Genomic DNA, 115343 nt, shown 5'->3' with positions numbered 1-115343 from the left:
GAATACGTAGGGCAGACAATCTTATAGTCATGCGCAGTCAGTACCGTTTTGCAGCCAAAATTGCGCGCAACTTTTATCAGCGCCGGCGTTAATTGGTGATAGATATTATGAAAATGAACGATATCCGGGCGCTCTTTTTGCAATAACGCCAGCATCTTTTTGCAGGCCTGCGAATTATGAATAAAGTTAACCGCCGTTTTGAGCCCACCCAACAAATTACTTTCCTGGTGGTAGTCCACATTGCTGACAAAATAATCCGCATAGTCCGAAGGGAAATTTTTCTCATGCTGCATCGAGAAATCAATCACCTGCACTCCGGCCTGTTTCAGCATATCGCGCTCTTGAAAATAAACCGTTTCCGCGCCGCCTTTGATGAAAAAAAACTTATTTACTAATAAAACTTTCATGGCGTCTGCCTTAGTTATTCATGAATGATTTTACTGTCAGGCGGAGTCAACGGATCGCGTAGCGGATGTGTTAACCCTTTAACAAGTCCCGCGGAAAGCACAGCTAAGTTCATCACGCTTTGCAGGCCATTCAGTAACGACCGATTCTGTACAGTTTTCAGTATCACAAAGGCAAGCAATGGCAGAAATGCGATATCGAAAATTTCGAGATTAAAGGTCACCGCCGCAATGAACAAGGCAACCAGGTAAACAGCAAAAATCGCCTCGTTTTTAACCATTTTTAACGCTTTAATGAAATAAGGCTTTCCCCAGGCGCAACGTAAAAATTCGCCCGGAGCCTGATAGTATCCGCTTTTCCAGCGATGCTTCAGCATCTGAAAGGTCGGCATGGTATGCGAAGTATGAATAAAATACGGAATATTCAGACGACGTAATTTATAACCCGCGTCAAGTAACCGCAGGCCGAGTTCAGCTTCTTCATAAGCATGCAGATTACGGTTGGTGAGATAACCAATTTTCTCAATGGCGGAGCGGCGATATAGCCCCCCGCCGCCTAAATGGTCGCTATCCCCTACGGGATAGATTTTATTAATGCGTTGCTTACGCGATTTAAATTCATAGTTAACGGCATCGTCCATTTCGACGGTTCCCGCTACGCCAGCGTATTCCGGTTCCGCCTGCAAAAACGCGACAGCCTGATCCACAAATCCTTCTTCCAACTCCATGTCGCCGTCCATCAGCAACAGATATTCCCCTTCACTATAAAGGTAACCCAACTGATGTCCGACACCACAGCAGCGATCGCCTGGATCGGTTAATGACACCACAGTCACCCCTTTATCGATCGCCAACTGCTGGGTGTTATCCGTTGACAGACTATCTGCCACAATAATTTTATGTGGATAATCAACAAGCTGTTTACGGATACTATCAATTGTTTTCTCAATACATTCAGATTCATTGAGCGTTTTGATACTCACTGAAATAAACGGTTTATTGTCCATACAATTACCCTACGCAGCGAAGGACGGTTCGACGAATCACTAAACTTGATCCTAGTGATAAATAGAACAGGAATTGTAACATCGGTGTAATCATCAGTATCTGGCTGTAAGGTAAGCTAATTAAGCAAGCAATCGCAAAAGCATTAAATGCCGGAGCAAAGCTCAACAACTGAAGATCCTGCTGGTCCAGTTGTTCAAGCATCAGTAAAGGCTTGGGCTGACATATTTTCAGGATATAAATAAATAAGCTAATGAAGATTAACGTGCCAATCACACCCACTTCCCACAGCAGCATACTCAGAGAAGTCGAGTCGAGGATTAAGTTATAAATAATATTCAGAAAGCCCGGCGATACCGTACTCCCGCTGTTAGTGGCGTTAAGTCCATAGCCAAATAACGTTCCTGACAGTCCCCACAGATCATTATTTTTTAGCCAGAACAGGAAGGTCGTAAAGCGCCCTAACTCCCCGGTAGACATGATGTAGTTCGGATCAAAAATATAGCTCAAAGAGTCGATAAAAATACTCAACGCGCTTTTCGACGGATCGCCGCCAAACGCAGTAGAATAATAATATGCAAGGATCACTATCGACAGGCTAATCAGCAGCAACATCCCCGCCACAATAACCAACAACGTCTTCAGATTAACCTTACTAACATCTTTAACGTAGCTCGGTGAGATCCACACCCACGCCAGGAATAGAGGCGATAGCAGGATAACGAACTTTACTTCACCAATAATGCACAGCCCGATCCCGAGCACAATGTGCAACGCCATGGATTTAAACGTGGTCAGTCCGTGCTTATACTCAGAGACCTTTAACAGCATAATCAGCAGGCAAAACAGGCCCATCGCGGCAGTGTTACCTCCCCCCATCGGGTCGCCGCCAAAGGTACCCACCACGGAATCCCATTTTTCATCTTCACCACGCACCGCGACACGCTGGGGAACAACCAGTAAAACCTGATAAATCATGACCGGGATCTGCGCGTAAAACACCCAGTAGAAATAGCGAGTCACGCGATAAATCTGCGACTCCCGGCAAAATCCCAGCAGCAAGCAGATCATCATCAGCGACAGCGCAATTTCATTTTTAAAGGCCACAATCGCGACGGTGATCCCACCCTGAATCAGAGTTGAGGCCCCGGCCAGTATCAGGAACGAGAAATACAGCGCCAGTACTATCGTCTCCTGCGCATCCAGACGCAGCGAGCCATCCCGCGTCTGCATCACCAGTAATCCCACCATCAATAAGGTCAGGAAAAAAGGAATCCACAGCACTGACTGCATGCCGGTAAAGTATTGCACCAGGCCACAGAGGATCAGCGTAACGAAGGTATAACCCTGTAAATAATATCCGGTATTCAGCGTCATAGTATCACCGGCCTGTCTTTCAGCAGATTAGCCCGCTTGTTCATTTTCAAATAAATAAAGGCGTAGCGAATAAATGTCAGTGAAGAAAACAAAATCACCGACGTTGCATAGTCTTTATAAAAATAGGGCGTCACGACAAAAGCGAATAACACAATCGCCAGTTGCTCCAACTGGATGCGCAGAAAATAGCGGTGGGAACCAAAAATAAGCTCTATTACCGTCAGGGGGCTTATCGCCAGCGCCGGGAACAGGTAGGGTAGCATGTAGCGAGACGTTTCAATGGAGTTAATCCAGTCTTCGCTAAAACCGAGGCGCATCACAATCGGGTAGAAAATAAACACGCCAAGAGTACAGATAACCCCCAGCACCAACAGTAGCATCCGTACCCGGGTATACTCCTGATAATTAAAGGTGTTGTTTCTGAAATCGATAGACCACTTGGAAAAAATAGTATTACGCACCGCGTTCCCGATGATCACCACCGGCGCCAGGCAGAAGCGGCTGACCACGGAAAAATAACCGGCGGTCAGCGCCGAAAACCAGAAGTTAATCAGCATAACCGGTAGATTGCTGCTAGCCATCGCCAACACCTCAGCGCTGCCAACTTTAGTGATGTGATGAATATTCTGTTTAAAAAAATGCCAGTTGCTGGCGGGTCGTAAATGCTGGACCGCCACCGAACGAATATCAAACGAATGCAATATACAGCTTACCGTCAGTACCATCGTCGCACAGGCCCACGACCAATAAAACAGCTGCACATGATGCGTAACCAGTATCGAAAGTAATACCACCACAGAAACAGAAATGCGCTGGAAGATCAGAAAACGAAAGTTAGCTGTGCGCAGCGACAGGTTTTCCGAGATGAGAACCCACGCCGTAGCAAGCGTCAGTAAATAGAGGAACAGTATGCTCTGGTGGAACAACCACGCGGTCAATACGGCGTAGGGTAAGGCAATAATCGTGCTTTGTATCAGACAAAACACGACATTCTGTACCAGTTCATCATCCTGCTGTTTAGGAATTAAAAGCTGTGATGCAAAGGTACAGACCTGAGCGCCCACCACGGCAATACTGTAGTTGAGCGCATAAAGCCCCACTTCAGCCATATCGTACTTATGTGAGATCAACCAGATAGACAGCGCACCAATCAACTGTGAGATGACTGATGAACCGGCTATCGTGGAGGCGCTCTTCAGTAGACTCATACGCGACCTGGCGTCGTCATCAGTTGATCGGTACTGAAGTTCAGTGAGCGCAGACCCTCTTGCGTTTCAAGGTCTTTTTCTTCAACCGCATTCAACACAGCGCCAATCACAACGCCGTTATTTTCCTCGATCTTGTCCAGCGCGTTGGCAATATGTCCCGCCGAACCCGAGCCGGCTTTCACGATGAAAATAACGCCATCAACGGCACGTTTAATCAATTGCACATCCTGACTCTGATTTACCGCAGCCACATCGATAATGATGCGTTGATAGTGGGATTTCAGTTCGTGCATTAAAGGCTCAAGGTGCCCGGACGACAACATCAGCAGAGAAGAGAGGGTGGTCTTCCCGTGCGGGATAAAATCGAGATTATCACTGAGCTTGATCCGCGCCTGTTCAAGCTGGGTCTCCCCACGCAGCAGTTCCGCTACGCCTGCGGACGTTGCCGATGCCAACTCGGATGAGAGTCCGTCAGTATTGAAGAAATCCGCATCAATAAGCAGCGTTTTCTGGTCGAAACTAAAGGAGTTTGCTAACAGACTCGCCAGCAATGAGCGCCCTTCACGGTGCTCCGTCGACGCCACGGCGAGCGTCTGCAATGGTCGATTATCCAATATAATCCGGGTACGGATACCGTGCACAATATCGGCGTTCAGTGGATTCTTGAGGATCATGTCGCGAACCTGCGCGCGCCCTGAGGTTCCGCTAAACCGACGAATTTCGCCCAGTGGAGTAACGTTCAGGCGTTTTTTCATACGACTCAACGTACGGATTGAGTTGTCCATCGCCGCTTTGACAATGAAATACATGATACTGAACACCACCACCAGCAGAACCACCATCACCAACAAGAGGGATTTATTCGGTTTCGCGGGTTTTAGCGCGGGAACGGCAGGATCATATAACACCGCGTCAGCATTCACGCCGGACAGCGACAGTTCCTGAGTACGTTGATACAGCGATTTATACAGATCTTCCATTTTATCTAACGACAGCTTTTGGCTGTTCCAGGCATCGCGTTTTGAGGCCATTTTCTGGAAGATCTCTTTCTGCTGCGCCACCTGCTGCTGATAGTTCTTTTCATCCGCCAGCGCCGCCAGATATTGCTGACGTAACCCCTCTTTCAGCTCACCCAGTACCCGTCCGGTTTGACTTTGGATCGACTTGACATCAGCTTCTGCTTTTAAAATTGCGGGATTTTTCGGCCCGTATACTTTGCGCAGTTCAGACAACGTGCGCTGCGCCTGAATTAACGCGATACGTAAATCCTGAATCTGGGCGTGGTTAGAGATCGAAGGTTGAGAGATAACGCTCTCCGCCGACCGCCCTCCGCTGTTCACCTCGTTATAGACAGATTCAGCGGCAACGCGACGCTGGGTCGCATCAGCCAGGCGATTGGTGACGATACTTAACTGCTCGGTTTCAAAACCATCGATACCGCGAAAGGTCAGCAGCCCGGCGTTTTTCAGATAGCTGTCCATCTCCTCTTTTTGTTTCGCTATCGACTTCTGAATCTCTTCCATTTTTTCAAAATTCAGTTCGCGGGCTTTCTCTACTTTCAGGCGCTTTTGCTCCACCGTATAGTTGATGAAAGCCTGCGCGACGCCATTCGCAACGTCAGCAGCCACCAGCGGTGAGGGGGATTCATAGGTGATAGATGCCAGGTTCGTTGTACGAATACCGATAACATTCAGGTTTTTCGACAACGTTTTCAGCGCTTGCTCCATCCTCAACTGTCGGTTTTCACTGCTTTCCGCCCCCTGTCCACCGGTTTTTTCCCCAATAAATTCCGGGTTTTCATCCAGCTTCATATCGCGAACGGCTTGCTCAAGCACAATACGTGAATGCATCAACGCATATTGCGTTTCGTAGTAACCACTGCGCGTTGAATCGAAACCATCAACCTGTGGGAACGGAGAAACGTTATCGGCCTGGGCTTTAATCAGTACCGTCGCCGTTGAGACATACTTTGAGGACATCATGCTGATTATTGGATATGCCACTACCCCGGCAACGATACCGGCCAGCACGATTTTCCAGGCGTTCTTTTTCAGCTCTTTGGCAAAGCGGGAGAATTCGACAGTGTTTTCTCGTTTTTTGCCGTTTTCCACTATAGATAGTTTCATCGTCAGAAGAACCCCATGCCAATAATCACGACATCCCCAGGATGAACAGAGTGCGTTAAATCGACATTCTCAAGCAGCTGATTGCTGCCAGACAGGCGAATGTTGATATCTTGTCGGTCAGCACGATCTGTAAATCCCCCTGCCTGCGCAATAGATTTCTCGACGGTAAGACCTGGCTCCCAGGCAAATCCGTTCGGACTTTTCACCTCACCTGAAACATAGTATTTACGGAACTCGGCAATGCTCACCGTCACCATCGGCGTGGTAAAGTAATCTCCCGTCAACCGTTGAGTTAATTCGTTGGTCACTTGATCGACAGTTTTATCTTTTAATTTAAGAGCGCCCACAAACGGAAAATTAATCTCCCCGCTCTTATCCAAAATAAACCGCATCGTCATATCGGGTTGACCGTGAACAGCGATATTGACAGTATCCCCCGCCCCAAGCCGGTAATCCTGCTGAACAGCAGCAGGATCGTCCATTAATCTTGGGCCGGACGTTGAGCACCCGACCACCAGGATACTGAATAGCAAAAACGCGCACAGTTCTATTATTTTCATTTTAGATCTGAACCTTAGCTTTAAGCATAATCATAGAATTATCATAACCCAACGTTCTAATAACTTCCTGGTTGTCGTTGGGACCGATATAAAACGAGTCAGTATCCTTATTCGAATTCAATGTATCTAATTGATATTTAATCTCAAAATTAACCGATGGCGTATAGTCGTAGCTCATTGTGACGCTAAACACCCCATCTTTATCATGCCGGTCCTTGTTCTGTTTTTTATAGTCTTCCGCAGTGTATGAATAATCCAGCAAAGTCGAAAAACGATTACCTAACCAGAAATGCTGGTAAGAAATGCCATACTGGGTCACTAAAATATATCCCCCAACTTCCGACGGGTCTTTAATGCTTTGCGCCGAGTGGGCCGTGAAAACCGACTGTTGTAGCGGCTTCCACTCTGCTTTTATGTCCCAGTTCAGACCATTAAAATCATGCGAGTTTGCGCTGTTTTCAAATGTTTTGTACAACCATGAAATATTCATGTCGACGTTGGTTTTTCCAGTCAACTGCGATTTCATGCCGTACAGCAAATAGTATTCATTAGTATCTTTTTCTGAGTTGTTGTCATAGCGACGCTGGTTAGTAATAAAGCTATAGCGAAAGCGTGTTCTGGATGTGTATTGGTCAAAAATTTCCGCGACCAGGCTATTTTCATGCCATTCCTGTTCCTGAATGTAATGGTAAAAATCCTCACTGGTATCCTGTACATCAGAAGTATTACCGAAAGTCAGTTTTTTGTATAACAACGCCAGTTCCGCTTTGCCACGCCCATCTGGCGCACCATAGCTGTAGCGCAGTTCACTGTTGATGAAATTTGTCGTCAGCGGTGAGGTAATCCCATATTGCTGAAACTGACTGGGTAAAAAACCCTCGGTAATTCCGCGGCCACGGGATTCATGCCCAAGTGAATCCTCCAGATTGAGGGTTAAGCCATGCATGAGTCCATAACGCCAGGCCCCATTAAAACGGAAAAAATGATCGGTGTAGTTATCAGCAGAATCGCTTGAGTAGTTACGGTAATCCCCAGAGTACATCAGTAAATACTTATCCTGACCGCGCTCACCGATCATACTCAGCACTGGCGCTGCGCTCTGAAACGAGGAACCGACAGCATCGCTGTTATGTGGCTGATAAGTCACGTTATCATTATAACCATAATCCACAGCGACCTTGCCCTGGAAGTCGATCCCCGCAAAGCCGATGTGTGATTTCGGTGTTAAATCAGCCCATGCGGGCTGCGATATCACGATTCCGGTAATAACGATTAATTTAGTATGCATTCTTACCGACAAATCCTTTGAAAATAGTTTTAATGATAATTTTTATATCCAGCCAAAGTGACCAGTTTTGAATGTACTCAATATCGTACTGAACCCGTTTTTCCATCTTATAAAGCGCATCGATTTCCCCACGAAAACCGTTAATCTGCGCAAGTCCGGTGATGCCAGGCTTTACCTTATGGCGGATCATGTAATTTTCGACCTGTTTGCGGTACTGCTCATTATGCGTAACCGCATGGGGTCTGGGACCCACAATCGACATACTTCCCTGCAATACGTTAATAAATTGCGGAAGTTCATCCAGAGATGTACGGCGTAAGAAGCTACCGAATTTCGTCACCCGCGGATCGTTTTTCGTGGCCTGAATTACCGTATCGGAATTCTCCATAACGCGCATAGTGCGAAATTTCCAGACCTTAATTTTTTGCCCACTCAGGCCATACCTGTCTTGTTTGAAAAACACCGGCCCACGAGAAGTGAGTTTGATACCAATAGCAATAACCAACATCAGCGACGAAATCATCAGCATAATGATACTGCCAAGCACCAAATCCTCTGCCCGCTTAATAAACGAACCCGCCCCTTCAAACGGCGAGCTAAAGATGCCGATGGTTTGCAGGTTATGGATAGAACGTAACTTGGACATATTGTTGCTGTAGGTATAAAAGTCAGGAACAATATAGGTATCTACGGTGGTGTCTGACATCATGGTCAAAAAATGGCGGATGCGATGCAGCGCCACCATCGGTAAAGCGATATAGATTTCGTCTATATTTCCCAGTCGGGCTTCCTCAACCAGATTAATCACCGGGCCACGAAATGGGCTTTTGACCTTATCCACGATGTCGCCACAGCGCGATAACGCACGCTCATCATAAAAAGCCAAATCCAATTTGATATCGGCGTACTCATTCAGTAACGCGCTTTCCGCGGCCAGACCATTGTCGGTCAAACCAATAATCGCCACGCGCATACTCTTTTTCGTTGAATATTTAAAAATAAAAAAGCGAATGTAATAAAGAAAAGGTAATGGAATAAAGTACCAGTAAATAATGGCAGAATAAAAAGGCGAAGGTAGCCTGTCTAAGTAACCGAGGGACTCCGGCTCTGCCACCGTCATACTCACCAGCTCGTTAAAAAATATAGCCAACAGCGTACAAAAAAGTAACCGCTTTTGATTACGCAAACCAATCGTTTTAATCTTTTGCTGATAAATTTTGATATATTCAGCAAACAATAAAAAAAAGACGGAGAACAGAATACTCAGAATAGCAATGGTGTTAAATGGCATCAACCCCAGCAGATGAGCACTAAAAATTAACGTCACATTAATAACGATAAAATCAACCAGTTTTAAAAAGACTGGATATCCTTGACTGCTAATCTTTAGCGATTTTTTAAGCATATCTCAGCCCATTATCTATTGATATTTAATTATTTTTTTCTCATTTCATGATGCTAATTATATCACAAGTCTAAAAAACGCAATGCTCCATTGTCAGTAAATGTAAAAAATAATGTTTGCATGTGTGAAAATTCGCCGCTGAGTGATTTTATAACTATGATTTTAAAGGAAATTAATACAACCAAACCATTTACCATAAAATCAAAAAAGACAATTTTTCACAACAAAACCATCATTGACAGTTAACAATTTATGGTCTACGCGAAAACATTTTAGGTATGACAAATTTCACAATGGTGTTATTTGATTTATTTTGAATCACCCTTCCATTGCGGCTAAACACCACAATAAAAATATCTCAGCCAGCAACGCTTAAAAAGCGCACCCGCACGCTTAACCCACCTAAGATTTCGCTACGTGTCAGCTGCGGATGTGTACGGTGTAAACGCGCAATGTCGTTAACCAGCGCCAGACCAATTCCTGCGCCTGGGACATTGCCAACGTTATCGAGTCGATGAAACGGTAGCATCGCCTGATGAACCATCTGATCATCTATACCTGGCCCGCTATCCTCGATCATCAGCACCACGGCTTCGCCTTCACGCTGCAGTCGGGCTGTCACCACACCATGCGGCGGCGTATATTTCAGGGCGTTATCAAGTAGATTCCCACACAGTTCGCCGAGCAGGACTTCATCGCCCTCAATCCACACCGCGCCCTGTTCCCCCTCATAACCCAGATCGATAGCTTTACTGCGTGCCTGCGCCAGCCGGGTAAAACAGCTGCTTTGCACCACCTCATACAAATTAACCGGTGAGAAGTGCTTTTCTCCCTGCTCTTTGCGCTTCACAGCCGACAGCTGAAGCAGCCTTTCCGTCAGTTGAATCGTGTTATCCAGAGTCACGCTCATGGCCTGTAAACTCTCGTACCACTGCTGAGGCTGCGGGCTGGCGAGGGCTACCGCCGCCTGAGTTTTCAGTACCGCCAGCGGCGTTTTGAGCTGATGGGATGCGTCCGCGCTGAAGCGTTCCTGACGAGAGATAAGGCCGCGAAGTCGGTCCAGATAGCGGTTAAACGCCACAATCAGCAGACGGGTTTCCGACCACGGCAACAGCTCCGGCAACGGCGTCAGCAGCCCAGGCTCGCGACGTACCATAAGCGATGACAACTGGCGCATCGGACGTAGCACCCGGCGCAGCAGCCAGCCAACCAGCACCAGCGTGAGCATTACCAGCAGTCCTTGCGAAACCCACGAGGAGAACAGCAACTGTCGCGCCAGATAACGCCGTGATTGCAGCGTTTCAGCGACATAAATCTCTGCCATGCCGATAATACCGCCCTCGTTGACGGGCTGTAGCAAACGCGCCACGCGGATTGCTTCGCCGCGATATTCAGTGTGATAAAACCACGCCAGCGCCGGATAAAGTCGTGTGCGCGAGGTGGCAGGCGGCATCGCAGGTAAATCGTCATAACCTGATATCACCTTCCCCGCCGGGTCGACCACTTTGTAATACAGCCTGTCGTTCATATTCAGTTCAAAGCTGTCCAACACCACCCACGGCACATTCACTTCCAGCCGTTTATTACGCACCACTAACCGCTCAGAGACGGTTCTGGCGGACGAGAGCAGTGTCCGATCATACGCCTGAGTCGCCGCCTGTAACGCGCTGACATAGCTGTTAAACGCCGACAGCCCCCACAGCAACAGCAGCGGTAATCCCAGAAACATCAGCAGTTGCAGATACAATGACTGAGGCTTAACCCACCTCATCGCTACGCTCCAGCACATAGCCCAGACCACGTAGCGTGGCGATACGTACATCGCTTCCCTGAAGTTTTTTACGCAGACGATGGATGTACAGTTCGATACTTTCTGGGCTGACCTCATCGCTCAAACTAAAGACCTGCTCAAACAACTGCTGGCGCGAAACCGGGCGCAACCGACGGTACATCAGCACCGTCAGCAGGGCCTGCTCACGCGGCGTAAGCGCCAACGGTTGCCCCTGCAACAGAAAGTAGCCTTCATCATGAAACGCCAGTTCGCCCAGTTGCTGTATGCCTTGTACCTGCCCCGCGCTGCGACGAAGCAAAGCCCGCAGCCGGGCATCCAGTTCCTCAATTTCAAACGGCTTTGCCAGATAATCATCGGCCCCGACGTTTAACCCTTTCACCCTGTCGGCCACCGCGCCGCGCGCCGTCAACAGCAGAACGGGGAGCGTCTGGCCGCGCTTGCGCAGCCGCTGGACGACTTCAAGACCGTCCAGCCCCGGCATATTGATGTCCAGCACCGCCAGCGCGTACGTTTCACTATGTAAAAGATGATCGGCCGCCTGACCATCAAAAACGCAGTCAACGGCAAAACCGTTTTGCACCAGCGCTTTCTCCAGCCAGTGAGCTAACTCACGGTTATCTTCCGCTAATAAGAGACGCATATCACATCCTGTAAAGTTTCTGCCGCATTGAAAGGGAATTGAAAGGTTAATGTTTTAACAATCACGCAACCGAACTGCTACACATCGGCTCACATAATCACAAAAATCTTCTTTCGTACCTGAAAATCCGGTTTTCCGGTGTGAGGATAAACAATGAAAAAACAATTACTTCGTACCCTTACTGCAAGCATTTTACTGATGAGTACCTCTGTTCTGGCAGAACAAGCGCCATCGCGCACCGAATGTATCGCCCCGGCGAAACCCGGCGGTGGCTTCGATCTCACCTGCAAGCTGATTCAGGTGAGCATGATGGAAACCGGCGCTATCGAAAAACCGATGCGCGTAACCTACATGCCCGGCGGCGTTGGCGCTGTGGCCTATAACGCAATCGTCGCTCAACGCCCGGCTGAAGCAGGTACCGTGGTGGCTTTTTCCGGCGGCTCCCTGTTGAACCTGTCACAAGGTAAATTTGGTCGCTATGGCGTGGATGACGTGCGCTGGTTGGCAAGCGTGGGCACGGATTACGGCATGATCGCCGTACGCCAGGACTCACCATGGAAGACGCTGAAAGATCTGCTGACGGCAATGGAAAAAGATCCTAACAGCGTAGTTATTGGCGCGGGTGCCTCAATCGGTAGTCAGGACTGGATGAAGTCGGCGCTGCTGGCGCAAAAAGCCAACGTCGATCCGCACAAGATGCGCTATGTAGCCTTTGAAGGCGGCGGCGAACCGGTTACCGCGTTGATGGGCAATCACGTGCAGGTAGTTTCCGGCGATCTCAGCGAGATGGTGCCTTATCTCAGTGGCGACAAAATCCGCGTGCTGGCGGTGTTCTCTGAAGAACGCCTGCCGGGTCAGTTAGCCAATGTGCCAACCGCCAAAGAGCAGGGTTACGACCTGGTGTGGCCGATCATTCGTGGCTTCTACGTTGGACCAAAAGTTAGCGATGCCGAATACCAGTGGTGGGTCGATGCCTTTAACAAACTCCAGCAGACCGAGGAATTTAAAAAGCAGCGCGATCTCCGCGGCCTGTTCGAGTTCAACATGAGCGGTAAGCAGCTCGACGAGTACGTGAAGAAGCAGGTCACGGATTATCGTGAGCAGGCGAAAGCCTTCGGTCTGGCGAAATAAACGCAGAGGCAAAGATGATGAGCGATCGTATTTTTGCAGGTATCTGGCTGTTGCTCTGTATAGCCGGGCTGTTCGTGGCCTGGCAAATCAGCAGCGAATACAGCTATGAGCCGGTTGGCCCGCGTCCCTTTCCGCTGGGCATTATCAGCCTGATGCTGTTATGCGCCGTGGCGCTGCTGTTGCGCCACCCGGACACCATCAGTTGGCCTCGCCGTCATGTGCTGCAAAAGCTGCTGACGATGGTGATTGTTCTGTTGATGTACGCCTGGGGTTTTGAATGGCTCGGTTTTCCCATCGCCACCGCCATTCTTACCGTGGTGATTGGCATGCTGTTCGGCGCAACCATTCCGGCTGCGGGTATTTCCGGCGCGGTCCTCGGCATTCTGTTGTGGTATGCCTTCGACCGGCTGCTTGACGTCACCTTACCACTCGGCGCCTGGCTGGGTTAACGGAGAAACGATGGATACCTGGATTTATCTTTCTCAGGGTTTCGCGGTGGCGATGACGCCGGAAAACCTGGTTATCGCCTTGATTGGCTGCTTTGTCGGCACCATCGTCGGGCTGCTGCCCGGCCTCGGGCCTATCAACGGCGTGGCGATCCTGCTGCCGCTGGCTTTCGCTTTGCACCTGCCGGCTGAATCTGCGCTGATCCTGCTGGCGACGGTCTACATTGGTTGTGAATACGGCGGGCGTATCTCCTCCATCCTGCTGAACGTGCCCGGCGATGCGGCAGCGATTATGACTGCGCTGGATGGCTACCCGATGGCGCAGCAAGGGCGCGGCGGCGTCGCGCTCTCTATCTCGGCGGTCAGCTCATTCTTTGGTTCGCTTATCGCTATCGGCGGCATCATTCTGTTTGCCCCAGCGTTAGCCCAATGGTCGCTGGCCTTCGGTCCGGCGGAATACTTTGCCTTAATGGTTTTCGCCATTGCCTGTCTCGGCAGCATGATGGCGCAAAATCCACTGAAATCATTTCTGGCAGCGCTTATCGGTCTCGGCCTTGCGACCGTCGGCGTGGACGCCAACACCGGGGTTTATCGCTTTACCTTTGACAGTGTTCATCTCTCCGACGGCGTGCAGTTTATCGTGGTAGTGATTGGGTTGTTCTCTGTCTCAGAAATACTGTTAATGCTGGAACATACCAGCAGTGGCCAGACGCTGGTGCGTAAAACGGGCCGCATGTTGTTCAATGCCAAAGAAGGCGCGCAGTGCGTGGGCGCCACCCTGCGTTCATCGGTGATCGGCTTTTTCGTCGGCGTCCTGCCTGGCGCAGGGGCAACCATTGCCAGCGCTATCACTTACATGACCGAGAAAAAGCTCAGCGGCAACAGCGACAGCTTCGGCAAGGGGGATATTCGCGGTGTGGCGGCACCTGAGGCCGCGAACAATGCCTCGGCCTGTGGCTCTTTTATTCCGATGCTGACGCTCGGCGTTCCAGGCTCCGGCACCACGGCAGTGATGATGGGCGCGCTGACCCTGTACAACATCACTCCTGGCCCGGCGATGTTCACCGAACAACCGGATATCGTTTGGGGACTGATTGCGGCGCTGCTGATTGCCAACGTGATGCTGCTGGTGATGAACATCCCGCTGATCGGTCTGTTTACCCGTATGCTGACCATCCCACTGTGGTTTTTGGTGCCCGCTATCGCAGCAGTCTCAGCGGTAGGCGTGTACGCCGTTCACAGCACTACCTTTGATCTGGTATTGATGGTCGCCCTTGGCGTACTGGGCTACATTCTGCGTAAGATGCACTTCCCGATGTCGCCATTGATTTTAGGCTTCGTGCTGGGCGAAATGCTGGAGCAAAACCTGCGTCGGGCGCTGTCTATCAGTAACGGCAGCATGGATATTCTGTGGGCCAGCGGCGTAGCAAAAGTGCTGCTGGTGATGGCGGTACTGGTTATCGTGATCCCGCCGGTGCTGCGCCTGATCCGTAAGCGTAACAGCAAACCGCAGGTGGATATCGGCTAGTAATATGCCGGATGGGCATCGCCATCCGGCATTTTCATCTTAATTCCTGAACTGCACTAAGAACGTGCTCGACAAACCGCGTCAGTTTCGGCAACGCACGCAAATCTTGCCGCCACAGCAAATGAATGGGTCGCGGCTGCGGCGTAAACGCCTCCAGCACCCGCACCAGTCTGCCAGTAGCTAACTCTTTCGCCAGCAGCACCTCCGGTTGTAACAGCAGCCCCGCCCCCGCCACTGCCGCCATACGCAGGCCATGACCATCGTTACAGCGCAGGATCGCATCGCGTTTCCATCTGACTTCGCCCCCTGCGCCCGGTAGCATCCATTCGTTGCGGGCCGTCCAGACGGTGTGGGACAGGCACAAATGATCCACCAGATCCGCGGGCGTGAAGGGGGTGCCATGACGAGCGAGATAATCCGGCGAAGCGCAAATCGCCATACGGTACGGACACAGATATTTCGCCACCACATCAGTCTGATGGATATCGCCAATGCGGATCGCCAGGTCAACCCCTTCATTCACCAGATCGACCATTCGATTGGTCAGATCCAGTTCAATTCGCACTTCCGGCCAGGCCTGTAAAAACGAGGCGGCCAACGGCGAGATCACGCAGGCACCAAAGGAGGTTGGCGCGCTGATGCGCAGAGTCCCCGCAGGCGCCAGCCGCAGACGCTCCACTGAACGTTCGGCTATCGTCACCTGTTCCAGCACACGCCGGGCCTCTTCAAAATAGACTCGTCCGGCATCGGTCAGGCTCTGGCGGCGAGTGTTGCGCTCCAGCAGGCGCGTACCGAGTTGCGCTTCAAGGTGGGTGATATATTTCCCCACCATCACCGCAGACATCCCCAGTCGCGTTGCCGCGGTGGTAAAGCTCCCGCTCTCCACCACCGCGATAAACGTTTCCATGCCGCGCAGTTTATCCATATTGCAAACCCCTGGTTAGTAATCATCTAACTTTTAGCCAGTTTATCCGATTTCATTTTCATTAAAGAATAGCGGCTCACACTAATGCGGAGGTGGTTATGAAAATTGTTATTGTTGGTGCCAGCGGTACGGTGGGTCGTGCGGTTACAGAAACATTAAGCCGTAAACATGAAGTGATCCGTGTGGGTCGCAGCCAGGGTGATTACCAGGTCGATATCACCTCCCAGAAGAGTGTCGAGGCATTGTTTGAAAAAGTCGGTCGGGTAGACGCGATCGTTTCCGCCACCGGCAATTTGTTCTTTGGGCCGTTATCCACCATGACCGATCGGAATTTTAATCAGGGTTTACAGGATAAGCTGTTAGGGCAAATACGACTGGCCTTAACCGGGCAGCATTACCTCAATGATGGCGGCTCGATTACGCTCATTAGCGGTATTATCGCTCATGAACCCATTGCGCAAGGCACAAATGCGGCAACAATCAATGCCGGTCTGGAAGGGTTTGTTCGCGCAGCAGCCTGTGAATTGGGTCGTGGACTGCGCATCAACCTGATTAGCCCAACCGTACTCAGTGAATCCGCCGCAGCCTACGACGATTTCTTCTCTGGCTTCGAAAGCGTCCCGGCCGCCACCGTTGCCAACGCCTATCGCCGCAGTGTGGAAGGCATCCAAACGGGTCGCATTTATCAAGTCGGTTACTGACTTACTGCTGTCGCTGGTTTATCGCCAGCGACAGAGCAATTAACCCTATGTTTTAAAATACATTTTCTTGCCAACCTTCCCTCTACTCGCAGATATCCTCACCTTTTATAATGTTAAATAATTGTTGCTTTTGATCACAAATAAGAAACAAACAAGTTCATTCTGTGCGCGTTTTTCAAAAATGTAGATATTTTTAATTTATGGCTACGAAACGAGCTGCGCCATATCTCCCTGACAATCTACTGAGAGGATCGATTTGATGAACGCACTGACTGCCGTACAACCGAACGCTGAAGATCCAGCCCAGCACTACAGCGGTTTCACACTGAAACCATCAGTCCAGTCTCCACGCCTGCTGGAGCTGACTTTTTCTGCCGAAACCACTGAGCAATTTCTGCAGGCCGTCGCGCAGTGGCCGGTGCAGGCCCTGGAATACAAATCTTTCTTGCGTTTCAAAGTGGGCAAGATCCTCGATGATTTGTGCGGCAACCAGTTACAGCCCCTGCTGCTGAAAACGCTGCTCGATCGTGCCGAAGGGGCGCTGCTGATCAACGCCGTCGGCGTGGATGACGTGGCGCAGGCTGAAGAGATGGTCAAGCTGGCAACGGCGGTCGCGCATCTGATCGGACGCTCCAATTTTGATGCGATGAGCGGTCAATACTATGCCCGTTTTGTGGTGAAAAACGTCGATAACTCAGACAGCTATCTGCGCCAGCCGCACCGTGTTATGGAGCTGCATAACGACGGAACCTACCTCGAAGAAATCACCGATTACGTGCTGATGATGAAGATCGACGAGCAGAACATGACCGGCGGTAACTCGCTGCTGCTGCATCTCGACGACTGGGAGCATCTGGATCAGTACTTTACCCATCCGTTGGCGCGTCGTGCGATGCGCTTTGCCGCCCCGCCAAGCAAAAACGTCAGCAAGGATGTGTTCCATCCGGTGTTTGACGTTGACCAGTTGGGCCGCCCGGTAATGCGCTACATCGACCAGTTCGTCCAGCCAAAAGACTATGAAGAAGGCGTCTGGCTGAGCGACTTGTCCGATGCGCTGGAAACCAGCAAGAACATTATTTCCGTTCCGGTTCCCGTGGGTAAATTCCTGCTGATTAACAACCTGTTCTGGCTGCACGGTCGCGACCGCTTCACCTCGCACCCTGACCTGCGCCGCGAACTGATGCGCCAGCGTGGTTATTTCGCTTACGCGACCAACCACTACCAGACCCATCAGTAAGCGCGAAGGAAAAAAGCGGATGTATGATTTTGTGATTATTGGCGGCGGTATTATCGGCATGTCGACCGCCATGCAACTGATTGATGTCTATCCGGACGCCAGAATCGCGCTGCTGGAAAAAGAGTCCGGCCCGGCCTGTCACCAGACGGGCCATAACAGCGGCGTGATTCATGCCGGGGTTTATTACACGCCTGGCAGCCTGAAGGCGCAGTTTTGCCTGGCCGGAAATCGCGCCACCAAAGCCTTTTGTGATCAAAACGGCATCCGCTACGACGTCTGCGGGAAAATGCTGGTTGCCACTTCCGCTCTGGAAATGGAACGCATGCGCGCGCTATGGGATCGCACCGCCGCTAACGGCCTGGAACGCGAATGGCTGAATGCGCAGGAGCTACGCGAGCGTGAACCCAATATCACCGGGCTGGGCGGCATTTTCGTCCCGTCGAGCGGGATCGTCAGCTACCGCGAAGTAACCGCCGCGATGGCAAAGATTTTCCAGGCCAAGGGCGGTGAGATTGTTTATAACGCCGAGGTCAGCGCGCTGAAAGAGCATGCCGCGGGCGTGATCGTCCATACCCGTCAGGGTCAGGAGTATGAAGGGTCAACGCTGATTAGCTGTTCTGGCCTGATGGCGGACCGACTGGTGAAAATGCTCGGCGTTGAACCCGGCTTTATCATCTGTCCGTTCCGTGGCGAATACTTCCGTCTGGCGTCAGAACATAATCAGATAGTCAATCATCTGATCTACCCGATCCCCGACCCGGCGATGCCGTTTCTCGGTGTGCATCTCACCCGCATGATTGATGGCAGCGTCACGGTGGGACCCAACGCGGTACTGGCATTTAAACGCGAAGGCTACCGCAAACGCGATTTCTCACTCAGCGATACGCTGGAGATCTTCGGCTCTTCCGGCATCCGCCGCGTACTGCAAAACAACCTGCGCTCCGGGCTTGGCGAAATGAAGAATTCACTGTGCAAAAGCGGCTACCTGCGGCTGGTGCAAAAGTATTGTCCGAGTCTGACGCAGAAAGATCTGCAACCGTGGCCTGCAGGCGTGCGGGCGCAGGCTGTGTCTCCGGACGGCAAGCTGATCGACGATTTCTTGTTTGTCACTACGCCACGCTCCATTCATACCTGCAACGCCCCTTCTCCAGCGGCGACGTCAGCGATCCCTATCGGCGCGCATATTGTCGGCAAAGTTCATGCACTGCTGGAGAGCCAGAATAATCCCGGACGCACGCTGCGTGCGGCACGTAGCGTGGAGACATTACACGCCGCATTCACCCGTTAACATGATTAAGACAGGAAGCAATTATGCAACTGAACGATCCAACCTTATTTCGCCAACAGGCGTTGATTGACGGCAACTGGCGTGACGCCAACAACGGCGAGACCATCGCGGTGACCAATCCCGCCAACGGTCAGCAATTGGGTAGCGTACCGAAAATGGGGGCGGATGAAACCCGTGAAGCCATTAACGCCGCGAACCGCGCTCTACCCGCCTGGCGTGCACTGACCGCCAAAGAGCGGGCCAATATTCTGCGTCGCTGGTTCAACCTGATGATTGAACATCAGGACGATCTTGCTCGTCTGATGACCCTGGAACAGGGTAAGCCGCTGGCGGAAGCCAAAGGCGAAATCACCTATGCCGCCTCATTTATTGAGTGGTTTGCCGAAGAGGGCAAACGCATTTATGGCGATACGATCCCCGGCCATCAGGCAGATAAGCGTCTGATCGTCATCAAGCAACCAATCGGCGTGACCGCCGCGATTACGCCGTGGAACTTCCCGGCGGCGATGATCACCCGCAAAGCCGGTCCGGCACTGGCGGCGGGTTGCACCATGGTGCTTAAACCGGCCAGCCAAACCCCCTATTCCGCACTGGCGCTGGCAGAGCTGGCCAATCGCGCCGGGATCCCGGCTGGCGTATTCAGCGTGGTGACCGGTTCAGCAAGCGCGGTCGGTAACGAACTGACCGGCAACCCGCTGGTGCGCAAACTGTCATTTACCGGCTCCACCGAAATTGGCCGTCAGCTGATGGAACAGTGTGCCAAAGACATCAAGAAGGTGTCACTGGAGCTGGGTGGCAATGCGCCGTTTATCGTCTTTGACGATGCCGATCTCGACAAAGCGGTGGAAGGCGCGCTGGCGTCGAAGTTCCGTAACGCCGGGCAAACCTGCGTCTGCGCCAACCGTCTGTACGTTCAGGCCGGTGTGTATGACCAGTTTGCCGAAAAACTCGAACAGGCGGTGAGCAAGCTGCGCCTCGGTGATGGTCTGCAACCAGATGTCACTACCGGGCCGCTGATCGACGAAAAAGCGGTCGCCAAAGTGCAGGAGCACATCGCCGATGCCCTGGATAAAGGCGCACGCATTATCGCTGGCGGTAAACCTCATGCGCTGGGCGGGAACTTCTTCCAGCCCACCATTCTGGTCGATGTGCCGGACAACGCGAAGGTCGCCAAAGAAGAGACATTTGGCCCGCTGGCGCCGCTGTTTCGCTTTAAAGACGAAGCTGACGTCATCGCACAGGCCAATGACACCGAGTTTGGCCTGGCAGCCTATTTCTACGCCCGTGATTTAAGCCGCGTCTTCCGCGTTGGCGAAGCGCTGGAGTACGGCATCGTCGGGATTAACACCGGCATCATCTCCAACGAAGTCGCCCCATTTGGGGGGATCAAAGCCTCCGGTCTTGGCCGTGAAGGATCGAAATACGGCATCGAAGACTACTTAGAAATCAAATATATGTGCATCGGCCTTTAATAAAACAAATACTGGAGAACACCTGATGAGCACCAACAAAGAACTTATGCAACGTCGCAGCAACGCCGTTCCCCGTGGCGTAGGACAGATCCACCCTATTTTTGCCGAGCGGGCAGAAAATTGCCGGGTCTGGGACGTTGAAGGCCGCGAATTCCTCGATTTTGCTGGCGGTATTGCGGTGCTGAATACCGGTCACCTGCACCCGCAGATTGTTTCTGCGGTAGAAGCGCAGTTGAAAAAACTGTCGCATACCTGCTTCCAGGTGCTGGCCTATGAGCCATACCTGGAGCTGTGCGAAATCATGAACAAGAAAGTGCCGGGCGATTTCGCCAAGAAAACTCTGCTGGTGACCACCGGTTCTGAAGCCGTGGAAAACGCGGTGAAAATTGCCCGCGCCGCCACCAAACGTACAGGTACGATCGCCTTCAGCGGTGCTTATCATGGTCGTACCCACTACACCCTGTCTCTGACCGGAAAAGTAAATCCGTACTCTGCCGGAATGGGACTGATGCCGGGTCACGTCTATCGCGCGCTGTATCCTTGCCCGCTGCATGGCATCAGCGAAGATGATGCTATCGCCAGCATTCATCGTATTTTCAAAAATGATGCCGCGCCGGAAGACGTTGCCGCCATCGTAATTGAACCCGTCCAGGGCGAAGGCGGTTTTTACGCGGCCACCCCGGCATTTATGCAGCGTCTGCGCGCCATTTGTGACGAACACGGGATCATGCTGATTGCCGATGAAGTGCAGAGCGGCGCAGGCCGCACCGGTACGCTGTTCGCCATGGAGCAGATGGGCGTAGCACCCGATCTTACCACCTTCGCCAAATCTATCGCTGGCGGCTTCCCGCTGGCAGGAGTAACCGGTCGCGCCGAAGTCATGGACGCTATCCCGCCGGGTGGCCTGGGCGGTACCTATGCCGGTAACCCGATTGCCTGTGCCGCCGCGCTGGCGGTGCTGAACATTTTCGAACAGGAAAATCTGCTGCAAAAGGCCAACGAACTGGGGCAAACCTTGCGCGAAGGCCTGCTTGCTATCGCCGAAACGCATCGCGAAATTGGCGACGTGCGTGGGCTGGGGGCGATGATCGCCATCGAACTGTTCGAAGACGGCGACCATACGAAGCCAGACGCCAAACTGACCGCGGAAGTGGTGGCCCGCGCGCGTGATAAAGGGCTGATCCTGCTCTCCTGCGGACCTTACTACAACGTACTGCGCATCCTTGTCCCGCTGACCATTGAAGATGCGCAAATCCGCCAGGGGCTGGACATCATCGCCCAGTGTTTTGCTGAGGCGAAGCAGGGCTAACCCTATAAAAAACGCAATCCATAGGCCGGATAAGGCGGAGCCGCCATCCGGCACATAGGGTCAATAACAATAATACGCGTGCCCCGGCGCGGGAATGCCGGGGTGCTCTCCCAAGTGAAATACTTTCGAGAGGTTTAAAAGATGGGGCAAGTGTCACAATCACATGATTTAGGGGGCGGGCTGAAATCACGCCACGTCACCATGCTGTCTATTGCCGGGGTTATCGGCGCGAGTTTATTCGTAGGTTCAAGCGTGGCGATTGCAGAAGCCGGTCCCGCGGTATTATTAGCTTATCTGTTTGCCGGACTTTTGGTGGTGATGATTATGCGCATGCTGGCCGAAATGGCCGTCGCCACCCCGGATACCGGCTCCTTTTCCACCTACGCCGATAAAGCCATCGGCCCATGGGCAGGTTATACCATCGGCTGGTTGTACTGGTGGTTCTGGGTGTTGGTTATCCCATTGGAGGCCAATATTGCCGCCATCATTCTGCATTCCTGGATCCCTGGCATACCTGTCTGGTTATTTTCTCTGGTTATCACGCTGGCATTAACTGGCAGTAATTTGCTGAGCGTCAAAAATTACGGTGAATTCGAATTCTGGCTGGCGCTGTGCAAAGTGATTGCCATTCTGGCGTTTATTGTCCTCGGCGCGGTGGCGATTAGCGGTTTCTATCCTTATGCCGAGGTTAGCGGCGTTTCACGCCTGTGGGATCAGGGCGGCTTTATGCCGAACGGTTTTGGCGCCGTACTCAGCGCGATGCTGATCACCATGTTCTCCTTCATGGGCGCTGAGATTGTCACCATCGCCGCCGCCGAGTCCGACACCCCGGATAAACACATCGTCCGCGCCACCAACTCGGTTATCTGGCGTATATCCATCTTCTATCTGTGCTCCATTTTCGTGGTGGTGGCGCTGATCCCATGGAACATGCCGGGGCTAAAAGAAGTGGGTTCTTACCGCTCGGTGCTGGAGTTACTGCATATTCCGCACGCGAAACTGATCATGGACTGCGTCATTTTGCTGTCGGTGACCAGCTGTCTGAACTCCGCGCTGTATACCTCATCCCGTATGCTCTATTCCCTGAGCCGTCGTGGCGATGCCCCCGCCTTTATGGGGAAAACTAACCGCAGTAAAACGCCTTACGTGGCGGTGTTACTGTCTACGGGGGCGGCGTTCCTCACCGTGGTAGTCAACTATTACGCCCCGGCCAAAGTGTTTAAATTCCTGATCGACAGCTCTGGTGCTATCGCTCTGTTGGTTTATCTGGTAATCGCTATTTCCCAACTGCGGATGCGCAAAATTCTGCTGGCGCGAGGTGGTGAAATTAAACTGAAAATGTGGCTTTATCCGTGGCTTACCTGGCTGGTCATCGCCTTTATTATCTTTGTGCTGGTGGTCATGCTCTTTCGCCCGGCGCAACAACTGGAAGTCATCTCTACCGGGTTATTAGCCATAGGAATTATTTGCACGGTGCCCATTATGGCACGCTGGAAAAAACTGCTATCGTGGCAAAAAGCACCCTTGCAAAATACGCATTAAATCTGTTCCCGGCGCACGCCGGGACATTTATTCAGGAGTAAGACCATGACCGCCATTCCCCAACCGACGGCCATTGATGGATACCGCTGGCTAAAGAACGACATCATCCGCGGTATTTATCAGCCTGATGAGAAACTGCGTATGAGCCTTCTGACCTCGCGCTACGAGCTTGGCGTGGGACCGCTGCGCGAAGCGCTTTCACAGCTGGTGGCGGAGCGACTGGTCACGGTGGTCAATCAGAAAGGGTATCGTGTCGCCCCGATGTCCGAGCAGGAATTGCTCGATATTTTCGATGCCCGCGCCAATATGGAGGCCATGCTGGTCGCGCTGGCCATCGAACGCGGCGACGATGCCTGGGAAGCGGAGATTTTAGCCAGGGCGCATATGCTCAGTAAGCTTGAAGCCGTGGACGCCAGCGAACAGATGCTTGATGAATGGGATCAGCGCCATCAGGCGTTTCACTCGGCGATTGTCGCCGGCTGCGGTTCCCAATATCTGCTGCAAATGCGCGAACGATTGTTTGATTTAGCGGCACGTTACCGGTTTATCTGGCTACGTAAAACGGTGTTGTCAGTTGAGATGCTGGAAGATAAACACGATCAGCATCAAACACTGACCGAAGCGATTCTGGCACGCGATGCCGTGCGCGCTAGCGAATTAATGCGCCAGCACCTGCTGACGCCGATTCCAATTATTCAACAGGCGATGGCCGGCAAGCTGCTGACGGAATAAGCCTGCACTTCATCATTCTTCCGGAATACGTAACACCTGCCCGGGATAAATTTTATCCGGGCTTTTCAGCATCGGTTTATTCGCTTCGAAGATTTTATTGTACAGATTAGCGTTACCGTAAACCTGTTTGGCAATAGCGCTCAGGGTATCGCCCGCTTTCACGGTATAAAACTGACTTTCGCTCGCGGGTGCAGAGGTTTTGACCTGATCGTCTACGCTGGCGATACCGGAGATATTACCAATCGCAATCAGGATTTTCTCTTTCGCTTCCTGGCTTAATCCATCACCAGAAACGGTGGCCTTGCCTTCGTTAATTTGGACGTTCACCTTATCTGCATCGGGGATGCCGGTTTTATTCAGGTGTTCCTGCACCTTCTTCGCCAGATCGGCCGTGTCATGATTTCCGGTGACCGCATCCCAAAGTTTTTCACCTGCATCTTTCACAAAATTGAAGAGTCCCATATCCACCTCGGTTATTAACAAGCAACACCAGGAAGTGTAGCAGAGGAGAGAGGACGGCAAAGAAAACGGCGCAAATGCGCCGTTTATGAAAAGAAATCTTAATTACGCGTTTGTACCCAAAAGGCGTGGATCAAACCTGGAATGTAGCCCAGCAGCGTCAGAACGATATTAAGGATAAACGCCCAGCCGAATCCTTTTCCCAGCAGTACGCCAAGCGGGGGCAGAATAATAGTGAAAACGATTCTCCAGAAACCCATACAAACTCCCTACAAGCAAAAAAGTTAATCATTGTTTAAAAAGAGATTTTATCTCTAAGAGTAGTCATTCTACTCAAATCTGCCAGCCTTCCCCTGCTGTTTTACCCTCTTTTACGCTCTTTACGCTGGCGTACGTTGGTTTTTTATTTTAGAATTTACTTAATTTAGAATACACTTAAATACATATGACAGAACTTGAACAACTCCAGGCCAGCGCTGAACAGGCGGCCGCTCTGCTCAAAGCGATGAGTAACCCGAAGCGGTTGCTGATTTTGTGCATGCTCTGCGGTTCGCCCGGTACCAGCGCAGGCGAATTAGCACGCGCTACCGGCCTGAGTCCTTCCGCTACTTCACAGCATCTGGCGCGTATGCGCGAAGAAGGTCTGATAGACAGCCAGCGCGATGCCCAGCGCATCCTTTATTCCATTAAAAATGCGGCCGTGAATTCGCTGATCGCCACATTAAAAACACTGTATTGCCCATAAGGAGCCATCATGACCATTGGGACGATTTCCCCGCGCGAGGCGCAGACGCTGGTCGCGCAAGGCGCGAAACTGATTGATATCCGCGATGCCGACGAGTACCTGCACGAGCATATTCCTGAGGCGCATCTGGCACCGTTACCCACACTTGAGCAGGGATCGTTGCCTACGAATTTACGCGCCGAGCAGGTGATTTTTCACTGCCAGTCAGGCAAACGCACACAAAATGCAGCGAACAGGCTCAGCGCGATTGCCGCGCCAGCACAAGTCTGGTTGCTTGAAGGTGGAATTGATGGCTGGAAAGCCGCAGGTTTACCGGTGGCAAAAGACAGTTCGCAACCGTTGCCGCTGATGCGTCAGGTGCAGATAGCCGCAGGTAGTCTTGCCTTACTCGGCGTCATTCTGGGTTACGCCGTCAGCAGCGCCTTCTTCCTGCTGAGCGGTTTTGTGGGTGCCGGGCTGATACTCGCTGGCGTGACCGGCTTTTGCGGCATGGCGCGGTTGCTGGACAAAATGCCCTGGAATCGTCGTACTCATTAAGCGGTAATACCTGAATCAGCGCTGTACCCGTCGATTGACGTGATCTATGGTGAGTTGTGCGATAAATAAAGGAGCGCAATATGTTTAAACCTGGCGATCTGGTTCAACCACGCATGGGCGGACCTAAACTGAAAGTTGTCGAAGTCAACGAAGATCAAATTGTGGCGGTACAAGCCAGTAATGAAAGCGGTGAGAAATTCACACTGAAAGCAGCTGACGTGACGCGATATACCGAAGACGGTGATTTCGGCGTCTGCTGAAAACAGGCGGTGAGGATACCCTCACCGCATTTATAATTAGATTAAAAAATCATCAAGAGATTTACCGGCAGCCAGCGCCTGGGCAATTGGCTTTGGTGTACGGCCTTGCCCGGTCCATGTTTTTGCTTCACCGTTGAAATCGATAAAACGATATTTCGCCGGGCGTGGTTGACGTTTTTTGGCTGCCCGCGACGTCGCTGGCGTCATACTCAGCAACTCTTCCGGATTGATCCCATCTGCCTGCATCAGGGCCAGCAAATTATTAATTTTTTCCTGCTGTTCTGCACGTTGGCGCTGAATCTGTTCTTCTTCATCGCGGCGTTCTTTGGTTACTACTCTGAATTTTTCGAGCATATCTTCGAGCACATCAACGGAAAATTCACGCGCCATTACACGCAGCGAGCGGATATTATTTAAGTTTTTTAACATTGAACTCATATTAACAAAACCTCTTTAACGTAAAAATGGTATTACGCCAAATATTGTATGCAACTGATTATTATTTTTCCAGTCTAATTTTTTCACAGATTATTAAATAAATAGCCATTCCCGTTATTTAAATGGCTATCCTGAAACCTGACATCAAATATTTTATATTCCCTGGCTAGTCACTGTAAATATACTCGCATAACGTCTCAGCACATCGTCTGATAAACACATCACTTTATTGTCCAGGGCCGGCACGCGCACATTCTGAACATCAGTCAACTTTCAGAAAAGGAGCGCAAAAAATTCAGAAAAACAAGTCTCCATAACTTATTGATATAAAATACTTTTAATTAGCTAAACAACGAAAACACCAAAACGAACAAAAATCAAACCAATACAGAGCATTTTATCGACAAAAAGACAATAAATAAAAATTTTAAGCTAGTTGCTAGTTATTATCCAGGCAGATATCCTATTGAAACGCGAAAGCAGCAAGACAAATCACTAGCACCAAAGGTATTCAAAACCTTTTTTCCCCTTTTTACAAGGAGCATTAACATGTTCTCTCCGCAGTCACGCTTGCGTCATGCTGTAGCAGACACGTTCGCGATGGTTGTTTATTGTTCTGTCGTGAACATGTTGATCGAGATATTCCTTTCTGGAATGAGCTTTGAACAGTCACTGTACTCCAGACTGGTGGCCATCCCTGTCAATATTCTGATCGCCTGGCCATACGGCATGTACCGTGATTTGTTTATGCGCGCGGCACGTAAAGCCACGCAGGCTGGATGGGCAAAAAACCTGGCGGACGTGCTGGCTTATGTCACCTTCCAGTCGCCGGTTTACGTGATTATTCTGTTGACGGTTGGCGCGGACTGGCACCAGATTACGGCTGCGGTAAGTTCGAACATCGTGGTATCGATGCTGATGGGCGCAGTATACGGCTACTTCCTTGATTATTGCCGCCGCCTGTTTAAGGTCAGCAGCTATCACCAGGCTAAAGCCTGACACGCCTCTCGCGACTGGCCCTGCCAGTCGCGTTATTAGTTAGCGTTAACGTCGCCAAATAACCCACTCAGATAACGCTCAAGTGCAATACGCGAACTAAAGCCGTGAGGAATACCATAATGCTCATGGTTCTCTCCGGCTAAATACAACGGGAATTGCTGGTAGTGATCGCAGGTTTTAATGTCTGTCGCAGGTTCCGCCAGTGAAGAGCTGCGCTCTTTAAGCGTGGGATGGATGACTAAGGCGGTACGTCCCATACGTGCTTCCCGGTTAACGTACACATAATTTTCACCACGTCGATAGCCGTACGTTTTCGGCGTCACTACATCAACGGTAAAGCCCACTTTTTCAAGTACGCGCGCCACCTCATCAGGTCGTAAATACATATTATTTTCCTCGTTATCTTTTACTGCGGGCTTACCTTACCTGATTCAGCATTAGCAACGCTTTCAGAAAAGTCCATAAACGAGTGAAGACGGTGGGACGAATATCTTAAGAACCGTGCAGATTTACGTCAGCGCCTGCCGCAATTGATATGCCGCCTGCAGCGCCATTTCCGCTGAGCTAATATTGGTAAATGACAATAATATTCCCCCTTGTCCGTTCGGCGTTATACGCCACTGGCTCAAGGCTTGTACAGCCAGACCTGCCCGATTCGCTTTACGGACTAACGCAACATCGTCTGCGTCTACACTCATCACCAGTTGAATCCCACCCTCTTGCGGGAGCACGCTAAAACCGTGTTCGGTCAGGGCACTTTCCATCCACTGACGTCGCTGGGCATAATGTTGACGCATGCGTTTTAAGTGCCGCCAGAAGTGCCCCTCACGCATAAAATCCGCCAACGTTTGTTGCCATAAAACCGGAACGCTACAGGCCGCTAGCGCCACCTGCTGGCGAAAATGTTCGACCTGAGTCATGGGCACCACCAGCCATGCCGTGCGCAGAGCAGGAAACATTGATTTACTGAACGTTCCGGCATAAATCACCCGCTGCGGCGCATCCAGACTTTTTAACGGCGGCAACGGTTTACCGTGGTAGCGAAATTCACTGTCATAGTCATCTTCAATAATCCATGCCTGGGTGCGGGCCGCCCACTCCAGCAACTGATGGCGACGTTCCAATGAAAGGGCCACACCCAGCGGGCTTTGATGTGCGGGTGTAAGCAAAACAAAGCGCGCCTGCGGGTAATCGCGGATCCCAGCGCAGACATCCAGACCATTGGCATCAACAGGAACCGGCATCAGCGCAATTCGCTCCTGAGCCACCACCGGTCTGATCAACGGAAAGCCGGGATCTTCGACCCACATCCCTTCACCGGGTTGAGACAGCGCGCGCAGGATTAGCGTCATCGATGCCGCATAGCCAGAAGTGATAAAAACCTGCTCCGGCTGGCACTCAATGCTGCGCGAAACGCGCAGGTAATCAACAATCGCCTGACGCAGCCCCCTTTCGCCGCAAACATCCCCCACAGCCAGATCAAAACGCGTTTGGGTGCGCAAACGTCGGCCCATCACCCGCGCCCAGACTTCACGCGGGAAGAGATCGAGTGCGGGTAACCCCATCTGAAAAGGTTGTGGTCTGGGATTTTCTCCTGCGAAGATAGTGGGAGCCGTAGGCGCGGTCTCTGGTCGCAATTGCTCGCTGACAAAAGTTCCCGCCTGCCCACGTCGAGCCAGCCAGCCCTGCGCCACCAGCTCGGAATAGGCATGTTCCACCGTCGAACGCGAAACCCCCAGTTCCTGGGACCACGTCCGGCTTGAGGGCAATCTTGTGCCTGGTTTGAGTTCACCGGTCTCAATGGCATTTTTTAACTGGCGGGCGATTTGTTGATAGCGCGGCATTTATGGTCTGCTTTTTTTGCAACAATATGGCTCTCTGTAGCAGTCCATTATAGTGCTACATTGCGGGTTATCCAAACGAGGAGAGATACCATGACAATGTTACGCCAGCCCTATTATGAACTCAGTCCTGAAATTTATAACGCTCTGGTTCAGGCCAGCAAAGCGCTGGAAAATTGCGCGCTGGAACCTACGCTGACGGAACTGCTGTACCTGCGGGTCTCGCAAATCAACGGCTGCGCATTTTGCCTGGAAATGCACAGTAAGGCGCTGCGCAAAGCAGGCGTTGCGCAGGCCAAACTTGACGCGCTGGCAGGTTGGCGAGTGAGCCACCATTTCAGTGAGCAGGAACGTGCGGCGCTGGCGTGGGCCGAATCAGTCACTCATATCGCCAGCACCCACGCGGAAGATGATGTTTATCTGCCGTTGCTTGACCATTTTAGCGCCAAAGAAATCAGCGATCTGACGTTTGCCATCAGCCTAATGAATTGCTTCAACCGCCTGGCGGTTGGGATGCGCATGTAATTCTGCCCTGCCGGATGGCAGTATAAATGCCTTATCCGACCTACGATGTGTTCCCCTGTAGGCCGGATAAGACGCGACGCGTCGTCCTCCGACACCCCGTCATGCTACATATCCCTTCCCCCGTCACGCTCATCACCTTCCCCTTCATCAATCTAAAATTCCCATATCTTGTATGGTTGAATCTTTTTAAAACTACATCTAGTATCATTTCTATCAAGACACCTACAATCCGACGCTATCAATCGCGTCGATCTTTTACTCATAAATGGAAATGCGAATCATGCGTATTGTTATTTACACTCGTAATAACTGTGTTCAGTGCCACGCCACTAAGCGGGCAATGGAAAGCCGTGGGTTTGACTTTGAGATGGTAAATATTGATTTGCAGCCCGATATGGCTGACAGCCTGCGCGATCAAGGCTTTCGTCAGTTACCGGTCGTCGTCGCCGGGGAAACCAGTTGGTCCGGGTTTCGCCCGGACATGATCAACCGTCTGCGTCCACAACCCCATATGGTCAGCGCATGAGCCAGCTCGTCTACTTCTCCAGCAGCTCCGAAAATACACACCGCTTTATCCAGCGTCTGGGGCTGCCTGCCATCCGCATTCCGCTTAACGAACGCGAGCGGATCCGGGTAGACGAACCTTACATTTTAATCGTGCCGTCCTACGGTGGCGGCGGAACGGCGGGTGCGGTTCCGAGACAGGTGATCCGCTTTTTAAACGATCCGCACAACCGCGCGTTAATCCGTGGGGTGATTGCCTCCGGCAATCGCAATTTCGGTGACGCCTATGGTCGCGCGGGTGAGGTCATCTCACAAAAATGCGGCGTGCCGTGGCTCTACCGCTTCGAGCTGATGGGCACCCAAAGCGATATCGACAACGTTCGACAAGGAGTGAGTGAATTTTGGCAACGACAACCGCAGAACGCATAACCCAGCCCACGCTGGATTATCACGCCCTGAACGCCATGCTGAATCTGTACGATCAGGCCGGGCGTATTCAGTTCGACAAAGACCACCAGGCGGTAGAGGTTTTTTTGGCCACGCATGTCCGCCCCAACTCGGTAGCGTTTGCCAGCCCGCAGAAGCGCCTGGAAACATTGATAGATGAAGGCTATTACGATGCCAGCGTGTTAGCTCGTTACGATCACGCGTTTGTGATAAAGCTCTTTGCCCACGCTCACGCCAGCGGATTTCGGTTCCAGACGTTCCTCGGTGCGTGGAAGTTCTATACCAGCTATACGCTGAAAACATTTGATGGTAAGCGTTATCTCGAAGATTTTGAGGATCGGGTAACGATGGTGGCGCTCACGCTGGCGCAGGGAGATGAAACGCTCGCCATGCAGCTTACCGATGAAATGCTCTCCGGGCGCTTTCAGCCCGCCACGCCAACCTTCTTAAACTGCGGCAAACAGCAGCGCGGTGAGCTGGTTTCCTGCTTCCTGTTACGCATTGAAGACAACATGGAGTCCATTGGCCGGGCGGTTAACTCTGCGCTGCAACTTTCCAAGCGCGGTGGCGGCGTAGCGTTTTTGCTCTCTAACCTGCGCGAAGCAGGTGCGCCGATTAAACGCATTGAGAATCAGTCCTCCGGCGTAATCCCGGTAATGAAAATGCTGGAAGATGCGTTTTCTTATGCCAATCAACTCGGCGCGCGTCAGGGTGCGGGCGCAGTGTACCTGCACGCACACCATCCGGATATTTTACGTTTTCTGGATACCAAACGTGAAAACGCCGACGAGAAAATCCGTATCAAAACCCTGTCGCTTGGCGTGGTGATCCCGGATATCACCTTTAAACTGGCCAAAGAGAATGCCGACATGGCGCTGTTCTCACCCTATGACGTGGAACGCATTTACGGCAAAGCGTTCGGCGATATCGCCGTCAGTGAACGCTATGACGAACTGCTTGCCGATGAACGTGTGCGTAAAAAATACATTAACGCCCGCGATTTCTTCCAGCGGCTGGCTGAGATCCAGTTTGAGTCCGGCTACCCTTACATCATGTTTGAAGATACGGTGAATCGCGCCAATCCGATTGCCGGTCGTATTAACATGAGCAATCTGTGCTCCGAAATTTTGCAGGTTAACAGCGCCTCCACCTACGATGAAAATCTCAACTACGCGCAGACCGGACACGATATCTCCTGCAACCTCGGCTCGCTGAATATCGCCCATACCATGGATTCCCCGGATTTTGGTCGTACCGTGGAAACGGCGGTTCGCGGCTTAACCGCCGTTTCGGACATGAGTCATATTCGCAGCGTACCCTCGATTGCAGCCGGAAACAGCGCATCGCACGCGATTGGTCTTGGTCAGATGAACCTGCACGGATATCTGGCGCGGGAAGGCATCGCCTACGGCTCGCCGGAAGGGCTGGATTTCACCAATATCTACTTTTACACCATCACCTGGCATGCGCTGAATACGTCAATGAAGCTCGCCCGCGAGCGTGGTAAAGCCTTTGCCGGATTCAGGCAGTCTCGCTATGCCAGCGGCGAGTATTTTAGCCAGTATCTGCAGGGTGACTGGCAGCCAAAAACCGACAAAGTTCGCGCGCTGTTTGCCGCCAACGGCATTACGCTGCCGACGCGTGAGATGTGGTCGCAACTGCGTGAAGATGTGATGCGCTACGGCATTTATAACCAGAATTTACAGGCAGTTCCGCCAACCGGCTCTATTTCCTACATCAACCATGCGACGTCCAGTATTCACCCAATCGTGTCAAAAGTGGAAATTCGCAAAGAGGGCAAAACCGGGCGCGTTTACTACCCTGCTCCTTTTATGACCAATGACAATCTGGCCTTGTATCAGGATGCCTACGAGATTGGCCCACAAAAGATCATTGATACCTATGCAGAAGCGACGCGCCATGTCGATCAGGGACTGTCGCTGACGCTCTTTTTCCCCGATACCGCCACTACCCGCGATATCAACAAAGCGCAGATCTACGCCTGGCGTAAGGGCATCAAATCGCTGTACTACATCCGACTGCGTCAGTTGGCGCTGGAAGGGACCGAAATCGAAGGTTGCGTGTCATGCGCGCTGTAAGGAGGAGATCATGACATTATCCCGCGTGAGCGCCATCAACTGGAACAAGATTGAAGATGATAAAGACCTTGAAGTATGGAATCGCCTGACCAGTAACTTCTGGCTACCGGAAAAAGTCCCGCTCTCTAACGACGTCCCGTCCTGGCAAACGTTGAACGCTGCCGAGCAGCAGTTAACTATCCGCGTTTTTACCGGGCTAACGCTACTCGACACCATTCAGAATGTTGCCGGTGCGCCAGCGCTAATGGCGGATTCATTAACACCACACGAAGAAGCGGTGCTGTCGAATATCAGCTTTATGGAAGCCGTTCACGCCCGCTCATACAGCTCTATTTTCTCCACGCTTTGCCAGACCAAAGATGTGGATGCAGCTTACGCCTGGAGTGAGGAAAATAATCCGCTCCAACGTAAGGCGCAGATTATTCTGGCCCATTACGCCAGCGATAATCCGTTGCGGAAGAAAATTGCCAGCGTGTTTCTGGAATCCTTCCTGTTCTATTCCGGCTTCTGGTTGCCGATGTATTTCTCCAGCCGCGGCAAACTGACGAATACCGCCGATCTCATTCGTCTGATCATTCGTGATGAAGCGGTCCACGGGTATTACATTGGTTATAAATTTCAAAAAGGCCTGGAGTATATTTCTGAATCCGCACGCGAGGAGTTAAAGAATTTTGCCCTCGACCTGCTCATGGAACTGTATGATAACGAAGCGCGTTATACGGAAGAATTGTATGCAGAAACCGGTTGGGTGGATGACGTCAAAGCCTTCCTCTGTTACAACGCCAATAAGGCATTAATGAATTTGGGTTATGAGGCGTTATTCCCGCCAGAGATGGCGGAGGTTAACCCGGCAATCCTTGCCGCGCTGTCGCCCAATGCAGACGAAAACCACGATTTCTTCTCAGGTTCTGGCTCATCTTATGTAATGGGCAAAGCGGTCGAAACTGAAGACGACGACTGGAATTTTTAACTCTCATTTTCACGGAAAATACCGTACATTTTTCGCGGAAATATTTTAACAGGATCACACTTTTATCGTGCAAATATAATTGTGTGATCTACACTCAATATCAGCCGCATTATTCGCCTGCATTCCATCAATTCAGGCGCCTTTTCATTGGCATTTACAAAAAATATCAGTCTACTCATATTCGCGCTCAGCCCTTATATCACGGGAAGTCCCGCCATCTCAGCTTCGGCAATATTCATGCCACAACTAAATTCAGGGTTGTCTCAGATTCTCAGTATGTTAGGGTAGAAAAAGGTCACTATTTCCATCAGGTAATATATAGATATAAACAAATAACAGGAATCATTCTATTGCATGGCAATTAAATTAGAAGTGAAGAACCTCTATAAGATATTTGGCGAGCATCCTCAGAGAGCGTTCAAATATATTGAAAAAGGACTTACCAAAGAGCAAATTCTGGATAAAACAGGGCTATCGCTTGGCGTTAAAGACGCCAGTCTGGCCATTGAAGAAGGCGAGATATTTGTCATCATGGGATTATCCGGCTCGGGTAAATCCACAATGGTACGCCTTCTCAATCGCCTGATTGAACCCACCCGCGGACAGGTACTGATCGACGGCGTAGATATCGCCCGGATCTCCGATGCCGAACTCCGCGAGGTGCGCAGAAAAAAGATTGCGATGGTCTTTCAGTCCTTTGCCCTGATGCCGCATATGACGGTGCTGGACAATACGGCATTCGGCATGGAATTAGCCGGCGTCGCCGCGGATGAACGTCGCGAAAAGGCGCTGGATGCTCTACGTCAGGTTGGTCTGGAGAATTACGCTCACGCTTACCCGGATGAACTTTCCGGGGGGATGCGTCAGCGTGTAGGTCTCGCCCGCGCATTAGCCATTAACCCTGACATCTTATTAATGGATGAGGCCTTCTCAGCCCTCGATCCATTAATTCGCACCGAGATGCAGGATGAACTGGTAAAACTCCAGGCGAAGCATCAACGTACGGTGGTCTTTATTTCCCATGATCTCGACGAAGCTATGCGTATTGGCGACAGAATTGCCATTATGCAAAACGGTGAAGTGGTACAGGTCGGTACACCGGATGAAATCCTGAATAATCCGGCGAATGATTATGTACGCACCTTCTTCCGCGGCGTTGATATTAGCCAGGTGTTCAGCGCAAAAGATATTTCCCGCCGTAGCCCCGAAGGTTTAATTCGTAAAACACCAGGCGTAGGCCCTCGTTCGGCGCTGCAATTATTGCAGGACAAAGATCGCGAATATGGCTACGTGATCGAACGTGGCAATAAATTCGTCGGCGTCGTCTCGATCGACTCACTAAAAACCGCGCTTAGTCAGGCGCAAGGTATTGAAGCGGCGTTGATCAATGAACCGCTGGCTGTCGATGCACAAACTCCTCTCAGCGAGTTGCTTTCTCATGTCGGCCAGGCACCGTGTGCGGTACCGGTTGTTGACGAGGAACAGCAGTATGTGGGCGTCATTTCAAAACGCATGCTGTTACAGGCTTTAGATCGTGAGGGGGCAAACAATGGCTGATCAAACTAATCCGTGGGATACCACACCAGCGGCCAATAGCGCCGCCCAAACCGCCGATGCGTGGAGCACACCATCCGCCGCGCCTACTGACGGCGGTAGCGCAGACTGGCTGACCAGCGCGCCCACGCCGGCACCAGAGCATTTCAACATTATGGATCCGTTCCATAAGACGCTGATCCCATTGGACAGTTGGGTCACCGAGGGGATCGACTGGGTGGTTACCCATTTTCGTCCGGTCTTCCAGGGCATCCGTGTACCGGTGGATTACATTCTCAACGGCTTCCAGCAAATGCTGTTGGGTATGCCTGCCCCCGTGGCGATTATCCTGTTCGCCCTGATCGCCTGGCAGATTTCCGGCGTTGGAATGGGTGTCGCGACGCTGATTTCGTTGATTGCTATCGGCGCCATTGGCGCGTGGTCGCAAGCGATGATCACGCTGGCGCTGGTGCTGACCGCATTACTGTTCTGTGTGGTGATCGGTCTGCCGATGGGCATCTGGTTGGCGCGCAGCCCTCGGGCGGCAAAGATTGTTCGTCCGCTGCTGGATGCGATGCAAACCACCCCCGCCTTCGTGTATCTGGTGCCGATTGTCATGCTGTTCGGTATTGGTAACGTCCCTGGCGTAGTGGTGACGATTATCTTCGCCCTGCCGCCAATCGTCCGTCTGACCATTCTGGGGATTAACCAGGTGCCGGCCGACCTGATTGAAGCCTCGCGCTCGTTTGGCGCCAGCCCACGTCAAATGCTGTTTAAAGTGCAGCTCCCGCTGGCGATGCCCACCATTATGGCCGGGGTTAACCAAACGCTGATGCTGGCGCTCTCGATGGTGGTCATCGCCTCGATGATTGCCGTTGGCGGATTGGGTCAGATGGTTCTGCGAGGAATTGGTCGTCTGGATATGGGATTAGCCACGGTTGGTGGCGTTGGGATTGTGATCCTCGCCATCATCCTGGATCGCCTGACGCAGGCCGTTGGTCGCGACTCACGTAGTCGTGGCAACCGTCGCTGGTACACCACTGGTCCCGTTGGGCTTATCACTCGCCCTTTCACGAAGTAATACACCCGTTGCCCGGTAGCGCATTGCTTACCGGGCCTACAATTCATTAACTTGCACAAAATCATTCAGGATGAAGTGTAATAAGGAACAACGATGCGACATACCGTACTTTTTGCCACAGCGTTTGCTACCCTTGTCTCCACCAGCGCTTTCGCTGCCGACCTGCCAGGCAAAGGCATCACCGTACAGCCAATCCAGAGCACTATCTCTGAAGAATCCTTCCAGACGCAACTGGTCGCCCGCGCGCTGGAGAAACTGGGTTACACCGTTAACAAAACCAGCGAAGTTGACTACAACGTCGGCTATACCTCCATTGCCTCTGGCGATGCAACTTTTACCGCCGTGAACTGGCAGCCGCTGCATGATGATATGTACGCCGCGGCAGGCGGAGACAAAAAGTTTTATCGCGAGGGGGTATTCGTTACGGGTGCTGCACAGGGTTATCTGATCGACAAAAAAACCGCTGAGCAGTACAAAATCACCAACATCGCCCAGTTAAAAGATCCCAAGATTGCCAAAATTTTTGACACCAACGGTGACGGAAAAGCCGATATGATGGGCTGTTCTCCTGGCTGGGGTTGTGAAGCGGTGATCAACCACCAGAACAAAGCCTTCGATCTGGAAAAAACGGTCGAGGTCAGCCACGGTAACTATGCGGCGATGATGGCAGACACCATCACCCGCTTTAAAGAAGGCAAACCGATCCTCTACTACACCTGGACTCCGTACTGGGTCAGCGACGTGATGAAGCCGGGCAAAGATGTGGTCTGGTTGCAGGTACCATTCTCTTCCCTGCCGGGTGAGCAGAAAGATATCGATACCAAACTGCCAAACGGTGCAAACTACGGTTTCCCGGTGAACACCATGCACATCGTCGCCAACAAAGCCTGGGCGGAGAAAAACCCAGCGGCAGCGAAACTGTTCGCTATCATGAAATTACCGTTGGCGGATATCAACGCACAGAACGCGATGATGCATGACGGTAAAGCGTCTGAAGCCGATGTTCAGGGTCACGTAGACGGCTGGATCAAAGCCCACCAGCAGCAGTTCGACGGCTGGGTAAACGAAGCGCTGGCTGCGCAGAAATAACATCGACTGAATGCCGGATACGCTAACGCTTATCCGGCCTGTTTCCCTCTATCCCCCCTAAACCGCACAATCCATCACCCAACAAATCAGCAACAGTTAATCACTTCCGTTATGATTGTTTTCTGCAACCCATTATTCAGTTGAAAACCATGACGAAAACCACTCAGGGACTTAGCCCTTCGCTGATCCTGTTAATGTCTATCGCCACCGGCCTTGCCGTCGCCAGTAACTATTACGCGCAACCACTGCTCGACACCATCGCCCGCAACTTCTCACTGTCAGCCAGTACAGCGGGATTTATCGTCACCGCGGCCCAGCTCGGCTATGCCGCAGGTCTGCTATTCCTGGTACCGCTTGGCGACATGTTTGAACGCCGGATGCTGATTGTCTCCATGACGCTGCTGGCGGCTGGCGGCATGCTGATTACCGCCAGTAGCCAGTCGTTGGGCATGCTGATCCTCGGCACCGCTCTGACCGGGCTGTTCTCGGTAGTGGCGCAGATCCTGGTTCCCCTGGCGGCAACGCTTGCCACCCCGGACAAGCGCGGAAAAGTCGTCGGGACAATTATGAGCGGTCTGTTGCTGGGGATTCTGCTGGCGCGTACCGTAGCGGGATTACTGGCGAACCTTGGCGGTTGGCGCACCGTATTTTGGGTGGCATCGATACTGATGGCGTTGATGGCAATTGCGCTGTGGCGCGGTCTGCCGAAGATGAAATCAGATACCCAGCTTAACTATCCGCAACTGTTAGGTTCCGTATTCAGCCTGTTTATCCATGATAAATTGCTGCGTACCCGCGCAATGCTGGGTTGCCTGACTTTTGCCAACTTCAGCATTCTGTGGACCTCAATGGCATTTTTGCTCGCCGCGCCGCCGTTTAACTATTCAGAGGGGATGATCGGTCTGTTCGGTCTGGCGGGGGCGGCTGGTGCGTTAGGCGCGCGCCCGGCGGGTGGCTTTGCCGATAAAGGAAAATCACATCTCACCACAACCGTTGGCCTGTTGTTACTGTTGCTCTCGTGGCTGGCTATCTGGCTCGGGCACACTTCGGTGCCGATGCTGATTATCGGCATTCTGATTCTGGATCTCACCGTTCAGGGAGTGCATATCACTAACCAGACGGTTATTTATCGCATTCATCCGGATGCACGTAACCGTCTGACCGCCGGCTACATGACCAGCTATTTTATTGGCGGGGCCGCTGGTTCGTTGATTTCCGCTTCCGCCTGGCAGCATGCCGGTTGGGCTGGCGTTTGTCTGGCGGGTACGACCGTTGCCGTACTCAACCTGTTGGTCTGGTGGCGAGGTTTTCACCGTCAGGAAGCCGTAAATTAAGCGTATAGCGCTTGTTTACCGCTGATTGGGCTCCACAGGGTGTTAAGGAGCCCATCAGTCTGCTAAGGTTATAACTCATTGAACCAAGTTATATTAATTTCGGTAATGAAACCTATAACCCTATGGAAAGCCCTATACCCCAGTCCGGATCCCGTTCGGCGACGTTAACGGAAGGATGCAAAGACAGTCTACCGATAGTTATCAGCTATATTCCGGTCGCTTTTGCATTTGGTCTCAATGCTACTCGCCTTGGCTTTACGCCGGTCGAAAGCCTCTTTTTCTCCTGCATTATCTATGCGGGAGCCAGCCAGTTCGTCATTACCACTATGCTTGCCGCAGGCAGTTCTCTGTGGGTCGCCGCACTGACCGTTATGGCTATGGATGTCCGCCATGTTTTATACGGTCCCTCCCTGCGCAGTCGCATCACACAGCGCCTGAACAAACCCAAAAGCGCGCTGTGGGCCTTTGGTCTCACCGATGAAGTCTTTGCCGCTGCAACGGCTAAACTGGTACGGGATAATCGGCGCTGGAGTGAAAACTGGATGATTGGCATTGCGCTATGTTCCTGGGCTTCCTGGGTATTCGGCACGGTGGTCGGCGCGTTTTCCGGTAGTGGTTTACTCAAAGATTATCCCGCGGTTGAAGCGGCACTGGGCTTCATGCTTCCGGCGCTATTTATGAGTTTCCTGCTCGCCTCTTTCCAGCGTCAACAGGCGCTCTGCGTGACTGCCGCACTGGCTGGCGCGCTGGCCGGGGTAATACTCTTTTCTATCCCTGCCGCCATCCTTTTGGGCATCGTCTGCGGATGCCTGACCGCGTTGCTCCAGTCATTTTGGCAGGGAGGACCGGATGAGCTATGAAGTTTTACTGCTCGGCCTGCTGGTCGGCTGCGTGAATTACTGCTTTCGCTATTTACCGCTCCGTCTTGGGGTGGGGAATGTTCGCCCGACAAGACGCGGCGCGACGGGCATATTACTCGACACCATTGGCATTGCATCAATTTGCGCCCTGTTGGTGGTGTCTACCGCGCCAGAAGTGATGCACGATGCTCGCCGGTTCGTGCCTACGCTGGTGGGGTTTGTCATACTGGGCGCAAGCTTCTATAAGACCCGCAGCATCATCATTCCGACCTTACTGAGTGCTCTGGGCTACGGATTAGCCTGGAAAATGCTGGTTGGCTTATAGATAAAAACAATCATTTTAAATAAATAATACATTTACTTTATTTGTCACTGTCGTTACTATATCGGCTGAAATTAATGAGGTTATACCCAAATGGATAGTTCGTTTACGCCCATTGAACAAATGCTAAAATTTCGCGCCAGCCGCTACGAAGAGTTCCCTTATCAGGAAGTGCTTCTGACTCGTCTTTGCATGCACATGCAAGGCAAGCTGCTGGAAAATCGCAATAAGATGCTGAAAGCTCAAGGGATTAACGAGACATTGTTTATGGCGTTGATTACGCTGGAGTCTCAGGAAAACCACAGTATTCAGCCTTCTGAACTGAGTTGCGCGCTTGGCTCGTCACGGACTAACGCTACCCGCATTGCGGATGAGTTAGAAAAACGTGGCTGGATTGAACGTCGCGAAAGCGATAACGATCGCCGCTGTCTGCATCTGCAATTGACCGAAAAAGGCCATGCTTTTTTGCAAGAGGTTTTACCACCTCAGCACAACTGCCTGCATCAACTCTGGTCATCTCTCAGCACCACCGAAAAAGATCAGCTTGAGCAAATCACCCGTAAACTTCTGACCCGTCTTGATCAGATGGAGCAGGATGGCACGGTATTAGAAGCGCTGCGCTAACGCGCTGACTCGCTCAGAAATCCAGATTTATAAATGAAAACCGACAGGCCAGCACGCATACTGCTGGCCTTTCTGATGAACAGGTCGGCTCAGCCGATGTGAAAAAAATAAGATCGTGGAGAACAACATGAGCGCAAATGCGGAGACTCAAACCCCGCAGCAACCGGTTAAGAAGAATGGCAAACGTAAAAATGCGCTGCTCCTTCTGACCTTGCTCTTTATTATCATTGCCGTGGCATATGGGATTTATTGGTTTTTAGTACTGCGTCATGTCGAAGAGACGGACGATGCGTACGTGGCAGGGAACCAGGTTCAAATCATGGCGCAGGTATCAGGCAGCGTGACGAAAGTCTGGGCTGATAACACTGACTTTGTTAAACAAGGCGATGTGCTGGTTACCCTCGATCAGACGGATGCTAAGCAGGCATTTGAAAAAGCCAAAACGGCATTGGCTTCCAGCGTGCGCCAGACGCACCAGCTGATGATCAACAGCAAGCAGTTACAGGCAAGCATTGAAGTGCAGAAAACCGCTCTGGCACAGGCGCAAAGCGATTTTAATCGTCGCGTACCGCTGGGCAATGCGAACCTGATTGGCCGCGAAGAACTGCAACATGCGCGTGATGCCGTTGCCAGCGCTCAAGCGCAGCTTGATGTCGCAATCCAGCAATATAATGCTAACCAGGCGATGATTCTCGGCAGCAAGCTGGAAGATCAGCCTGCTGTACAACAGGCCGCTACCGAAGTGCGCAACGCCTGGCTGGCCCTGGAACGTACCAGAATCGTCAGTCCAATGACCGGCTATGTTTCCCGTCGTTCCGTCCAGCCTGGCGCGCAAATCAGCCCAACCACGCCGCTGATGGCGGTTGTTCCGGCCACCAACCTGTGGGTCGATGCCAACTTTAAAGAAACGCAGCTTGCGCACATGCGTATCGGCCAGCCTGCGACGGTTATCAGTGATATTTACGGCGATGACGTGAAATACACCGGTAAAATTGTTGGCCTGGATATGGGTACGGGCAGCGCCTTTTCTCTCCTGCCTGCGCAAAACGCAACCGGTAACTGGATCAAAGTCGTCCAGCGTCTGCCGGTACGTATCGAACTGGATGCGCAGCAACTGGCGCAGCATCCGCTGCGGATCGGTTTGTCCACGCTGGTTACGGTAGATACCTCAAATCGCGACGGACAAATTCTGGCAAGCCAGGTCCGTACCACACCGGTATCAGAAAGTAATGCACGTGAAATCAACCTTGATCCGGTCAATAAGATGATCGAAGAGATCGTGCGGGCCAACGCGGGCTAATTCAAAGGTGCGTGTGATGCAACAGCAAAAACCGCTGGAAGGCGCGCAGCTCGTCATTATGACGATCGCGCTGTCTATGGCGACATTCATGCAGGTGCTGGACTCCACCATTGCTAACGTGGCGATCCCCACTATCGCCGGGAACCTGGGCTCTTCGCTGAGCCAGGGGACCTGGGTGATCACCTCTTTTGGGGTGGCGAACGCTATCTCTATTCCGATCACCGGCTGGCTGGCAAAGCGCGTTGGCGAAGTGAAGCTATTTATGTGGTCGACTATCGCTTTCGCCATTGCGTCGTGGGCGTGCGGTATGTCCAACAGCCTGAACATGCTGATTTTCTTCCGCGTGGTACAAGGGATTGTCGCCGGTCCATTAATTCCGCTTTCGCAAAGCCTGTTGCTGAATAATTATCCTCCCGCCAAGCGTTCCATCGCCCTCGCGCTATGGTCGATGACGGTGATTGTCGCCCCAATATGCGGCCCGATTCTTGGGGGCTATATTAGCGACAACTATCACTGGGGTTGGATATTCTTCATCAACGTGCCAATCGGCGCGGCGGTGGTATTGATGACCCTGCAAACTCTACGCGGGCGAGAAACCAAAACCGAGCAGCGACGCATTGACGCCATTGGTCTGGCATTGCTGGTCATTGGTATCGGTAGCTTGCAGATTATGCTCGACCGCGGCAAAGAGCTGGACTGGTTTGCCTCACAGGAGATTATCATCCTGACGGTGGTTGCCGTTGTCGCTATCAGCTTCCTGATCGTCTGGGAGCTTACCGACGAGCATCCGATTGTCGACCTCTCGCTGTTTAAGTCGCGAAACTTTACCATCGGCTGTTTGTGTATCAGTCTGGCCTATATGCTCTACTTCGGCGCAATCGTCCTGCTGCCGCAGCTATTGCAGGAGGTTTACGGATATACGGCAACCTGGGCCGGTCTGGCCTCCGCGCCGGTTGGGGTGATCCCGGTGATCCTGTCGCCGATAATCGGTCGCTTCGCGCATAAGCTGGATATGCGTCGGCTGGTCACTTTCAGTTTTATTATGTACGCCGTCTGTTTCTACTGGCGTGCGTGGACGTTCGAACCGGGTATGGACTTTGGCGCATCGGCCTGGCCGCAGTTTATTCAGGGTTTCGCAGTAGCCTGCTTCTTTATGCCGCTGACAACCATTACGCTGTCCGGTTTACCACCTGAACGTCTGGCTGCGGCTTCCAGCTTGTCTAACTTTACGCGAACGCTGGCAGGTTCTATCGGGACTTCCATTACCACGACAATGTGGACTAACCGTGAGTCGCTACACCATGCGCAGTTAACGGAGTCTGTTAACCCCTATAACCCAAATGCACAGGCTATGTATAACCAGCTGCAGGGATTAGGGATGAGCAAGGAGCAAGCCTCTGGCTGGCTGGCCCAACAGATAACCAATCAAGGGCTGATCATTTCCGCCAACGAAATCTTCTGGATGTCGGCGGGGATCTTCCTGGTGCTGCTTGGTCTTGTCTGGTTCGCTAAACCACCGTTTGGTGCAGGCGGCGGTGGCGGCGGCGCGCATTGATCAAAAAAGCCAGTTCAAATGAACTGGCTTTTTTATACCAGCTGGCGCCTATTATTTGTCAGCCGGATTAGATGCGTTCCTGCATGACAACTAAATATGCAGCTCCTGCAACTTCTCTTTCGGCAGCGCCAGCTCTTCATTGCTGTTCACGCGCACATCGTGCTCAAGGATATGACGGGCAATGTCCTGCGCTTCACTGAGCGAGTGCATCTGATACGTGCCGCACTGGTAAATGTTCAGCTCAGGGATCTGGTTTTGATCCTGCACTTTCAGTACGTCAGCCATCGCCGCTTTCCACGCGTCGGCAACACGCTGCTCGTCCGGGGTACCAATCAGACTCATGTAGAAGCCGGTGCGGCATCCCATCGGAGAGATATCAATAATCTCAACGCCGTTACCGTTGAGGTGGTTACGCATAAAACCTGCAAACAGGTGTTCCAGCGTGTGGATACCTTTCTCAGGCATCACTTCTTTGTTCGGAATGCAGAAACGCAGATCAAACACGGTGATTGCGTCGCCATGCGGGGTGTTCATCGTTTTTGCAACCCGGACCGCGGGAGCTTCCATCCGGGTGTGATCGACAGTAAAACTATCTAACAACGGCATTTAGCCACCTCCGATAAATTTTTTAAAAATAATCTGAACTCTTTGTTCCGGGGCGAGTCTGAGTATATGAAAGACGCGCATTTGTTATCATCATCCCTGTTTTCAGAGATGAAATTTTGGCCACTCCCGAGTGGCCTTTTTCTTTTGTATCAAGCGTGCTTTTCCAGCCACACGCTAAACGGCTCGGTATCAGCCGCTTCGATCTCCTGCTGACGACGCTTTGAAGCTTCGGTTTCAGCAATAAACTCTTCTTCCTGCACGATCTGCAACGGCTCTTCGCGCAGCAGATTGCGGTAAGCCTCACCCAACGCTTTCCCCGTACCGCCAATGCCTTCATCAATCATAGACCGTAGGATCCGGGCAGAGAAAGTCAGTTCAGGATTGTCAAAACAGGCAACCAGTTCATCACAGACCTTCTGATACTCCTCTCCCCCATCGATGCTGTCCAGCGTTTGTGCCACGCGTTTCAGATCGCGGAACAGATCTTTACCTACCTTCGGCAGCGGGAACTGCGCTGCCTCACAGCCAATGCCTAAGGTCAGGCCAGGCTTACGCCCTTCCAGAATAACGCGATTCCAGTTAGTACGCGTACATAACAGCTCATCGCTACTCATTTCCGGCGCATCGGCCAATGCGCACCAGACCATAAACAGATCGAGGAAGCGCACCTGTTGCTCGTCTACGCCGATTGGTGAGAACGGGTTAATATCCAGTGAACGTACTTCGATGTACTCAATACCGCCACGCAGAAGCGCGTCAGAAGGTGTTTCACCACGACGAGTAACGCGTTTTGGACGAATAGGCGCATACAGTTCATTTTCAATCTGCAAAACGTTGCTGTTAATTTGCAGACGCTTACCGTCCTTCTCCAGACCGATCGCCGCGTACTCCTCGGAAGGGGTTTTGATCGCGCGCTTTAATCCTGCCACATACTCATGCAAATCGTTAAACGTAATTCCGAGATTACTTTGCGACTTATTGGTATAGCCTAAATCGCTCAGACGTAGCGATGTCGCGTACGGCAGGTAATACATCCCACAGTCGGTTTTTTCAAACGGCAGGGTGGTCGGTTTTCCTTGCAGGAAGGAGGAACAAATAGCCGGAGAGGCGCCAAACAGATACGGGATCACCCAACCAAAACGGTAATAGTTGCGGATCAGGCGGAAGTAACCCGCAGAGATCTTCTCTTTAGCATCTTCGCCGTCCGTTACGCCGCATTTCGCCTGCCAGAAAGCCATCGGCAGCGAGAAGTTGTAATGTACGCCGGAGATGGTCTGCATCAACGCGCCATAACGGTTTTTGAGGCCTTCACGATAAAGCGTTTTCAAACGACCGGTATTCGACGTACCGTACTGAGCCAACTCAATATCCTGACCTTCGGCAATATAGCAAGGCATGCTCAACGGCCACATACGCTCGTCACCCAGGTTTCTGGCGGTATAACGATGCAGGTCACGCATGAACGTCAGCATTTTATGAATATCGTCGCCAGGTGGAGTAATAAACTCCAGCAGCGCTTCGGCAAAGTCCGTGGTTATCCACTTATGTGTTAGCGCTGAGCCTAACACCTCAGGATGGCCTGTCGTTGCCAATGACCCATCAGCATTGACGCGCAGCGTTTCACGCTCCAGCCCACGTTGAATCCCCTTTAACGCCTGAGGATGGTTTTCCAGCCAGGCCAGCGCCTGTGATACGTTCGGGATCAAATTGACCTCCCGCCTGTCAAAATCGTTTTAATTAGCATAATGGTATTGGTTACCCTGAAGGCTATCTCACAACACAATTAGTGCCACCACATAATGCCTTGCGTCGTAACCGCTGCGACAACAACATAGCGCAACGCCTTGCCAAGGCATAAGAAAAAGAGAACTGGGCCCCACGAGATGCGCATCCATCCAGCTAACAGGCACAGTAAATCACCCACAACCGGCATCCAGCTTAATAATAGTGTGACAGCGCCATAGCGCCGCAGCCAACCAGTGGCTTTCTCTTGCCAGCGCGATGTTTTACGCAATGGAAAGAAACGCCCAAGGATAACGTTAGTTAACCCTCCAAGGCTATTACCCATTGTTGCTGTTAAGACTAAGACCCAGGGATGACTGGCCCCAGAAACCAGCAAGGCAACCAGAACAACTTCAGAATTGCCGGGTAATAGCGTGGCGCTGAGAAAACTGCTGGCAAACAGTGACAGGAGCGATAGTCCATCACTCACAATAACCGAACATCCACGGCGTCCATCCCCGCTGCGTTCGCCGCCTGCAGTCCAAAATCGGCATCTTCAAACACGACGCAGCGCGCCGGAACAACCCCCATTCGCTCAGCACAGAGCAAGAACGTATCAGGAGCAGGCTTATGGCGTTGTACGTGATCGGCAGCAACCACAGCATCAAAATAGCGACGTAGACCAAGGTGAGCGAGCAGAGCCTCTGCAATTGCGCTTTCACTCCCCGTCCCTACCGACATAGGACGGCGACCATACCAGTCTTTCACCACTTCAACCAACGGTAAAGGCTGGACGCTATCCAGCAGCATGCTTTTTACCTTGTCCGTTTTTTCTCGTGCCAAAACATGAGGGTCAAGATCGGCATGATTCAATTCAATAACCGACTGGGCAATACGCCACGTTGGGGAACCATTGAGGGCGACCATGGCTTGTTCATCAAACCTTAGCCCATAATGGCCCAATACCTCATGCCACGCCTTACGGTGCGTAGGTTCGGTATCCAGGATGGTGCCATCCATATCAAAAATCAAACCCGCATAACGTTCGTACATCGTCTTCTCACAAGCCGAATGACCAGACGTTATTTTATCGTAATTGATTGATTTTGTCGCTGACAGCGAATTGAGGGATGTTCAGAGAGTATGTGGAAATAATTCAAGTGGGAGATGGTGCATCCGGGAGGATTACTCACTAGTGTTCGCCCTACGGGCCGTTGCTGAAGCAACGTTATCCTCCCTGGTGCTGGCGATTATCTCGCAGACCGTGAAATAACAGTTTCGCTATTATTTAGGAGAAGATGGTGCATCCGGGAGGATTCGAACCTCCGACCGCTCGGTTCGTAGCCGAGTACTCTATCCAGCTGAGCTACGGATGCATCGGGAAACTTGCTTTACTGCCGATATTGATACCGCAATAAGCGATATCAAGGAAAAGATGGTGCATCCGGGAGGATTCGAACCTCCGACCGCTCGGTTCGTAGCCGAGTACTCTATCCAGCTGAGCTACGGATGCATCGGGAAACTTGCTTTACTGCCGATATTGATACCGCAATAAGCGATATCAAGGAAAAGATGGTGCATCCGGGAGGATTCGAACCTCCGACCGCTCGGTTCGTAGCCGAGTACTCTATCCAGCTGAGCTACGGATGCATCGGGAAACTTGCTTTACTGCCGATATTGATACCGCAATAAGCGATATCAAGTAAAGATGGTGCATCCGGGAGGATTCGAACCTCCGACCGCTCGGTTCGTAGCCGAGTACTCTATCCAGCTGAGCTACGGATGCATCGGGAAACTTACTTTACTGCAGATTTGATACCACTGCTAAAGCGATATCGATTTTCTGTAACAACGCTAATGCACTATTGCAGAAAAGATGGTGCATCCGGGAGGATTCGAACCTCCGACCGCTCGGTTCGTAGCCGAGTACTCTATCCAGCTGAGCTACGGATGCAAATGGCGGTGAGGCGGGGATTCGAACCCCGGATGCAGCTTTTGACCGCATACTCCCTTAGCAGGGGAGCGCCTTCAGCCTCTCGGCCACCTCACCAACACGCCTCTTGCGAGTGCTTCGAAGAACTTGTTTCTGCTCATCGTCGCTGCGTGGCGCACATATTACTTTCTGGGACTTATAAGTCAAACAATTTTTCCAGAGCTTTTATCGTTTGCACATTTCACGCGCAATTAGTCTGCAAAAACGGCAAAAAGAGTGTTTTATCAACAGATAAATTGGCAGTTTCCTGCCGGCAATGAAGAAACAGAAAATTCGCCGGGAACGACAATATGCGTATGGGAAACGAGAAAACGAGGGAATGAAGCAGAAAAGCGAAGAAAGAAGACAACTCAATCAGGTTGCGCCTCACCAGAAAGGTGAGACGCGAAAACCTTAGTAACTGGACTGCTGGGATTTTTCAGCCTGGATACGCTGGTAGATCTCTTCACGATGGACAGAAACTTCTTTCGGGGCGTTTACGCCAATGCGTACCTGGTTGCCCTTCACCCCTAAAACTGTCACGGTGACCTCATCGCCTATCATGAGGGTCTCACCAACTCGACGAGTCAGAATCAGCATTCTTTGCTCCTTGAAAGATTAAAAGAGTCGGGTCTCTCTGTATCCCGGCATTATCCATCATATAACGCCAAAAAGTAAGCGATGACAAACACCTAAGTGTAAGCAGTCACGGCATCACATTCTGTTAAACCTAAGTTTAGCCGATATACACAACTTCAACCTGACTTTATCGTTGTCGATAGCGTTGATGCAAACGCTGCGGATTGAAGCCCGCAGCGTCGACTTACGCTTATAGTTATTACAGTTTTGCGCTGACCCAGCCTTTCACACTGGCTAACGCTGCAGGCAGAGCCGCTGCATCCGTACCACCGGCTTGCGCCATGTCCGGACGACCGCCACCCTTACCGCCTACCTGCTGAGCGACCATACCAACCAGCTCCCCTGCTTTCACACGGTCTGTCACATCCTTAGACACACCAGCAATCAGAGAAACCTTACCTTCAACTACCGTTGCCAGAACGATAACGGTAGACCCCAGTTGATTTTTCAGATCATCAACCATGGTACGCAACATTTTCGGCTCAACGTCCGCGAGTTCACTGACCAGCAGCTTCACGCCGTTGATATCAACCGCTTTGCTGGAGAGATTTGCACTCTCCTGCGCCGCAGCCTGTTCCTTCAATTGCTGCAATTCTTTTTCGAGTTGACGCGTACGTTCCAGTACAGAACGCACTTTATCACCTATATTCTGGCTATCGCCTTTCAGCAGCTGCGCGATATCGCTTAAGCGGTCGCTCTCAGCATGCACGGTTTGGATAGCGCCTTCACCGGTTACGGCTTCGATACGACGAACGCCCGCCGCCGTGCCTGACTCAGACACAATGCGGAACAGACCGATATCCCCCGTACGGCTGGCGTGAGTACCGCCACACAGTTCGGTGGAGAAATCGCCCATACTCAGAACGCGCACGTGATCATCATATTTCTCGCCAAACAGCGCCATTGCGCCTTTGGCTTTCGCCGCTTCCAGATCCATGATGTTCGTTTCAATCGGCAGGTTGCGACGAATTTGCGCATTCACCAGATCTTCAACGGCACGGATTTCCGCAGGCTTCATGGCTTCGGTATGAGAGAAGTCGAAACGCAGCACTTTATCGTTAACCAGCGAGCCTTTCTGTGCCACATGGGTGCCCAATACCTGGCGCAGCGCCGCGTGCATCAGGTGCGTTGCGGAGTGATTCAAACGGATACGCGCACGACGAGCTTCATCCACATCAGCCTGCACTGCATCGCCAATTTTCAGAGAACCCGCAGACAGTTTGCCGATATGACCAATCGCCTGGCCATATTTTTGCGTGTCGCTCACGGCAAACGCAAAGCCCGCACCTTTCAGTTCGCCCTTGTCGCCAACCTGACCACCAGATTCCGCATAGAACGGCGTCTGATCCAGTACAACAACAGCGTCCTGACCGGCGTTAATGGCGTCTACCGCTTTACCATCGACAAACAGCGCAGTCACTTTGCCGTTCAGCTCAAGATGCTCATACCCTTTAAATTCTGAAGCGCCATCAACACGAATCATCGCATTGTAGTCTGCGCCAAAGCCGCTGGCTTCACGCGCACGACGGCGCTGTTCTTCCATTGCGGCTTCAAAGCCCGCTTCGTCAACCTTGATGTTGCGCTCGCGGCAAACGTCTGCCGTCAGGTCAACCGGGAAGCCGTAGGTGTCATACAGACGGAAGGCGGTTTCGCCATCCAGCGTATCACCGGTCAGTTTTGCCAGTTCTTCGTCCAACAGTGCCAGACCACGCTCCAGCGTACGCGCGAACTGTTCTTCTTCGGTTTTCAGAACCTGCTCAACCATAGCCTGTTGACGCTGCAGTTCTTCACCTGCTGACCCCATGACTTCCACCAGCGGACCAACCAGCTTGTAGAAGAAGGTATCCTTCGCGCCCAGCATGTTGCCATGACGTACCGCGCGGCGAATGATACGGCGCAGCACATAGCCACGGTTTTCATTCGATGGGACAACGCCATCGGCAATCAGGAATGCACAGGAACGGATATGGTCGGCGATGACGCGCAGCGATTTATTGCTCAGATCGGTCGCACCGGTAACTTTCGCTACGGATTCAATCAGTGAGCGGAACAGGTCAATTTCATAGTTGGAGTTAACGTGTTGCAGCACGGCCGCAATACGCTCCAGACCCATACCGGTATCCACGGACGGCTTCGGCAGCGGTTCCATGGTGCCGTCAGCCTGACGGTTGAACTGCATAAAGACGATGTTCCAGATCTCAATGTAGCGATCGCCATCTTCTTCTGCGCTTCCCGGAGGGCCGCCCCAAATGTGGTCGCCGTGATCGTAGAAAATTTCGGTACACGGACCGCAAGGACCGGTGTCCCCCATCTGCCAGAAGTTATCGGATGCATAGGCCGCGCCTTTGTTATCACCAATGCGGATGATACGCTCGCGCGGAATACCAACTTCTTTTTCCCAGATTTCATAGGCTTCATCGTCAGTTTCATAGACGGTGACCCACAGACGCTCTTTTGGCAGGGCAAACCAGTTTTCACCGGTCAGCAGTTCCCATGCGAATTGAATGGCGTCGTGTTTGAAATAATCGCCGAAGCTGAAGTTGCCCAGCATTTCGAAGAAGGTGTGGTGACGTGCAGTGTAACCGACGTTTTCCAGGTCGTTGTGCTTACCGCCCGCACGTACACAACGCTGCGAGGTGGTTGCGCGGGAATAATTACGCTTGTCGAGGCCAAGGAAAACATCCTTGAACTGGTTCATCCCGGCGTTGGTAAACAACAAAGTAGGGTCATTGTTCGGTACCAGGGAGCTGCTGGCAACTACCTGATGTCCTTTACTATGGAAAAAATCGAGAAACGCCTGACGGATCTCAGCGGTGCTCTTGCTCATAATTATCCTGAAGAAATCAAGCTAACGAAATGTCATTACCAGCATCGGCAGCAAACTGCGCCTCTGGCAATCGAAAAGTGGGAATAAGATAAGTTTTCTTTACTGGGAAGTAAAATCCCGTATGCGCTCAATCGTCAAAATTTCGCCATATTGCCTGAATATCTTCCATCAGATAGCCACGATAGAGCAAAAAACGCTGGACCTTTACCTTATCTGAAAAATCCACAGGTAAAGGTTCACCGTATTTCCGGATTGCCTGCTCGCGCGCAAGTACTGCCCAGTCAATTTCACACTCGCGCATGGCGCGCTCGATAGCCTCACGCGAGATCCCTTTCTGGCTGAGTTCCTGCCGCACGCGCGCAGGCCCATAGCCTTTACGGCTACGGCTGGCGATAAACTGCTGTACGAAGCGGTCATCATCCAGATAGCGACTTTCAATACACCAGGCAATGACCTTGTCGTAATCCTCCGCAGAAGCATCAATGTCTTCCGGTCCATGTTTACCCATCACCGGCGCGGCCAGCTTACGCCGCAGTTCCTGCTCGCTGTGATCGCGCATTGCCAGAATACGCACGGCGCGGTCAAGCAGTCGGGAATAAGCGGATCGGCGGGAAGTTGCATCTGTCATAGTAAACCTTCAGAAATGCAAAAGGGCTGCATGATATGCAGCCCTTTACTATTATGCGATGTAAAACAGATTATCAGAAATCTTCGTTCGTTTCTGCTACGTCTGCACCACCGTCATCAACGGAGAAATCTGGCGTTGAATCCTGGTTATTGAGCAGTAACTCGCGCAATTTCTTCTCAATTTCTTTTGCGGTTGCCGGGTTTTCTTTCAGCCAGTTGGTCGCATTCGCTTTACCCTGACCGATTTTCTCACCGTTATAGCTGTACCATGCACCGGCTTTCTCAATCAGCTTCTCTTTCACGCCCAGATCAACCAGTTCGCCATAGAAGTTGATACCTTCACCGTACAGAATCTGGAATTCAGCCTGTTTAAACGGCGCGGCGATTTTGTTTTTCACGACCTTAACGCGGGTTTCGCTACCGACCACGTTGTCGCCCTCTTTCACTGCGCCGATACGGCGAATGTCCAGGCGAACGGAGGCATAGAATTTCAGCGCGTTACCACCGGTGGTGGTTTCCGGGTTACCGAACATCACGCCAATCTTCATACGGATCTGGTTGATGAAAATCAGCAGCGTGTTGGACTGCTTCAGGTTACCGGCCAGCTTACGCATCGCCTGGCTCATCATACGCGCCGCAAGACCCATGTGAGAGTCGCCAATCTCGCCTTCGATTTCCGCTTTCGGCGTCAGCGCCGCTACGGAGTCGACAACGATAACGTCAACCGCGCCGGAACGCGCCAGCGCATCACAGATTTCCAGCGCTTGTTCACCGGTATCCGGCTGGGAACACAGCAGGTTGTCGATATCAACGCCAAGCTTACGGGCATAGACGGGATCCAACGCGTGTTCCGCATCAATGAACGCACAGGTTTTACCTTCGCGCTGAGCGGCGGCAATAACCTGCAGAGTCAGCGTCGTTTTACCGGAAGATTCAGGCCCGTAGATTTCGACGATACGGCCCATTGGCAAACCGCCCGCGCCCAGTGCGATATCCAGAGAAAGCGAACCGGTGGAGATAGTTTCCACATCCATGGAACGGTCTTCACCCAGGCGCATGATGGAGCCTTTACCGAATTGCTTTTCGATCTGACCCAGCGCTGCCGCCAACGCTTTCTGTTTGTTTTCGTCGATAGCCATTAATTACTCCTGTCATGCCGCTTTCGGTTTAAACCGCGAAACGTGAAAGATAATGTTCTGTTGAGGCAATTATACTGTATGCTCATACAGTATCAAGTGTTTTGTAGAAATTGTTGCCACAGGGTTTGTAACGCATAGGCAGTCGCCTGCCGACGTACCGCATCGCGATCGCCGCTGAAGCATTCCCTGCGCGTCACGCCCTCGCCGCTTGCGCTGGCGAAGGCAAACCACACCGTACCCACGGGCTTGTCTTCACTTCCGCCATCCGGCCCCGCAATACCGCTGATCGATACAGCAAAGTCCGCGCGTGCCGCCTTTAGCGCGCCAATCGCCATTTCCACGACCACCGGCTCACTCACCGCGCCATGCTGGGCCAGCGTCTCTTCGCGCACGCCAATCATCTGCGCTTTGGCCTCGTTGCTGTAAGTCACGAACCCGCGTTCAAACCAGGCGGAGCTGCCAGCAATATCCGTAATGGCTTTGGCCACCCAGCCGCCGGTGCAGGATTCCGCTGTCGTAACGGTAGCCCCGCGCACTTTCAGCGCCAGGCCAACCTGCTCACTTAACTGCATCAGTTCACTGTCGGTCATTTCAGCCTCTGTCAGTTAAAAAAATATGCCGGACAAGATAGCACTTTCACAACCAATGTGGGGATGAGGAGAACGTTTTACGAGGGGGATTCCAAAAATTGATCCGTTGCAAAATAAGACCTGCCGGATGGCGATGTCAGAGCATCTTATCCGGCCTACAAGCAATATCTTACTGTAGGCCGGTTGGAGCGATTACTGTACGCGCGCCAGCGCTACCGCCTGACCCAGTTGCCACACGGCCATCGCGTAGTGGGTACTGTGGTTGTAGCGGGTGATAGTGTAGAAGTTCGGCAGTCCGTACCAGTACTGATAACCGGTGCCAATGTCCAGGCGCAGCAGGCTGGCCTGCTGATGATTCCCCAACGACTGCTGCGGCGTCAGACCCGCGGCGGCAAGCTGTGAAATGCTGTACTGGGTTTTAAAGCCGTTCGCCAGCCCAGGCGCCTGACCATTCGCCGGCACCGCGACCGTATCGCCTTTTACCCAGCCATGGCCTTTAAAATAGTTCGCCACGCTACCGATGGCATCTACCGGATCCCACAAGTTAATGTGTCCATCGCCATTGAAATCGACCGCATATTCTTTATAGGAAGACGGCATAAACTGGCCGTAGCCCATCGCACCGGCGAAGGAACCTTTCAAATCGAGCGGATCATCACTTTCATCTCGCGCCATCAACAGGAAAGTTTCCAGTTCGCCAGAGAAGTATTCCGCACGACGAGGATAATTAAAGGACAGCGTCGCCAGCGCATCCAGAATTCGCGTTTTGCCCATCACGCGGCCCCAGCGCGTCTCCACGCCAATAATGCCGACGATAATTTCCGGAGGAACGCCGTAGACCTGCCACGCGCGGTTCAGGGCATCTTCATATTGATTCCAGAAGGCTACGCCGTTTTGTACGTTGTCCGGGGTGATGAATTGTTTGCGATAACGCAGCCATGCGCCGTTAGGTCCGGCTGGCGGTTGCGTCGTCGGCGCCTGACGATCCATCAGACGCAATACCGAATCCAGGCGCTTGGCCTGCGACAGGATCTCCTGCAACTGCTGACGGTCAAAGCCGTGCTTGTTCACCATCTTCTCGATGAACTGTTGCGCGTTCGGGTTATTGGCAAAATCGCCGCCCGTTAGCATGACATTATGCTGTGGCTCAAGCAGGAAACCGCCGGATGGCGTACCCGTAGTCGTTTGAGTCTCTGAAGGTTTAGGTTTGCTGCTACAGGCAGCAAGCAATACGAAAAGGGGAAGTAACGCTACATAACGACGCTTGAACATGAGACATCCATTAAACAAATTCAGCCTGGGAGAAGTATGGTAAAGCATCCTCCGCCATACAAGGAAGCAGTAGTCGCTCTGCTTCACAGAATTTCCCGCCTCTTGCACTTCCGACCGTCATATTTGCGAGCGCTTACGCAATAACTTTCACATTAAAATATTTATCTTTCATTTTGAGATCAAAATAACACTTTTAAATCTTTCAATCTGATTAAAATTAGTTTCCGTTTGGCAAGATAACTAAAAACCCCTACAGGAGAGAATAATGATCGACACCATCACACTCGGTGCTGAGTGGTTTATCGGGCTGTTCCAGAAAGGCGGAGAGGTGTTTACCGGCATGGTGACCGGTATTCTTCCCCTACTGATTAGCCTGCTGGTCATCATGAATGCGCTGATTAACTTTATCGGCCAGCAGCGTATTGAACGTTTTGCCCAGCGCTGCGCCGGAAACCCACTGTCCCGCTATCTGCTGCTGCCGTGCATCGGCACATTTGTGTTTTGTAATCCGATGACGTTGAGCCTGGGCCGCTTTATGCCAGAAAAGTACAAGCCCAGCTATTACGCAGCGGCCTCTTATAGCTGCCATTCCATGAATGGCTTATTCCCGCACATCAACCCCGGCGAGCTGTTTGTCTATCTGGGTATCGCCAGCGGCCTGACGACGCTGGGCCTTCCGCTTGGCCCGCTGGCGGTGAGCTATTTGCTGGTCGGACTGGTGACCAACTTCTTCCGCGGCTGGGTGACCGATTTCACCACCGCCATTTTTGAGAAAAAAATGGGCATTCAACTTGAGCAGAAAGTTCATCTGGCGGGAGCAACATCATGACGCGTATTCGTATTGAAAAAGGCACCGGCGGCTGGGGCGGCCCGCTTGAACTGGATGCCGTACCAGGCAAAAAGATTGTCTATATCACTGCCGGGACTCGCCCTGCGATTGTCGACAAGCTGGCGAACCTGACCGGTTGGCAGGCCGTTGATGGTTTCAAAGAGGGCGAACCGCCGGAGAATGAAATTGCTGTGGCGATCATCGATTGCGGCGGAACGCTACGCTGTGGGATCTATCCCAAACGTCGCATACCCACGATAAATATTCACGCCACGGGGAAATCCGGTCCGCTGGCCCAGTACATTGTTGAAGATATCTATGTCTCTGGCGTGAAAGAAGAAAACATCACGGTTGTCGGGGAAGCATCCGCTGCGCCGCAGCCTGCAAGCAGCACTATCGGTCGCGATTACGACACCAGTAAAAAGATTACTGAACAAAGCGATGGTCTGTTGGCAAAAGTTGGGATGGGCATGGGATCGGCCGTTGCTGTCCTGTTCCAGGCCGGTCGCGACACTATTGATACCGTTCTGAAAACCATTCTGCCGTTTATGGCGTTCGTCTCAGCGCTGATCGGCATCATCATGGCTTCTGGTCTGGGAGACTGGATAGCCCATGGACTCGCACCGCTCGCCAGCCACCCGCTGGGACTGGTGACGCTGGCGCTGATTTGCTCTTTCCCGCTGTTGTCGCCTTTCCTCGGCCCTGGTGCGGTCATCGCCCAGGTTATCGGGGTGCTGATCGGCGTACAGATTGGCCTGGGGAACATCCCTCCCCATCTGGCGCTACCGGCCCTGTTTGCCATTAATGCGCAAGCGGCATGCGATTTTATTCCGGTGGGATTATCGCTGGCCGAAGCGCGTCAGGACACGGTCCGCGTCGGTGTGCCATCAGTCCTGGTAAGCCGCTTCCTGACCGGCGCGCCTACCGTTCTCATCGCCTGGTTTGTATCCGGCTTTATTTACCAATAAGAGGCACTCAAAAATGACCGTGATTTATCAAACCACCATCACCCGTATCGGACAGAGCGCCCCGGACGCACTTTGCGACCAGATGTTGATCACCTTTCGTGAAGGTGCGCCAGCGGATATCGAAGAGTTTTGCTTCATCCATTGCCACGGAGAGCTGAATGGCGCTTTGCAAGCTGGGCTCCAGTTTGAGCTAGGCCAGCATCACTACCCGGTCACCGCCGTTGGCAGCGTGGCGGAACAGAACTTACGTGAACTGGGGCATATCACCCTACGTTTTGACGGGCTCAGTGAAGCGGAATTCCCAGGCACCGTACATGTGGCGGGCCCTGTACCGGACGATATCGCGCCGGGCTGTATTTTGAAGTTTGTTGCTTAAGATTGAAGGAGAAAAAGATGAATCAGGTTGCCGTTGTCATTGGTGGAGGTCAGACCCTGGGGGCATTCCTTTGCCGTGGGCTTGCGACAGAAGGATACCGCGTCGCGGTGGTGGATATTCAAAGTGATAAAGCCGCAAACGTCGCGCAGGAGATTAACGCCGAGTTTGGCGCAGGCACAGCGTACGGTTTTGGCGCTGATGCCACCAGCGAACAGAGCGTGCTGGCACTGTCACGCGGAGTGGATGAAATATTCGGTCGCGTCGACCTGCTGGTTTACAGCGCAGGTATCGCTAAAGCCGCGTTTATCAGCGATTTTCAGCTTGGGGATTTCGACCGCTCGCTGCAGGTGAATTTGGTCGGTTACTTCCTCTGCGCCCGTGAATTCTCACGCCTGATGATCCGCGATGGCGTTCAGGGACGCATTATCCAGATCAACTCCAAATCAGGGAAAGTAGGCAGTAAACACAATTCGGGCTACAGCGCGGCAAAATTCGGCGGCGTGGGTTTAACCCAATCGCTGGCGCTGGATCTGGCGGAATACGGTATTACCGTCCATTCGCTGATGCTCGGCAACCTGTTGAAATCACCTATGTTTCAGTCATTATTGCCGCAATATGCAACCAAATTGGGCCTTAAGCCGGATGAAGTCGAGCAGTATTACATTGATAAGGTTCCGCTCAAACGCGGCTGCGATTATCAGGACGTGCTGAACATGCTGCTGTTTTATGCCAGTTCGAAAGCCTCTTACTGCACCGGACAATCGATTAACGTCACCGGCGGTCAGGTGATGTTCTAAGAGGTATGATTGCCCGGTGGAGCTGTGCTTACCGGGCCTACGAATATTATGTCGACCGGATTCGGCGCAGCCGCCATCCGGCAAAATCAAAGGGGCGCATTATGGTTTCCGCACTGATCACCGTCGCCGCTATCGCCTGGTGCCTGCAACTGGCGCTCGGCGGCTGGCAAATATCCCACTTTAACCAGGCGTTTGACAAACTCTGCCAGCAGGGCCGGGTTGGCGTAGGTCGTTCCGGCGGACGGTTTAAACCGCGCGTGGTCGTCGCCATTGCGCTTGATGAGCAGCAGCGGGTTACCGATACGTTATTTATGAAAGGTCTGACGGTATTCGCCAGACCCGGAAAAATTGCCACGATAATGGGCAAACATCTTGATGATTTACAGCCTGATGTGATCTTTCCCCATGATCCATTAGCGCAGAATGCACTATCATTGGCGCTTAAACTGAAACATGGGTAATTTCGTTGTGAATGCTAATAGCTTGCGAAATTATCATTTTGCAACCTATACCCTAAATAATTCGAGTTGCAGGAAGGCGGCGACGCAGCGAATCCCCAGGAGCGTACATAAGTACGTGACTGGGGTGAGCGAGTAAAGCCAACGCACATGCAGCTTGAAGTATGACGGGTAAATATAAGTCAGGGTAATCACGCCTATGAAACCTCGTCAGCGTCAGGCTGCCATACTGGAGCACCTGCAAAAGCAGGGAAAATGCTCGGTTGAAGAACTGGCCCACTACTTTGACACGACCGGCACAACCATTCGCAAAGACCTGGTCATTCTGGAAAATGCCGGAACCGTCATTCGTACCTATGGCGGCGTGGTGTTAAATAAAGACGAATCCGATCCGCCTATCGATCACAAAACGCTAATCAACACGCATAAAAAAGAGCAGATTGCCGAAGCCGCCGTCCGTTATATCCATGATGGCGATTCCATCATTCTGGATGCGGGCAGCACCGTATTGCAGATGGTGCCGATGCTTACCCGCTTTAGCAACATCACCGTCATGACCAACAGTCTGCACATTGTTAACGCCCTTTCGGAGCTGGACAACGAGCAAACCATCCTGATGCCCGGCGGGACCTTTCGCAAAAAATCTGCGTCATTTCACGGTCAGCTGGCAGAAAACGCCTTTGAGCAATTCAGCTTTGATAAACTCTTCATGGGTACCGACGGCATTGATCTCAATGCCGGCGTGACCACCTTTAATGAGGTGTTTAGCGTCAGTAAAGCGATGTGCAATGCCGCTCGCGAAGTGATTCTGATGGCCGACTCCTCAAAATTTGGGCGTAAAAGCCCTAATGTTGTGTGCAGTCTGGAAAGCGTCGACAAGCTGATTACCGATGCGGGTATCGACCCTGCATTTCGTCAGGCGCTGGAAGCAAAAGGGATTGAAGTAATCATAACCGGAGAAACCAATGAGTGATGCACTACTGAACGCGGGCCGTCAGACGTTAATGCTGGAACTACAGGAAGCCAGCCGACTGCCAGAGCGACTGGGCGATGATTTTGTCCGCGCCGCCAATACGATCATGCACTGTGAAGGCAAAGTCATTGTCTCCGGGATTGGCAAATCAGGCCATATTGGCAAAAAAATTGCTGCGACCCTCGCCAGTACCGGCACCCCAGCCTTTTTTGTGCATCCCGCTGAAGCCCTGCACGGCGACTTAGGGATGATTGAAAGCCGCGACGTGATGCTGTTTATCTCTTACTCCGGCGGCGCAAAAGAGCTGGATCTCATCATCCCGCGCCTGGAAGACAAATCCGTCGCCCTGCTGGCAATGACCGGAAAACCGACTTCGCCGCTGGGCCTGGCGGCCAAAGCCGTGCTGGATATTTCTGTTGAACGTGAAGCCTGCCCGATGCGCCTGGCGCCGACCTCCAGCACCGTGAACACGCTGATGATGGGCGACGCGCTCGCAATCGCCGTGATGCAGGCGCGCGGCTTTAACGAAGAAGATTTTGCCCGCTCGCATCCGGCTGGCGCGCTGGGCGCTCGTCTGTTAAATAAAGTGCATCATCTGATGCGCCGTGACGATGCCATTCCGCAGGTGACTCTGACCACCAGCGTCATGGACGCGATGCTGGAGCTGAGCCGCACAGGCCTTGGTCTGGTGGCTGTTTGTGACGATGCGTCGCTGGTGAAAGGCGTCTTTACCGACGGCGACCTGCGCCGCTGGCTGGTTGGCGGCGGCGCGCTCACCACGCAGGTTAGCGAAGCAATGACCCATAATGGCATTACGCTGCAGGCGCAGAGCCGCGCGATTGACGCCAAAGAGATCCTGATGAAACGCAAAATCACTGCCGCACCGGTGGTAGATGAAAACGGGAAACTCACCGGTGCTATCAACCTGCAGGATTTCTATCAGGCCGGTATTATCTAATCCTTCAGCCCCAGGCGTTTCGCCAGCCGGTGCAGGTTGGCGACGTCTGTTTCCAGCGTCCGCGCGCTTGCCGCCCAATTGTGATTATTTTGCGCCAGGGCCCGGCGGATCATCTCGCGCTGAAATGACTCCGTTGCCTCACGCAAATTGTGATGCTGCGGGATCTCTGCCACGACGTCCGGCTGCGGTACAGGGCTTTCATCCTGCAAGGCAAAATGCTGTGCCTCCAGCACCACCTCATCCCCTGCCCGGGTAGCCCTTGCCAGCACAACCGCCCGATGAATGGCATGTTCCAGCTCGCGCACGTTTCCGGGCCAGCCGTAACTCAGTAGATGATTACGCGCGCCGGGGCTTAACACCACGCGGGAAAGTCCCAGCCGCAGCCGACATTGCTCGCAAAAATAGCCTGCCAGCAGCACTACATCTTCGCCGCGCTCACGCAGTGGCGGCACGGAAAGGGGAAAAACGCTCAGGCGATGAAACAGATCTGCGCGAAAATTCCCCGCCAGCACCTCTTCGCGTAAATCACGATTGGTCGCCGCCAGTACGCGCACGTCAACGCGCAGGCTGCGATCGTCCCCTACGCGCTGAATATCGCCATACTGCAATACGCGCAGCAGCTTGGCCTGCAGCGCCAGCGAGAGTTCGCCAATCTCGTCGAGAAACAGCGTGCCGTTATCCGCCATTTCAAACTTACCGCTACGATTACTGATAGCCCCGGTAAAAGCCCCTTTTACGTGACCAAAAAGTTCACTTTCCGCCACGCTTTCGGGCAACGCCGCGCAGTTGAGATACACCAGCGGATTCACCGCACGCGGCGAACCTTCATGGATAGCTTTGGCTACCAGCTCCTTCCCGGTCCCGGTTTCGCCGCTGATCAATACGTTGAGATCGGACCCTGCAACAATCTCAATCTCTTTTTTCAACTGCATCATATTGGGCGACAGACCAATCATCTGGGTTTCCGTCACCTGCTCGAAAGCCGTCGACGAACCCGGCAGCATATTCTGGCTTTCCAGTTGTTCAATCAGCAACGCATTACTCAGCGCCCCCGCCGCCAGGGCGGCAATCAGCCTCAGCTCTTCATCGCTGAAGACATCGAACTGATCGGGCTCCATGCCATCCAGCGTTAACGCACCAATCAGATTTTGTCCGGCAAACAACGGCAACCCAATGCAGGCATGGACCTTCAGGCTCTCCTGACCCGGGATTAACCCGTCATAAGGATCGGGCAGATCGCTGTCGGCAGGAAAACGTACCACGTCCCCGGCGCGGGCAATCGCCTCCAGCCGCGGATGTCCCTCCAGCGTGAAGCGGCGGCCCAGAACATCCTGCGCCAGGCCATCGATAGCCAGCGGGATAAACTGTCGTGACTCGTAGCGCAGCAGTGCCGATGCGTCGCACTCCAGCACCTGGCGCAAGGTAGTGATCAGGCGCTGAAAACGGTCCTGATGTCCGATACCGCTTTGTAATTCAATGGCGATACCCGCCAGCACATCTACTGAAAAGCTCATGGCAACCTCATTGTCATTTTGACAATTCATATTGTCATATCGACAATGAAACAAACAGTCATTTTGACTACAAATTTATAGGAAGCAAATAATAAATTATTAAAAATCAAACAATTAAAAAGTTGGCACGCAACCTGCAATTAACAAAATATCTTTTTAGAAAAACGCTGAATTAATTGAGGTTGCTATGTCTATTCTGGTTAAAAATAACATTCATTGGGTTGGCCAACGTGACTGGGAAGTGCGTGATTTCCACGGCACTGAATACAAAACGCTGCGCGGCAGCAGCTACAACAGCTATCTCATCCGTGAAGAAAAAAACGTGCTGATCGATACAGTAGACCATAAGTTTAGCCGTGAATTCGTGCAGAACCTGCGCAGTGAAATTGACCTCGCGGATATCGACTACATCATCATTAACCACGCAGAAGAAGACCACGCCGGAGCGCTGACCGAACTGATGTCCTGCATCCCGGACACGCCAATTTACTGCACCGCTAACGCAATTGATTCCATCACCGGCCACCACCATCATCCGGAGTGGAACTTCAACGTGGTGAAAACCGGTGATTCTCTGGACATCGGCAACGGCAAACAGCTGATCTTTGTTGAAACGCCAATGCTGCACTGGCCTGACAGCATGATGACCTACATGACCGGCGATGCGGTACTGTTCAGTAACGACGCCTTCGGCCAGCATTACTGCGACGAACGCCTGTTCAACGACGAAGTTGACCAGACCGAACTGTTCGAACAATGCCAACGCTACTACGCCAACATCCTGACCCCGTTCAGCCGTCTGGTGACGCCGAAAATCACTGAAATCCTCGGCTTCAACCTGCCGGTGGATATGATTGCGACTTCTCACGGTGTGGTATGGCGCGAAAACCCAACGCAGATCGTTGAGCTGTACCTGAAATGGGCGGCGGATTATCAGGAAGACCGCATCACCATCTTCTACGACACCATGTCCAACAACACCCGCATGATGGCGGACGCCATTGCCCAGGGCATCAACGAAGTTGACCCGAACGTGGCGGTGAAAATCTTTAACGTCGCCCGTAGCGACAAAAACGAAGTCCTGACCAACGTCTTCCGCTCTAAAGGCGTGCTGGTCGGTACTTCCACCATGAACAACGTGATGATGCCGAAAATCGCCGGACTGGTGGAAGAGATGACCGGCCTGCGTTTTCGTAACAAACGCGCCAGCGCCTTTGGTTCTCACGGCTGGAGCGGCGGCGCAGTAGACCGCCTGTCCACCCGCTTACAGGATGCGGGTTTTGAGATGTCGCTGAGCCTGAAGGCGAAATGGCGTCCGGATCTGGATGCGCTGGAACTGTGTCGTCAGCATGGTCGTGAAATTGCACGTCAGTGGGCGCTTGCTCCGCTGCCGGAAACGGTGGTGAAAGCGGCAACCAAAGAAGAAGAGTGCGCCTGTGCCGCTGCGGCTGCCGCTGACCTTGGCCCAAGCATGCAGTGCAGCGTGTGTCAGTGGATTTACGATCCAGCAAAAGGTGAACCGTTGCAGGATGTCGCGCCAGGTACCCCATGGAGCGACGTGCCGGATAACTTCCTGTGCCCGGAATGTTCATTAGGTAAAGACGTCTTCGACGTACTGGCAACGGAGGCAAAATGAGCCGCGAAATTGTCATTATTGGTTCGGGCTTCGCCGCCCGCCAGTTAGTCAAAAATATCCGTAAACAGGATGCAACTGTTCCGTTGACCCTGATTGCCGCTGACAGCATGGATGAGTACAACAAGCCCGATCTCAGCCACGTTATCAGTCAGGCACAGCGTGCAGACGACCTCACCCGCCAGTCGGCGGGGGAGTTTGCCGAACAGTTTAACTTGCGCCTGTTCCCATACACCTGGGTGACCGACATCGACGCTGATGCTCACATCGTGAAAAGTCAGGACCAACAGTGGCAGTATGACAAGCTGGTTCTGGCTACGGGGGCTTCAGCCTTTGTGCCTCCAGTTACCGGACGTGAGTTAATGCTCACACTGAACAGCCAGCAAGAATACCGCGCCTGTGAAACGCAACTGCGTGATGCCCAGCGGGTACTCATTGTCGGCGGTGGTTTGATTGGCAGTGAGCTGGCGATGGATTTCTGCCGTGCCGGTAAAGCGGTAACGCTTATCGACAACGCCGCCAGCATTCTCGCCTCGCTGATGCCACCGGAAGTCAGCAGTCGCTTACAGCATCGTCTGACCGATATGGATGTGCATCTGCTGCTGAAATCCCAGCTTCAGGGTCTGGAAAAAACTGAATCGGGTATTCGCGCCACGCTCGATCGCAGCCGCAGCGTAGAAGTCGATACGGTGATCGCCGCAACCGGTCTGCGCGCGGAAACAGCGCTGGCCCGTCGCGCCGGATTGAACATCAATCGTGGCGTCTGCGTCGACAGCTATCTGCAAACCAGCCACCCGGACATTTATGCGCTCGGCGACTGTGCGGAAATTAATGGTCAGGTCCTGCCGTTCCTGCAGCCGATTCAACTGAGCGCCATGTATCTGGCGAAAAACCTGCTCGGCGGCAATGCGCCATTGAAGCTGCCTGCCATGCTGGTAAAAGTTAAAACGCCGGAACTGCCATTACATCTGGCAGGGGAAACCCAGCGTCGCGATCTGAACTGGCATATTGCCGCTGAAGCGCAAGGTATGGTGGCCAGAGGAATGAACGAAGAAGGCCAGCTATGTGCGTTTGTGGTCAGTGAAGACCGAATGAAAGAGGCCTTTACGCTGCTGAAAACGTTGCCCGTGTAAGTTTGTGATGCCGGATGGCTGCCGCGCCTTATCCGGCAATGCCGCTACTGATTTATTAACCTCACGCACATGGACGTGCGTTGCCACTTGTCGGTATGCCCCGACATGTTTTTCTTGCCCCGCCAGTCCCGGGGCTTTTTTTATTTTTGCGCCAACCAGCGCGCCGCGGTAATCACGCCCTGCCCCAGCGATAATCCCCCATCCCCCGCAGGTAAACGCTGCGGAAACAGTAAGGTGAAATCAGCCAGATAAAATGCCAGCCGCGATGACAACAAACGGTTATGCATCACGCCACCGCTGAATACTAACGTCTTAACACCACGCGCTTCGGCCTGCTCACGCATCAGCGTGGCAAACCCACTCGCCAGCGCATCATGAAACGCCCACGCCCTTGCTGCAGGCGCCCCCTGCCAGTTCAGCCATTGCTGCCAAAACACAGCCAGGTCAAGTTCATTACCTTGCAACGGGATGGTTACCGGATGCTCAACACCATCACATTGCGAGGCCAACGCCTCCAGCGCGCAGGCGGCCTCGCCTTCATAACTCAATGAAGTCGGAGCGCACTGGAGCGCGGCGGCAACGGCATCAAACAGCCGTCCGCACGATGACGCCAGCGGCGCATTGATCCCCCGCTCAATGGCGCGTGCCAGCACGTTCCAGTTTTGCTGTTGCAGCGCCGATGTTTCCGGGTAACGCTGCCAGTCAGGGACAAAACGCAGACACTGCGCGAGCAGGTTACGCCACGGCTGCTTTGCCGCCAGATCGCCGCCCGCCAGCGCGACCGCGGGTAAGCCACCCAGGTGTTCGCATTCACGATAGTTGACCCGCAAACACTCTCCGCCCCACAGCGCGCCGTTTTCACCCATGCCGATACCGTCTAACGTCAGAGCGATAACGTCGCCACCGTCCAGCGGCCAACCGTGCTCGGCAAGGCTCGCAGCGGCATGCGCATGGTGATGCAGCACCGTTTCGGTCGGCAGATTCATCTCACTGGCCCACTGGCTGGAAACATAGCCGGGGTGAGCATCATGAACAATACGCTGTGGCGTAAAGTCATAAATGTTCTGGATCAGGTGCAGCGCATCACGCCACTGCTGCTGGATGCCGTCATCACTGAGATCGCCCAAATGCTGACTGATAACCGCCTGTTCGCCACGCACCAGACAGAAGGTATTTTTTAGATCCGCGCCTAAACACAGCATCGGCGGCACGTCACGAAAACCCGGCGGCAGTGCGACCGCATCCGGCACGTAACCCCGCGAACGGCGCAGCATTTCCCCGCTTTCACGCACCACGGAGTCATCCATACGCTGCACAATTTCGCGGTTATGCAGCAGGAAACCGTCGGCAATCTCGCGTAAATCTGCCAGCGCCTGCGCGTTGGTAATGGCTGGCGGCCTGCCGCTGAGGTTGCCGGAGGTCATTACCAGCGGGCAATTCATCTCTTGTAACAGGAGATGCTGCAACGGATTCGCTGGCAACATGACGCCAACTTCCGTTAACCCTGGCGCAATTCCCTCGCTCAGTGCCGCTACACAGCGTTTCTGCACCAGCACGATCGGCGCGGCAGGAGTGGTTAACAGACGACGTGCGGCTTCAGGCAATCCGTCGTCAGCAGGCAACATCACCGCCAACGGTTTAGCCGGGCGATGCTTACGCAAGCGAAGCAGCGCCACGGCGCCATCATTTCGCGCATCGCAGACCAGATGAAAACCGCCAATACCTTTCACCGCGACAATGCCGCCCGCTTTTAGCAACGCCACCGCCGCCTGCAGCGCCTCTTCTTTTTCCGCTCGCTCACCCGCGCTTAACCACTCAAGATGTGGGCCACATTGCGGGCAGGCAACAGGTTGGGCGTGAAAGCGACGGTCGTAGGGATCGCGATACTCTGTATCGCATTGCGCACAGAGAGGGAAGGACGCCATCACGGTAAACGGACGGTCGTACGGCATGGCGCGGATAATCGTAAAACGTGGACCACAATGAGTACAGTTGATGAAGGGGTAGCGATAACGACGTTCGCCGGGGGTGTTCATTTCAACAAGGCATTCGGGACAAGTCGCGGCGTCCGGGACAATTTGCGTATTCATCGTACCGCCTGCACTTTGGCGAATCGAGAAATCGGCAGGCTGCTGCGTCCAGGCGAATGGTTCGCTCTCAATGCTATCAATGCGCGCCAGCGGCGGACAATGTTGATGCAATTGCGCAATAAACTCCGCCGGATCTTCCTGTAAGCGCACCACCACACCGTCACCGTCGTTGCACACGTCGCCATGCAGTTGCAGGCGCTGCGCCAGTTGCCAGACGAAGGGGCGAAAGCCGACGCCCTGTACCTTACCGCGAATACGCAGTTGTACGCCGGAGTGGTTGTTGATTGTCATTATGTCCTTCCCGCAGTCATCTATCCCGGTTTGCCGGATGGCGGCTGCGCCTTATCCGGCCTACATGACTCCCGTGTAGGCCTTAAAGCTGCGCGCCATCAGGCACGTATTTTACGCGGATTTTTAGCGATCAGAACAGCAAAGATGCGGTGGAATCCAGCGCCGCGCGACGGCGTTTTTCAGCGCTCAGTTGCTCAAGCTTATTGCGATCCACATAAATCAGCGCGTGAGTCGGGCAGACTTCCATACAGGCAGGACCCGCTTCACGGTGGTGGCACAGGTCGCACTTGTTGGCTTCGGCTTTTTCTGCACGAACGTTCAGGCCCGCGCCGCTGTTACGCACAACCGGACGCACGACAACTTCCATTGCCCCATAAGGACACGCCACCACGCAGGTTTTACAGCCAATGCAGCGTTCCTGCATCACGTGGACAAAGCCTTTATCACGGCTGATTGCTCCGTTCGGACAGACGTTAGCGCACGGCGCGTCTTCACACTGGCGGCACAGCGTTGCCGTGGAGACGTTAACGCCTTTGATGACGTGAATGCGGGGTAAAAAGGTTTCAGGGGTCAGCGATGCGCAGTCCTGGTTATCCTGATGGGATACCACGCAGGCCACTTCACAGGTACGGCAACCAATGCATTTATTGGCGTCTGCAATGATGAAACGGTTCATCAATTTCTCCAGCAATGACAGATTATCTGCCGAAGCATTCACGAATCGTGCCAAATTTTAATATACTGTTATTAAAGGATTTTTATTTTGATGGATGTGAGAATGGTGTGTCATCGTCACTAGTGACGATGACAAATGACAGCCGTCAGCGCGAAACATACGGCGCAACAGAGTCGCGCTGAATGAGTTCCCCGATGAAGATTTTTGGCGGTGTAAATACTCCATCGCCCAGCATAAATATCAGGCGGCCGATCGTTTCCTGGATCATTTCCGTCACCGGAATTTTGACGCTGGAAAGCGCCGGAATAGTGTATGGCGCGATGGCGATATCATCGAAACCAATCACCGACACCTGGGCAGGCACGCGGATACCCTGCTCATGCAGCTGCTTCATCGCGCCTATCGCCATATCATCATTGCTGGCCACCAGCGCGGTAAAATTGACCTTGCGTGCAAGCAAGGTATCAACGCCCGCCGCACCGCAGGCTGGCGTCCATTTTCCTTTGACAATCAAATCATTATTTAGCGGAATGCCATGCGCAGCCAGCGCGTCTTTATAGCCTGAGAGTCGTTCCACGCCGGTAGGTGAATCCATCGAGCCGGTAATAAAACCAATCTCCTGGTGCCCGGCGGCAATCAACTGCGCAACGGCGTTAAAGCTGGTTTGTTTTTGATCGCACCAGACGCTGTGGCTACTGTTTTTACGCAGCTGTCGGTTAAGCACCATAATCGGCTGGGTGTGCGCGTCAATGATCTCGTCTATTTCATCCACGCTGAGAAAACGCGGATAAATCATAATCGCGTCACAGCGCAGGTCGAGTAAGTACTGGATCGCCTGACGCTCTTCCTCTGCGCTATGCTTACCATCAGCCAGCAACAACTGGCGCCCCTTATCCTCCGCCATCCGCGCGGTGTGAAACAGCAGCTCGCTGAAATAGACGCCATGATAAAGAGTGTTGGTCACCACCAGACCCAGCGTTTGCGAGGTCTTCGCTGCCAGACTGCGCGCCAGTAAATTAGGGCGGTAACCACTCTCTTCAATGGCCTGAAACACACGGTCTTTGGTTTCCTGGCTGACGTAACCGTTCCCGGAAAGCACCCGGGAAACCGTCGCTTTCGACACCCCGGCCCGCTTCGCCACTTCCAGCATAGTGGTCATAGTAGTCATCCCTTTTCTCTTAATGTGACGCAGTGTACTGCACCGTTTCGCCGCTGTCCTTGCTGCTAAAACGCGGCGCCTGACATCTGGTGATCATCATCACGATTATAAAAATAATAAAATTTAAATCTTGTTTAAAAATTATAAATTAAACATTCTTTTGTGGAACCGGTTTCCTATTTGAGTTTCATCAACTCAGAAACGCGACCTGCGCAAACGGATAAAAACATAACGTACCCTACTGATAAAACAGGATTAAATCCGATGTCCAAGAATTATGCAGCGCTGGCGCGCTCCGTTGTGACGGCTCTGGGAGGCGTCGACAACATCACAGCAGTGACTCACTGTATGACCCGTTTGCGTTTCGTTATCAAAGATGATGCGCAGGTCGATAGCGCGACACTGAAAACACTTCCTGGCGTGCTGGGCGTAGTACGTAACGATAATCAGTGTCAGGTGATCATCGGCAACACCGTTTCGCAGGCGTATCGCGAAGTTGTCAGCCTGCTACCTGCCAACATGCAGCCTGCTGAGCCGCAAACCAAACCCCGGCTGACGCTGAAACGGATTGGCGCGGGGATCCTCGATGCGCTGATCGGCACGATGTCACCGCTGATCCCGGCAATTATCGGTGGATCAATGCTCAAGTTGCTGGCAATGGTTCTGGAAATGACCGGCGTGCTGGTGAAAGGATCGTCCACCCTCACCATTCTGACCGTTATCGGCGACGGCGCATTTTTCTTCCTGCCGCTGATGGTCGCCGCTTCGGCAGCCATCAAATTCAAAACCAACATGTCGCTGGCAATTGCTATTGCGGGTGTGCTGGTCCATCCCAGCTTTATCGATCTGATGGCAAAAGCCGCGCAGGGTGAGCACGTTGAGTTCGCCCTGATCCCGGTGACGGCGGTGAAATATACCTACACAGTGATCCCGGCACTGGTCATGACCTGGTGTCTGTCATACATCGAACGTTGGGTGGATCGTATCACTCCGGCAGTGACCAAAAACTTCCTCAAACCGATGCTGATCGTGCTGATCGCCGCCCCGCTCGCGATCGTTTTAATCGGTCCGATTGGTATCTGGATCGGTAGCGCAATTTCAGCGCTGGTCTATACCATTCACGGCTATCTCGGCTGGCTGTCGGTCGCCATTATGGGCGCATTGTGGCCGCTGCTGGTGATGACGGGTATGCACCGCGTGTTTACGCCCACCATTATCCAGACCATTGCCGAAACCGGTAAAGAAGGCATGGTGATGCCGTCTGAAATCGGCGCCAATCTGTCGCTGGGTGGTTCATCGCTGGCGGTGGCATGGAAAACCAAAAACCCGGAACTGCGTCAGACGGCGTTAGCGGCCGCCGCGTCAGCCATCATGGCTGGCATTTCCGAACCCGCGCTGTACGGCGTGGCGATCCGTCTGAAACGCCCACTGATTGCGAGCCTAATCAGCGGGTTTATTTGCGGCGCCGTTGCCGGCATGGCTGGACTGGCGAGTCATTCCATGGCGGCCCCCGGTCTGTTCACCAGCGTCCAGTTTTTCGATCCGGCTAATCCGATGACCATTGTCTGGGTGTTTGGCGTGATGGCGCTGGCGGTCGTGCTTTCCTTTGTATTAACACTGATTCTCGGCTTTGAAGATATTCCTGTCGAAGATGCTGCCGCGCAGGCCAGAAAAAATCAGGCCGCACAACCGGGCAATGTCAATGGAGCCAGCATTTGACTGGCATGAACTGAGGTTAACTATGTCTGTTTTTCCGCAAGGATTTTTATGGGGCGGCGCGCTGGCCGCCAACCAGTCTGAAGGGGCATACCGGGAAGGCGGCAAAGGGCTGACCACCGTCGATATGATCCCCCACGGCGAACATCGGATGCCCGTTAAGCTGGGTCAGGAGAAGCGCTTTACGCTTCAGGATGACGAATTTTATCCCAGCCATCAGGCGATCGACTTTTATCATCGCTATAAAGAAGATATTGCGCTGATGGCGGAAATGGGGTTTACGGTTTTTCGCACCTCAATAGCCTGGAGTCGTCTCTACCCTAACGGCGACGAACTGGCGCCTAATGAAGAAGGTATCGCTTTTTACCGGGCCGTTTTTGCCGAGTGTAAAAAATACGGTATTGAGCCGTTAGTCACGCTATGTCACTTCGATGTGCCCATGCACCTGGTTACCGAGTACGGCTCCTGGCGGAACCGCAAAATGGTGGAGTTCTTTACCCGTTACGCCCGCACCTGCTTCGAGGCCTTTGACGGCCAAGTGAAGTACTGGCTGACGTTCAACGAAATCAACATCATGCTGCACAGCCCCTTTTCAGGCGCCGGGCTGGTGTTTGAAAAAGGTGAAAATCAGGATCAGGTGAAATATCAGTCCGCCCACCACGAACTGATTGCCAGTGCCCTGGCGACGAAAATCGCCCATGAAGTAAATCCGCAAAATCGGGTCGGCTGCATGCTGGCGGGCGGTAATTTTTATCCTTATTCCTGTAAACCAGAAGATGTGTGGACCGCGCTGGAAAAAGACCGCGAAAACCTGTTCTTTATTGATGTGCAGGCGCGTGGGGCTTATCCCGCCTACTCCGCCCGGGTGTTTCGTGAAAAAGGCGTGGCGATAGAAAAAGCCGCGGAAGATGACGACATCCTGAAGAACACCGTCGATTTTGTCTCGTTTAGCTATTACGCATCACGCTGCGCCTCCGCTGACATGAACACTGGCAACACCAGCGCTGCCAACGTAGTGAAATCACTGCGTAATCCGTACATTGCCGCCAGCGAATGGGGCTGGGGTATCGATCCGCTTGGCCTGCGCATCACCATGAATATGATGTATGACCGTTATCAGAAGCCGCTGTTTCTGGTGGAAAACGGACTGGGGGCGAAAGATGAAATCGATGCCAATGGCGAGATCAATGACGACTATCGCATTCGCTATCTACGCGAACACATCCGCGCCATGGCTGATGCCATTGAGGATGGTGTGCAGCTAATGGGTTACACCACCTGGGGCTGTATCGATCTGGTTTCCGCCTCAACCGGCGAGATGAGCAAGCGTTACGGTTTTGTGTATGTAGACAGGGACGATGCGGGCCACGGCACGCTGGCGCGTACCCGAAAAAAATCATTCTGGTGGTACAAAAAAGTGATCGCCAGTAACGGGGCCGATCTGGCGTAACCGCTCAGCCGGAGGAGTCTGTAATCCTCCGGCTGAATCGCTTATTTTCATTTCATGAATTGCATTCCAAATGTGGAATCTTCCTTCCAGTTTCCGGTTTGCCCTTGCGCATTTTTACTGGCATTTTATTCAGTAGTTTTTGCTCTTATCCGTTCACCACAAGGAAGCGTTCATGTCTGATGAAAATGGCACAACAGCAGTGGCTATCACCAAACCCGTACGTCGTTTGAAAGTGGGTTATGTCAGAAAACGCCATGAAGATCGTAACACGGGTTTCACGCTCCGTATCAGTCGGCATGCCTCGCTAACGCTGAACGGCGACTGGCTGGAACAAGCGGGATTCCCTACCGGGACGGCAGTGAATGTTTCGGTGATGCAGGGGAAATTAATTATTGAGCAGGCAACGGAAGAACAGAGAGTGTGAGGCTCAAAACAGGCCGGATGCCACGGGCATCCGGCGCTGGTAAGGTTAGTCTTCTGGCGCTTCTAACCCGGAAAATCCACCGTGGCCTTCCCACCCGGCTAATCGTTGATAGACTGTCTCGACCGCATCTTTGATCGGCTGCGTCATCGGGTAATAAAAACCGACAATATCCGGCTGAATACCGAGGAAGATCACCTCGCCAACATCCTCTTTTAGCTGATCGACCAGATAGTTCAGCGGCATGTTGTGGGTGGTCATCATGAACATTTCGGCAATATCATCAGGGTCGATAATGCGGATTTCACCAGGGTTTAACCCCATGTCGGTGGCATCCACAATCAACAGACGCTGCGGGCGCAGTTCACGGATCGCGACGATATCGTTTTCCGGCGCGCTGCCGCCGTCGATGACAACCCAGTTGCCCTGAGGATTGGCAGCGCACATTTCCGCCAGTAGCGGACCCGCGCCGTCATCGCCCATCATGCTGTTGCCGACACAGAGTAAAACGTCAGTCACGGTGTCTCCTCACCATCAAATAGATGGCGCTTTCCTGGTGAATATCATGCAGCATGCTGAGCATCAGCTTGCTCCACTCCTGCTGCTGCGGAGTCTGAACGGCGCGCGCATCATCAAACGCGCGAGCCAGCATTTGCACATGGTTGAAATCGATGACGATCTCGCCATACTTCGGCACGCCTTCCATTTTCCGGCGGGCTTCGCTTCCTTCGGCAAGCGTGGCAATCCATGCCAGATATTCATCCCACGGACAGGTTAACGCCGCTTCCAGGCAATCGATGATCCCAAGGTGGTGACCAATCGCCAGGCTGTAATAGACAACCTGCTGCGCCTCTGCGGGCGTCGCATCGTTCTCATCAATAAACTTACGGCTCAGTTGACTGAACACCACCGTTTCACTCATCGGATACGCGCCTCTTCGACTACATGGTTAAGATACGTGACGATTTCGGTCAGACGCGGATCGTTTTCCGCTTCCAGCCAGCGCGCCACCTGATGTTCACCCTGCCCTAACTGCGTCATATAGTCATCAGCAATCTGACGGCCGTAGCGATAACCCGCCAAACGGCGAGCTTCACGGTCCACCTTGACGCGCAGCGGCTGAACCATATCCGGATGCAGAATTTCAGCGGGCTGTTCGTCCAGTTCACCTGGCGCACGCGCATGAATTTTCTGTTCCAGCAGACCCAGCGCCATCGCAAAACCGTACAGCGTTGCCGCAGGCGTCGGCGGACAGCCAGGAATATACACGTCCACCGGTACGATTTTATCCGTGCCGCCCCATACGCAGTATAAGTCGTGGAAGATACCGCCGCTGTTGCCACAGGCGCCGTAAGAGATACAAATTTTCGGATCCGGCGCAGACTGCCAGGCGCGCAGCGCCGGAGAACGCATCGCGCGAGTTACCGCGCCGGTAAACAGCAGGATATCCGCATGGCGCGGCGACGGTACCACTTTGATACCAAAGCGTTCGGCATCAAACAGCGGAGAGAGCGTGGCGAAAATTTCGATTTCGCAGCCGTTGCAGCCGCCGCAGTCCACACGATAAACATATGCTGAACGCTTGATGCTTTTCAGCAGCGATGCTTTCATGCTGGCAATGGATTCATCCACCGTCATCGGTACCGGAATACCGTTGGCGTCACGTGGGCCTAATAAATTGCTCATCAGCTGGCCTCTTTCATATGGCGAGTCAGTTCAATACGGTCAGACGGCACCAGACATTTCTGGCGCTTACAATCCGGGCAGGTCTCAAAGCTTTCACGGTGGTTTTCCGCGCGGCTGTCACCGTTATGCTTGAGCAGCGCAATGGCGTAATCAATCTCTTTTTGTACCGCGAACGGGCGGTTACAGACGCGGCAGTTACACAGCGAAAAGCGAGACTGCTGCAGGAAATCTTCTTTCTTCCATACCGCCAGCTCATATTCCTGCGACAGCTTGATCGCCGCCGTCGGGCAAACTTCTTCGCAGCGGGCGCAGAAGATGCAGCGACCGAGGTTGAACTGCCAGGCCAGCTCATTGGTAGCCAGATCGGTTTCGACCGTTAGCGCGTTAGACGGACACGCATTAACGCAGGCCGCGCAGCCAATGCACTGCTGCGGATTGTGCTCTGGTTTGCCGCGGAAGTTTTTATCGACCGCAATCGGCTCCAGCGGATACGACGACGTCGGCGCCCCGGTTTTGATGACTTTTTTGATAAAGGTAAACATGGCGATTCCTTATTTCAGCGGCGAGTTTTTACGCTCGATGCTGTAGCGCTCAAGTTCTTTGTACGGCACGACTTTGCTCTTCTTCTTACGCACATCGACCACGGTCATACGGTCGGTACAGGAGTAGCAAGGATCGAGGCTACCGATAATCAGCGGAGCATCGGAAACAGTGTTGCCACGCAGCATGTAACGTAGCGTTGGCCAGTTGGCGTAGGTTGCCGCACGGCAGCGCCAGCGATACAGTTTCTGGTTATCGCCGGTCATGCTCCAGTGGATGTCATCCCCGCGCGGCGCTTCGGCAAAGCCCAGCGCGAAGCGGTGAGGAATATAGGTAAAGCCTTCCACCGCCAGCGGGCCGCCCGGCAGGTTGTCCAGACCAAAGTCGATCATGTTCAGTGCGGTATAGACTTCATTGATACGGACTTTAAGACGAGAAATAACATCGCAACCCTGCTCACTGTGCACTTCCATCGGCAGCAGGCCATAGCCCACAAACGGGTGATCGGCACGGGTATCACGCGCATGACCGCTGGCGCGAACCATCGGACCGACGTTACTAAAGTCGCGAGCGATTTCTGGATCCAAACGACCAATACCCACGGTACGCTGTTCCATGTTCGGCGTGCTGAGCAGCATATCGACCAGTTCCTGCACCTCACGACGCATCTGCTGCGCCAGTTGACGGGTCTGGATCATATCGTCTTTCAGCAGGTCACGACGGATACCGCCGATCAGGTTCATACCGTAAGTTTTACGCGCCCCGGTGAGGATCTCCGCCATCTTCATCGACGTTTCACGCACGCGGAAGAACTGCATAAAGCCGGAGTCAAAACCGGTGAAGTGACAGGCCAGGCCGAGATTCAGCAGATGCGAGTGCAAGCGTTCCACTTCCAGCAGAATGGCGCGGATCATCTGTGCGCGTTCCGGCACTACGATACCCATCGCATTCTCTACGGAGGTGGTATAGGCGGTGCTGTGGGCAAAACCGCAGATGCCGCACACGCGGTCCGACAGGAACGTCACTTCGTTGTAACCCATACGGGTTTCCGCCAGTTTCTCCATGCCGCGGTGGACATAGAACAGACGGTAGTCGGCGTCGATGATGTTCTCGCCGTCAACAAACAGACGGAAGTGACCGGGCTCATCGGAGGTCACGTGCAGCGGGCCAATCGGCACCACGTTATTTTTCTTGTCGCCCAGTTCGTTGATGAACTCGTAGGTTTCAGCATCGGTAGTCGGCGCCGGGCGCTGACGATAATCCATACTGTCTTTACGCAGCGGATACAGCTCGTCCGGCCAATCATCCGGCAGCACCAGACGACGTTCATCCGGCAAACCGACCGGGATCAAACCGTACATGTCGCGCACTTCACGCTCGCCCCAGACGGCAGCCGGAACGCGTGGCGTCACGGATGGGAATTCCAGCTTATTGGCATCCACTTCAACGCGGACGGTGATCCAGCACTTGGTGCCCTGCTCCATCGACATCACGTAATAAACGGCGTAATGGCCGCACAGCTGACGTTCGTCGTTACCAAACAGCACAGACAACCAGCCGCCCTGTTTGTAGTACAGGAACTCAACCACTTCCGGCAGGTAGTTCACCTTGACGGTGATAGTCAGCTGATCTTTAGTCTGCCAGGCTTCATCCAGCACCACACCCGGAAAGGCCTGGTGCAGAGCGGCGAGATAGTGTTGACCTAATTTTTCTTCAGACATGCTCAAACTCTCTTAAATCACGCCACCAGCAAGGAGACGAACGCTAAAAACGCAAACCCAAAACCGGCCCAGGTCACGCGTGAAGTGGCGCAAAAACGCAGACGCGCCATGCTGTTTTCGAACAAGGCGATGACCAGCACGCCGAGGACCAGCTTGACGACGGCAATCACCAGCGCCAGCAGCAACCCACCCGCGGTGAAGGTTTCCATCTGTCCCCACGGCAGGAACACGCCGACGAACATTTGCAGAACGACCAATTGCTTGAGGCTAATGCCCCACTTCAGCACCGCAAAACCGCTGCCGCTGTATTCGGTCAATGGACCTTCCTGCAACTCCTGCTCTGCTTCCGCCAGATCGAACGGCAGTTTGCCCATTTCGATAAAGGTGGCGAAAGCACTGGCGCACAGCGCCAGAATCAGCGGGATGCTGCGCGCAGCAGGCCAGTGATAAACGGTATCGGCGATATTGCTGATATGCGTTGAACCCGCAACCTGCGCCGCTACCCACAGCCCCAGCAGCAGGATAGGTTCAACCAGCACGCCGAGCATCGCTTCACGGCTGGCGCCAATAGCGGTAAACGGACTACCGGTATCCAGACCCGCGATAGAGAAAAAGAAACGGGCGATGGCGAACAGGTAAATTAAGGTGATCAGATCGCCCAATTGCGGCAGCGGCGAGCCAACGGTCACGACCGGTAACGCGGTGGCAATAGTCAGCATCACGCCCACCATCACAAACGGCGTCAGGCGGAAAACCCAGCTGGAATCCGCAGGCGCAATGCTCTGACGGCCCAGCAGTTTGATAATGTCGCGGTATTCCTGCAAAACGCCCGGACCGCGACGATTATGCAATCGCGCACGCGCCACGCGGGTCACACCGGACAGCAGCGGCGCAACGGCAAACAGCACCAGCGCCTGAATTAACGGATATAAAACACTCATTTTCAGGCTCCTCGTGAAACCACAATCACCACCAGCACCGCCAGCTCAATCAACGCCAGGCGACGAAACAGTACCGGGGCGGCCGCATTCTGCCAGCCCGGAACCAGTGATACCGGGTTCAGCCATTTACGCAGTTTGAGTACCGGGGCAAAGGCTTCTTTCACCGGCATGGCAAAACCGTGTGCGGTAATAACCATTGACTGCTCGTGATCGTAGCCACACACCCATGCCGCACCGCGTGAACGCGACGGAAGACGGTTGCCTTTGAAAATTGCCATGATGATGAACGGCAGCAGCGGACACGCGATCAGCAGCAGCGTGATCATTGGCTGAGAAACGGTGGTGTTCGCCGTTTCCAGCGGCAGTGGAACAGCAGAGGAAATCATCGGCAGCAGCCACGGCGCAGCAACGCCGCCAATCACGCAGCAGATAGCCAGCGCAACCACGCTCACGCCCATCAGGATTGGCGCGCAGCAGGCATTTTCAGCTTCCTTCGTGCGCGGCGCGCCAAGGAACGTAACGCCATACACTTTCGCCATACACATCACCGCAAGCGCGCCAGTAATCGCCAGTCCTACCGCCAGCAACGGCCCTAACAGACGACCGACAAACGCGCCGCTGTTACCCAGTTTAAAGAAGGACTGATAGATGACCCACTCACCGGCAAAACCGTTCAGCGGCGGCAGTGCGGCCATCGCCATCAGGCCAACCAGCATCGCCAGAGAGATAACTGGCATACGTTTACCGATACCACCCAACTTCTCGATATCACGATGACCGGTACGGAACCAGATACTGCCAGCACCGAGGAACAGAACGCTTTTGAACAGGCTGTGGTTGACCAGATGATACAGACCACCGGTCAAACCCAACGCAATCAGCGCCGGTTGATTCAGCGCAATCCCGGTTACGCCTGCGCCCAACCCCAGCAGAATAATGCCGATGTTTTCCAGCGTGTGGTACGCCAGCAGACGCTGGATGTTATGTTCCATTAACGCATACAGACCGCCGACAAATGCGGTGATCATGCCCAGCACCAACAGCGTAATGCCCCACCACAGCGGCGCGTTACCGCCCAGCAGAGACAAGGAAAGAATACCCAGCAGACCGACCTTCATGACCACGGTAGAAAACAGTGCCGCAGCCGGCGCGCTGGCGTTGGCGTGTGCCTGCGGCACCCAACCGTGCAGGGGGATAATCCCGGCCAGCAGGCCAAAACCCGCCACGCCCAACAGCCAGATGTCAGACCCAAGCGGCAGCTCCTGGGTGCGCAGGTCAAGCAGGCGCAGCTCCAGCGTGCCGTAACGTTGCCACACCAGGTAGCAAGCAATCGCCAGCAGCAACGTGCCGATACGCCCCAGCGCAAACCACAGTTTGCCCTCTTTACTGCAACCGGTCAGGAACACCGCGCACAGCGCCATGATTTCCGCCATCACCACCAGCGTACCGAGGTTGCTGGCAACCACCGCACATACCGCTGCGGCCATCAGCAGATTCACCAGCAGGCCGTTGGCTTTCACCTGTGGATGGCGATGCCAGTCAATGTTGTACAGGCTGACAAACAGACCACACAGGCCCAGGGTAATCAGCCAGATAGCGTTCAGCGGCGTGACTTGCAGACTATGGCCGATAAACGGCATCACGCCGCTAATCGCAACGGCGCGGGTCAGTACAAGAAACCCCGCAGCCGCCGTACACAAACTGCCAACCGCGCCGCCAACCCCTGCAATCCAGCCGCTCAGCGGTTTATGAAATGAAAACAGAAATGCCAGAACCGCAGCCGCTGTAAACCAGGCCACGCCGCTGTTAATCAGTGAAATTGCGCTCATTTTGCATCTCCACTTTGAGCCTGCTGAAACAAGGTGAGATCGCCGAAGTCGGTATTGAAAGTCAGCTCACGTTTACGTTTGCTGGCGCGGGCGATATCCATGTTGCTCACCAGATGCAGGGCTTTGGTCGGGCACATGCGTACGCAGGCCGGACCTTGCTCGTCAAAACTACACAGATCGCATTTCACCGCGATGGCACGAACGCCCGGAACCCAGTCCAGCAGCGTGCTTACGCGAGCTGGGGCTGGCGGAGCCGGAGGCGCTTTTGATGTATTGGCGTTTGCCGGGATATGCAGCGGACGGCTACCGGAAAACTCAATAGCACCGAACGGACAGGCGATCCCGCACAGTTTGCAGCTTACGCACAGGCTTTCATTCAGCTGTACGGCGCCATCAACGCGATTAATCGCATTAACCGGACAAACGGTAGCGCATGGCGCATCTTCACACTGGTGGCAAAGCTGCGGCGCGGATTCTTTTTCATTTAACATCACTTTCAGGCGCGGCATTGACTGCAGGCCATGCTGGCGATGTGTCTCTGAGCAGGCGGCTTCACAGGTGTGGCAGCCGATACAAAGAGTGGAGTCAGCAATTACAAAACGATTCACCAGGCATTCCTCAGGTGATAGTCATTTTTGACGAAAACATGTCAGGCAAATGTCATTTCGACATTTTTCGACATGCCCATTCCCTAAACTGTCGTGACGCAGTATTAAAGCCGCATCATGACAAACGTGGGCAGCACCCGAGGCTTAAGCCGGGCTATGTCCCTCAACCAGTTGGCTTAAATTCACCGGCATATTGTTTTCAACCGCCGTATACAGGCTGTCATAGACGCTGGCGATTTTTTCGAGATAGTGCTCCAGCACCTGATCGCGATCGCGGTTGCTGATACGCTCATCAACTTTACCGTCGATGGTCAACTGTGCCTGTGCAATCAGTTGTTTATCATCACCCTCTTTCGTTTCGACGTAATACTCGATGGTGTGACTGTTAAAGCCATCCGCCAGCGTGACGTAGATAACGAAGTGTTCAAAAAGGACAAAGCACAGATCTTTGTCCGGCGCGCAGCTCATCGCATGATGCAAACGCGCTTTCGACAGGGTGATCCCCTGAACCAGCGAGTTGCAGTAAATACGCCACTGGTCCTGTAGGCGACGATGCCGTTCAGCGATGTAATCGGCTTTTTCGCTTATTTCCCAAATAGTCATGTCAGGTTACCCGTTTAGCAGAGATGAACAGCCTTAAGCACATTTCATGCCAAAATTAATTTCCTTTAGTTTCATAAACATAAAAAATCAAAGGCGGGTGACGATGTGTCATTTCGTCATCGTCGTCATTGTCACGAATGAAAAAATTCAACCTGGCATGTTTATTGCTTTTAATACGACAACTTCACAGGAGGCGGTATGCACGAAATAACCCTCTGCCAACGGGCACTGGAATTGATTGAACAACAGGCCACGCAACACGGAGCAAAGCGAGTAACTGGGGTCTGGCTCAAAATTGGCGCATTTTCTTGCGTAGAAACCAGCGCTCTCGCCTTTTGTTTTGATCTGGTATGCCGTGGGACCCTTGCAGAAGGTTGTAAACTCCACCTCGAAGAACAAGAAGCGGAATGTTGGTGCGAATCTTGTCAGCAATATGTCACGTTACTGACGCAACGCGTGCGTCGGTGTCCGCAATGCAACAGCGATACGCTGAGAATTGTGGCCGATGACGGTCTACAGATTCGACGAATTGAAATAGGCGACGCCGAAGACTAATTCCGGTGGCACCTGCCAGGCCGGAGAAGACGCTTGCGTCGCCATCCGGCAAAAAAGCCTGTAACAAGAAAGAGATCAGGAGTGAGCGATGTGTACGACATGTGGTTGCGCTGAAGGCAACCTTTATATAGAGGGTGATGAGCATAATCCCCACTCGGCGTTTCGCAGCGCGCCATTTGCCCCGGCGGCTCGCCCGGCGCTGAATATTACCGGTGTGAAAACCTCTAATTTCGCACCGAGCCAGACCGCAGAAGGCGACCTTCACTACGGTCATGGCGAGGCGGGTACCCATGCGCCAGGCATGAGCCAGCGCCGTATGCTGGAAGTCGAAATTGACGTGCTGGACAAAAATAACCGTCTGGCCGAACGTAACCGCGCCCGTTTTGCCGCTCGTCAGCATCTGGTATTAAACCTCGTATCAAGCCCGGGCTCTGGTAAAACGACGCTGCTGACCGAAACGCTGATCAAGCTGAAAGACAGCGTACCGTGCGCCGTGATTGAAGGCGACCAACAGACGGTCAACGATGCCGCCCGTATTCGCGCCACCGGCACCCCAGCCATCCAGGTCAACACTGGTAAAGGTTGCCACCTTGACGCGCAAATGATTGCTGACGCCGCGCCGCGTTTGCCGCTTGATGACAACGGCATTCTGTTTATTGAAAACGTCGGTAACCTGGTCTGCCCAGCCAGCTTCGACCTCGGCGAACGTCATAAAGTGGCGGTGCTGTCCGTCACCGAAGGCGAAGATAAGCCGCTAAAATATCCGCATATGTTTGCCGCCGCATCGCTGATGCTGCTCAATAAAGTGGATCTGCTGCCGTACCTCAATTTTGATGTTGAAAAGTGCATCGCCAGCGCCCGGGAAGTGAACCCGGACATTGAGATCATCCTGATTTCCGCCACCAGCGGCGAAGGGATGGACCAATGGCTCTCCTGGCTGGAGACACAGCGATGTGCATAGGTGTTCCGGGTCAAATCCGCACCATTGATGGCAACCAGGCCAAAGTCGACGTTTGCGGTATTCAGCGCGACGTCGACCTGACGCTGGTCGGTAGCTGTGATGAAAATGGTCAGCCGCGTCTGGGTCAGTGGGTACTGGTCCACGTCGGCTTTGCGATGAGCATCATTAATGAAGCAGAAGCGCGCGACACGCTCGACGCACTGCAAAACATGTTTGACGTTGAGCCGGATGTCGGCGCGTTGCTGTACGGCGAGGAAAAATAAATGCGTTTTGTTGACGAATACCGCGCACCAGAACAGGTGATGCAGTTGATAGAGCACCTGCGTGAACGTGCCGCTCTCCTCCCCTACACCGCCGAACGACCGCTGCGCATCATGGAAGTTTGTGGTGGTCATACCCACGCTATTTTCAAATTCGGGCTCGACCAGTTGCTGCCCGAAAACGTGGAGTTCATTCACGGCCCTGGCTGCCCGGTTTGCGTTCTGCCGATGGGCAGGATCGACAGCTGTGTTGAAATCGCCAGCCATCCGGAAGTGATTTTCTGCACCTTTGGCGACGCCATGCGCGTGCCGGGAAAACAAGGCTCACTACTACAGGCCAAAGCGCGCGGCGCGGATATCCGCATCGTCTATTCGCCGATGGATGCGCTGAAGCTGGCGCAGGAAAACCCGACGCGTAAGGTTGTGTTCTTTGGTCTGGGTTTTGAAACCACCATGCCGACCACCGCCATTACCCTGCAGCAGGCCAAACAACGCGATGTGCAGAACTTTTACTTTTTCTGTCAGCACATTACGCTTATCCCCACGCTGCGCAGCCTGCTGGAACAGCCGGACAACGGCATCGATGCCTTTTTAGCACCGGGGCATGTCAGCATGGTGATTGGCACCGACGCCTATAATTTCATTGCCTCAGATTTCCATCGTCCGTTAGTGGTCGCCGGCTTTGAGCCGCTCGACCTGCTGCAAGGCGTGGTGATGCTGGTTGAACAGAAAATCGCCGCCCATAGCCAGGTCGAAAACCAGTACCGCCGCGTAGTACCGGATGCCGGTAACGCCTTAGCGCAACAGGCCATCGCTGAGGTATTTTGCGTCAACGGCGACAGCGAATGGCGCGGTCTGGGCGTGATCGAATCGTCTGGCGTTCACCTGACGCCGGACTATCAACGTTTTGATGCCGAAGCGCATTTTCAGCCAGCGCCACAGCAGGTATATGACGATCCACGCGCGCGTTGTGGAGAGGTGTTGACCGGCAGATGTAAACCGCATCAGTGTCCATTATTTGGCAAAACCTGTAACCCGGAGACCGCGTTTGGCGCACTGATGGTCTCCTCAGAAGGCGCATGTGCCGCCTGGTATCAGTATCGTCAGCAGGAGTGTGAAGCATGAACAGCGTACAACTCGCCCACGGTAGCGGCGGTCAGGCTATGCAGCAGTTGATCAACAGTCTGTTTATGGAGGCTTTTGCTAATCCGTGGCTGGCGGAACAGGAAGATCAGGCGCGTCTGGAACTGGCGCAACTGGTTGCAGAGGGCGATCGTCTGGCGTTCTCTACCGACAGCTACGTTATCGACCCGTTGTTCTTCCCCGGTGGCAATATCGGCAAGCTGGCTATCTGCGGTACGGCGAACGATGTCGCCGTCAGCGGCGCTATTCCGCGTTATCTCTCCTGCGGGTTTATCCTTGAAGAAGGTCTGCCGATGGAGACGCTGAAAACCGTCGTCACCAGCATGGCGGCAACCGCACGCGAAGCGGGCATCGCCATCGTGACCGGTGATACCAAAGTCGTGCAGCGTGGCGCCGCAGATAAGTTGTTCATCAACACCGCCGGTATGGGGGCGATCCCCGCCAACATTCACTGGGGTGCGCAAACTCTCGGCCCTGGCGATGTATTGCTGGTTAGCGGTACGCTTGGCGATCATGGCGCAACCATTCTTAACCTGCGCGAGCAATTGGGTCTTGATGGCGAACTGGTCAGCGACTGTGCGGTGTTAACGCCGCTCATTCAGACGATACGTGATATACCCGGCGTGAAGGCGCTGCGTGACGCCACCCGTGGCGGCGTGAATGCGGTGACGCATGAGTTTGCCGCATCATGTGGATTTGGTATTGAGCTGTCTGAAGCGGCCCTGCCCGTGAAGCCTGCGGTGCGTGGCGTTTGCGAACTGCTGGGCCTCGATGCGCTCAACTTTGCCAACGAAGGCAAACTGGTGATTGCCGTTGAGCGTCAGGCTGCTGAAAGCGTGCTTGCCGCGCTGCACGCGCATCCGTTAGGACGCGATGCGGCAATGATTGGTGAAGTGGTTGAACGTAAAGGCGTACGTCTTGCCGGACTGTATGGCGTGAAACGAACCCTCGATTTACCACACGCTGAACCATTACCTCGTATATGCTAGCAGCCAGTTGGCAGCATACTGTAGGCCGGATAAGACGCATTTGCGTCACTATCCGGCATTAACGCTGCATTATCGCCTGATGGCGCTTTGCTTATCAGGCCTACGGATTGCGTGACCAGCGAGTTTGCGGTCAGCCATCCGGCAATAATTTACGACTTATACCTATAATTCATTTACCGTTTTCGCACCGTTTTGCGGTGCTTTCCCTGGAAAAGCAATATGTCGTATACACCGATGAGTGACCTCGGACAGCAAGGACTGTTCGATATTACTCGTACATTATTACAGCAGCCCGATCTTCAGTCTCTCAGCGAGGCGCTTACACAGCTGGCCAAGCGTTCCGGACTGGCCGACTGCGCGGCTATTGTCTTATGGCAGGCACAAACGCAACGTGCGCGTTATTTTGCGACGCGCGAAAATAGTAAACCTATCGATTATGAAGACGAAACGGTGCTGGCGCATGGGCCGGTACGCCGTATTCTGTCGCGCCCCGACGCGCTGCACTGCAACTATCATGAGTTCACGGAAACCTGGCCGCAGCTGGCATCCGGCGGATTATATTCTGAATTTGGTCACTACTGTCTGCTGCCGCTGGCGGCGGATGGGCGCATCTTTGGCGGTTGCGAATTCATTCGCAATGAAGACCGGCCATGGAGCGAAAAAGAGTACAATCGGCTCCAGACCTTCACCCAGATTGTCGGTGTCGTGGCTGAACAAATTCAAAGCAGAGTCAGCAATAACGTCGATTACGATCTGCTGTGCCGTGAGCGTGACAACTTTCGCATTCTGGTCGCCATCACCAATGCGGTGCTTTCCCGACTGGACATAGACGAACTGGTCAGCGAAGTCGCTAAAGAGATCCACCATTATTTCGACATCGATGCTATCAGCATCGTGTTACGCAGCAGTCGCAAAAATAAGCTGAGCATCTACTCCACCCACTATCTGGATGAACATCACCCGGCGCATGAACAGAGCGAAGTGGACGAAGCAGGCACGCTCTCTGAGCGGGTCTTCAAAAGCAAAGAGATGCTGCTGATTAACCTGAGCGAACGCGACGCCCTTGCTCCTTATGAACGGATGCTGTTCGAGACCTGGGGCAACCAGCTACAAACGCTGTGCCTGCTGCCGTTGATGTCCGGTAATAACATGCTTGGCGTACTGAAGCTGGCGCAGTGCGAAGAGAAAGTCTTCACCACCGCCAACCTCAAACTGTTGCGCCAGATTGCCGAGCGTGTGGCGATTGCCGTGGATAACGCCCTCGCCTACCAGGAAATTCACCGTCTGAAAGAACGTCTGGTCGATGAAAACCTGGCGCTGACCGAGCAGCTCAACAACGTTGACAGCGAGTTCGGCGAAATCATTGGCCGCAGCGAAGCAATGTACAGTGTGCTCAAACAGGTCGAGATGGTGGCGCAAAGCGACAGCACCGTATTGATTCTCGGCGAGACCGGGACAGGCAAAGAGCTGATCGCCAGAGCGATTCATAACCTGAGCGGCCGTAACGCCCGCCGGATGGTAAAAATGAACTGCGCGGCAATGCCTGCCGGATTGCTGGAGAGCGATCTGTTTGGTCATGAGCGCGGCGCGTTTACCGGGGCCAGCACGCAACGTATTGGGCGTTTCGAACTGGCGGACAAAAGCTCACTGTTCCTTGATGAAGTGGGCGATATGCCGCTTGAGCTTCAGCCGAAGCTATTGCGCGTTTTACAGGAACAGGAGTTTGAGCGTCTGGGCAGCAATAAGCTGATCCAGACCGATGTCCGTTTGATCGCCGCCACCAACCGCGATCTGAAAAAGATGGTCGCCGATCGCGAGTTTCGCAACGATCTTTACTATCGGCTGAACGTCTTCCCGATCCATCTGCCGCCGCTGCGTGAACGCCCGGAAGATATTCCGCTGCTGGTAAAAGCCTTCACCTTTAAAATTGCCCGTCGGATGGGGCGCAATATCGACAGTATACCCGCCGAAGCTCTGCGTACGCTGAGCAGTATGGAATGGCCGGGTAACGTGCGTGAACTGGAAAATGTGGTAGAACGCGCAGTACTGCTCACAAGAGGCAATGTACTGCAACTGTCTCTGCCGGATGTCGTCGCTTTGTCGCCTTCCACGCCGCCGGTGGCGACCGAAGTCGCACAAGATGGCGAAGATGAATACCAGCTGATCATGCGCGTGCTGAAAGAGACTAACGGCGTGGTTGCCGGTCCCAAAGGCGCGGCGCAACGACTGGGACTGAAGCGCACGACGTTACTGTCACGCATGAAGCGCCTGGGTATTGATAAGGATGCGCTGGTTTAACGGTTCACCCGATGGCGCTTTGCTTATCGGGTCTACCCACTGGTGTATTTGTAGGCCGGATAAGGCGCAGCCGCCATCCGGCATAGAATTGTTACTTACTTCTTCCGCTGGTACTTCTCGGGCAATTCCGGGACGGGACGTTTGTCATCAATCAGATGACGTACGGTCAGGATCGGATGACGCCAGAGCATTCTTGGTCCAGCCCAACGCATAATCTGCTTCATCTCTTCACGTTTGGCGGGTTGATAACAGTGTACCGGGCACTGTTTGCAGGCCGGTTTTTCCTCACCAAATACGCATTTATCGAGGCGCTTTTGCGCATAGGCAAACAATGCATCGTAATGCCCCGGCTCGTCTACAGCCTGCGGACACTGGCTCTCGTACAGCGAGATCATTCTCTGGATCGTCATTTTTTCTCGTGCAATACGTTTGCCGGACATGGTGCCCCCCCTATTAAGTTGCATAAATAATACACCTTAATAGTGAAGGCAACCATGACCTGCGAACAATTCCCTGAGAGAATAGTTAAATTGCCCTGCGTTTATAAGGACGGTAGTGCGGTAGCCAAAAGTTATCTTTAATGCTTCGCAACAGCGCATCGTCGCTCATTTTTTCCGCCACACCTGACTGCTGCGCCGCCTTGCCGACCTCAAACGCAATGTTGCGAGTCACATCGCATATTGTTCCAATCTCTGGTAACAGCGCGCCTTCACCGTCACGCACCAGCGGAGAAGCTTCCGCCAGCGCACGGCTTGCCGCCATCAACATTGCCTCTGTTATCCGCGTCGCGCCGCTGGCGATAGCCCCCAGACCGATCGCCGGGAAAACATACACGTTATTACACTGTGAAACAGGAATGACACGTCCATACATCTCTACCGGCTCGCATGGGCTACCGGTTGCGATAATGGCCTGTCCCTCGGTCCAGTGAAGAATATCTTCTGGCCGTGCTTCCATTTTTGAGGTGGGATTCGACAATGGCATCACGACAGGACGATCGCAGTATTGGTACATCGTACTGATCACCTCCTGCGAGAACAATCCAGCCTGACCCGAAACTCCCAACATTACCGCGGGTTTGGCATTACGGATCACTTCCAGAAGTGACGGCGCCAGCCCCTCATACTGCCAGTCAGAAATTTCCTCGGGTGACTGCGCCAACGGTTGCTGGAAATCAGCTAAGGCATTATTGCTGGTCATTACCAGACCGTCGCGGTCGACCATAAAAATGGTCCGTCGGGCTTCGGCCTGCCCCATGCCTTCTGACATACGACAAGCAACAATATGCCGGGCGATCCCACATCCCGCAGCCCCCGCCCCAACAATCACGATGGATTGCTGATGAAAGTCCCGGCCGCTGCCACGGCAGGCTGCGAGTATGGTTGCCAGAGCCACCGATGCCGTGCCCTGGATATCATCATTAAAACAGCACAGTTCATCGCGATAACGTTCAAGCAAAGGCACGGCCGTATGCTGGGCGAAATCTTCAAACTGCAGTAGAACATTGGGCCAGCGCCGTTTTACGGCAGCAATAAACATTCCAATAAACGCGAAGTAATCTTCACCGGTTACGCGCGGATGACGCCAGCCGATATAGCGCGGATCGTCCAGCAGTCGCGTATTGTTCGTGCCGACATCCAGTAGAATGGGTAACGTATTGGCCGGATTAACCCCGCCACAAACGGTATAGAGCGAAAGTTTTCCGATAGGAATTCCCATACCGCCAACCCCCTGGTCGCCCAATCCCAGAATACGCTCGCCATCGGTGACGACGATGACCTTGATATCGTGACGTGGAATATCATGCAATATATCGTCAATACGTTCGCGATCGGGCCAGGAAATAAAGACGCCACGCGCACGACGATATATCCAGGAGAATTTTTCACAGGCGGCCCCAACCACTGGGGTATAAACGATTGGCAGCATCTCTGGCAGATACTTTTTCAGCAGGTAATAAAATAACGTTTCGTTGGTATCCTGAATATTACGCAGATAAATATGCCGTGCGTTATGGGATTCTGCTTCGATATACTGTTGATAAGCTCGCTCGGCTTGTTCATCAATATTTTCAATGGCGCATGGCAGTAAACCGCCAAGGTTAAAGTCATGCCTTTCTTGCTGCGTGAAGCTGCTGCCCTTGTTTAATAACGGAGACTCAAGCAGTAACTTTCCCGTAAACGGGACGTATAAAACATCGTTTGTCACGTTGTCATCCATAAATTGCAACCAGATAAAAAATAAGAGCCTGTGTTACCAGGCTCTCGGTATTCAAATCAGGACATAGTTGGCTATCAGCATCGCTGCGATACCTGCCAGCGCAGGAAGCAGGGTTCTTCTGACAATCATAAATGGTGAACATTCACCCGCTTTACTCACCGCAATAATGATGCCAGCCACTGGAGACATCGAGCGCCCCATACCCGCCATCAGCTGCATAGGGAGGATCATATTGACGGCGCTTTCACCAAATTTTGCCGCAATTGAAGGAGCCAGTCCGGAGAAAGAGAAAAAGGCCGCAACGCCGGATCCGGTCAGCACAGCGGTGATCCCGACCAGGGCGGTCATCACAAGCGTCATACTGGTAAAGCCCAAACCGGCGTTTTGTACGGACTGCAACAGATAATCTACAGCACCAATTTTCTGCAGTCCCTGAGCATAAATATCCGCACATACCAGCAAAGAAACGATGCTGGTAAACATACTGCCCATGCCTTTGAAAAAGACCTGTATCCCTTTACAGCAGCTTTTGAAATCACGCGTGGTCGCCAGTTCGAAGAAAAAGGCAACAACTGCGCCAAGAATCATCGCAGTCACCACATCAATTTTGATAGATTTGATCACCAGCGGGCTAAAGACCAACACCAGTACCACCGGCAGAACCGGCAACAGCGCGTAAATAGCAGGAACTTTACGCCCTTCTTCTTCAGCCTCAACCACGCTTTGCGCGCCGGGTACGAAGCCATCTTTTTTGTCGAAATACTTCGCGGTGAAGTAAATCACCACCGCCACAGCCAGCATCACCACTACCGCCACCGGCATCTGATAATGGGCAAAGTAGATAGCACTTTCCATACCGGCATGCTTCGCCGCCAGATTGGCCGTACCTACCGCGGGTCCTAAGTCCATAAACGCGCACAAACCAATCATCGCGGCCGCGGAGGCTTTACTCACCCCAAGGCGAACCAGGACCGGGAAGAATGTCACCAGCAGCAGCATCGCCAAGCCTGCCGCACTTGAAATTGCCACATGCAGAAGCTGCGCACAGATATACCCCAACGCAAGGATTAAGTAAGGCGCTTTAATCACCTGCAGCGGCCGAATACACATATTGACCATCGCATTCGACGCTTTAATATGATCCATATAGCTGGCAAATCCACCCGCAGCCATAATGATAAGACCAATACCTGCAATTTGTGTGGTAAGCGATTCTTTTGCAAAGCTAAAGATATCCAGCCAGGTTGACCCCGTGGATTTTGCTTTATCATACAGAATACTGTTTTCTGGATAAAACAGTACGGTAATGGTCAATAATGCCAGTCCAGCGAGTAATAAAACAGTTTGCGGCTGATAATTTTTCACAATTAACCATGCAGCAATAACTGTTATCACTATTGCTATAATAAACGCCGTCATAATAACAATTCCTATGCCATATAAATCGGGTAGGGTTACCTGTCACATCATCATAACTTATGTAGGATAGTAAAGAATCACCCCTATATATAAGCAGCTATAATATGTACATAAAATTATCGTATTACATACTCAAACATTGAGTTTTAATTGTAATGGGTTGTGTGGTTGTAAAATACGGGAAAGGTGTTTTCCCACCCCTTTTTGTGAGTAAGATCGCAACTCATCTGAATGCGTCCGCCTTCCCAAGAAAAGACTGGATGTGGGTGTCCAACATATTCATTCTATGATTGACGTCGAAAGCGTATTATCCTATAACAACGTTGATATACAACAGCCATCGGGTGTTATCCATGCACAAGAAAAACACATTAAGTCTGGATGAGTATAACTCACTCACTCTTAATATGGGTGATCTAACTGAATCTGAGTGCCGACTTAATGAGTACATTAATAAACACTTTAATGAACTCCCCTATCATGGCATTGTGGATCTTTCACAAAATGCGATGGTAAGCAAAGCGACCATTGGCCGGTTCTTAAATAAAATTGGCTTTACAGGTTATGCAGCTTTCCGCAAAGCATTAGACATTACGTTGTCAAAAAATAAAATTTCTGCGCCTTTTGAGAAAAACACCAAACTACGTAACAGCCCCAGCATTACCACAGAAAGTATCGTTACTGATTTCACATGCAAAGTATCAGAATTATTTAATCAATTTAAAAATAATATCGATATTACAAACCTGAATACTTTTATCGATCTGGTACTGAACAATCAACGTCATATTTATGTTGTCGGCCCTTCATCTTCTCATGCCATGGCGACACATTTTTGTACTCTGCTAAAATACTTTCGTAGCAACATCACACTCTTACCGACAGACATCAGCGAACTTCCTAAATGTCTTATTAATATTGAAGAGGAAGACGTCCTGATTGTCTTCTCCTACTATCGATTCAATCGGGTTGCCCTCAATATTGCAAAGTGGTTCAGAAAAAAGAATGCCGTCGTGGTACTGGTTACCAACTCAGAAGCGAACCCTTACGGTAAATTCTGCGATCTGCAGTTTGTTCTTCCCAGCGACGTACAGTCCATTTTTCAAAGCCGTATACTCGGCTTCTTTTTTATCGAACTCATTTTGCATCTGGCTTATGAGAAAGGCGATAACGAGGGGAATTTTGCCCAACTGGAGGAATTATTCGTCTTTTTTGAAACTTTTTCGGCATCAGCCCACAACACTTAGCGCCGCCAGGAGAGTGCCTCCTCCCGGCAGCATGGCAAATCAGGCAATCTCTACCGTTTTTACGCGTTCGAATTCAGCTATCGTTTCAGCAATTAGCGCATCATTAGCCCCGATATATGATAGCGGCTCGCAGGCGGCGGTAATTTCCGCCACAGACAGTGACGCTCGGATTTCCGGGCTGGCCAGCACAACCTCCATGAAGTTCTGCTCACCAGTTGCATTCTTCAGAAGTTTTTTCAATAAGTTATAGGCTGACTCTCTGCCAATTTTGGCGGCAAGTTTCATCGTCAGCGATTCCGACATAATAAAGTGTTTCGAGCAGTCAAAATTAGCACGCATCTTCTCTTCATTAATGATGAGGTGCGAAAGCAGATTTTTTGCACGTGTCAGGCTGGTCGATAAGGCATTCGATGCCTCCGGAAGGATCGTCCAGTTCAGAACCCTCATAGAGGCGGCTCGCACATCCTGTTGATCCAACATGGCCGGCGCACCGGAAGCATACATCCAGCCCATTCTTGCCAGCGTTTGTATCATGTTACTGGCGCGCGGATTGACTTTGTGCGGCATTGTGCTTGATCCTCCACCGCCTTCGCCTTCAAACACTTCAGCGATCGGCGTGCGCCCCATGGTTTCGACATCGTTAGCCAGTCGACACAGCGTGCCATGGACAAGCGCAAAAAACTGCACAACTTCAACGACCGCATCCTGACTGGCATTATTAATACCGCAGGGCACGTTAAGTCCCAGCGCCAGCATCAGTCGTTCACGGGTTTCCATACCCTGCTCGCCCACGGAAGCCAGGTTGCCTACCGCACCACCAAAGAGTCCGGTCACCGCGCGTGGATACAACTGCTGGAGTCTTGCCAGGTGGCGGTTAATCTCTGTCAGATAACTGCACACATGGAGCCCCCAGGTTGTCGCAGAGGCATCCACCGAATTGGTGCGCGCAACCATTACCGTGCGGGTGTGTCGTATTGCCATTGCTGCTATAACTTCACCTACATCAAGCAATTGCTCGCGCAGCAATTGCAGCGTTTGCTGCAATCTCATCGCCATACCTGAATCCAGCAAGTCCTGGGTGGTGCATCCCCAATGCAGAAACTGGCCTACCAACGGCGTACCGAAGGCGGAGATCTGATCGATTAGCGGTTTTATTGCCATACCAACCGTTTGTGTTTCCTTTGCCAGAGTAGGCCAGTCTATCTGTATTTCCTGGCAGGCTTGCGCAATTTCAGTTGCCGCCTGCTCGGGGATAATCCCTAACTCACTTTGAATGCGTGCAACAGTGACCTCAAATCGCAGCCAACAACGCAGCAGATTGTCGTCAGACCATATTTCCCGCATCCGCTCGTGGGTGAACAATGATGAATAAAGATCAGAATCAAATACCGTTGTTTGCTTACCGAACATACAGCGCCTCTCCGGCCAATGAATGCGTTATAATCGAAAATGTGATTAATCAATTTTGCGGGATCTGTCCTGCAAATTACAGGGGAAAATAGTATTCCCACCCCAAAACCGGCTATGAGAATGCACTATTCCCATTTTCAGTTTTTGCTCCCGTTAGAAATGGGATGTACTTCACAGTAATTCCTGCATTACAGTTTAAACAGTCGCAATATTTCAATAAAAACGTTCATTAAATATAAGAACCATTAATACAACAGCGCAATCAGATATATTTATGCGTGAATAATCACATTTCATTACGAGAAAAAATGTTTCCCATACCGCTGTCCTTCCTTTTTCACAAACAATTATCCCGCTGTGAACTTTCTTTTTATGGTCAGGAAATTAATGCTGTTTTGAGGGATGACATGAAACTAAAAAATTATTCACTAATATTACTAATGGGTATGAGTTCCTCGGCGTTCGCCTTAAACGTCTATAATAAAGATGGAAATACTCTGGATATCTATGGGCGTGTTGAGGGTAAAATTGCGAGTGGTCAGAATTCATTTGCCGGCAGTGAAAGCCGAAGCGATTTGGGTGGACGTGTAGGTATTTATCTCACCCGAGATCTGGATCTGCTGCCAGATACCAAAATCGTGGGTCGCCTGGAGTGGCAGGTGCGTACCGAAAAAAATGATAACAATACCGGTGAAAGCGATATGGAAGCCCGCTATTCCTATGTCGGTCTGTCGAATAAAACATGGGGTGAATTGATCACCGGGAGAACCAAAAACCCGTTGTACCAGGTTATGAAAATGACCGATAAATACAAAAACTTTACGCCCAATATCTACAGCTATGGCATTACAACCATTGATGATTCGTACCAGTTCAACCGCCAGGACGGCACCGTACAGTGGAACGCCAAATTTGCTGGTAACGAAATTCAGCTGGCATGGGTCTCCGGTAATGGCAACAGCGATAACGAAGCCCTCGATTATGGCGCGATGGCCAGCTATCGTAAGCCTTTCAAATTTGGCGATTTTAGAATTACACCGGCGATTGCGGCCAGTCGTTATAAGCGACAGGATGGTGTCGTGACCACCGATGGGCGTAATCAAAACGATCAAATTATGGGAGGGTTACAACTCAACTATAAAGCCTATGAAGTTGCGGTAACCGCGTTACGTACATCTATTTCCCGCGATAACAAAAGTGATAATAATTATAAAGGAATGGACTCACTTATTTCCTACAACTTTGGCACCGTCAAGGTTCTCACTGGATACAGTTTTTTAAATGAAGATGGTAAAGATATCGCTGAAAAAGAAGACTGGCGTGCTGAAGCGCAATTAACATTGGCTGAGGATACGTGGTTATCATTTACTTACGATAAAGAATTCGCCAGTAAGAACAAAAAAACCAATGATGATGCGCTCATCGTTGGACTCCGTTATGATTTCTAAGAGATAACCAATGAAAAAGATAACTTTGCTTACCGCTGCAATGGCCCTTGCACTGAGCAGTGTCTGCGCTCATGCGGATACGTTATTAGCGCCTTCCGCTCATGCAAAAATGGATGGCGAGAATAAAATCGTTGCGCTTTATGGTAACTCATTCACGTTCTATAACAATAATATCAACACCCGATTACGGGATTTGACGCAGTCTTTACTGCCGGACCATGCCAAAGGCTATAAGTATCGGGGGATAACGATTTCCAGCGGTCATTTAGGCTGGCAAATTGAGAATATGCGCTACCAGAACACGCTACAGAAATGGGATGTGGTGGTATTGCAGGGGAACTCCACAGAAACGATCTCAAAGAAAGAAAGTACCCGACAAAACTTCGTTGACTCGGCAACCCAAATGGCCGAAATGGCACATAAAGCCGGTGCAAAAGTCGTCTATTTCATGACCTGGGCGAAGAAAGCTAAACCCGAAGATAGCCAAAAACTGGCGGATGCTTATATCTCCATTGCGCAAAAAACAGGGGGGTATGTCGCTCCGGTAGGTCTGGCTTTCGAGAAAGCGCGCAAAACCCATCCGGAAATAAACCTGTATTATCATGATGGTGTACACCCTTCGATTTCTGGAACGTATCTCGCAGCCTGCGTATTTTTCGCTACCTTGTATAACCAGTCTCCGGTCGGCGGCGCACTTCCGGTCGATACGGACATGACCCCTGCCACCGCCAAAGCGTTACAACAGGTTGCATGGGAAACCGTCACTGAGTTCCAGAAGTCATAATCATCAGGTTATTCATCACCGACACGTCGGCAATTCTGTCGGCGTGAAATGCATTATCCCCCGCCAATTCCTTAGCACCCTACGCAAATAAGAATTATTTTCATTTGTTTATACCTTGTGCTATATAACATAGCAAAGGCTATATTTGTTGATAAATTAACCACTTTGTTGTGAGGGATACTATGCCGCAGCTGCCCCATCTGAAGTCATTTCTCCTTGCTGGCGCGTTAACGGCGCTGACGTTGTCACCTGCCTGGGCGCAAGAAAAGTTCAAAGTGATAACCACCTTTACGGTGATTGCGGATATGGCAAGTAACGTGGCAGGTGACGCCGCGGACGTCAGTTCCATCACCAAACCTGGGGCAGAAATTCATGAATATCAACCCACGCCGGGCGATATCAAGCGGGCGCAAGGCGCACAGCTTATTCTCTCGAACGGGCTTAACCTCGAGCTGTGGTTTGCCCGTTTCTACCAGCATTTATCCGGCGTGCCGGAGGTAATGGTCTCCAACGGTGTGCAGCCAATGGGTATCAGCGAAGGGCCGTACAACGGCAAACCCAATCCGCACGCCTGGATGTCGGCAGAAAACGCGCTGATCTACGTGGATAATATTCGCGATGCGCTGATGAAATACGATCCGCAGAATGCCGCAACCTATCAGAAAAATGCGCAGAATTATAAAGCCAAAATCCAGCAGACGCTGGCGCCACTACATGCAGAACTGGCGAAGCTCCCTGCCGATAAACGCTGGCTGGTCACCAGTGAAGGCGCGTTTTCTTATCTGGCACGTGATAACGGCCTGAAAGAGTTGTATCTGTGGCCGATCAATGCCGATCAGCAGGGTACCCCCAAACAGGTACGCAAAGTGATCGATGCGATCAGAGCGCATCATATCCCAACGGTATTTAGCGAAAGCACCGTGTCCGATAAACCTGCGCGTCAGGTGGCCCGTGAGTCTGGCGCACATTACGGCGGCGTACTGTATGTCGATTCGCTCAGCGCGGCCGATGGCCCGGTACCGACCTATCTGGATTTACTGCGCGTCACCACACAAACCATTGTTAACGGCATCAACGAAGGTCTGGAGAGCCAACCATGAATCACTCTGCGATTACCGTAAATCAGGTTACGGTGACGTATCGCAACGGTCACACCGCATTGCGGGACGCCACTTTTCAGGTTCCGGGCGGTTCGATTGCCGCCCTGGTCGGCGTAAACGGTTCAGGAAAATCAACGCTTTTTAAAGCGCTGATGGGGTTTGTTCGCCTGGCGCAGGGGGAAATATCTATTCTGCAACAGCCGGTTAATCAGGCACTGAAACAGAATCTGATTGCCTATGTCCCTCAGTCGGAAGAGGTGGACTGGTCGTTTCCGGTACTGGTGGAAGATGTAGTGATGATGGGTCGCTTTGGCCATATGGGCTGGCTGCGTCGGCCAAAACAGATCGACCACGCCTGTGTTGATGCAGCGCTGGCACGGGTCGATATGCTGGACTATCGCCATCGCCAGATAGGTGAACTGTCCGGCGGGCAGAAAAAACGCGTTTTTCTGGCAAGAGCCATCGCTCAGGATGGACAGGTGATTTTGCTGGATGAACCCTTCACCGGCGTGGATGTGAAAACCGAGGCGCGCATCATCGACCTGCTACGCGAACTGCGCGGTGAGGGGCGGACCATGCTGGTCTCTACCCATAATCTGGGATCCGTTACCGAATTTTGTGATTACACGGTAATGATTAAAGGTACGGTGCTGGCAAGTGGCCCGACCGAAACCACCTTTACGACTGAGAATCTTGAGCAGGCATTCAGCGGCGTTCTGCGCCATGTGGCGCTGAGCGGCGGTGAGCAACATGTGATTACCGATGATGAACGCCCGTTTATTTCGCGACGCGCGGCCAGCGAGGGGGAATAATCATGAACTGGCTGACAGAACCGTTTGGTTACCAGTACATGCTCAACGCGATGTGGGTCTCGGCAATGGTCGGCGGCCTGTGTGCGTTTCTCTCCTGCTATCTGATGCTCAAAGGTTGGTCGCTGATTGGCGATGCGCTGTCGCACTCTATCGTTCCGGGCGTTGCCGGCGCTTATATGTTAGGGCTTCCCTTCGCCCTTGGCGCATTTCTTTCCGGTGGACTGGCAGCGGGCAGCATGCTGTTTCTCAATCAGCGTTCGCGCCTGAAGGAAGATGCGATTATCGGACTGATTTTTTCCTCTTTTTTCGGTATCGGGCTGTTTATGGTGTCGCTCAATCCGATGTCGGTCAACATCCAGACCATTATTCTGGGAAACGTGCTGGCGATTGCACCGGAAGATATTCTGCAACTGGCCATCATCGGCGTCATCTCGCTGACTATTCTGTTGCTGAAGTGGAAAGATCTGATGGTGGTTTTTTTTGATGAAAACCATGCGCGCTCCATCGGTCTGAATCCTGGCCGGTTAAAGCTGTTATTTTTTACGCTGCTCTCCGTTTCCACGGTTGCCGCTCTGCAAACCGTCGGCGCATTTCTGGTGATTTGTCTGGTGGTCACACCCGGTGCCACCGCCTGGCTGCTGACCGATCGTTTTCCGCGTCTACTCACTATCGCCGTGGCTATCGGCAGCCTGACCAGCTTTTTTGGCGCCTGGCTGAGCTACTGGCTGGACGGCGCAACCGGCGGAATTATTGTGGTTCTACAAACGCTGCTGTTCCTGCTGGCGTTTGTCTTTGCGCCAAAACACGGTCTGCTGGCGAATCGCCGCCGCGCCCGCCGGGTGAACAAGGAGTCCGTATGATCTTCACAATGCTGCTGGAACCCTTTCAGTTTAGTTTTATGGTCAATGCGCTGGTCATCTCCACCATTGTCGCCATCCCCTGTGCGCTGTTGTCGGTGTTTTTGGTGCTTAAAGGCTGGGCGCTGATGGGCGATGCCATGAGCCACGCGGTTTTTCCCGGCATTGTGCTGGCGTGGATAGCGGGTATCCCACTGGCGATTGGCGCGTTTATCGCCGGGCTATTTTGTGCGGTGGCAACGGGCTATCTCGACGACAATAGCCGAATTAAGCGTGACACCCTGATGGGGATCGTCTTTTCCGGTATGTTTGGCGCGGGCCTGGTGCTATACGTTTCGATCCAGTCGGAGGTCCATCTCGATCATATTCTGTTCGGCGATATGCTGGGCGTATCGTTTAGCGATATTGTGCAAACCTCGGTTATTACGCTGGGAATTGCGCTTATCATCGGGCTGAAGTGGAAAGATCTTCTACTGCACGCCTTCGATCCGCATCAGGCAAAGGCCAGCGGTCTTAACACGACGCTGCTGCATTATGGTCTGTTGTGTATGATTGCCCTGACGATCGTCGCCACGCTGAAATCGGTAGGCATTATTTTGTCGATTTCCTTGCTAATTGCACCAGGCGCCATTGCGATATTAATGACACGGAAATTTTCCCATGCCTTATTGTTGGCGGTGGTCATGTCGGTCATAACCTCATTTCTGGGCGTGTATCTGTCATTTTTCATCGACAGCGCGCCGGCTCCCACCATCGTCGTATTATTTTCGCTGCTGTTTGTGATTACCTTTATTTATTCAACGCTGCGCGATCGCCGTTTAGAGAAACAGCAGCTGCGGCATGATATATAAATAACGCTTAATAGTATGCTCGCTAATATTTATGACATCGACAGGCACCCCAGCTATGAATATAGCCTCCCGCGGGAGGCTATATTCTCCGTAAACTACAACATCGTGAGAATACGATTTAATAAACGGATCCGCGGTTCAATTGAGGCAATATCAAGCCACTCATCGGCACTGTGAAAACCTGCACCGACAGGCCCCAACCCGTCCAGTGTTGGAATACCTAACGCCGCCGTCAGGTTGGCATCGCTACCGCCACCCACGGCCTGCCAGGTAACCGAAATTCCCTCTTCTTTCCCGGCCCGTTCAACCAGCGCCATCAGGCGTTGTGTCTCTTCGCTCGCCGCCATCGCGGGTTTATGACTTACGCGGGTCAGCGTGGTGGTCACGCCATCAAGGAAACCTTGCTGACACAGCGACTGTAGCGACTTGTGCACGCGCTCATACTCTTCATTTTCCCAAAAACGCACATCCAGTTCCGCGTGTAGCTTTGCCGCCACGACGTTCGCCGCGCTTCCCCCCTGCACCACACCGACGTTTAGCGTGGTTCCGCGGGTCATATCGGTCAATGCGTTAATGGCCAGCACACTATTGGCAAAAGCGGTAATGGCAGAACGCCCTTTTTCTGGCTCATTCCCGGCATGCGCCGCCACGCCGTCAAACGTCAATTGATAGCCGCCGACACCTTTTCGCGCTTTCACCAGCGAACCGTCAGCCCGGGCAGCTTCACAGACCAGCACGCAACGCGACCGCTTCGCCAGTTCGCTAATCCACATACTGGAGTGAACGCTGCCGGTCTCTTCATCCGGATTCATCGCCACCGCGATAGATAAACGTTGCAGATGCTCCGCCGGCAGTGTGCGCATCGCCCAGAGGATATTCAGTAAACCGCTTTTCATATCGGAAACGCCCGGCCCGTAAAGACGGCTTTCATCGCGGCTCATTGGACGTTCAGCTACGGTTCCCACCGGGAAAACGGTATCCAGATGACCTACCAGCAGTACATCATACTGCGTCGCCTGGGGCTTATTGGTCACCAGCAAGGCCGGGCCCACCGCATTGCCTAAATCTACCAGCTCCGTTTGCCAGCCTTCTTCCTGCTGCCAGAGTTCACGCACCACCGCGGCAACCTGGGCTACCCCCGCGACCGTTTGTGTTCCACAGTCTACGTTGACCAGCGTTTGCAGTTCATCAATGTATTTTTCCAAATCCATGGTATTTCCTTATCAGAGAATAATGCGCATCAGCAGCATCGCTAAAAAAGCGTTCAAAACGGAGATAACAATCATCAGGGGAATACGTTTAGCGCTGGTGCCAATAACCCCCAGAATGCGTCCCAGGTACTGCACCTGGGAGCCCATCAAATAAATTGCCGGCGCCAGGATAGCCAGGTGTTCACCGGTCAGAATGCCTTTATCAAACAGACCAATCGCAACGCCAATACCTCCGCCCATCGACATCCAGCCGCCAATCAGTACCGCTGCGGCTTCACCTGGCAGGCCAAAAAGTCCCATCAGCGGAGCGAATATCATGCCAAGCCCTTTCAGCGCCCCGGTAATCTCCAGCGCCTTGATGATGACAAAGGCCATCACCACGTTTGGCAGCGTGCTGGTGGTGGCGATGTTCCAGCCTTTACGCGCACCTTCGACAAATACATCGGTAATAACAGGATTAGAGGTTGGCGCACTCATGATGCTTCTCCCGGCACAGTTGATTGGGCTTTTTTATTGGTGAAAGTCAAGATCAGGCGCATCATGTTGGCGCCAACAATTTTCATGATGAACATCACGGCCACACACGCGCCAATGGACGCGGGTACCGCCGGGGTACCATCCACTGCCATCAGGGTGAACAGGATTGCGCCGGAAGAGAAAAAGTTAGTGATCATGGCCCCGGCAGAAAACTGGAACATAGCAAAAATGTCCTTTTCGTTTTCTGTAATTTCACCTTCATCGGCCAGGTTACGGGTAAGCGATGCGCCAACGTCCGTACTCTGCAAGCTGCCAATCAACGCCAGACCGGTATTTCCAGGGATCCCCATCAGCGGACGCAATAATGGGGTCAACAGGCGCCGCGCCGCACGCAGCGCGCCGTAGTGTTCCAGCACATTAATCATGCCCAAGGCAAACATTACTGCGGGGATTAATCCCAGCGCGAAAAGAAAGCCATCCATAGCACCATGACCACCGGTACCACGAAATGCGCTGGTTGCGGTCGTCAGGGTATCGCCTTCAAGACTCACTTTACTGACAACCCTGCCAAATGCGCCATTCAGAGTGGTGAAATCAAATACACCGTACCATTCTTTTCCGCCGAGTAATCCAGAGAAAAATACTGCGGCGAATGCCAGAGCAAAATAAGCCCCGGGTCCTACCTTATTATCCTGGGAGGGTAAACTCATATCCATTTCCTTGTTATCGTGGAGAATCACCCGGACATTTTGAATAAACAAAGAATAAATAAAGTGATTTAAATCATTTCCACGACGCGAACCAAATAGAAATATTTAAAAATGTGACAGACCTGCGCTTGCTATTTAATTAAAGCCATCATGCTGACATTTAAATTAATCATTACTTATGTAATGAAGCGTAAATATCACAACAGGAAGGTGAGCGGCATTAAAAAAGATAAACAAAAATATTTACAGCTAAACTATTTCATGCCGCGGTAAAATAGATTTATAACACCATTAGCCTATCGCCAGCTTAACAACGGGCTGAAGGCTTCGCTGCCCACCAACGCACGTAACGCAGGCAGATGACAGTTGCGTGCCAGAAGCGGTGGTACGGCAAAAATGGTGTCGCCAGGTAAGATGACATTCTCCAGTTGTCCCCACAGGTACCAGCCGGTTTCAACGCCGCTATCCGGGACAAACAGATGCAAATGTCTGCCCTGCTGCGGCTCATCGGCAATGCCCAGCCACTGGCTTAAACGCGGGATTTCCGGCGCAACCCTTGTCACCAGCGAACAGCGCCCGACCTGGTTTGCCGGAATATAAAAATTGAGCGTTCCGAGGGTAATACGCACCGCAGCCAGATTAATGGGAGCCGTCATAACCACTGGTCTCCTGATAACGCGCAAAAACCAGATTCAGATCGAGCAGCGTGAACCAGGTTTCCGCCACATTAACCACCCCCACTGCGATAGTTTGCAGTGCCGGAGGCAGCGAGTCTCCCGGCAAGTGGATTTGGCTTTCGGCGACTTCCAGCACATCAATCAGTTTGTCGATCAGGATCCCGCTTTGCATTTTCTCGGCGCAGCCAATCAGGATAGTGCGTTTACCTGCCGGGTTAACGACAGGTTTATCGATCAGGCTGTCCAGCCTCATCACCGACTCTACACGTCCACGGTAGTTGATGACGCCTTCCAGCATCGGCGCACAGCAGGGAACCCAGGATATAGGGCGCTCCGCGAGGATCTCTTTTATCTGCGCCCCATAGAAAGCAAAATTCTTACCCGCCAGTTGAAATAGCACCAGCGTTCGCTGCGGCTCATCCACATTTTCACACTCCGGCTTTTCACCGTGATTTAGGGCGAGAATTTGCTCCAGCTGTTGGCTCATGATTTCTCCTTTTTACTCAGCAATGCAGAAGGTGTTACGGCCATTTTGCTTCGCGGCATACAGCGCCTGGTCGGCGCGTTCGCGCAGCGTTTCAACACGATCGCCAAACTGCCACTGTGCGATGCCTGCGCTAAAGGTACTGTGAAAACTGGCGTCATTGACGGCGAAGGTGACCTGTTCATAGTCCCTGCGTAATCGTTCGACCACCCGTGCCGCCTTTTCGCTACTGGTGTTGGGCATAATGATGACAAACTCTTCGCCCCCGTAACGCCCCACGATATCGGTGCTGCGTAAGCGATGGGAAAACAGCTGCGAAATGCCAACAATCACCTGGTCGCCAACCGCATGGCCGTAGGTGTCGTTAATACTTTTGAAATGATCCAGATCCACCATCACCATGCAGAACGGATTACCGCTGTAATTCGACTCGGCAATCGCGCTTTTCAGAAAATGGGTTGTCGTTGAGTGGTTATATAATCCACTCAGACTGTCCTGCGACATACGCGCACGCAGGGCGCGCATTCTTTCGGCACGGATAGACACGGCACGGATGAGCTCCTCGGGATCGGCTTGTTTGAGAATAAAATCCTCCGCACCGATGCTCATTGCCCCAAGCTGCGCATGCTTGTTGGTCTCGCTGGAGAGATAGGCGATCGGCAGACCAATATGCTGTGGTATCTGACGAATAAGTTTTGTTAATTCCTCACCGCTAAATTCCGGCATATGGTAGTCCATCAGCACCAGATCGATAGGCTGCGCGTTCAGCACATGTAGTAAATAGTGAGGTTTCTCCAGCACATGTACCTCCATTCCCGCCATGCGCAGCCTTTCAGCGTTGTACTCAGCCACCGCGGGTTCATCATCGATCAGCAGCACCTGATACGGTTTTTTCAGCGAAGGCTGCGTCAGGCGGTGTAGTTCCTGTACCAAATCAGTGATAGAAGCCGGTTTCACGTAGTAGCCATCACAGCCGGATTTAATGGCGTTGATACGGGCGTTAAAATCGCTGTGGCAGGAGAGAAATAGAACCGGGAAAGGTTTACCCACTTTCTGCTTTAGATCCGCCATCGTCAACGGCCCACCGTAGGCGTTGTCCGGGAAGCTGACATCCATAATCACCACGGCTGGCGGTTGTGCCAGTACGGCTTGCGTAAAATCCTCAGTATTGGCGAATACATGACAGGTAAAGCCGAAACAGCGCAACTGGGTGGCAAGCAACTCAACCTGGTCGACATCATCATCACACAGGTAGATAGGCTTGCTGGCCCGCCGGACATATCCCTCTTCCGGGCGCCGGGAGGAGACAGGCAAGGTGAACTCCGTATTGCTAATACGATGCTCAAGATTGAGCTGCTCCTGGGTGAGGGTATACAACCAGCGGATAATTCGCCGCAGCTCATCATAATGCAGTATGCTTTGCTCTGATTCCGATTCTGTTAGTAAACGCTCACCTTCTGCTGAGGCATTCGCCAGCGGGCTAAAACCAAAGGACCCCGCCGAACCGTGAATACTGTGCAGCAGAATATGCAATTGCTTACGACAAGCTTCGCTGGGTTCAGCGACCAATTGAACGAGCAGTCTTTCTGCCTGTGCCAGCATATCGGGGATGCGACGTAAAAATCCCTGACGCAGACGCGCTATTTTTTCCTGCGCCGCTGCCATGGCTATGTGCTTATTTTCTGGTTTCATCAAACGCCCAGGCTTATTCAGTGACCACGGACGGTAGCAGGAGCGCATTCACTGCCGCCCCCAGATTTTCCGCCAGGTTTTCATCTTTTTTTACCCACCGGTCATACAGGAGATCGCTGGCCGTCACTTCGTTTGCACTGAGTAATATAAAGGGCTTAGACCAGGCCTGAGCGCGTAACAGCGCCAACAAATCCAGACCACTGATCTCAGGCATATGCAGATCGCTAATCACCAGGTCGATGTTTTTATCCGAATCCAGGCACGCCAGGGCAGAAATAGCGCCTTCCACAATCACCACGTCGTAGCCATCCATCTGTAAAAAAATAGAGGCCAGCTCAGCCGCAAAAAGATCATCATCCACTAATAAAATTCGCATCTTCTCTCTCGATTTTGCGCCATCAGCACAAAAGCATTTTTAATGTTTTTATTAAACTGTCCTGCTCGAAATCGCCTTTGGCGATGTAGGCGTCCGCCCCTACCTGAATGCCCCGTCGTCGGTCTTCTTCCTTCGCGCGGGAGGTCACGATGATGATTGGCGTGTGCTGGTAATTTTTCTCTGCGCGCAACGATTTGGTGAAGGTAAAACCATCCATAAACGGCATTTCGACATCCGTCAGTACGGCATCGAATTGGGTCAGTTTCGCTTTTTGCAGCCCTGACAGCCCATCTTCAGCCAACGTGACCTGATAGCCATGCGCCTCCAGCACATTTTTTTCTATCTCGCGGGTATTGAGGGAATCATCAACTACCAGCACGTGCCAGGCATCTTGCGCCACGCTCGACGCGGGCGCCGGAGCGCTGGTTTGCCTTGACTGTTGCGCCATCGCCATCAGCGCAGGCACTTGCAGAATGCTGACCAGTTGGTTATCCGGCGTCTGTACCATCCCGGAGACCAGCGACTGCTGCTGCATATGCTTTGGTAACGGTTTGATCATCATCTTGCGTTCATCGAGCAGCTTATCTACCCGCAGCGCCATTTTGCTGTACTGGTTCTGCACGACGATTAAACGTTGTCCCGCCAATGAGAGATTACCCTGGCGATCGTGAATGCCCAGCAGAGCGCCTGCGCAAACCACGGGAATAAACTCGTTATGCAAAATAATGGCCGGTCGCCCGGCGATTTCGCTAATCCCCTGCGCAGTACACTCCACCACCTCAACCACATACTGCGCCGCCAGTCCGAACAGGTGTCCCTGCTCTTCAAATTGCATAATTCGCATCATCGTGAGCGAGACGGGCAGGCGCAGGCTAAAGCTGGTTCCGACGCCCTTACGACTGTAAACCTGCAAATCACCTTGCAGGTCGGTCACCACCGTTTTGCGCACCACATCAAGACCCACACCGCGCCCCGACAGCTCAGAGACTATCTTGCTGGTGGAAAAACCGGGATGAAAAATCAGCTCATTACACTCCTGCTCGGAGAGTTGTCCGGCCATCGATGCGGGAACCAGGCCTTTACTGACCGCCTTCGCGCTGATGGCCTCATAGTTGAGACCGCGACCGTCATCTTCAATGCGCAGTAATATTCCGCTGCCGTCCTGTTGAGTGGTGATGGTAATGGTGCCACGGGTCGATTTACCCAGCGCCAGGCGTTCGTCGATCTCGCCAATGCCGTGATCGACCGCGTTACGCAGCAAATGCGTCAGCGATTCCGATAGCCGGTCAATGAGCTGGCGGTCGATTTCCACTTCACCGCCGACGAAGCGGCACACCACCTGTTTGTTCAGCGTGGAAGCCAGTTCACTGACCTGTAAGGAGATCGGCTCAAACAGCGTCGATAGCGGAAGCATGCGGATCCGCGCCGCCACGTCGTACAGTTCAAACATCTGCAAATGCTGGAGCTGAACGCTTTCTTTTAGTTGAGCGCTGAAATCATGGATCTGCTGGCGAAGCTGCTCGGCGCTCAGGCCCGGCAATCGGGGGACCAACTGACTCAGGTTTTGGATCTGCTGTTCAAGGCGATCATGTCCGGCGAGCACTTCCCCGAGGATGTCGATCAGGCCGTCCAGCTTGTTCAGCTTAACTCGTACGAAATCGGCCTGCTTGATACCGGAGTCCAGGGAGGGGGCTGCGGCAGAAGCCGAAACACCAGGTTTGTCCGTAGCCGTTGGCGACTCCAGCTGCGGAGTAACGGTTTCTCCCCGGCTGGCGGATGCCAGGCGTTCGCACAGCCCGGCATCCGCCGGTGGCAACTGATTATCGCCCTCGCTGACAAAAAGCTGGGTCAACTGTCCCGAAAGATATTCCACGGACTCATGAATCAGATTACCCAGCGCCCTGTCCGGCATCAGTTTGTTATCGCGTAGCTCACTTAATACATCTTCAAGATGATGAGTGACATCAGCGATACTTTGCAGTTTCAGCATCCGCGCGCCCCCTTTCAGGGTATGCGCGGCGCGAAACATCTCACCTATCCAGGCTTCAGTATGTTCATCAGCGGAGAGGAGGAACGCCCCTTCGCTGATCGTCTGCAAATGACCTCTCCCTTCATCAATAAAGCGCAGAACGAATTTTTTCAGATCGATAGCCATAATCGCTCTTATTAGCCACTTCGGTGGGCAAATTGCGCCAGTTGATGTTCACAAAGAAAACGAAACGTATTGCCAGGAAACACCATCGGCAAACGCAGACGACAAACCGCAGATGGGTTGTTCATTTCGTCGTTCAGCAGTTGCATCACCACGCGATACGTACGCTGCGCAGGCTGACTTAACTCGCTTTGACGGTACATTTCGGCCAGATAATAGTGCGCCGGCCAGTAACCAGGCTCCTGATAAACCACCTGTTTAAACCAGGCGATAGCCTGCTGCGTCTGACGCTGCCACATCATCGCCAGGCCGAGCAGCATTTTGGCCTCTGCCGACCACTCATCCTGAGCGAGGATCTTCTGCGCATTTCCGGCTGTCTGAGAAAATTCACGCTGCTCAAGGGCAATGACGCCCTGAATCAGCAACGCATCCGGGTTACGGGGATCGTCGCGTAGTACGTGGGCGATGCACGTTTCAGCCTCTGAAAAACATTTTTCATCGAGACAGGCACGAGCCTTTTTTAGCCAGTCATCATTTTGCTGAGCCATGGGCATGGAAGGTTCATACTCCACTACCGCTCTCGGCTGCGGAGCGCGTACCGCTACCCTGGGTACCGGTACGATTGTTGGCGGTTCACGATGGTGGCAAAAATAAAAAATGCCCTCTTCCTGCTCCAGCTTCAGAATGTCGAAATTGTTGGCCAACGTTTCCGCGTTGCCAAAAAATAAGGCCCCCTGAGACTGGAGCATTTTCGACAAATTACCGTGCAGTTCACGACGCGTTGGCGTGTCGAAATAGATAGACACGTTACGCAGCAAAATGATGTCCACTTCCGGCAACAGCTGCTCTTTTATAATGTTGGTGCGGTGAAACGAGACTTTCTCACGGATCGCATCATGCAGTCGGTAGAGGTTTCCTGAGCGGGTAAAATAGCGCTGCTGAATGCCTGGGTCGACGCCGCGAAACGAGTAGCTTGAATAGCTGGCGTTTCTGGCTTTTGCCAGGATTACCGGGTCAATATCACAACCGTAAATTTCAATCCGCTGAGCCATTTCGCCCTGGTATTTCTCATGCAGTTTAATCGCCAGCGAATAGGCTTCTTCTCCGGAAGAGCATCCGGCGCTGAGAATACGCACCGGGCCGCTGCGCTGTTGCAGCAGACGCGGGACCCACTTATCACAGATCAAATCCAGCGTCTCGTTTTCGCGGAAGAAATAGGTTTCGTTAATGGTTATCAGCGTAATGAAGCGATCAAACTCGTCCTGTGAAATGCGCAGTTGTTCATAATATTCATAGTAATTACTGATGTTTCGTTCGCTCATACGCCGTTTCAGCGCCGATTTCAGCAACGCTTCCATTGCGTTATCAAAGTGTAAACCCACCCGGTCTTTGATCAGGCGGGCGTAATCAGGAAGATTGGGGATCATGGCAATTTACTCTCAAAATGCCCGTGAAAGGCCATCGATAGCAGCACCTTCGCGAGACCGTCCAGAGGGATCGTGCGGTGTATCAGTTGCCTGTCGATCGCGTTCTTATTCATACCGAACACCACCGAGCTTTCTTCATCCTGCGCCAGCGTTCTTCCTCCCCGGCGGAAAATAAGCTCAATGCCGCGACAACCATCGCTACCCATACCCGTCATAATCAGCCCGACGGCCTTTTCGCGAAACACCTCAGCCACCGACTCCAGCAACAGATTGCAACTGGGATGATAGACATCGCTTTCCTGTCTGGGGATTGCCGCCAGCCGTTGATTGCTTTTGACGATCAGATGCTGCTCCGGCGGTAAAATATAGACGTACCCTGCTTCGACCCGATCGTCTTCCTGCGCCAGCCGCACCTTCAGTTCGGTCACGCTGTCCAGCCAGTGCACCATATTTTTTGCGAAGCCATCGGCAATATGTTGGGCAATGAGCACCGGGCATGGAAACGTACCGGGGAGATCCTGTAATAGCTTGCTCAGTGCCTGAGGCCCCCCCGTCGAACAGGCAATCGCCAGCACAAAAGGCCAGTCCTGCGGTGTCTTTACTGTGTCCATCGTCGGGCGCGCGGCGGGCATGACCGGTTCGGTTGGGTGGCGTAATCCCTTGATATGACGAATCACTTTCACACCGACCAACAATTCCACTTTGCGATGCAGCGCATCGGTCGAGAGCGGGAAATCGCTGCTATGGTGCAGCACCGCCAGCGCCCCACGGGAAATATAATCATCATCCCATTGTTTCTCTGGGCAAAACCGCATCACAAGGATGGGAATAGCGCTGGTCGCCATGATCGTTTCGACAACCTCGACGTTATCGGGGCTTGAGGTATCCAGCGTCAGAATCAGCAGATCGGGCATCAGCTGTTGTAATAATCTCATCGCTTGTCTGCGATGGGCGGCTTGCCCCACCACTTTAATGTGCGGATGATCTTCCAGTTGCCTGACCAGTTCATTACGCGATGCGCTGTCCAGGTCAAGGATCAGCACCCGTATATTGCCGCTGTTCATGCATCCGTTTCCGTCAAGGTGAATGACGTCGACGCTTCTTTCAGTGCTTTCGACAGTTGCGTCATATCCTGACTGACAACCAAAATGTCTTTGATCGATTGCGAGGTATAGTTACTGGCCACCACGATCTCACGCAGCGCCATGACCACCTGATTGCTCGCCGTTTTCTGCTGCTGGGTCGATAGTGAAATTTGTAGCGCCGCCGTGGAAGTTTGCTCGGCGGTAACGACGATGTCGTTCAGATGTTCAGCGCTGACTTTACAAGCTCTGGCTCCCGCTTTAATGCTCTCGCCACCTTTCTCCGCGTTCAGCACCAGACGATTGATCGCATTTTGGATCTCGCTGATCTTGTTCTCGATCTCAACCGTCGATTCCGTCACGGAGTCGGCCAGACGACGAATTTCAGCCGCTACCACCGAGAAACGCTTACCGGCTTCTCCTGCGCTGGCGGCCTCCAGCGCGGCGTTAAAGGCGATAAGTTTCGTTTGATCGGCAACGCTATTGATGATCACCATCACGCGACTGATTTCCGTCGACTTATTGCCGAGCATCATAATTTCACGCATGTTTTGCTGATTATCGGTATCAATATCCGTCATCCGCATCAGCAATTGTGACATTGACTCTGAACCTTTATTGCAATCCTCGAGCGTCTGGTTGGCAATATCCACTACCGCCCGCGAGTGCTCAGCAATCTGTGTCGATGAAGCCGATAACTCTTCCATCGTGGAGGTAATCTCGGCCACCGAGGATGACGTTTCCACGCTGGTTGACGCCTGACCATCTACCGCTTCGGTAATATGCAGTGAAGCCTGGTGTACCGAATCCGCGTGAGAAACCATATCGCCGACCAGCGAGTGCAGACGCTGACGCATCATCTCTACCGCGCTCAGCAGTTCACCTATTTCATCGTGATGATCGATCTCAACATCAACCGTTAAATCTCCTTTTGCGATGGTCTGCGCAATCCCGAGTACGCGGTTTAAACGGCGTGAAATCAGAAAACGACTGGCAACGGCAATCAACACTAAAATGACCGGTAACAGAAAAGCCGTGAACAGCAACAGGCCATTGCGTACCAGGTTACTGCTTCTGGATACATCATCAACGTAGCTGGTGGTGGCAATAATCCAGTCGATCCCGTCGATATATTCATAGACGGCAACCTTGGTCCTCGGCGGCGTACCGTAGCGACTTACCCAGTTGTAGTAAGTAATGCCATTTTTATGTTCGAGGATATCGGCAAACAGCTTATAGCCATTGGCATCGGTGATATTAATCGCCTGTTGATTGCTCAACGATGGATGGACCAACATACGACCCGGTTCGAATCCGGCATCCAGCACGTAGGCGTAACCCTCTTTACCAATATGCACATTCAACAAACGCTGAATGATCGGTTGCAGACTTTGTTTAACATCGAATCCCACCGCAACCGCGCCAACGACCTGACCATATTTATCGGCTATCGGCTCATAGTGGCTAATAAACTGCTTTCCAAACAGCGTGACCACACCCGAAAACGGTTTGTTTTTCAGCAGTAGCGGCAATGCTGGGTTATCGTGCCCCAATGCCGTTGCGGTAGCCGTATTGCCAGAGCTTGCCAATAACGTGCTGCTAACGCGCACAAACTGCTCGCCTTGCAGAATAAATGTGCTGGCAAATACGCTGGTTAATTCGGTGAAATGCGCGTTCGTATTAGGATTGCTCAATACCGCTTTTAATTCAGTTGCGTCCATATAACGCAGCGGCTTATCGGCAACGTTTTGGTAATTATTAATATAAACGTTGCTGTAATGCTCCGCATCGCGGGTGACGCGCTGGAATTCATTAGAAATACTATTGTGGAAAATACGTGTGTTGGTTTTAATCATCTCCAGGGCATTAGCCCGCAATTCCCGGGAAAGGTAAGAAGATAATATAAAAGAGGCACCAATCAGCAGCGTTGCAATACAAAAAACCAGAATCATACCGAGCTTCATGGCCACACCGGGATGGATATTGTGCAGCCATGAGAGCAGTCGGGCGCGCGGTCCCATACCGGCAGCGCCCGCCGTTCGATTCTTCACTTTACTAATGTCACTCATGATTTTTATTCTCTACCTGAGAAGAAATTACTTTTTTTGGCCATAAGGCGTTAGCGCCCTGCTATTCCAACGTGAGCAATGGTGTAGGTTTGCCAATGTGATATCCCTGTAACCACCCAACATTCATTTTTTCCAGACATGCCTGAATATTGGCGTTTTCGACAAATTCAGCGACCACCTGCATATTTTTCATTTCAGCGACACGGCAGAATGACTCGACGATGTAGTAGCTGATCTCGCTTTCGGTGATCCGGCGAATAAAAGATCCATCTATTTTCAGGATGTCTGCTTCGATATTCATCAAGCGCGCATGACTGGCAAATCCGGTACCAAAATCATCAATCGCCACGCGGCATCCCAGCTGACGTATTAAGCTCAGGGTTTCCACGGTTTGTTCTTTATCTGATAACGTATCCGCTTCGGTTATCTCAAAAATAATCCGCTGCGGCTCCACAGCGTAATCGTGCAGAAGCTGAGTAATTCTGGTGACAATATTTGAACGACACACCGTTACTGGTGCCAGGTTAATGGCAAAACAGCGCTGCGGATGGGTGCGCATGAACTTTAGGGTGTTTTCGATAACCCACAGATCGATATCCGGCGCCAGTCCCGCATCATGGGCAACCGGCAGAAAGCTGTTTGGTGGAATAAATTCCCCCCGTTCGTTGAGCATACGGATCAATATTTCATGATATGGCGCTTCGCCACGGGTACTGACTATCGGCTGGGCCATCAGAACGAAGGCATTATTATCCAGCGCATTTTGCAATGCGGTGCGGATTTCTGTTTTATCAACGATGTGGTTGCCAAGGACCCGACTATGCTGCGCTTCGAGATTTTCCGGCCTGCCGTTGGTCAGAGATAAACCAGCTACCATGCCGAGCTTACCCACCAGCTGGTAGATGTCATCGCTATGCTCGTTAATCAGGCAATAGCCCAAACCACTGCGAAAACCCAGCCGGCGGTTGTTGTAGAAGAGGCGAAAACTATTAGCTGCCTGGTACAGGTCGCATAACCGCTCCCAGGACCCATTCTCCAGGCGGATAAGCAGATCATAACCCGCGTGATAATAGACCTTCTCGCTTTTGATCAGATGACTTCTGAGATGCTCAGCAAGGATCTTTTGGTAGCGGGCGCGAAAATGAAAACCATAGCGGCGCGAAAAGAGCTCCAGCTCGGGGATCTGTATCAGGCATACCGTCGCGCCCTCAGTGGTAAACAACTCCGTCTTCAGAGCACGCAGGTTCGCCATACCCGTCATCGGGTCAGTCAGACCCAACAGCAGGACCTGGTTAAACCGCTGGCGGGTAAATTTTGCCAGCGCTCCCATGATCACAATGGTGAGTGAAAAGACAAAAATAAGGGTGGAAACCAGCGCCTGATGCAGCATGAAATTGATGTCGCTGGCGATATAGCTGTCGTTATGTTTGCCTAAAATAATCAGTACGACTGTCCACACCAGCATGGTGAACGAGTGACCAATCTTAATCGCCCCCCACAGCATCAATGGAAATAACAGGATCAGGCTATAGAAAGAAAAAAAGATGTTCGGACTGTGTGGTGACGTCAAACAGAACATCAGTGAAATCAGCAAAATACACCAGATACTGACGCCAAAGGCGGTGATATTCCCTTTACACTGAAAGACAATCGCTCTGATAAAGGTCAACAGATAAGTCGGTCGACGAATGATGCGATAAATTTTGTAGAAAAAGGGGATGCCCGTCAGGCAACCGTTGATGATCCCCTGAATACGTACCAGCATCTCCAGGCTCATAACTGGAATATTGTCCACATCCGGGCGATGGCCATGGGTGACGAACACGGCAAAAATCCTGCTGAATAACAGATAGAGCAGGATGTTGAAGCCGCATAGCCAAATCAGGCGACTCAGGCTGATTTTTATACGGCCAAAACTGGCGCAGCTGCGTCTGCCCGTAACGTTGCGGTATGCGGCGTAGCTCAAGGTTGAGGCCATAACCAGGCACAGCGCATCCACCCGCTCGCTTTGTGGTCCCGCTACGAACATCAACGCGAGAAACAGAATAAATCCCGGGAATACCCGAAAACCAAACAGAACTAATGCGGCGGAAAATACGGCGAGTTTGAGATCGTAAACTGTTAAAATATTATTATTGAGAAGACAATAGCCGTTAAGATATTGTGCCAGTGGATATAACAGGCCAGGCAAAGCAAGTGGCAGGCACCATTTTTGAATGCTTTTTGCTGTGTTAGTATTTATTATCGCGTCCAAATCAATTTATCCGCTATGCACTATACCAATAGGACTTTAATCCAGACTCGAATGTCACAAACAAATCCTTTTGGGTCAGTCGCTGAACCATAGCAAAATTGTCAACATTGACCGCGCACTGAGAAAATAAAGTTAGGCTCTATATTGAAGCGAGCATCTTATTCATATCAGATCAGGAAATAAATACTCATTAATAGACAAAAATGGACATCCCGGCGGGATGAAACTACAATACACACACTTAGTAGCATAGCTAATTCATTGATGATAAATATAAAAACCACACATTACTGACAACTTCACCACACCTCCAACCAGTACAAACAAAAAACACTCCTTGTCGTTTTAATGTCAACATTAATATCCTGGAAGAGGCATAATGAAAAATGTATTTTTATGAACATTTTTACCTGTTGACGAAAAGCACAGCGTTATCTATATTCGCATACCGTTATTGTTGCCATTACTCACGCTGGTTCAATGTTAGTTATTTGTTACGTCATTGCGTTTCACATCTTTCATCTACTTATTTGCAACAATAATATCCCATTAAGAAATAACAGAAATAAATTTAGCATCGCCTAATCAATTCAGGAATTAACATAATCCGTGGCAAAGTCTCTGTTTTCCCTTAAAGCAATAAAAGGGTGGCAACATTCCATCACTGGCAAAATAACGCAATTTTTGCTGGTGGGTATCGTTATTGCTTTTAGCGCAGGCGCCTTTACCAACTGGAGCCTGATAGACAACTTTTCTTATCAGCAGTGGGTGCAGCGCGCTGAGGCGAATGCACAGATTATGACCTATATCATTCGCAGCGTGTACACTACCGTTTCGGTTGAAACCAGCGATGCCGGGCAGATCTCCCGCATCGTCTCCGACAGACAACTTGGCGACACCGACTCCATTCTGCAAACCGGTTATAACCCGGTAGACGTCCTGGCGTTGGCATCCGTGCAGACGCACAGCCCCACCTGGCTGTTTCTCTATACGCCGGAAAAAGGGTATGTTGGGATTAATAACAAGTCTGAAAATGGCGAAGGAATTATCTCCTTCTCTGGTCGTCTGCCGCGCGATGTGCTGGTCAATTACTATGTTGGTTTCGCCCAGATTAATGGCGAAGAGTGTTTTATCAGCGCCGTGCCAATTTTGACGCCTTCCGGTGAGATCCTCGGGAGCCTGATAAGTAGCATCGGTAAAAAAAGCGATTTATACGCCACCTACGATGCGATGCTGAAAAAGAGCTGCATCATTTTCATCCTGATTATGCTGGTGACGTTGGCATTAGTTACGATGTTTATGCGTCGTTTATTCCGTCCGGTTCCACTGCTGATCAACTCCCTCACCCGCATTGCCCATGAGGAGACCGACTGCATTACCCCCTATCTTGATCAGGACGATGAGATTGGGCATCTTGCAGGAGCGATTGAAAAATTGCGCGTCGCGATGAAAGAGCGCGGTTATCTACAACGCATGCATGAAATGTCGCAAAAGATGGAGCATATGGCCCATCATGATTCGCTGACCGGCCTACCCAACCGCGTTTCGTTTGGCCAGGCGTTAGATAAGCGCGTCAGTGAAATTCATCTGGATGAAAAACCGTTCAACCTGCTGTTGATTGACCTCGACAATTTCAAACCAGTCAACGATACCTTCGGCCATAAAGCCGGAGATGAGTTGTTAATCAGCGTTGCCCAGCGTCTGCAGTTATTGCTGGGACCCAACGACATCGCGGCACGTCTGGGCGGTGATGAGTTCGCCATCCTGCAACATGTCAGCGACAATGCCATCAGAGAGGCGAATCGTCTGGCAAAACGCATTATTCGTGCGCTGAGTACACCATTCACCTGGAGCACGCATACTTTTTCCATCAGCTGTAGCATCGGTATCACCACCGCGCCATATCAGGGCAACAATACCTCGACACTGATGATCAATGCCGATCTTGCTATGTATGCCTCTAAGCATCATGGCCG

The 115343-nt window shown here is 52.3% G+C and carries 109 protein-coding genes and 6 tRNA genes (2 of these 115 cut by a window edge); 54 read left to right on the top strand and 61 right to left on the bottom strand.

Annotated elements, in window-relative coordinates:
* From FDW96_RS06365 to tctD, 10 genes are all read right to left on the bottom strand, one after another.
* Nucleotides 1-407, bottom strand: partial view of a glycosyltransferase family 4 protein gene (locus FDW96_RS06365; RefSeq protein ID WP_042313195.1) — the beginning only. It extends 805 nt beyond the left edge of the window; 407 of the gene's 1212 nt are visible here — the first part of the coding sequence; it begins with the start codon at nucleotides 405-407; its stop codon lies off the left edge, out of view.
* A gap of 14 nt (nucleotides 408-421) precedes the next feature.
* Nucleotides 422-1411, bottom strand: coding sequence for a glycosyltransferase family 2 protein (locus FDW96_RS06360; RefSeq protein ID WP_042313193.1), 990 nt, complete (start codon nucleotides 1409-1411; stop codon nucleotides 422-424).
* 4 nt (nucleotides 1412-1415) lie between these two features.
* Complete coding sequence (locus FDW96_RS06355) at nucleotides 1416-2786, bottom strand: capsular biosynthesis protein (protein WP_137365368.1); 1371 nt, start codon at nucleotides 2784-2786, stop codon at nucleotides 1416-1418.
* Nucleotides 2783-3994 carry a lipopolysaccharide biosynthesis protein gene (locus tag FDW96_RS06350; protein WP_137365367.1) on the bottom strand — a complete coding sequence of 404 codons (1212 nt, stop codon included), beginning with the start codon at nucleotides 3992-3994 and terminating at the stop codon, nucleotides 2783-2785. The genes FDW96_RS06355 and FDW96_RS06350 overlap by 4 nt, the downstream gene beginning before the upstream one ends.
* The gene (locus FDW96_RS06345) at nucleotides 3991-6120 is read right to left on the bottom strand and encodes a tyrosine-protein kinase domain-containing protein (RefSeq protein ID WP_042313186.1); all 2130 of its coding nucleotides are present in this window, start codon (nucleotides 6118-6120) and stop codon (nucleotides 3991-3993) included. Before FDW96_RS06345 ends, FDW96_RS06350 begins: the two co-directional genes overlap by 4 nt.
* Before the next feature lie 2 nt (nucleotides 6121-6122).
* Nucleotides 6123-6680, bottom strand: a complete 558-nt coding sequence (locus FDW96_RS06340) for a polysaccharide biosynthesis/export family protein (protein WP_137365366.1) — start codon at nucleotides 6678-6680, stop codon at nucleotides 6123-6125.
* Nucleotide 6681: 1 nt separating this feature from the next.
* Entirely contained in the window at nucleotides 6682-7968 is a 1287-nt protein-coding gene (locus tag FDW96_RS06335; protein WP_061382310.1) for an outer membrane beta-barrel protein, read from the bottom strand.
* Nucleotides 7958-9373, bottom strand: a complete 1416-nt coding sequence (locus tag FDW96_RS06330) for an undecaprenyl-phosphate glucose phosphotransferase (RefSeq protein WP_061382311.1) — start codon at nucleotides 9371-9373, stop codon at nucleotides 7958-7960. The genes FDW96_RS06335 and FDW96_RS06330 overlap by 11 nt, the downstream gene beginning before the upstream one ends.
* A gap of 358 nt (nucleotides 9374-9731) precedes the next feature.
* The gene (locus FDW96_RS06325) at nucleotides 9732-11144 is read right to left on the bottom strand and encodes a sensor histidine kinase (protein WP_042313175.1); all 1413 of its coding nucleotides are present in this window, start codon (nucleotides 11142-11144) and stop codon (nucleotides 9732-9734) included.
* Nucleotides 11131-11805, bottom strand: coding sequence for a transcriptional regulator TctD (gene tctD, locus FDW96_RS06320; protein ID WP_061382312.1), 675 nt, complete (start codon nucleotides 11803-11805; stop codon nucleotides 11131-11133). The genes FDW96_RS06325 and tctD overlap by 14 nt, the downstream gene beginning before the upstream one ends.
* 153 nt (nucleotides 11806-11958) lie before the next feature.
* Between tctD and FDW96_RS06315 the strand changes: the two genes are divergently transcribed.
* The 3 genes from FDW96_RS06315 to FDW96_RS06305 are packed head-to-tail and all read left to right on the top strand — an operon-like array spanning nucleotide 11959 to nucleotide 14910.
* Nucleotides 11959-12936 (top strand): tripartite tricarboxylate transporter substrate binding protein, encoded by a 978-nt coding sequence (locus tag FDW96_RS06315; RefSeq protein WP_038632908.1) that lies wholly within the window; start codon nucleotides 11959-11961, stop codon nucleotides 12934-12936.
* Nucleotides 12937-12950: 14 nt separating this feature from the next.
* Entirely contained in the window at nucleotides 12951-13385 is a 435-nt protein-coding gene (locus FDW96_RS06310; RefSeq protein ID WP_094301039.1) for a tripartite tricarboxylate transporter TctB family protein, read from the top strand.
* A 10-nt stretch (nucleotides 13386-13395) separates the two neighbouring features.
* A complete protein-coding gene (locus tag FDW96_RS06305) occupies nucleotides 13396-14910 on the top strand; it encodes a tripartite tricarboxylate transporter permease (protein WP_042313169.1) in 1515 nt (504 codons plus the stop codon).
* Nucleotides 14911-14944: 34 nt separating this feature from the next.
* Here FDW96_RS06305 and FDW96_RS06300 read toward each other — a convergent pair whose 3' ends face one another.
* Nucleotides 14945-15835, bottom strand: a complete 891-nt coding sequence (locus FDW96_RS06300; protein ID WP_137365365.1) for a LysR family transcriptional regulator — start codon at nucleotides 15833-15835, stop codon at nucleotides 14945-14947.
* 98 nt (nucleotides 15836-15933) lie between these two features.
* Between FDW96_RS06300 and FDW96_RS06295 the strand changes: the two genes are divergently transcribed.
* The 7 genes from FDW96_RS06295 (at nucleotide 15934) to csiR (ending at nucleotide 24116) form a co-directional block, all read left to right on the top strand.
* Nucleotides 15934-16536, top strand: coding sequence for a short chain dehydrogenase (locus FDW96_RS06295; RefSeq protein ID WP_137365364.1), 603 nt, complete (start codon nucleotides 15934-15936; stop codon nucleotides 16534-16536).
* 259 nt (nucleotides 16537-16795) lie between these two features.
* A complete protein-coding gene (glaH, locus tag FDW96_RS06290; protein WP_137361185.1) occupies nucleotides 16796-17773 on the top strand; it encodes a glutarate dioxygenase GlaH in 978 nt (325 codons plus the stop codon).
* Nucleotides 17774-17792: 19 nt separating this feature from the next.
* On the top strand, nucleotides 17793-19061 hold the full coding sequence (gene lhgO / locus FDW96_RS06285) for an L-2-hydroxyglutarate oxidase (RefSeq protein ID WP_137365363.1): 1269 nt from the start codon (nucleotides 17793-17795) through the stop codon (nucleotides 19059-19061).
* A gap of 23 nt (nucleotides 19062-19084) precedes the next feature.
* Nucleotides 19085-20533 (top strand): NADP-dependent succinate-semialdehyde dehydrogenase, encoded by a 1449-nt coding sequence (gene gabD / locus FDW96_RS06280; RefSeq protein ID WP_137365362.1) that lies wholly within the window; start codon nucleotides 19085-19087, stop codon nucleotides 20531-20533.
* Between the two features lie 25 nt (nucleotides 20534-20558).
* Nucleotides 20559-21842, top strand: a complete 1284-nt coding sequence (gene gabT, locus FDW96_RS06275; RefSeq protein ID WP_042313152.1) for a 4-aminobutyrate--2-oxoglutarate transaminase — start codon at nucleotides 20559-20561, stop codon at nucleotides 21840-21842.
* A gap of 141 nt (nucleotides 21843-21983) precedes the next feature.
* Nucleotides 21984-23384, top strand: a complete 1401-nt coding sequence (gene gabP / locus FDW96_RS06270; RefSeq protein ID WP_061382313.1) for a GABA permease — start codon at nucleotides 21984-21986, stop codon at nucleotides 23382-23384.
* A 45-nt stretch (nucleotides 23385-23429) separates the two neighbouring features.
* Nucleotides 23430-24116, top strand: coding sequence for a DNA-binding transcriptional regulator CsiR (csiR, locus tag FDW96_RS06265; RefSeq protein WP_061382314.1), 687 nt, complete (start codon nucleotides 23430-23432; stop codon nucleotides 24114-24116).
* A 12-nt stretch (nucleotides 24117-24128) separates the two neighbouring features.
* Here csiR and lysM read toward each other — a convergent pair whose 3' ends face one another.
* Both lysM and FDW96_RS06255 read right to left on the bottom strand, forming a co-directional pair.
* Nucleotides 24129-24578, bottom strand: coding sequence for a peptidoglycan-binding protein LysM (lysM, locus tag FDW96_RS06260; protein ID WP_038632949.1), 450 nt, complete (start codon nucleotides 24576-24578; stop codon nucleotides 24129-24131).
* Between the two features lie 98 nt (nucleotides 24579-24676).
* A complete protein-coding gene (locus FDW96_RS06255) occupies nucleotides 24677-24835 on the bottom strand; it encodes a YqaE/Pmp3 family membrane protein (protein WP_038632951.1) in 159 nt (52 codons plus the stop codon).
* A 185-nt stretch (nucleotides 24836-25020) separates the two neighbouring features.
* Here FDW96_RS06255 and FDW96_RS06250 point away from each other — a divergent pair, with 185 nt between their 5' ends.
* The 3 genes from FDW96_RS06250 (at nucleotide 25021) to FDW96_RS06240 (ending at nucleotide 26117) form a co-directional block, all read left to right on the top strand.
* The gene (locus FDW96_RS06250) at nucleotides 25021-25320 is read left to right on the top strand and encodes a helix-turn-helix transcriptional regulator (protein WP_006687216.1); all 300 of its coding nucleotides are present in this window, start codon (nucleotides 25021-25023) and stop codon (nucleotides 25318-25320) included.
* 9 nt (nucleotides 25321-25329) lie between these two features.
* On the top strand, nucleotides 25330-25857 hold the full coding sequence (locus FDW96_RS06245) for a rhodanese family protein (RefSeq protein ID WP_079226105.1): 528 nt from the start codon (nucleotides 25330-25332) through the stop codon (nucleotides 25855-25857).
* A gap of 80 nt (nucleotides 25858-25937) precedes the next feature.
* A complete protein-coding gene (locus FDW96_RS06240; RefSeq protein WP_038632960.1) occupies nucleotides 25938-26117 on the top strand; it encodes a hypothetical protein in 180 nt (59 codons plus the stop codon).
* Nucleotides 26118-26153: 36 nt separating this feature from the next.
* Here the strand turns inward: FDW96_RS06240 and stpA are convergent, their stop codons facing one another.
* Complete coding sequence (gene stpA / locus FDW96_RS06235) at nucleotides 26154-26555, bottom strand: DNA-binding protein StpA (protein WP_079226104.1); 402 nt, start codon at nucleotides 26553-26555, stop codon at nucleotides 26154-26156.
* A gap of 549 nt (nucleotides 26556-27104) precedes the next feature.
* Between stpA and alaE the strand changes: the two genes are divergently transcribed.
* A complete protein-coding gene (alaE, locus tag FDW96_RS06230) occupies nucleotides 27105-27554 on the top strand; it encodes an L-alanine exporter AlaE (protein ID WP_003037259.1) in 450 nt (149 codons plus the stop codon).
* A gap of 35 nt (nucleotides 27555-27589) precedes the next feature.
* On the opposite strand, the gene FDW96_RS06225 is transcribed toward alaE, so the two are convergent.
* Both FDW96_RS06225 and FDW96_RS06220 read right to left on the bottom strand, forming a co-directional pair.
* Complete coding sequence (locus tag FDW96_RS06225; protein ID WP_042313139.1) at nucleotides 27590-27940, bottom strand: DUF2002 family protein; 351 nt, start codon at nucleotides 27938-27940, stop codon at nucleotides 27590-27592.
* 123 nt (nucleotides 27941-28063) lie between these two features.
* Complete coding sequence (locus tag FDW96_RS06220) at nucleotides 28064-29398, bottom strand: PLP-dependent aminotransferase family protein (RefSeq protein WP_042313137.1); 1335 nt, start codon at nucleotides 29396-29398, stop codon at nucleotides 28064-28066.
* Between the two features lie 90 nt (nucleotides 29399-29488).
* On the opposite strand from FDW96_RS06220, the gene FDW96_RS06215 reads away from it, so the two are divergent.
* The 14 genes from FDW96_RS06215 to emrB all read left to right on the top strand — a co-directional run bounded on the left by FDW96_RS06215 (nucleotide 29489) and on the right by emrB (nucleotide 43638).
* A complete protein-coding gene (locus FDW96_RS06215; RefSeq protein ID WP_042313134.1) occupies nucleotides 29489-29920 on the top strand; it encodes a carboxymuconolactone decarboxylase family protein in 432 nt (143 codons plus the stop codon).
* A gap of 280 nt (nucleotides 29921-30200) precedes the next feature.
* Nucleotides 30201-30446, top strand: a complete 246-nt coding sequence (gene nrdH, locus FDW96_RS06210; protein WP_042313131.1) for a glutaredoxin-like protein NrdH — start codon at nucleotides 30201-30203, stop codon at nucleotides 30444-30446.
* Complete coding sequence (nrdI, locus tag FDW96_RS06205; protein WP_137365361.1) at nucleotides 30443-30853, top strand: class Ib ribonucleoside-diphosphate reductase assembly flavoprotein NrdI; 411 nt, start codon at nucleotides 30443-30445, stop codon at nucleotides 30851-30853. Before nrdH ends, nrdI begins: the two co-directional genes overlap by 4 nt.
* Nucleotides 30826-32970: a class 1b ribonucleoside-diphosphate reductase subunit alpha gene (gene nrdE, locus FDW96_RS06200; RefSeq protein ID WP_137349504.1), complete on the top strand. Its 2145-nt coding sequence runs from the start codon at nucleotides 30826-30828 to the stop codon at nucleotides 32968-32970. The genes nrdI and nrdE overlap by 28 nt, the downstream gene beginning before the upstream one ends.
* Nucleotides 32971-32980: 10 nt before the next feature.
* On the top strand, nucleotides 32981-33940 hold the full coding sequence (gene nrdF / locus FDW96_RS06195) for a class 1b ribonucleoside-diphosphate reductase subunit beta (protein WP_042313123.1): 960 nt from the start codon (nucleotides 32981-32983) through the stop codon (nucleotides 33938-33940).
* 354 nt (nucleotides 33941-34294) lie between these two features.
* Nucleotides 34295-35497, top strand: coding sequence for a glycine betaine/L-proline ABC transporter ATP-binding protein ProV (gene proV / locus FDW96_RS06190; protein WP_042313120.1), 1203 nt, complete (start codon nucleotides 34295-34297; stop codon nucleotides 35495-35497).
* Nucleotides 35490-36554: a glycine betaine/L-proline ABC transporter permease ProW gene (gene proW / locus FDW96_RS06185; protein WP_137365360.1), complete on the top strand. Its 1065-nt coding sequence runs from the start codon at nucleotides 35490-35492 to the stop codon at nucleotides 36552-36554. Before proV ends, proW begins: the two co-directional genes overlap by 8 nt.
* 93 nt (nucleotides 36555-36647) lie before the next feature.
* Nucleotides 36648-37643, top strand: a complete 996-nt coding sequence (gene proX, locus FDW96_RS06180; protein WP_038632997.1) for a glycine betaine/L-proline ABC transporter substrate-binding protein ProX — start codon at nucleotides 36648-36650, stop codon at nucleotides 37641-37643.
* A 149-nt stretch (nucleotides 37644-37792) separates the two neighbouring features.
* A complete protein-coding gene (locus tag FDW96_RS06175) occupies nucleotides 37793-38977 on the top strand; it encodes an MFS transporter (RefSeq protein WP_061382318.1) in 1185 nt (394 codons plus the stop codon).
* A gap of 122 nt (nucleotides 38978-39099) precedes the next feature.
* On the top strand, nucleotides 39100-39837 hold the full coding sequence (locus FDW96_RS06170) for an AzlC family ABC transporter permease (protein WP_079226097.1): 738 nt from the start codon (nucleotides 39100-39102) through the stop codon (nucleotides 39835-39837).
* Nucleotides 39827-40162: an L-valine transporter subunit YgaH gene (gene ygaH, locus FDW96_RS06165; protein WP_042313111.1), complete on the top strand. Its 336-nt coding sequence runs from the start codon at nucleotides 39827-39829 to the stop codon at nucleotides 40160-40162. Before FDW96_RS06170 ends, ygaH begins: the two co-directional genes overlap by 11 nt.
* A 90-nt stretch (nucleotides 40163-40252) precedes the next feature.
* A complete protein-coding gene (gene emrR / locus FDW96_RS06160) occupies nucleotides 40253-40783 on the top strand; it encodes a multidrug efflux transporter EmrAB transcriptional repressor EmrR (RefSeq protein WP_042313109.1) in 531 nt (176 codons plus the stop codon).
* Nucleotides 40784-40910: 127 nt separating this feature from the next.
* Nucleotides 40911-42083: a multidrug efflux MFS transporter periplasmic adaptor subunit EmrA gene (emrA, locus tag FDW96_RS06155; protein ID WP_042313108.1), complete on the top strand. Its 1173-nt coding sequence runs from the start codon at nucleotides 40911-40913 to the stop codon at nucleotides 42081-42083.
* 16 nt (nucleotides 42084-42099) lie between these two features.
* A complete protein-coding gene (gene emrB / locus FDW96_RS06150; protein WP_042313106.1) occupies nucleotides 42100-43638 on the top strand; it encodes a multidrug efflux MFS transporter permease subunit EmrB in 1539 nt (512 codons plus the stop codon).
* A gap of 90 nt (nucleotides 43639-43728) precedes the next feature.
* Here emrB and luxS read toward each other — a convergent pair whose 3' ends face one another.
* From luxS to mltB, 16 genes are all read right to left on the bottom strand, one after another.
* Nucleotides 43729-44244, bottom strand: coding sequence for an S-ribosylhomocysteine lyase (gene luxS / locus FDW96_RS06145; protein ID WP_006687194.1), 516 nt, complete (start codon nucleotides 44242-44244; stop codon nucleotides 43729-43731).
* A 149-nt stretch (nucleotides 44245-44393) separates the two neighbouring features.
* Nucleotides 44394-45950 carry a glutamate--cysteine ligase gene (gene gshA / locus FDW96_RS06140; protein ID WP_042313103.1) on the bottom strand — a complete coding sequence of 519 codons (1557 nt, stop codon included), beginning with the start codon at nucleotides 45948-45950 and terminating at the stop codon, nucleotides 44394-44396.
* 77 nt (nucleotides 45951-46027) lie between these two features.
* Nucleotides 46028-46456, bottom strand: coding sequence for a YqaA family protein (locus tag FDW96_RS06135; RefSeq protein ID WP_042313100.1), 429 nt, complete (start codon nucleotides 46454-46456; stop codon nucleotides 46028-46030).
* A complete protein-coding gene (gene yqaB / locus FDW96_RS06130; protein ID WP_042313099.1) occupies nucleotides 46453-47019 on the bottom strand; it encodes a fructose-1-phosphate/6-phosphogluconate phosphatase in 567 nt (188 codons plus the stop codon). Before yqaB ends, FDW96_RS06135 begins: the two co-directional genes overlap by 4 nt.
* Before the next feature lie 246 nt (nucleotides 47020-47265).
* Nucleotides 47266-47342: transfer RNA gene (locus tag FDW96_RS06125), tRNA-Arg, on the bottom strand.
* Between the two features lie 60 nt (nucleotides 47343-47402).
* A tRNA-Arg gene (locus FDW96_RS06120) sits at nucleotides 47403-47479 on the bottom strand.
* A gap of 60 nt (nucleotides 47480-47539) precedes the next feature.
* Nucleotides 47540-47616, bottom strand: a tRNA-Arg gene (locus FDW96_RS06115).
* Nucleotides 47617-47675: 59 nt separating this feature from the next.
* A tRNA-Arg gene (locus FDW96_RS06110) sits at nucleotides 47676-47752 on the bottom strand.
* A gap of 91 nt (nucleotides 47753-47843) precedes the next feature.
* A tRNA-Arg gene (locus tag FDW96_RS06105) sits at nucleotides 47844-47920 on the bottom strand.
* 3 nt (nucleotides 47921-47923) lie between these two features.
* Nucleotides 47924-48016 (bottom strand) — tRNA-Ser (locus tag FDW96_RS06100).
* A gap of 336 nt (nucleotides 48017-48352) precedes the next feature.
* Nucleotides 48353-48538 carry a carbon storage regulator CsrA gene (gene csrA / locus FDW96_RS06095; RefSeq protein WP_000906486.1) on the bottom strand — a complete coding sequence of 62 codons (186 nt, stop codon included), beginning with the start codon at nucleotides 48536-48538 and terminating at the stop codon, nucleotides 48353-48355.
* A 238-nt stretch (nucleotides 48539-48776) separates the two neighbouring features.
* Nucleotides 48777-51404 carry an alanine--tRNA ligase gene (gene alaS, locus FDW96_RS06090; protein WP_042310544.1) on the bottom strand — a complete coding sequence of 876 codons (2628 nt, stop codon included), beginning with the start codon at nucleotides 51402-51404 and terminating at the stop codon, nucleotides 48777-48779.
* Nucleotides 51405-51531: 127 nt separating this feature from the next.
* Nucleotides 51532-52032 (bottom strand): recombination regulator RecX, encoded by a 501-nt coding sequence (gene recX, locus FDW96_RS06085; RefSeq protein ID WP_061382321.1) that lies wholly within the window; start codon nucleotides 52030-52032, stop codon nucleotides 51532-51534.
* 73 nt (nucleotides 52033-52105) lie between these two features.
* Nucleotides 52106-53170: a recombinase RecA gene (gene recA / locus FDW96_RS06080; RefSeq protein WP_042310549.1), complete on the bottom strand. Its 1065-nt coding sequence runs from the start codon at nucleotides 53168-53170 to the stop codon at nucleotides 52106-52108.
* A 92-nt stretch (nucleotides 53171-53262) separates the two neighbouring features.
* Entirely contained in the window at nucleotides 53263-53760 is a 498-nt protein-coding gene (pncC, locus tag FDW96_RS06075; RefSeq protein ID WP_137365359.1) for a nicotinamide-nucleotide amidase, read from the bottom strand.
* A 192-nt stretch (nucleotides 53761-53952) separates the two neighbouring features.
* A complete protein-coding gene (gene mltB / locus FDW96_RS06070) occupies nucleotides 53953-55032 on the bottom strand; it encodes a lytic murein transglycosylase B (protein WP_038633043.1) in 1080 nt (359 codons plus the stop codon).
* Between the two features lie 265 nt (nucleotides 55033-55297).
* Here mltB and srlA point away from each other — a divergent pair, with 265 nt between their 5' ends.
* From srlA to gutQ, 7 genes are all read left to right on the top strand, one after another.
* Nucleotides 55298-55861 carry a PTS glucitol/sorbitol transporter subunit IIC gene (gene srlA / locus FDW96_RS06065; RefSeq protein WP_003825953.1) on the top strand — a complete coding sequence of 188 codons (564 nt, stop codon included), beginning with the start codon at nucleotides 55298-55300 and terminating at the stop codon, nucleotides 55859-55861.
* Complete coding sequence (locus tag FDW96_RS06060) at nucleotides 55858-56829, top strand: PTS glucitol/sorbitol transporter subunit IIB (protein WP_042310556.1); 972 nt, start codon at nucleotides 55858-55860, stop codon at nucleotides 56827-56829. Before srlA ends, FDW96_RS06060 begins: the two co-directional genes overlap by 4 nt.
* Before the next feature lie 13 nt (nucleotides 56830-56842).
* Nucleotides 56843-57205: a PTS glucitol/sorbitol transporter subunit IIA gene (srlB, locus tag FDW96_RS06055; protein ID WP_042310558.1), complete on the top strand. Its 363-nt coding sequence runs from the start codon at nucleotides 56843-56845 to the stop codon at nucleotides 57203-57205.
* A 17-nt stretch (nucleotides 57206-57222) separates the two neighbouring features.
* Nucleotides 57223-58002: a sorbitol-6-phosphate dehydrogenase gene (gene srlD, locus FDW96_RS06050; protein WP_006687183.1), complete on the top strand. Its 780-nt coding sequence runs from the start codon at nucleotides 57223-57225 to the stop codon at nucleotides 58000-58002.
* 101 nt (nucleotides 58003-58103) lie between these two features.
* Nucleotides 58104-58463: a transcriptional regulator GutM gene (gene gutM / locus FDW96_RS06045; protein WP_137365358.1), complete on the top strand. Its 360-nt coding sequence runs from the start codon at nucleotides 58104-58106 to the stop codon at nucleotides 58461-58463.
* Between the two features lie 196 nt (nucleotides 58464-58659).
* Nucleotides 58660-59433: a DNA-binding transcriptional repressor gene (locus tag FDW96_RS06040; protein WP_006687181.1), complete on the top strand. Its 774-nt coding sequence runs from the start codon at nucleotides 58660-58662 to the stop codon at nucleotides 59431-59433.
* Nucleotides 59426-60391, top strand: a complete 966-nt coding sequence (gene gutQ / locus FDW96_RS06035) for an arabinose-5-phosphate isomerase GutQ (protein WP_137349499.1) — start codon at nucleotides 59426-59428, stop codon at nucleotides 60389-60391. Before FDW96_RS06040 ends, gutQ begins: the two co-directional genes overlap by 8 nt.
* Here gutQ and norR read toward each other — a convergent pair.
* Nucleotides 60388-61905, bottom strand: coding sequence for a nitric oxide reductase transcriptional regulator NorR (norR, locus tag FDW96_RS06030; protein WP_137365357.1), 1518 nt, complete (start codon nucleotides 61903-61905; stop codon nucleotides 60388-60390). The genes gutQ and norR overlap by 4 nt on opposite strands.
* Before the next feature lie 187 nt (nucleotides 61906-62092).
* Here norR and norV point away from each other — a divergent pair, with 187 nt between their 5' ends.
* Together norV and norW are read left to right on the top strand one after the other, a co-directional pair.
* Nucleotides 62093-63541 carry an anaerobic nitric oxide reductase flavorubredoxin gene (gene norV / locus FDW96_RS06025; protein ID WP_137365356.1) on the top strand — a complete coding sequence of 483 codons (1449 nt, stop codon included), beginning with the start codon at nucleotides 62093-62095 and terminating at the stop codon, nucleotides 63539-63541.
* Nucleotides 63538-64671 (top strand): NADH:flavorubredoxin reductase NorW, encoded by a 1134-nt coding sequence (gene norW / locus FDW96_RS06020; RefSeq protein WP_137365355.1) that lies wholly within the window; start codon nucleotides 63538-63540, stop codon nucleotides 64669-64671. The genes norV and norW overlap by 4 nt, the downstream gene beginning before the upstream one ends.
* Nucleotides 64672-64811: 140 nt before the next feature.
* Here norW and hypF read toward each other — a convergent pair whose 3' ends face one another.
* The 3 genes from hypF to FDW96_RS06005 all read right to left on the bottom strand — a co-directional run bounded on the left by hypF (nucleotide 64812) and on the right by FDW96_RS06005 (nucleotide 68887).
* Nucleotides 64812-67052: a carbamoyltransferase HypF gene (gene hypF, locus FDW96_RS06015; RefSeq protein WP_137365354.1), complete on the bottom strand. Its 2241-nt coding sequence runs from the start codon at nucleotides 67050-67052 to the stop codon at nucleotides 64812-64814.
* A 130-nt stretch (nucleotides 67053-67182) separates the two neighbouring features.
* Complete coding sequence (gene hydN / locus FDW96_RS06010; protein WP_003037366.1) at nucleotides 67183-67728, bottom strand: electron transport protein HydN; 546 nt, start codon at nucleotides 67726-67728, stop codon at nucleotides 67183-67185.
* 145 nt (nucleotides 67729-67873) lie between these two features.
* Complete coding sequence (locus FDW96_RS06005; RefSeq protein WP_079226091.1) at nucleotides 67874-68887, bottom strand: LacI family DNA-binding transcriptional regulator; 1014 nt, start codon at nucleotides 68885-68887, stop codon at nucleotides 67874-67876.
* A 264-nt stretch (nucleotides 68888-69151) separates the two neighbouring features.
* On the opposite strand from FDW96_RS06005, the gene ascF reads away from it, so the two are divergent.
* The 3 genes from ascF to FDW96_RS05990 all read left to right on the top strand — a co-directional run bounded on the left by ascF (nucleotide 69152) and on the right by FDW96_RS05990 (nucleotide 72477).
* Entirely contained in the window at nucleotides 69152-70606 is a 1455-nt protein-coding gene (ascF, locus tag FDW96_RS06000; RefSeq protein ID WP_137365353.1) for a PTS cellobiose/arbutin/salicin transporter subunit IIBC, read from the top strand.
* 22 nt (nucleotides 70607-70628) lie between these two features.
* Nucleotides 70629-72053: a 6-phospho-beta-glucosidase gene (locus FDW96_RS05995; RefSeq protein WP_137365352.1), complete on the top strand. Its 1425-nt coding sequence runs from the start codon at nucleotides 70629-70631 to the stop codon at nucleotides 72051-72053.
* 172 nt (nucleotides 72054-72225) lie between these two features.
* A complete protein-coding gene (locus FDW96_RS05990; protein ID WP_042310574.1) occupies nucleotides 72226-72477 on the top strand; it encodes a SymE family type I addiction module toxin in 252 nt (83 codons plus the stop codon).
* Between the two features lie 45 nt (nucleotides 72478-72522).
* On the opposite strand, the gene hycI is transcribed toward FDW96_RS05990, so the two are convergent.
* The 9 genes from hycI to hycA all read right to left on the bottom strand — a co-directional run bounded on the left by hycI (nucleotide 72523) and on the right by hycA (nucleotide 80402).
* The gene (hycI, locus tag FDW96_RS05985; protein WP_137365351.1) at nucleotides 72523-72993 is read right to left on the bottom strand and encodes a hydrogenase maturation peptidase HycI; all 471 of its coding nucleotides are present in this window, start codon (nucleotides 72991-72993) and stop codon (nucleotides 72523-72525) included.
* Nucleotides 72986-73396 (bottom strand): formate hydrogenlyase maturation HycH family protein, encoded by a 411-nt coding sequence (locus tag FDW96_RS05980; protein WP_003037385.1) that lies wholly within the window; start codon nucleotides 73394-73396, stop codon nucleotides 72986-72988. Before FDW96_RS05980 ends, hycI begins: the two co-directional genes overlap by 8 nt.
* Entirely contained in the window at nucleotides 73393-74160 is a 768-nt protein-coding gene (hycG, locus tag FDW96_RS05975; RefSeq protein WP_079226087.1) for a formate hydrogenlyase subunit HycG, read from the bottom strand. Before hycG ends, FDW96_RS05980 begins: the two co-directional genes overlap by 4 nt.
* Nucleotides 74160-74702, bottom strand: coding sequence for a formate hydrogenlyase subunit HycF (hycF, locus tag FDW96_RS05970; RefSeq protein ID WP_061382331.1), 543 nt, complete (start codon nucleotides 74700-74702; stop codon nucleotides 74160-74162). The genes hycG and hycF overlap by 1 nt, the downstream gene beginning before the upstream one ends.
* Before the next feature lie 9 nt (nucleotides 74703-74711).
* Nucleotides 74712-76421, bottom strand: coding sequence for a formate hydrogenlyase subunit HycE (gene hycE, locus FDW96_RS05965; protein ID WP_006687169.1), 1710 nt, complete (start codon nucleotides 76419-76421; stop codon nucleotides 74712-74714).
* Nucleotides 76422-76438: 17 nt separating this feature from the next.
* Nucleotides 76439-77362: a respiratory chain complex I subunit 1 family protein gene (locus FDW96_RS05960; protein WP_137365350.1), complete on the bottom strand. Its 924-nt coding sequence runs from the start codon at nucleotides 77360-77362 to the stop codon at nucleotides 76439-76441.
* Between the two features lie 2 nt (nucleotides 77363-77364).
* Nucleotides 77365-79191: a formate hydrogenlyase subunit 3 gene (gene hycC, locus FDW96_RS05955; RefSeq protein ID WP_137365349.1), complete on the bottom strand. Its 1827-nt coding sequence runs from the start codon at nucleotides 79189-79191 to the stop codon at nucleotides 77365-77367.
* The gene (hycB, locus tag FDW96_RS05950; RefSeq protein WP_032940517.1) at nucleotides 79188-79799 is read right to left on the bottom strand and encodes a formate hydrogenlyase subunit HycB; all 612 of its coding nucleotides are present in this window, start codon (nucleotides 79797-79799) and stop codon (nucleotides 79188-79190) included. The genes hycC and hycB overlap by 4 nt, the downstream gene beginning before the upstream one ends.
* Before the next feature lie 144 nt (nucleotides 79800-79943).
* Nucleotides 79944-80402, bottom strand: coding sequence for a formate hydrogenlyase regulator HycA (gene hycA, locus FDW96_RS05945; protein ID WP_042310585.1), 459 nt, complete (start codon nucleotides 80400-80402; stop codon nucleotides 79944-79946).
* Nucleotides 80403-80600: 198 nt separating this feature from the next.
* Here hycA and hypA point away from each other — a divergent pair, with 198 nt between their 5' ends.
* The 6 genes from hypA to flhA all read left to right on the top strand — a co-directional run bounded on the left by hypA (nucleotide 80601) and on the right by flhA (nucleotide 86608).
* The gene (hypA, locus tag FDW96_RS05940; RefSeq protein ID WP_042310587.1) at nucleotides 80601-80957 is read left to right on the top strand and encodes a hydrogenase maturation nickel metallochaperone HypA; all 357 of its coding nucleotides are present in this window, start codon (nucleotides 80601-80603) and stop codon (nucleotides 80955-80957) included.
* Between the two features lie 88 nt (nucleotides 80958-81045).
* Nucleotides 81046-81918: a hydrogenase nickel incorporation protein HypB gene (gene hypB / locus FDW96_RS05935; RefSeq protein WP_038633101.1), complete on the top strand. Its 873-nt coding sequence runs from the start codon at nucleotides 81046-81048 to the stop codon at nucleotides 81916-81918.
* Nucleotides 81909-82181: a hydrogenase 3 maturation protein HypC gene (hypC, locus tag FDW96_RS05930; protein WP_038633103.1), complete on the top strand. Its 273-nt coding sequence runs from the start codon at nucleotides 81909-81911 to the stop codon at nucleotides 82179-82181. The genes hypB and hypC overlap by 10 nt, the downstream gene beginning before the upstream one ends.
* A complete protein-coding gene (gene hypD / locus FDW96_RS05925; protein ID WP_042310593.1) occupies nucleotides 82182-83303 on the top strand; it encodes a hydrogenase formation protein HypD in 1122 nt (373 codons plus the stop codon).
* Nucleotides 83300-84310 (top strand): hydrogenase maturation carbamoyl dehydratase HypE, encoded by a 1011-nt coding sequence (gene hypE, locus FDW96_RS05920; protein ID WP_061382333.1) that lies wholly within the window; start codon nucleotides 83300-83302, stop codon nucleotides 84308-84310. The genes hypD and hypE overlap by 4 nt, the downstream gene beginning before the upstream one ends.
* A 219-nt stretch (nucleotides 84311-84529) precedes the next feature.
* Nucleotides 84530-86608 carry a formate hydrogenlyase transcriptional activator FlhA gene (gene flhA / locus FDW96_RS05915; RefSeq protein WP_061382334.1) on the top strand — a complete coding sequence of 693 codons (2079 nt, stop codon included), beginning with the start codon at nucleotides 84530-84532 and terminating at the stop codon, nucleotides 86606-86608.
* Between the two features lie 95 nt (nucleotides 86609-86703).
* Here flhA and FDW96_RS05910 read toward each other — a convergent pair whose 3' ends face one another.
* From FDW96_RS05910 to dcuC, 3 genes are all read right to left on the bottom strand, one after another.
* A complete protein-coding gene (locus FDW96_RS05910) occupies nucleotides 86704-87048 on the bottom strand; it encodes a nitrous oxide-stimulated promoter family protein (protein WP_042311148.1) in 345 nt (114 codons plus the stop codon).
* 85 nt (nucleotides 87049-87133) lie between these two features.
* Nucleotides 87134-88828 (bottom strand): NAD-dependent malic enzyme, encoded by a 1695-nt coding sequence (locus FDW96_RS05905; protein ID WP_042310600.1) that lies wholly within the window; start codon nucleotides 88826-88828, stop codon nucleotides 87134-87136.
* Nucleotides 88829-88879: 51 nt separating this feature from the next.
* Nucleotides 88880-90247, bottom strand: coding sequence for a C4-dicarboxylate transporter DcuC (gene dcuC, locus FDW96_RS05900; protein ID WP_042310602.1), 1368 nt, complete (start codon nucleotides 90245-90247; stop codon nucleotides 88880-88882).
* A gap of 353 nt (nucleotides 90248-90600) precedes the next feature.
* Between dcuC and FDW96_RS05895 the strand changes: the two genes are divergently transcribed.
* Nucleotides 90601-91494 (top strand): MurR/RpiR family transcriptional regulator, encoded by an 894-nt coding sequence (locus FDW96_RS05895; RefSeq protein ID WP_042310604.1) that lies wholly within the window; start codon nucleotides 90601-90603, stop codon nucleotides 91492-91494.
* A gap of 39 nt (nucleotides 91495-91533) precedes the next feature.
* Here FDW96_RS05895 and FDW96_RS05890 read toward each other — a convergent pair whose 3' ends face one another.
* Nucleotides 91534-92904, bottom strand: coding sequence for an adenylosuccinate lyase family protein (locus FDW96_RS05890; protein WP_137365348.1), 1371 nt, complete (start codon nucleotides 92902-92904; stop codon nucleotides 91534-91536).
* Between the two features lie 407 nt (nucleotides 92905-93311).
* Between FDW96_RS05890 and FDW96_RS05885 the strand changes: the two genes are divergently transcribed.
* The 6 genes from FDW96_RS05885 (at nucleotide 93312) to sitD (ending at nucleotide 98756) form a co-directional block, all read left to right on the top strand.
* Nucleotides 93312-94352 carry a porin gene (locus FDW96_RS05885; protein WP_137365399.1) on the top strand — a complete coding sequence of 347 codons (1041 nt, stop codon included), beginning with the start codon at nucleotides 93312-93314 and terminating at the stop codon, nucleotides 94350-94352.
* 10 nt (nucleotides 94353-94362) lie between these two features.
* The gene (locus tag FDW96_RS05880; protein ID WP_042310610.1) at nucleotides 94363-95136 is read left to right on the top strand and encodes a DUF4886 domain-containing protein; all 774 of its coding nucleotides are present in this window, start codon (nucleotides 94363-94365) and stop codon (nucleotides 95134-95136) included.
* Between the two features lie 182 nt (nucleotides 95137-95318).
* Nucleotides 95319-96236: a metal ABC transporter substrate-binding protein gene (locus FDW96_RS05875; protein ID WP_042310613.1), complete on the top strand. Its 918-nt coding sequence runs from the start codon at nucleotides 95319-95321 to the stop codon at nucleotides 96234-96236.
* Nucleotides 96233-97048 (top strand): iron/manganese ABC transporter ATP-binding protein SitB, encoded by an 816-nt coding sequence (gene sitB / locus FDW96_RS05870; protein WP_137365347.1) that lies wholly within the window; start codon nucleotides 96233-96235, stop codon nucleotides 97046-97048. The genes FDW96_RS05875 and sitB overlap by 4 nt, the downstream gene beginning before the upstream one ends.
* Before the next feature lie 2 nt (nucleotides 97049-97050).
* The gene (sitC, locus tag FDW96_RS05865) at nucleotides 97051-97908 is read left to right on the top strand and encodes an iron/manganese ABC transporter permease subunit SitC (protein ID WP_137365346.1); all 858 of its coding nucleotides are present in this window, start codon (nucleotides 97051-97053) and stop codon (nucleotides 97906-97908) included.
* A complete protein-coding gene (sitD, locus tag FDW96_RS05860; RefSeq protein ID WP_137365345.1) occupies nucleotides 97905-98756 on the top strand; it encodes an iron/manganese ABC transporter permease subunit SitD in 852 nt (283 codons plus the stop codon). The genes sitC and sitD overlap by 4 nt, the downstream gene beginning before the upstream one ends.
* A gap of 95 nt (nucleotides 98757-98851) precedes the next feature.
* On the opposite strand, the gene FDW96_RS05855 is transcribed toward sitD, so the two are convergent.
* From FDW96_RS05855 to FDW96_RS05800, 12 genes are all read right to left on the bottom strand, one after another.
* Nucleotides 98852-99967, bottom strand: coding sequence for a M20 family metallopeptidase (locus FDW96_RS05855; RefSeq protein WP_137349489.1), 1116 nt, complete (start codon nucleotides 99965-99967; stop codon nucleotides 98852-98854).
* 12 nt (nucleotides 99968-99979) lie between these two features.
* Complete coding sequence (locus FDW96_RS05850; protein WP_042310622.1) at nucleotides 99980-100444, bottom strand: YjiG family protein; 465 nt, start codon at nucleotides 100442-100444, stop codon at nucleotides 99980-99982.
* Entirely contained in the window at nucleotides 100441-101160 is a 720-nt protein-coding gene (locus tag FDW96_RS05845) for a nucleoside recognition domain-containing protein (RefSeq protein ID WP_042310623.1), read from the bottom strand. The genes FDW96_RS05850 and FDW96_RS05845 overlap by 4 nt, the downstream gene beginning before the upstream one ends.
* Before the next feature lie 290 nt (nucleotides 101161-101450).
* Nucleotides 101451-101810 carry a hypothetical protein gene (locus FDW96_RS05840; RefSeq protein WP_042310626.1) on the bottom strand — a complete coding sequence of 120 codons (360 nt, stop codon included), beginning with the start codon at nucleotides 101808-101810 and terminating at the stop codon, nucleotides 101451-101453.
* A complete protein-coding gene (locus FDW96_RS05835) occupies nucleotides 101794-102318 on the bottom strand; it encodes a chemotaxis protein CheW (RefSeq protein ID WP_137365344.1) in 525 nt (174 codons plus the stop codon). The genes FDW96_RS05840 and FDW96_RS05835 overlap by 17 nt, the downstream gene beginning before the upstream one ends.
* A 12-nt stretch (nucleotides 102319-102330) precedes the next feature.
* Entirely contained in the window at nucleotides 102331-104007 is a 1677-nt protein-coding gene (locus FDW96_RS05830; RefSeq protein ID WP_137365343.1) for a diguanylate cyclase, read from the bottom strand.
* Between the two features lie 13 nt (nucleotides 104008-104020).
* Entirely contained in the window at nucleotides 104021-104383 is a 363-nt protein-coding gene (locus FDW96_RS05825) for a response regulator (protein ID WP_042310631.1), read from the bottom strand.
* A gap of 22 nt (nucleotides 104384-104405) precedes the next feature.
* Nucleotides 104406-106538, bottom strand: coding sequence for a response regulator (locus tag FDW96_RS05820; RefSeq protein WP_137365342.1), 2133 nt, complete (start codon nucleotides 106536-106538; stop codon nucleotides 104406-104408).
* A gap of 11 nt (nucleotides 106539-106549) precedes the next feature.
* Nucleotides 106550-107962 carry a protein-glutamate O-methyltransferase CheR gene (locus FDW96_RS05815; protein ID WP_137365341.1) on the bottom strand — a complete coding sequence of 471 codons (1413 nt, stop codon included), beginning with the start codon at nucleotides 107960-107962 and terminating at the stop codon, nucleotides 106550-106552.
* Nucleotides 107959-109026 (bottom strand): chemotaxis protein CheB, encoded by a 1068-nt coding sequence (locus FDW96_RS05810; protein ID WP_079226074.1) that lies wholly within the window; start codon nucleotides 109024-109026, stop codon nucleotides 107959-107961. Before FDW96_RS05810 ends, FDW96_RS05815 begins: the two co-directional genes overlap by 4 nt.
* On the bottom strand, nucleotides 109023-111113 hold the full coding sequence (locus FDW96_RS05805) for a Cache 3/Cache 2 fusion domain-containing protein (protein WP_137365340.1): 2091 nt from the start codon (nucleotides 111111-111113) through the stop codon (nucleotides 109023-109025). Before FDW96_RS05805 ends, FDW96_RS05810 begins: the two co-directional genes overlap by 4 nt.
* Nucleotides 111114-111174: 61 nt before the next feature.
* Entirely contained in the window at nucleotides 111175-113304 is a 2130-nt protein-coding gene (locus tag FDW96_RS05800) for an EAL domain-containing protein (RefSeq protein WP_252362853.1), read from the bottom strand.
* A gap of 672 nt (nucleotides 113305-113976) precedes the next feature.
* Between FDW96_RS05800 and FDW96_RS05795 the strand changes: the two genes are divergently transcribed.
* On the top strand, nucleotides 113977-115343 hold the 5' portion of the coding sequence (locus tag FDW96_RS05795; RefSeq protein ID WP_042310643.1) for a bifunctional diguanylate cyclase/phosphodiesterase. Its footprint extends 826 nt past the window's final position; 1367 of the gene's 2193 nt are visible here — the first part of the coding sequence; it begins with the start codon at nucleotides 113977-113979; its stop codon lies beyond the right edge, outside the window.

The organism is Citrobacter sp. TBCS-15, assembly GCF_005280815.1.
Lineage (GTDB): Bacteria > Pseudomonadota > Gammaproteobacteria > Enterobacterales > Enterobacteriaceae > Citrobacter > Citrobacter werkmanii.
Note: the sequence above shows the minus strand (reverse complement) of the source record. Positions and strands in the feature narration are given on the sequence as shown.

Bases quoted from the DNA above. Each gene is read 5' to 3' on its own strand.
- FDW96_RS06360 (WP_042313193.1), bottom strand. From the start codon at position 1,411: ATGGACAATAAACCGTTTATTTCAGTGAGTATCAAAACGCTCAATGAA.
- FDW96_RS06355 (WP_137365368.1), bottom strand. From the start codon at position 2,786: ATGACGCTGAATACCGGATATTATTTACAGGGTTATACCTTCGTTACG.
- FDW96_RS06350 (WP_137365367.1), bottom strand. From the start codon at position 3,994: ATGAGTCTACTGAAGAGCGCCTCCACGATAGCCGGTTCATCAGTCATC.
- FDW96_RS06345 (WP_042313186.1), bottom strand. From the start codon at position 6,120: ATGAAACTATCTATAGTGGAAAACGGCAAAAAACGAGAAAACACTGTC.
- FDW96_RS06340 (WP_137365366.1), bottom strand. From the start codon at position 6,680: ATGAAAATAATAGAACTGTGCGCGTTTTTGCTATTCAGTATCCTGGTG.
- FDW96_RS06335 (WP_061382310.1), bottom strand. From the start codon at position 7,968: ATGCATACTAAATTAATCGTTATTACCGGAATCGTGATATCGCAGCCC.
- FDW96_RS06330 (WP_061382311.1), bottom strand. From the start codon at position 9,373: ATGCTTAAAAAATCGCTAAAGATTAGCAGTCAAGGATATCCAGTCTTT.
- FDW96_RS06325 (WP_042313175.1), bottom strand. From the start codon at position 11,144: ATGAGGTGGGTTAAGCCTCAGTCATTGTATCTGCAACTGCTGATGTTT.
- tctD (WP_061382312.1), bottom strand. From the start codon at position 11,805: ATGCGTCTCTTATTAGCGGAAGATAACCGTGAGTTAGCTCACTGGCTG.
- FDW96_RS06315 (WP_038632908.1), top strand. From the start codon at position 11,959: ATGAAAAAACAATTACTTCGTACCCTTACTGCAAGCATTTTACTGATG.
- FDW96_RS06310 (WP_094301039.1), top strand. From the start codon at position 12,951: ATGATGAGCGATCGTATTTTTGCAGGTATCTGGCTGTTGCTCTGTATA.
- FDW96_RS06305 (WP_042313169.1), top strand. From the start codon at position 13,396: ATGGATACCTGGATTTATCTTTCTCAGGGTTTCGCGGTGGCGATGACG.
- FDW96_RS06300 (WP_137365365.1), bottom strand. From the start codon at position 15,835: ATGGATAAACTGCGCGGCATGGAAACGTTTATCGCGGTGGTGGAGAGC.
- FDW96_RS06295 (WP_137365364.1), top strand. From the start codon at position 15,934: ATGAAAATTGTTATTGTTGGTGCCAGCGGTACGGTGGGTCGTGCGGTT.
- glaH (WP_137361185.1), top strand. From the start codon at position 16,796: ATGAACGCACTGACTGCCGTACAACCGAACGCTGAAGATCCAGCCCAG.
- lhgO (WP_137365363.1), top strand. From the start codon at position 17,793: ATGTATGATTTTGTGATTATTGGCGGCGGTATTATCGGCATGTCGACC.
- gabD (WP_137365362.1), top strand. From the start codon at position 19,085: ATGCAACTGAACGATCCAACCTTATTTCGCCAACAGGCGTTGATTGAC.
- gabT (WP_042313152.1), top strand. From the start codon at position 20,559: ATGAGCACCAACAAAGAACTTATGCAACGTCGCAGCAACGCCGTTCCC.
- gabP (WP_061382313.1), top strand. From the start codon at position 21,984: ATGGGGCAAGTGTCACAATCACATGATTTAGGGGGCGGGCTGAAATCA.
- csiR (WP_061382314.1), top strand. From the start codon at position 23,430: ATGACCGCCATTCCCCAACCGACGGCCATTGATGGATACCGCTGGCTA.
- lysM (WP_038632949.1), bottom strand. From the start codon at position 24,578: ATGGGACTCTTCAATTTTGTGAAAGATGCAGGTGAAAAACTTTGGGAT.
- FDW96_RS06255 (WP_038632951.1), bottom strand. From the start codon at position 24,835: ATGGGTTTCTGGAGAATCGTTTTCACTATTATTCTGCCCCCGCTTGGC.
- FDW96_RS06250 (WP_006687216.1), top strand. From the start codon at position 25,021: ATGACAGAACTTGAACAACTCCAGGCCAGCGCTGAACAGGCGGCCGCT.
- FDW96_RS06245 (WP_079226105.1), top strand. From the start codon at position 25,330: ATGACCATTGGGACGATTTCCCCGCGCGAGGCGCAGACGCTGGTCGCG.
- FDW96_RS06240 (WP_038632960.1), top strand. From the start codon at position 25,938: ATGTTTAAACCTGGCGATCTGGTTCAACCACGCATGGGCGGACCTAAA.
- stpA (WP_079226104.1), bottom strand. From the start codon at position 26,555: ATGAGTTCAATGTTAAAAAACTTAAATAATATCCGCTCGCTGCGTGTA.
- alaE (WP_003037259.1), top strand. From the start codon at position 27,105: ATGTTCTCTCCGCAGTCACGCTTGCGTCATGCTGTAGCAGACACGTTC.
- FDW96_RS06225 (WP_042313139.1), bottom strand. From the start codon at position 27,940: ATGTATTTACGACCTGATGAGGTGGCGCGCGTACTTGAAAAAGTGGGC.
- FDW96_RS06220 (WP_042313137.1), bottom strand. From the start codon at position 29,398: ATGCCGCGCTATCAACAAATCGCCCGCCAGTTAAAAAATGCCATTGAG.
- FDW96_RS06215 (WP_042313134.1), top strand. From the start codon at position 29,489: ATGACAATGTTACGCCAGCCCTATTATGAACTCAGTCCTGAAATTTAT.
- nrdH (WP_042313131.1), top strand. From the start codon at position 30,201: ATGCGTATTGTTATTTACACTCGTAATAACTGTGTTCAGTGCCACGCC.
- nrdI (WP_137365361.1), top strand. From the start codon at position 30,443: ATGAGCCAGCTCGTCTACTTCTCCAGCAGCTCCGAAAATACACACCGC.
- nrdF (WP_042313123.1), top strand. From the start codon at position 32,981: ATGACATTATCCCGCGTGAGCGCCATCAACTGGAACAAGATTGAAGAT.
- proV (WP_042313120.1), top strand. From the start codon at position 34,295: ATGGCAATTAAATTAGAAGTGAAGAACCTCTATAAGATATTTGGCGAG.
- proW (WP_137365360.1), top strand. From the start codon at position 35,490: ATGGCTGATCAAACTAATCCGTGGGATACCACACCAGCGGCCAATAGC.
- proX (WP_038632997.1), top strand. From the start codon at position 36,648: ATGCGACATACCGTACTTTTTGCCACAGCGTTTGCTACCCTTGTCTCC.
- FDW96_RS06175 (WP_061382318.1), top strand. From the start codon at position 37,793: ATGACGAAAACCACTCAGGGACTTAGCCCTTCGCTGATCCTGTTAATG.
- FDW96_RS06170 (WP_079226097.1), top strand. From the start codon at position 39,100: ATGGAAAGCCCTATACCCCAGTCCGGATCCCGTTCGGCGACGTTAACG.
- ygaH (WP_042313111.1), top strand. From the start codon at position 39,827: ATGAGCTATGAAGTTTTACTGCTCGGCCTGCTGGTCGGCTGCGTGAAT.
- emrR (WP_042313109.1), top strand. From the start codon at position 40,253: ATGGATAGTTCGTTTACGCCCATTGAACAAATGCTAAAATTTCGCGCC.
- emrA (WP_042313108.1), top strand. From the start codon at position 40,911: ATGAGCGCAAATGCGGAGACTCAAACCCCGCAGCAACCGGTTAAGAAG.
- emrB (WP_042313106.1), top strand. From the start codon at position 42,100: ATGCAACAGCAAAAACCGCTGGAAGGCGCGCAGCTCGTCATTATGACG.
- luxS (WP_006687194.1), bottom strand. From the start codon at position 44,244: ATGCCGTTGTTAGATAGTTTTACTGTCGATCACACCCGGATGGAAGCT.
- yqaB (WP_042313099.1), bottom strand. From the start codon at position 47,019: ATGTACGAACGTTATGCGGGTTTGATTTTTGATATGGATGGCACCATC.
- csrA (WP_000906486.1), bottom strand. From the start codon at position 48,538: ATGCTGATTCTGACTCGTCGAGTTGGTGAGACCCTCATGATAGGCGAT.
- alaS (WP_042310544.1), bottom strand. From the start codon at position 51,404: ATGAGCAAGAGCACCGCTGAGATCCGTCAGGCGTTTCTCGATTTTTTC.
- recX (WP_061382321.1), bottom strand. From the start codon at position 52,032: ATGACAGATGCAACTTCCCGCCGATCCGCTTATTCCCGACTGCTTGAC.
- recA (WP_042310549.1), bottom strand. From the start codon at position 53,170: ATGGCTATCGACGAAAACAAACAGAAAGCGTTGGCGGCAGCGCTGGGT.
- pncC (WP_137365359.1), bottom strand. From the start codon at position 53,760: ATGACCGACAGTGAACTGATGCAGTTAAGTGAGCAGGTTGGCCTGGCG.
- mltB (WP_038633043.1), bottom strand. From the start codon at position 55,032: ATGTTCAAGCGTCGTTATGTAGCGTTACTTCCCCTTTTCGTATTGCTT.
- srlA (WP_003825953.1), top strand. From the start codon at position 55,298: ATGATCGACACCATCACACTCGGTGCTGAGTGGTTTATCGGGCTGTTC.
- FDW96_RS06060 (WP_042310556.1), top strand. From the start codon at position 55,858: ATGACGCGTATTCGTATTGAAAAAGGCACCGGCGGCTGGGGCGGCCCG.
- srlB (WP_042310558.1), top strand. From the start codon at position 56,843: ATGACCGTGATTTATCAAACCACCATCACCCGTATCGGACAGAGCGCC.
- srlD (WP_006687183.1), top strand. From the start codon at position 57,223: ATGAATCAGGTTGCCGTTGTCATTGGTGGAGGTCAGACCCTGGGGGCA.
- gutM (WP_137365358.1), top strand. From the start codon at position 58,104: ATGGTTTCCGCACTGATCACCGTCGCCGCTATCGCCTGGTGCCTGCAA.
- FDW96_RS06040 (WP_006687181.1), top strand. From the start codon at position 58,660: ATGAAACCTCGTCAGCGTCAGGCTGCCATACTGGAGCACCTGCAAAAG.
- gutQ (WP_137349499.1), top strand. From the start codon at position 59,426: ATGAGTGATGCACTACTGAACGCGGGCCGTCAGACGTTAATGCTGGAA.
- norR (WP_137365357.1), bottom strand. From the start codon at position 61,905: ATGAGCTTTTCAGTAGATGTGCTGGCGGGTATCGCCATTGAATTACAA.
- norV (WP_137365356.1), top strand. From the start codon at position 62,093: ATGTCTATTCTGGTTAAAAATAACATTCATTGGGTTGGCCAACGTGAC.
- norW (WP_137365355.1), top strand. From the start codon at position 63,538: ATGAGCCGCGAAATTGTCATTATTGGTTCGGGCTTCGCCGCCCGCCAG.
- hypF (WP_137365354.1), bottom strand. From the start codon at position 67,052: ATGACAATCAACAACCACTCCGGCGTACAACTGCGTATTCGCGGTAAG.
- hydN (WP_003037366.1), bottom strand. From the start codon at position 67,728: ATGAACCGTTTCATCATTGCAGACGCCAATAAATGCATTGGTTGCCGT.
- FDW96_RS06005 (WP_079226091.1), bottom strand. From the start codon at position 68,887: ATGACCACTATGCTGGAAGTGGCGAAGCGGGCCGGGGTGTCGAAAGCG.
- ascF (WP_137365353.1), top strand. From the start codon at position 69,152: ATGTCCAAGAATTATGCAGCGCTGGCGCGCTCCGTTGTGACGGCTCTG.
- FDW96_RS05995 (WP_137365352.1), top strand. From the start codon at position 70,629: ATGTCTGTTTTTCCGCAAGGATTTTTATGGGGCGGCGCGCTGGCCGCC.
- FDW96_RS05990 (WP_042310574.1), top strand. From the start codon at position 72,226: ATGTCTGATGAAAATGGCACAACAGCAGTGGCTATCACCAAACCCGTA.
- FDW96_RS05980 (WP_003037385.1), bottom strand. From the start codon at position 73,396: ATGAGTGAAACGGTGGTGTTCAGTCAACTGAGCCGTAAGTTTATTGAT.
- hycG (WP_079226087.1), bottom strand. From the start codon at position 74,160: ATGAGCAATTTATTAGGCCCACGTGACGCCAACGGTATTCCGGTACCG.
- hycF (WP_061382331.1), bottom strand. From the start codon at position 74,702: ATGTTTACCTTTATCAAAAAAGTCATCAAAACCGGGGCGCCGACGTCG.
- hycE (WP_006687169.1), bottom strand. From the start codon at position 76,421: ATGTCTGAAGAAAAATTAGGTCAACACTATCTCGCCGCTCTGCACCAG.
- FDW96_RS05960 (WP_137365350.1), bottom strand. From the start codon at position 77,362: ATGAGTGTTTTATATCCGTTAATTCAGGCGCTGGTGCTGTTTGCCGTT.
- hycC (WP_137365349.1), bottom strand. From the start codon at position 79,191: ATGAGCGCAATTTCACTGATTAACAGCGGCGTGGCCTGGTTTACAGCG.
- hycA (WP_042310585.1), bottom strand. From the start codon at position 80,402: ATGACTATTTGGGAAATAAGCGAAAAAGCCGATTACATCGCTGAACGG.
- hypA (WP_042310587.1), top strand. From the start codon at position 80,601: ATGCACGAAATAACCCTCTGCCAACGGGCACTGGAATTGATTGAACAA.
- hypB (WP_038633101.1), top strand. From the start codon at position 81,046: ATGTGTACGACATGTGGTTGCGCTGAAGGCAACCTTTATATAGAGGGT.
- hypC (WP_038633103.1), top strand. From the start codon at position 81,909: ATGTGCATAGGTGTTCCGGGTCAAATCCGCACCATTGATGGCAACCAG.
- hypD (WP_042310593.1), top strand. From the start codon at position 82,182: ATGCGTTTTGTTGACGAATACCGCGCACCAGAACAGGTGATGCAGTTG.
- hypE (WP_061382333.1), top strand. From the start codon at position 83,300: ATGAACAGCGTACAACTCGCCCACGGTAGCGGCGGTCAGGCTATGCAG.
- flhA (WP_061382334.1), top strand. From the start codon at position 84,530: ATGTCGTATACACCGATGAGTGACCTCGGACAGCAAGGACTGTTCGAT.
- FDW96_RS05910 (WP_042311148.1), bottom strand. From the start codon at position 87,048: ATGTCCGGCAAACGTATTGCACGAGAAAAAATGACGATCCAGAGAATG.
- FDW96_RS05905 (WP_042310600.1), bottom strand. From the start codon at position 88,828: ATGGATGACAACGTGACAAACGATGTTTTATACGTCCCGTTTACGGGA.
- dcuC (WP_042310602.1), bottom strand. From the start codon at position 90,247: ATGACGGCGTTTATTATAGCAATAGTGATAACAGTTATTGCTGCATGG.
- FDW96_RS05895 (WP_042310604.1), top strand. From the start codon at position 90,601: ATGCACAAGAAAAACACATTAAGTCTGGATGAGTATAACTCACTCACT.
- FDW96_RS05890 (WP_137365348.1), bottom strand. From the start codon at position 92,904: ATGTTCGGTAAGCAAACAACGGTATTTGATTCTGATCTTTATTCATCA.
- FDW96_RS05885 (WP_137365399.1), top strand. From the start codon at position 93,312: ATGAAACTAAAAAATTATTCACTAATATTACTAATGGGTATGAGTTCC.
- FDW96_RS05880 (WP_042310610.1), top strand. From the start codon at position 94,363: ATGAAAAAGATAACTTTGCTTACCGCTGCAATGGCCCTTGCACTGAGC.
- FDW96_RS05875 (WP_042310613.1), top strand. From the start codon at position 95,319: ATGCCGCAGCTGCCCCATCTGAAGTCATTTCTCCTTGCTGGCGCGTTA.
- sitB (WP_137365347.1), top strand. From the start codon at position 96,233: ATGAATCACTCTGCGATTACCGTAAATCAGGTTACGGTGACGTATCGC.
- sitC (WP_137365346.1), top strand. From the start codon at position 97,051: ATGAACTGGCTGACAGAACCGTTTGGTTACCAGTACATGCTCAACGCG.
- sitD (WP_137365345.1), top strand. From the start codon at position 97,905: ATGATCTTCACAATGCTGCTGGAACCCTTTCAGTTTAGTTTTATGGTC.
- FDW96_RS05855 (WP_137349489.1), bottom strand. From the start codon at position 99,967: ATGGATTTGGAAAAATACATTGATGAACTGCAAACGCTGGTCAACGTA.
- FDW96_RS05850 (WP_042310622.1), bottom strand. From the start codon at position 100,444: ATGAGTGCGCCAACCTCTAATCCTGTTATTACCGATGTATTTGTCGAA.
- FDW96_RS05845 (WP_042310623.1), bottom strand. From the start codon at position 101,160: ATGGATATGAGTTTACCCTCCCAGGATAATAAGGTAGGACCCGGGGCT.
- FDW96_RS05840 (WP_042310626.1), bottom strand. From the start codon at position 101,810: ATGACGGCTCCCATTAATCTGGCTGCGGTGCGTATTACCCTCGGAACG.
- FDW96_RS05835 (WP_137365344.1), bottom strand. From the start codon at position 102,318: ATGAGCCAACAGCTGGAGCAAATTCTCGCCCTAAATCACGGTGAAAAG.
- FDW96_RS05830 (WP_137365343.1), bottom strand. From the start codon at position 104,007: ATGAAACCAGAAAATAAGCACATAGCCATGGCAGCGGCGCAGGAAAAA.
- FDW96_RS05825 (WP_042310631.1), bottom strand. From the start codon at position 104,383: ATGCGAATTTTATTAGTGGATGATGATCTTTTTGCGGCTGAGCTGGCC.
- FDW96_RS05820 (WP_137365342.1), bottom strand. From the start codon at position 106,538: ATGGCTATCGATCTGAAAAAATTCGTTCTGCGCTTTATTGATGAAGGG.
- FDW96_RS05815 (WP_137365341.1), bottom strand. From the start codon at position 107,962: ATGATCCCCAATCTTCCTGATTACGCCCGCCTGATCAAAGACCGGGTG.
- FDW96_RS05810 (WP_079226074.1), bottom strand. From the start codon at position 109,026: ATGAACAGCGGCAATATACGGGTGCTGATCCTTGACCTGGACAGCGCA.
- FDW96_RS05805 (WP_137365340.1), bottom strand. From the start codon at position 111,113: ATGAGTGACATTAGTAAAGTGAAGAATCGAACGGCGGGCGCTGCCGGT.